Genomic DNA, 115,343 nt, shown 5'->3' with positions numbered 1-115,343 from the left:
TGGTCGACGGCGGCGCACTGGAGATCCAGGCCTATGACCCGGTGTTCTTTCCCGGACTCGCCGAGCAGTGGGCCGGACGCCGCCCTCTCACAGGGGCGTTGACGCTGCGGCTGGACACCGGGACCGACGAGGCGACGTCGGCGTGGATCGACGCGGGTTCCGCTCCGATCTACTTCGGTTTCGGCAGCATGCCGGTGGAATCGCCCGCGGCCGCGGTCGGGCTGATCTCCGATGCATGTGCCGAGCTCGGTGAGCGGGCGCTGATCTGTTCCGGGGTGTGGGACATCACCGGCGTCGCCCCGCCCGACCACGTGCGCGTGGTCCAGTCCGTCAATCATGCGGCGGTGTTTCCCCGATGCCGCGCCGTCGTCCACCACGGTGGTGCGGGAACGACCGCCGCCGGGTTGCGTGCCGGCGCACCCACATTCGTGCTGTGGATCGGTGCCGAGCAGCCGATCTGGGCCGCCCAGGTGAAGCGACTGGGGGTCGGGACGGCACAGCGGTTCAGCTCGGTCACCGCCGAGTCGCTCCGCGCCGGGCTGCGTGCAGTGCTGGCACCCGCCTGCGTGCGACGCGCCGGGGCGGCCGCGGCGAGGATGATCACGGCCGACCAGAGTGTTTCGACCGCGGCCGATCTGCTCGAAGCGTCGGCGCGGCAGGGGCGAATCGCGGTCAGAGTATCTCCCCGGTGAGACCGAACTCGGCCAGCGCCGCCGCCGCCATGCTCCGCAACCGCGGCTTCGTGTTCATCGCGCCGGCCTCGTAGGCCGCGACGCCGATGGTCATCGTGGCGCCGATGCGGCCTGCCACGAGCACGAGTTGCCCACCCCCGCGCTCGATCTCCGACCGGCGCACGTTCTGATCCACCGCGCGCAGATAGCCGCGGTCAGCGACCGTACCGTCGACCTGCAACCCGACGACGGGCAGTTCGCCCACGCTGGAACAGGACACGGGGCGATCACCGAACACCGTGACGCCCATACCTCTGACCGCACGCTTCGGGATGAACGGGGTCAACGGCTGCACTGCGAACGTCTCGTCCGGCTGTTCCCGAAGCGTCGCCACCGCACCTCGGATGACGCTGCGTGCCTCCGTCAGGCTTGTGGCCATCGTGCCCGGATCCACAGTGACGCCCGCGAATCGCAGGGCGTTGGCGCGGGAATCGTCCATCGACCGGTCGGAGAGAGCGAGAACGAGGTCGACAGTGCCGTCCGCGCGGCATCGCCCCATCCGGTGCGCCAGTGCCGCCGCGAAACCGGAGAACAGCGAATGGCTGTTCCCGCCGAGGTTTTCGGCTGCGCGATCCCACGCCCGGAGCTCGACGAGCACCGACACCGCGGGTACGACGACGGTCTCGGACGAACCGCCGGACCGCCCGCGGCTCGGGGTACGCCCGACCCTCCCCGGTGGTGGCTTCTCCCTGCGCCGCTGCCGCGCCAGTCTCAATGCTGCGATCAGAGCAGCACCGGCAGCGCCGGCGCCTCGGCACGCCTCCCGGAGATCTTCGGTGAGCGCCTGGGTGCGCGACCGGGCGTTCGGCGCGGGGTAGTGGAGGTCGCGCACCGCACCGGTGATCGCTTCGACCAGCGTGTGCGCCAACCCGATTCCGTCGACCAGACAGTGCGACACGACCAGGCTGACCGCCCACGAGCCGTCTTCCATCGGCAGCACGCCGAGGTGCCAGCCCGGTCCCGTCTCGGGGTCGACCGGCACCTGTGACCGTTCGTCGATCCAGTCGCTGAGGTCGGCCCGCGGCCGGGTGACGTCGGCGACGTCGATGTCGGCGGCCGGCCCGGTGGAGGCGACCCACCGGTGCCTACCGAACGGCAGCGGTGAGCATTCGATGCGCCGTCCGGCCAGGCCGTATCCGAAGTTCTCGTGAAACCGCTTCAGTCCCGCGAAATCCAGCGGGCGCTCATACACCCACACCAGCTGCATCACCTGGGCGTGGCCGGTGGCACGCAGCGACAGGAAGGTGGCCTGGTCGATGTAGCCGAGCAGGTCATCCCCAGTATCCGGGTGCACGTCAGACCACCTCACCGTGAAGCTCGAAGTCCGACAACGTGCGTCCGACGAGGGCGCGGAGTCCGGCCCTCGTGTTCGAGACACCCGCCCGGTAGCCCACCACCGCAAGTGAGATGCGGTTGCCGACGCGGGCGCTGACCACCGTGAGCAGACCGTGGCGCTGTTCGAGGACTCGACGCGTGACGTGCTGATCGACCCCGCGCATCAGGACATAGTCGGCGGCGCTGCCGTCGAGACGGGCGACCTCAGCGGGCACGTCGCCCATGTTGGAGCAGGACACCGGGTTGTCGGCGAAACCGAACGCCATCTCGGCCCCGTGCCTGACGGCCTTCTTCGGCATGAACGGGATCAACGGGAGAAGCAGCTCGGCGTCCTCGGGAACCTCTCCCAGCGACGCCAGGGTGCGCCTGATCTCGGCCCGCGCCCCCGAAAGGTCCTGACAGACCGCCGCCGGGTCGATCCGCACGCCGGCCAGGTGCACCGCGTTCGCGCGGGTGTCGCCGGCGTCGGCGCGGTCGCTGATCGGAATGATCAACGGAACCTTGCCGTCCGCGGCGCGGCGGTCCATGCCGTCCGCCAGCCTGGCACAGAAGCCGGCGAGCAGCGAATACGTGTTACCGCCGAGGGCGGCGGCGCGCATGTCCCACTCGTCCAGGTCGACGAATACCGAGATCGAAGGCACTGCAACATGTTCGACGTTGTCGAAGCCGCCGCCGGTGACACGCGGCTTCGGCGCGCGAGCGCGACCGCGCGGGCGCTCCCGCAGGCGGCGTCGCGCGATCCGTCCCGCGGTCACCACCGTCCGCGCCACCTCGGGCAGGTCATGGCTGACCTGCTGGAGATCCTCGACGACCGCCCGTACCCGCGTACGGGAACGCGGCGGCGGGTAACCGAAGTCGCGGACGTGCCCGGTGATCGCGTCGATGATCGTCGCCACCGCTCCGCCACCGTCACTGATGCAGTGCGACATGGTCAGGCACACCGCGGTTGCACCGTCGGTCAGCGGGAGCACCCCCAGATGCCAACTCGGGCCCCATTCGGGGTCGACCGGCAGCACCGCTCGTTCGTCCAACCAGCCACCGAGTTCGGTACGCGGACGGGGCTGCGCGGCGATGTCGATGTCCGCAGGCGGCCTGACGGACCTCACCCACCGATGGCGACCGAACGGCACCCTCGAGCGCTCGATGGAGCGGCCCCACAGCCCGTTCCCGAAGGTCCGGTGGAATCGACGGACGCCCTCCATGTCGACGGGGTGCTCGTAGATCCAGATGCACTGCATGGCCGCGGCCTGACCCGTGGCGCGGAGCCCGAGGTACATCGCCTGATCGACGTAGTGCAGGCGCTCGTGCGCGACGGGAACCGACGACGTCGCCACTTCCACCACCATCGCTCAGCCCCCGACCACCGGGGAGAGCCGGCTGCCGCCGTGATGCACGGCCACGCCGTGCCTGCTGACCTGCGATGTCTCGGCGTCCTCGACGACGCGCGCATAGATCTTTTTCATGACGTTGAGGTAGCGCTGCACCGATTCCCGCGCGATCGGGTTGTCGGGGAAGGCGACCGTCACCACCGTCTCCCGCTCGGTCCTGTTCACCCAGAGTCCGACCTGGTCGGCAGACCTGCTGTCGCAGTAAACTTTTCCGTTCATCCGCTCCCACTCGGCGATGATCGCCGGGGACAGCGGTGGCAGCCCGGCATCGAGGTAGGACACCATCTGGACGCCGGGGCCGGCCCCCCGTAGGCCGAACCGTCCCGCGGCGAGTTCGAGCACCCGGTCGAACGGCACGTGCGCGAGGTCGACACCGGCATCGAAGGACGCCTGGGCGTTGCGCGCGGTGGCGCCGAAGGAGGTCGCGTCGACCGGCACGGTGATCGGTACCAGTCCCGTGAACCAGCCCGTGGTCATGAACTCGGCAGGCGTGCATCGCGTTGTCGTCGGTGTGATCCCGTAATAGACCGGCGCCCGGGTGAACTCGTGGTCGGCCAGGGCGGCGCAGGCCAGCACTCCCCCGCTGAACCGCACTCCCGCAGCGGTGCACGCAGCATCGAAGGCCTTGCTCTGTCGTGCGTCGAGAAGCTGGACGACCATCATGTCGCCGCCGCACGGCGCCGCCTGATCTCCCAGCGGCAGTGGGAACTGCGGCATGGCACCGTCGTTGCGCTCGGCGAACTGAATCCATGTCCTGACCTCCGGAGACTCCAGAGTCAGCGACGAGGTGTAGCGGCGCTGCCTGATGCAGTAGTCGTCGTAGCTACCCGCTTCCTGCAACGCGATCGGGGCACCACCGCTGACCAGGGTCTGGTACATCAGATGGATCTCCACGAGCACCAGGCACATGAACAGCGCGTCGGTGTGGACGTGGTCGACGCTGATGTAGAACGTGAAGTGGTCCTTGCGCTGGATGATGCCGAAGTGGAAACAGTCCCACCGCAACGGATCCGGGGTGGCCAGAATGTGTGAGCGCCACTGCGCGGCCGTCATCTCCCCGTGTTCCACGGGAACGAACTTCAGGTACCGGGGGTCAGCCACCGTGCGCCGCACGACGGCGTCGTCCGCATCGATCTCGAACCTGCTGTGGTAGGTGTCATGGCGCCGGACGTAGGCATTGACGACATGCGACATGGCCCGCAGATCGCACTGGCCGGGTATGTCCCAGGCGGGGATGTTCAGCCGGGCCATGTCGGCTCCGGCGGCGCGGCGCCTGCGGAACGTCCGGATGTGTTGCTCCTGCTGGTAACTCACGGGAACCGGGCTCACAGGTGCGTCACGCATCTTCGCCATCGAGGCCGGCGACGGCTGCCAGGACACCACTCGTCCGGGTTCTCCCACCCAGTCGTGGACAGATCTCAACGCGACCATCAGCCAGCGCTCCCCTCATCCGGCAGGTCGGCGGCGAGCACCGATGCCAGCTGCTCGGCGAGGGCGCGCACCGTGGTGATATCGGTGGTGCCGACCCGGATTCCCGTCTCGGCTTCGATCCGGGTTCGCACTTCGAGCACGCCGAGGGAGTCCAGCCCGTACTCGGCGATGGGACGGTCGGGATCGACCGTCCTGCGCAGGATCGTGCCGATCTGCTCGGCGACGAGGCGGCGCAGCCGTCCCGCCCGTTCCTCGGCGGGCAGCGCACGCAGCTCGGGCAGTATGGAGCCGGCGGTAGCGGCACCGCCGCCCAGGGACCGGAACGCTTCGGCGAACCTGCTGTGCTGGGCGAACGCAGTCAGCCACGGCGTGCCCGCGATCGGCGTGTACCCGACGTGGGCGCGGTTGTGCCGCAGCAGTGTGTCGAGGGCATACGCACCGTCGGGCGGCGCGATCGCCAGCGCAGCGTCCTGAGCCAACGCCTGCCCGCGGCCGATGTCGGCCCACGCGCCCCAGGCGATGGAGGTGGCGGGCAGACCGCGGGTCCGTCGCCACTGCGTGAACGCGTCGAGCCAGCTGTTGGCCGCCGCGTAGGCACCCTGCCCTCGCGAACCGACCATCGCGGCGGCCGAGGAGAACGAGCAGAACCAGTCCAGCGGCTGGCCCGCCGTGGCCTCGTGCAGATTCCACGCGCCGGCCGCTTTGGGCGCCCAGCAGCGCGCCACCAGGTCGGTCGTGATGTTGCCCAGGACGGCGTCCTCGACGACGGCAGCCGCGTGCAGCACGCCACGCACGGGAAGGCCCGTCGACGTCGCCACGGCCACGGCACGTTCCGCGGCGTCCGGCTCGCTGATGTCGCCGAGGCAGATCTCGATCTCGGTCCCGCCGCGGCGCATCCGCTCGATCGCGCCGAGCGTGTCATTGCCCGGCGCCGAACGGCCGGTGAGGACGATGCGCCCGCTTCCGCGCTCGGCCATCTGTTCGGCGAGAAAGAGCCCGAGTCCGCCCATGCCGCCGCTGATGATGTACGCGCCGTCGTCACGGAACGGCACGGGCTGCTCCGGAGGCACCGCCACCAGGCTGTGGCCCTCCCGCGGCACGTCCAGGACCAGCTTGCCGGTGTGTTCGGCCGCGCCCATCGCCCTGATCGCCGTCGCCGCGTCGGACAACGGGTAGTGGGTGGTCTCGGGCAGCGGCAGCGTGCCGGCCGCAATCTGCGCGAACACCGTTGCCAGCGCAGTGTGTACGGCATCGGGCTTGACCAGGGTCAGCAGCGCGAGGTCGACAGCGAAGAAGGACACGTTGCGCCGGAACGCGAACAGTCCGATCTTGGTGTCGCCGTAGATGTCCCGCTTGCCGAGCTCGATGAAGCGGCCACCGAATGCGAGCAACTCCAGCCCCGCAGCCTGGGCAGCGCCGGGCAGCGAGTTCAGCACGATGTCGACGCCGTAGCCGGCGGTGTCGCGGCGGATCTGCTCGGCGAACTCGATCGATCGCGAGTCGTAGACATGTTCGATTCCCATGCTGCGCAGCAGGTCCCGTCGCGCAGGGCTGCCCGCGGTGGCGTAGATCTGCGCACCGGCGGCCCGCGCGATCGCAATGGCGGCCTGCCCTACGCCACCGGTCGCCGAGTGGACGAGCACCTTGTCGCCCGCCGACACCCTGGCCAGCTCATGCAGGCCGTACCAGGCCGTGCCGTGGGCGCTCGGCACGGCGGCGGCGCGATCCTCGGCCAGACCGGCGGGCAGGGTCACCGCCAGATTGGCCTCGCAGGTGACGAATGTGGCCCATGCGCCGTCGGCGGTGATACCGGCAACCCGGTCACCCACCTGGTGCGTGGTCACGCCGGGGCCCACGCGGGTCACCACGCCGGCGAAGTCACCGCCCAGTTCCGGCAGCCTGCCTTCGAAGCTCGGGTACTTGCCATATGCGACGAGCACATCGGCGAAGTTGAGATTCGACGCCGTGACGGAGACTTCGATCTGCCCCGGGCCGGGCGCCACCCGGTCGGCGGCGACGAGCTCCAGCGACTGCAGATCCCCGGGCGTGCGGATACGCAATCGCATGCCGTCGGAATCGTGCTTGACCGTCTTGGTGTGGCGGTCCTCGGGGCGCATCGGGCGTGGCGTGAGCCGGGCCACGTACCACGCGCCGTCGCGCCACGCCGTTTCGTCCTCATCGGCACCGCTCATGAGTTGTGCTGCGACGCAGTCGATGCCGGTGGTGTCGTCGACATCGACCGCGGTGGCACGCAGGGCGGGGTGCTCCACCACGATCACGCGCATCAGCCCGCGCACCCCCGCATGGTCGAGGTTCACTGTGTCGTCGGGCAGCACCGACTGCGCACCGCGGGTCAGCGCGTAGAGCCGGGGCGGAACACCGGGAACCTCGGCGGCGGCGCGAGCGATGTCGACGAGTCGGAGTACGGCTTCCGGGCCGTGGCCCGACATCACGGCGACGATCCCGGTGATCGCCTGGTCTGCGATCCGGTCGACCGGCCAGGCGGCGGCGGTGACGTCGGCGCCGTTGTCGGTCAGGGACGCAGCCAGTTCCGCGGCGCTCGCATCCGTCTGGCGCGACGTGCTGAGGACGAGCCACCTCCCGTCGCCGGAGCGTTCGACTTCAGGGAGGGTCTGGGGATGCCAGTCGACTGCCAGGAGCCGGTCGTTGAAGACGCGCTCGCGCTGAGCCGCGCTCGATACTCCGGTACCGAGGCGCAGTCCGGCCACGGTCAACAGAACGGACCCGTCCTCATCCAGCACCGCGAGGTCGGCGTCGACTGCCGACGGTGCCACGCTGGTCACGACGACGCGACAGTAGCGGGCGTGGCGCAACGATCCATATCGCCTGAGGTGGTTCGCGCCCATCGGGACCATCAGCGCCCCGGTCGGATCTGCCTGGAGGTCGGGATGGGCGGCCACCGCCTGGAAGCAGGCGTCCAGAAGGGCCGGGTGGATTTCATAGTCGCCCTGCCGGGAGCGGACCGTGCCGGGCAGCGCGACCTCGGCAAGGATCCAGGCGCCGTCCGCACCGGTGTGGACGGCGCTCAACCCGGCGAATGCGGGACCGTAGTGGATGCCCCGTTCGTCGAACCACGCGCGCAGCGCCTGGCCGTCGAGCGTGGCCGGGCGGGTGGCGAGCATGCCCTCCACGTCGACAGGGGACGGCTCGGCGAGATCTCCGGTCTGGCCCAGCACGGCGGCGGCGCGCTGCTCGCGCTCGCCGTCGGTGTGGGTCTCCACCGTGAACGTGGCTGAGCCAGCGGTGCTCCGCGATGCGCACACCGAGACCGGGGTGGTCGCGCCGAGCAGCAGCATGTCGTCGAAGGTGATGCCGCGTACCTCCGCGCCCTCACCGAACACCGTCCGTGCCGCCGCGAGCGCCATCTCGCAGTACGCGGCTGCCGGGAACGCTGCCACGTGGTGCATCTGATGGTCGCCGAGCCACGGGTGGGTGTCGGTGCCCGTGTCCGCTTGCCACACATGCCGTTCGGGTTCTTCGGCCAGCCGTACGTGGGCGCCCAGCAGCGGATGCGCCACGCCGGTACCGGAAACGTGCCTGCGCGCATCGCGAGTCAACATCAGCTGGGGGTGGGTCCAGGCGGGCAGCGGTGCGTCGACCAGCGTTCCGTGCGGATAGAGCACCGTGAAATCGACCGCGGCACCGGCACTGTAGAGATCCAGCAGCACCTCACGCAGTCCGTGCGGAACGTCCTGCGCGCGGCGCATGGTTGCCAGGGCGACCGCACGGATGTCGAGGCTGTCGGCGTTCTGATCGACGGCGTGGGTCAACAGGGGATGTGGCGACAGTTCGGCGAAGACCCGGTATCCGTCTTCCAGCGCAGCCTGCACCGCCGCCGCGAACCGCACCGCGTGGCGCAGATTGTCGGCCCAGTAGTAACCGTCGAAGTCGGCCGGTTCCCTGGGGTCGTACAGGGTGGCCGAGTAATACGGGATAACGGGCTCTGCCGGGGTCACCTCGGCAAGCGCGTCGATGAGATCGTCGAGGATCGGATCGACCTGGGGCGAGTGCGACGCGACGTCCACCGCCACCTCGCGGGCCATCACGCCCCGCGCCTCCCAGTCCTGGACGAGGGTGCGGATGGTCGACGCTGCGCCGCCGATCACGGCCGACCGTGGCGAGGCGATCACCGACAGCACCACGTCGCCCGCGCCGCGCGCGGCGAGTTCCGAAAGTACCTGCTGGGCGGGGAGTTCGACGGACGCCATGGCGCCGGCAGCGGCGCTGTCACCGGCGACGGACTGCATGAGCCTGGACCGTCGGCAGATCACCGCGACACCGTCGCGGAGGCTGAGGGCTCCGGCCACCACGGCGGCAGCCACCTCCCCCATCGAGTGGCCGATGACGGCACCCGGCGCAGCCCCGTAGGACTGCAGCGTGCGGGCGAGCGCGGTCTGGAGGGCGAACACGGCGGGTTGGACCCGGTCGATACCGGTGACCGTCTCCGGTGCCGACATCGCGCCGGTCACCGAGAAGCCGGACTCCGCAGCGATCAGCGGCTCCAGTTCGGCGATCGTCGACGCGAACACCGGCTCGGCGGCCAACAGGGCCGCACCCATCGCCGCCCACTGCGAACCGTGGCCGGAGAACACCCAGACTGCGCCCCTGCCTGCACCGGGCACCGTCGTATGCGGTGGCGCGTCACCTGCGGCGATGGCGCGCAGCGCGGCGACGAGTTCGTCGGCGTCAGCAGCCAGCACAGCGGTACGTGCGGTGCGGTGGGCTCTCCTGCGGGCCAGGGTGTACGCCAGGTCCCGCAGCTCCACGCCGTCGACATCGCCGCGGGCGACCACCCAGTCAGCGAGCCGGGTTGCGCTGCGGCGCAACGCTTCCGGCGAGGTTGCCGACAACGGGAAAATCCACGGTGCGCCCAGGGTCTGCGCCACCGGCGACGTGGTCGCCGCGCTGTCGACGGGAGCGGGCGCCTGCTCCAGAATGACGTGCACGTTCGTCCCGGACAAGCCGTAGGAGGACACCGCGGCCCGCCTCGGATGCTCCCCCGCCTGGGGCCAGGGGGTGACCTCTGCCGGCACGAACAGCCCCGTGTCCAGTTGCGCCATCGCCTCGGGCAGCCGGTGGAAATGCAGGTTCGGCGGCACCTGCGCGTGCTGCAGCGCCATGATCGCCTTGAGCAGACCCACCGCTCCCGACGCCGACTGCGAGTGCCCGAAGTTGGTCTTGGCAGATCCCACCGCACAGGGTCCATCAGTGCCGTAAACCTCGGCGAGCCCGGCATATTCGATGGGATCTCCGACGGGAGTGCCGGTGCCGTGCGCTTCGACGAAGCCGATGGTGGCCGGATCGACGTGTGCGGCCTCGAGTGCGGACCGGTAGACCGCGGTCTGCGCCGTGCGGGACGGGGTGGCGATGGTGACGGTGTGGCCGTCCTGGTTGGTCGCGGTGCCGCGGACGACCGCCAGCACCCTGTCCCCATCACGGAGCGCGTCGGGAAGTCGCTTGAACAGCAGAATCACCGCTGCCTCACCCGAGACGAATCCGTCGGCGTCGATGTCGAAGGCCCGGCACCGTCCGCTGGGCGACAACATCCCCTGGGCCGATCCGGACGACAACTTGCGCGGCTCGAGCAGGATGTTCACACCACCGGCGAGGGCGAGCGCACTTTCGCCGTCATGCAGGCTGCGGCACGCCATGTGCACCGCCGACAACGCCGACGAGCACGCCGAGTCGACGGTGTACGCGGGGCCGTGCACACCGAGGTGGTACGCGATCCGGCCCGAGGCCAGCCCGTAGTTGCTCCCGGTGAAGCCGTAGGGGCCGGCGATCGCGTCGGCGTCAGCGGTCAGGAGTTGGTAGTCGTTGTGCGTCATACCGACGAAGACGCCGGTCTGGCTGCCCGCGAGTGACTCCGGGTCGATGCCGGCGTGCTCGACGGCTTCCCAGGACGTCTCCAGCAGGAGACGGTGCTGGGGGTCGACGGCGATGGCTTCCCGCTCGGCGATCCCGAAGAAATCGGCGTCGAAGCCGGCGACGTCGTCGAGAAATCCGCCCCACTTGGAGATCGAGCGCCCGGGCACGCCGGGCTCGGCGTCGTAGTACTCATCGGAGTCCCACCGCTCGATCGGGACCTCGGTGACCAGGTCGGCGCCGTCGAGCAATGCCTCCCACAACCGCTCCGGCGACTCGATGCCCCCGGGCAGTCGGCACCCCACACCGATCACGGCGACGGGGGTCACAGACCTCTCGACCACGACGTTCCCTACCTCTTCCCGCGCAGGCTGTCGCGCACGCATGACGGCCCGCTACACCTTCGGCAAAGTCAATTTCGGGAAAGTTAGCACAGCCTAAGCGAACACGCGAGCGGCTGAGTGCGCTTGTTCGCAGAATGAACCGGTCGCGAATAGATAATGGCAGCAACGCATTACGCAGCATGAGCCGTCCCTGTGCCCACGGCCGCGTGGACGAAGCAGAAACACCGGCCGCGGCGCACCAGACGGCCAGCAGCAAATGTTGGCGCTGACCGGTACGAGCTCTCCGGGCGTGTGACGAGCCGCTGCCCGCGTCGCGAGACACTAACCGGTTCCCACGCAGATGTGGGCGCTACGTCGGCGCGAACCGGCGGCGACACACCGTCGAGCATGGTTAGGCTAACCTACACCAGGATTCAGTACGACCGGGAGTCCCGGTCACCTCACGCACGAGCGATAGGACGATGCCGCATGAGCCGGTTCAGGGTCGCCGGGTCTCTTGCCGCCACCGCCGGCCTCGCGGTGCTCGCCGCGCGTCACGGGCGTCGACCCGTCCCCGCTGCCCGGCGCGCCGCCGGTCCAGGTGCACCACCGGCTTCGGGGGACGGGCAGCCGCCGGCCGTTCCGCCGGAACGCCCCCTCGAATACGCCTCGGTCGCAGCGCACTTCGACGCGACCGCGCGCGCCAACGCCGACCGGGTGGCGCTGCGCACCGCGGCGCAGTCGACGTCCTACCGTCAGTTGCTCGCCGCAGCGCACGCCGCGCGGACAGCACAGTCACCACTAGCCCGGCTTCCGCGGGCCGCACTCGTCCCGGCGTCGCTCACCCCGGCAGCGGTCTCCACCATCCTCGGACTGTTCGCCCACGGCACCACCGTGGTCGCACTCGATCCCGAGATGCCCGCCAACCGGACGCGCAAGATCGCGGCCATCCTCAACGCCAACGGGTTCGAGGTGACAGCGGCGAGTGCCGCGACCGGCGCCTTCGACGCCGCGGACGAACCGACAGACGATGTGCGGTTGTGCGCGGGCGCGGGGATCGACGAGGTCACCAGCATCCAGTTCACCTCGGGATCCACCGGTACGCCCAAGGCCGTACTGCACACCAACGGGCTGTGGCTGGCCGACGCCCAACTGCTCAACGACCGCTTCGGCCTGGCCGACGGCCGCAGGGTTGCCCTGTGCATGCCGATCAGCTTCGCCGGCGGACTCAACGTCCTGATCGGCTCACTGCTCGGCGGGGCCGAGATCGTCGCCGTCGACCCCCGCGAGTACAGCGCGCCGGAGGCGCTCGATCGCATCCGTGCGGCAGACGCCCAGGTGATCACCTGTACGCCCTCGTTCGTGGACGCTCTGCACCGCGCCGCGGGCGGCACCACCTTGACACGTGTGGAACGCATCGTCACCACCGGGGAGCCCATCCAGGCGCGCCACGTCAGGCTCGGACGGGAACTGGCGCCACACGCCGTCATCACCAACTGGGCCGGCTCGACCGAGACGCTGGCCATCGCCAGCCATGACATCCCGCCGGGCGCACCCGCGCCACGTGGGGTGGTACCGGTCGGAATCCCGGCTCCGCACAAGAGGATCGACATCAGCGACGACGGAACCGTCTCCATCACCTCCCGCTACCTCGGCCGCGGGTATCTCGATCCGTCGGCGTCTGCTGCCACGTTCGTCGACAACGGGAACGCCACCACGACGTACGCGGGCGGCGACGCCGGACGCTGGGACGAGAACGGACACCTCGTGCTGTCCGGGCGCGCCGACTCATGCGTGAAGATCCGCGGCTACCTGGTGGAACCGGCCGAGATCGAGGCCGCGCTGGCGTCCTACGACGACATCCGTGAGGTCGTCGTGGTCGCCACCGCCGCGACGACGCACACGCCGACGCTGACCGCCTACGTCGCGCCGAGCGCGACCGAGAGGACTCCGTCGGCCGCCGATCTGCGCACCCGTTTGCATCGCGATCTGCCGCCGTGGATGGTGCCCGCCCACATCGAGATCCTCGCCGCGCTCCCCCGGGGCGACCGCGGCAAGGTGGACCGGTCGGCGCTGCCCGAACCGCGTCGCGTTCCCTTCCAATCCCCCTGCGGGTCCATCGAATCCGCGGTCGCGCGGGTGTGGTCCCGGGTATTGTGCGTCGATTCGGTGGGTCGCGACGACAGTTTCTACGCGCTCGGCGGTGATTCGCTGGCGGTGGCGCAGATGGTGGTGGACCTGCGGGAAAGCCACGGCATCGCGGTGCATCCGTCAGACCTCGCCGCCGCCCCCACGCTCGCGGACTTCGCGCGGAAGCTGGCCACGGACACCCGGGCCGACCCGTCCGCCAAGCCGACGACGGTCGCTCTGCGCCCGCTGTCGGACGACACCCTGGGCCCTCCGCTGTTCTGCTTCACCGGGGCGGGCGCGTCGGCGCTGTGCTTCGTTCCGTTCGCCGAGCGGATGGGCGAGCAGACCGCCGTCTACACGTTCGAGCCAAGCGGGTTGACCCGGGGCACCTTCCCGGATTGGTCGATAGCGCGTGCGGTACAACGACATTGGGAGGACCTACGGCGTATCCAGCCGCACGGCCCCTACACGCTGATCGGCCACTCGCTGGGGGCGCACATCGCACTGGAAACGGCCCGGCGGCTCGAGGCGGTGGGCGAGACCGTCGACATGGTGGTCCTGCTCGACCCGTGGCTCTCACCCCGGGTGGCCCACGACGCACGCCGGGAGCTTCCCGGGGCGACCGTCACCCTGCAGACGGACGAGGCGAACAGCCGCCGAACCTGGTGGGAGAGGCAGAAAACGGTCCCGCTGGCCGGGTTGTTCTCCGGCGATCATCACCGCAAGACCCGCGCCGTCGAGGAAGCCGGGATGATCGCCGGGTACCGGCACCGGCCACTGCCGTGGGGCGGGCGCGCCCTGCTGATTCTGAGCCACCTCAACAGAGACGATCCGCGGCTGTGGACGCGGGTGCTGACCGGCGATGTGCAGACCCGGGTGCTCGAATGCGATCACCACTCGGTGGTGCGCACCCCGCACATCGATGCCGTCGTGGACTGCATCATGGACTCTCGCGCTTGTCGTCGGTGAACAGCGGCGCCCGCCCGTCCTTGCGCGCCGCGACAGCCTCTTCGAAATTGCTGGTCAGCAGCCGAATATAGAGCTGTCCGAGTCCCTCGGCCTGCATGTGTGACTCCAGCGAGCCGGCGTCGAGGCCACTCCAGAGTGTGCGCTTGGTCAGCTCGGTTCCCGGCCGGGAGAACGCTGCGATGCGTTCCGCGATCGCATAACAGGTGTCCAGCAACTCCTCGGGCGGCACGTGCCGGGACACCAACCCGATGCGAGCGGCCTCCTCGGCATCGACATCGCGTCCGGTCAGCATGATCTCGAACGCCCGGGAGCTGCCGATGGCCCGTGGCAGCAGGTAACTCAGCCCCAGCTCGCTGGCGGTCAGACCGTTGTTGATGCCGGCGGCGCGGAAGTACGCGTCCGTGGCGGCGACGCGGATGTCGGCCGCGAGGGCCAGGCAGAGTCCTCCCCCGATGGCGGCACCGTTGACCGCGGCGATGACGGGCTGGTGCAGCTTCCTCAGCGCGAGGATGACGTCGTCGAGAATCTCCATGGAGCGAAGACCGAAGGTCGGTCTCGTGAGACCGTCGACATGGGGCACCGACCCTGCCGACTTGTGATCGGCACCGGAGGAGAATCCGCGTCCCGCGCCGGTGAGCACCACCGCGCGGACGTCGTTGTCATGGCTGATCTCGTCGAGGGCCGCCTTGAGCGGGACCATGACGTCGAACGCCATCGAGTTCATCCGCTCCGGCCGGTTCAGCGTCACCAGCGCCACAGCGGGTCGCGGATGCTCGACGAGGACGAACTGTTCGGTACCGGTCACGGGAGCACGTTAGCGCGTGACCGGGACGCGTTCTCAGGCCTGCTCGGGCCCGGCCTGCTCCGACGCGACAGCCGCGTCGATGTCGAACTCCTTGACCTTCTGGATCAGATCTTCCAGCGCGGCCGGCGGAAGGGCGCCAGCCTGGTTGAACACCAGCTTGCCCTTCTTGAACGCCATCAGCGTCGGGATCGACCGGATGTCCGCGGCGGCGGCGAGCTGTTGCTCGGCCTCGGTGTCGACCTTGGCGTACACCACGTCGGGGTGTTTCTCCGACGACGCGGCGAATGTCGGCGCGAACGCCTTACACGGTCCGCACCAGGATGCCCAGAAATCCACCAGCACGATCTCGTTGTCGTTGATGGTGTTGTTGAACTGTTCTGCGGTGATGTCTTGAGTAGCCACGTAACCCTCAACGCTTCGTCCGTCGGTGATGTTCCTCCGAGAGCGTAAGCGAGATCTCGGCTAGGCGGTCGAGCCGGCGGCAGACAGGACGAGGCCGACCGCGGCGTCGATGACGTCGTCACTGGGCAGGGTGCCGAACATCAGGGTCGGGCAGGCGACCACGCCGGTGAGCATCGACACCGCGGCGTCAAGTTCCGCCCCGTCGAGAATCTCGCTCAGCATGACCCGCAACGGCCGCTGGCCGTCGCCGTTGATCCGGTCGCGGACCTGCGCCATCTCCTCCGCCGACGCCCACTGAGCCATCACCGACAGAATGTGGTCGAGCCGCAGATCGATCACCGCCTGCCGGAAGACCCGGAGCTCCCCGATGATGTCGACGCGGAGGTTCCCGGAGCGTTCCTGATGAGGCATCTCGCCGAGAGCGTCGAGCGCCAACATGATCAGGTCGAGCCTGGCGGGCCAATGCGAGTACAGGGTGGTCTTCGAGTATCCCGCCATCTCGGCGAGGTGGGCGTGGGTCAGCGCCTCACATCCTTCGTCGACGAGCACCTTGAGCGCTGCCCGGCTGACGTCGGCGCGGGTTCGACCGACGCGGGCGTCCTGGCTCGCTGGCGGTGCTGCGCGATCGGCCGGTGCCACGGTCACCTCCTGCCGATTCTTCGCTTACCACGTCGACTTACCAAGCCGACAAAAAGTTATCTAATGGACATTTAGTCCAATAGTGGTAGACAAATCCAGAGATGAACGTTTTGATCAGTACTGTACTGACAATCCACTAATTCCGCGGGAGAAGCGCGGGTTTCACCGACTGGCCGACGCATCCCTGAACCGGCCGTCACGGAAGGATTCACATGTCCGCACTCCTCTTCGGCTCCATCAGCACCCTTGCCGACACGTCCGAACTGCAGCGTCGCGCCTTCAACGAGGCGTTCGAGGCGCACGGGCTGGAATGGAACTGGTCGCGCGAGGACTACGCCGCGATGCTCGGCAGCAACGGAGGCCAGGACCGCATCGCCGAGTTCGCGAAGGGCCGCAACGAAGACGTGGACGCGGCGGCGGTCCACGCCACGAAGTCGTCGATCTTCCAGGAGCTCCTGGGCACGTCGGGAGTGTCGGCCCGGCCCGGGGTCATCGAGACGGTGCAGCGCGCCAAGCGCGACGGACTCCGCCTCGGGTTCGTCACCACGACGTCGGCGGACAACATCGCCGCGCTGCTCGGCGCGCTCGCCCCCGACGTCACCGCCGAGACGTTCGACATCGTCGTCGACGGCTCGGCGGTGACCTCGGGGAAGCCCGATCCCGAGGTATATCGCTACGCGCTTGCGCAGCTCGGCGAGGACGCAGGCGACACCGTCGCCATCGAGGACAATCCCGGCGGCGTCCGCGCGGCCACCGGCGCGGGCATCTCCTGCGTGGCCTTTCCGAACGAGAACACCGCCGAGGGTGACTTCGGCGGCGCGGCGGCGACGGTGGATGCACTCGACGCCGACCACGTGGTCTCGCTGTTGAAGTCCTGATTCCGCCCCCACCGTCCACGGCGTACAACGCCCACACCAGGAGAACCGAATGAGCACGACGAAAGCCCGAGTCACCGTGTCGGACAGTGTCTTTCACGTCGAGGGTTACGAGAAGATCGAGTACGACCTGCAGTACGTCAACGGCGTCTTCGATCCCGAGAACACCTCGCTGGCCGACTGTTACCGGACCTACGGCCGCACACTGATGGTCATCGACGAATCGGTGTACACGCTGTACCGCACGCAGATCGACGCCTACTTCCAGCGGCACGGAATCGACTTGACGGTCGTTGCGATTCAGATCCGGGAGACCGCCAAGTCGCTGGCCACGTTCGAGCGCATCGTGGAAGCGTTCGACGCCTACGGCCTTGTCCGCACGGAGCCGGTGCTCGTCGTCGGCGGTGGTCTCACCACCGACGTCGCCGGCTTCGCATGCGCCAGTTACCGGCGGAACACCCCCTACATCCGCATCCCGACCACGCTCATCGGGCTGATCGACGCCAGCGTGTCGATCAAGGTGGCGGTCAACTTCGGCAAGCACAAGAACCGGCTCGGCGCCTACCACGCGTCGCAGAAGGTGTTCCTCGACTTCTCGTTCCTGCGAACGCTTCCCGAGGATCAGGTGCGCAACGGCATGGCGGAGCTGATCAAGATCGCCGTCGTCGGAAACACGGAGATCTTCGACCTGCTCGAAACACACGGGCCGGACCTGCTGCGGACCCGGTTCGGCCACCTCGACGGCACCCCCGAACTGCGCAGCGCCGGTGACCGTCTGACCTTCCAGGCCATCGCGACGATGCTGGAATTGGAGGCCCCGAATCTGCACGAGATCGACCTGGACCGGGTGATCGCCTTCGGCCACACCTGGAGTCCCACGCTGGAGCTGACGCCGGAGCGGCCGTTCTTCCACGGCCACGCCATCAACATCGACATGGCGCTGTCGACGACGCTGGCCGAGCAGCGCGGCCATCTGGCCACCGCCGACCGTGACCGGGTGCTCGGGGTCATGAGCGCACTCGGCCTGGCACTCGACAGCGAGTACCTGACACCCGAGCTGCTGGCGTCGGCGACGGACTCGATCCTCAAGACGCGAGACGGCTTGCTGCGTGCCGCCATTCCCGATCCGATCGGCCGGTGCCGGTTCCTCAACGACGTCACCGTGGAGGAGCTGGCCGACACGTTGACCCTGCACAAGAAGTTGTGCCTGGAGTTCGAGCGGGCGGGTGAGGGCGTGGACGTCTTCGCCCCGGTCGACTCGGATGCGCATCGGTGAGCGGACCCGCGGTGGCGCCGCAGGTCCCCGCTGCCGCCCGCCCGGTGACACCCACCACCATCCTCGCCGCCGAACTCGACGCGGTGTGCGACGAGCTGGACGGTGTCGCCGGCGTTCCCGCGCCGGTGACAGCACGGTTGCGGCGAATCCGCGACCTGGCGGTGGGTCTGGACTCCTACGTCGGGGAGTGCACGACGCCGGAGTCGGCTGACCTTGCACGGCTGGCCAGACGCACCGCCGCCACCGACTGGGCGCATCGGGACGCGCCCCCGCAGTCCGTGTTCCTGGAACAGGAGATGCTGTCCGGCCACGTCGAGGGTCAGGCACTGAAGTTCCTGGTCCGGCTCAGCGGCGCCACGCGGGTGCTGGAGATCGGGATGTTCACCGGCTACTCGGCCCTGGCGATGGCCGAGGCCCTGCCGGCCGGCGGGTCGGTGCTGGCGTGCGAGGTCGACGCGGAGGTGGCCCGATTCGCGCGGGAGTGTTTCGACGAGTCCCCGGTCGGTGACCGCATCTCCATTGCGGTGGGTCCCGCGATGGACACGCTGCGCGCGCAGGCCGAATCGTTCGACGGTGTGCCGTTCGACTTCGTGTTCATCGACGCCGACAAGGCCGGATATCGAGGCTACCTCGACTTCCTGCTGGACAGCCCGCTGTTGGGGCCCGACGCGGTGATCGCCGTCGACAACACCCTGATGCAGGGTCAGCCCTACACCGGAGGCGAACGCTCACCCAACGGTGAGGCCATCGCGGACTTCAACCGCGCCGTCGCCGACGACCCGCGGGTGGAGCAGGTGCTCATCCCCCTGAGAGACGGAGTGACGTTGATCCGGCGGGTCTCGGGGTGACGGTGCTGCGCCGCAGCCCACCCGTCACCGCCGCGACGAGGTCCGGCGGGTCCGCCGGGACCCCTCGTACGCTGCTGGCATTGGCCGCCCTGACCCTGACACTGCCTGTCGACGCCGCGCTCGTGTGCCTGGCGTTACTGCGGCGGAGCCGGAAACCCTTGTCCGCCGGCGGTGCCGGGCCACCGGTCACCGTGTTGATCACCGGTGGCAAGATGACCAAGGCGCTCCAGTTGGCCCGCTCGTTCCACGCCTGCGGGCACCGGGTCATCCTGGTGGAGTCGGCGAAGTACCGATTCACCGGTCACCGTTTCTCCCGCGCGGTCGACGCCTTCCACGTGGTTCCCGAGCCCACCCACGCGAACTACGCACGGGCCCTTGCCGATATCGTCCGGCGCGAAGCGGTGGACGTCTTCGTGCCGGTCTCCAGCCCGGCAGCCAGCGTGCACGACGCCGACGCCGGTGACGTGCTGAGCGGACTCTGCGAAGTGCTGCATGTCGACCCGCAGACCGTACGCACCCTGGACGACAAATCCGAATTCTCCCGGCTGGCAGCCTCTCTGGGGCTGCGGGTGCCCGATTCACGCCGGATCACCGACGCCAGCGAGATCGAGGAGTTCGACTTTCCGGGCGACCGCACCTATATCCTCAAGCGCATCGCCTACAACCCCGTGGGCCGGATGGATCTGACCCCACTGTCAGCGGCGACGCCCCAGCGCAACGTCGAGTTCGCGCGTTCTCTCGGCATCACCGCACAGGACCCCTGGATCCTGCAGGAATTCGTGACCGGGCAGGAGTACTGCACACACAGCACCGTCCGCGACGGCGCCGTCCTGGTGTACGGATGTTGTGAATCGTCGGCGTTCCAGGTCAATTACGCCCACGTCGACAAGCCCGAGATCACGGACTGGGTACGACGATTCGCCGGCGCGTCGGGTCTCACCGGCCAGGTGTCGTTCGATTTCATCGAGGCCGCCGACGGCCACGCCTACGCGATCGAGTGCAACCCGCGCACGCACTCGGCCATCACGATGTTCTACGACGACCCGCGGGTGGCTCCGGCCTACCTGGGCGACGGGCACACCATGATCGTTCCGTCGCCCCGGGCGCGGCCGACCTACTGGATCTACCACGAGTTGTGGCGCCTTCTGCGCGAACCCGATCGGCGACGGCGGTTGCGCACCATCCGGGCCGGCAAGGACGCGATCTTCGACTGGAACGATCCGCTGCCCTACCTCATGGTCCATCATCTCCAGATTCCGTCGCTGCTCGTACACAACCTCCGGGCCAGGCGTGGATGGAGCCGCATCGATTTCAACATCGGCAAGCTCGTCGAACCGGGCGGTGACTGAGGTGTCGTTGCAGACCGTGCTGCACCTCGTCGGGTCGCCCGTCGACGAGTTCCACGCCGAGCTGTCGCGGCTGTACGCGGGTGCGAGCATCGCCGCGCTGGACGATCCGCGCCGCTACCGAACCCGTATCGCGTACGTCGCTCCCGGGGGCCGCTGGTGTTTTCCCGACGACCTCTCGCCCGAGGGGCTGTCGGCGGCGGTCGATATGTCACTGCCGCAGGCTCTCTCACACATCGACCAGTTGTCGGTCGACGTGATGGTGCCGCAGATGTTCTGCCTGCCCGGGATGACGGCGTACCGGTCGCTGTTCGACGTCCTCGGTGTGCCGTACCTGGGCAGCAGCGGTGACGTGATGGCCATCGGCGCCGACAAGGCAAGGACGCGCGCCATCGTCGGCGCTGCAGGCGTCAGCGTCCCGGAAGGACGCATTGTGCGGGACCGCACCCGCACCGACCTGACGTACCCGGTGGTGGTCAAACCGGTGTCGGCGGACAACTCCGTGGGGGTCTCCTACGTGCGGTGCGACGAAGACTACGGGCCCGCGGTCGACGACGCACTGGCCTACGGCGACGGTGCACTGGTCGAGTCCTACGTCGAATTGGGCCGGGAAGTGCGGTGCGGCATCGTCGTTCGCGACGGCAACCCCGTCTGCCTTCCACTCGAGGAGTACACCGTCGACGCCACGACGAAGCCGATCCGCACGCGTGAGGACAAGCTGGCCCGCACCGACACGGGGGCGCTGTATCTGGTGGCCAAGGACGACGATCACGCGTGGACGGTGCCGGTCGAGGATCCTGTGACCGAGCGGGTGTGGGACGCCGCCCTCGCGTGCCATGACGCGCTCGGATGCCGGCAGTACAGCCTGTTCGATTTCCGCATCGACCCGCACGGCCGGCCGTGGTTCCTGGAAGCCGGGCTGTACTGCTCGTACGCGCCGGGCAGTGTGGTCGTCACCATGGCACGCGCGGCCGGAATCGGTCTGGACCAGTTGTTCGCCGACGCACTGGCTGAACTCGACCGAGGCAGGACAGCGTGCGCGTCACCGTCCTGAACCCGTTGGGCGCCAACGTGACCGGGGTCCGTGTCGATTCTCTGGACCGTCGGCACGTGAGCCGGCTGCGTGAGCTGCTGGCCGACCACGGCGTCCTGATCCTGCGCAACCAGGCGGCCGACGATGACGCGCTTGTGCGGTTCCTTCGTAGTTTCGGCGACATCGTCTTCACCACAGGCGAGACGCCGGTGCCCACCCATCCCGAGTTGAACGTGGTCAGCAATGTGGGCCGCAGCCGTCCCCCGCGGTCGAGTTTCCACGTCGACACCAGCTATGTGCGCGTGCCGCCCGCCTACACCGCGCTGCGCGCGGTGGCGATACCCGCCCGGGGTGGCCAGACGCTGTTCAGCAACCAGTACCGGGCCGGTGACACGCTGCCCGAAGATGTCCGGGCCGACCTGGCGGGGCGCGTCGTGACCCATGTGGCGACCGGTGTCTCTCTGAGCGAGGACGACGAGTCACGCGCCGAGCACCAGCTGCTGCGACGACATCCGGTCAACGGCCGGACCTCGCTGTATCTGTCGACGCCGAAACGGTGTATCTCGATCAGCGGCATGTCACCGGAGCAGTCGGCGCGGACGATCGCGAACCTGTTCGAGATGTCCACCCGCCCCGACAACGTTCTTCGGCACGAGTGGTCCGCCGGCGATGTCGTGATATGGGACAACCGCTGTGTGATGCACCGGGCGGACCATTCCGGCGTCGTCGGCGACAGGGTGATGCACCGCGGCATGGTGACCGACGCGGGCGCCCCTCCGAGACCTAGACCGTGAAGCCCAGCGCCCTCAGTTGTTCGCGGCCGTCATCGGTGATCTTGTCGGGGCCCCACGGCGGGTTCCACACCCAGTTGATCTTGATGTCGTTGACCAGGCTGGCGCCGACAAGCGCCGTGCGGGTCTGGTCCTCGATCACGTCGGTCAACGGGCAGGCTGCCGAGGTGAGGGTCATGTCGATCAGCGCGACCTGACCGGCGTCGCCGTCCTCGACCCCTACGCCGTAGACGAGGCCGAGGTCCACGACATTGATCCCGAGCTCGGGATCGACGACGTCGCGCATGGCCTCCTCGATGTCGGCGAGCAGCTCGTCATTGGGTGCAGTCATCAGTTCTCCTCAGGACTATCAGTCGTGTGAGCATCGGCCAGCGCCGCTTTGAACGCTGTCCAGCCCAGCAACGCACACTTGACCCGTGCCGGGTACTTGGAAACCCCGGCGAAGGCGATGCCGTCGCCCAGTACATCTTCGTCGCCGTCGATCTTTCCGCGGGACGACACCATCTCCGAGAACGCCGCCACCGTCTTGAGCGCATCCCCGACACTCTGTCCGATCACCTGGTCGGTGAGCACCGACGTGGACGCCTGGCTGATCGAACATCCCTGGCCGTCGTAGGAGATGTCGGTGACGGTGTCGCCGTCGTCAGAGAGCGACACCCGCAGCGTGACTTCATCGCCACACGTGGGATTGACGTGGTGCACCTCGGCGGCGAACGGTTCCCGCAGTCCCCGCCGGTGCGGGTGCTTGTAGTGGTCCAGGATCACTTCCTGGTAGATCTGCTCGAGCCGCATCGTGGATACCTACCCGAAGAACTCGACGGCCCGGCGCACGCCCGACACCAACCGGTCCACTTCGTCGGTCGTGTTGTACACCGCGAACGACGCGCGCGCGGTGGCGGCGATGCCGAACCTGCGGTGCAGCGGCCACGCGCAGTGATGCCCCACCCGGACCGCCACTCCGTCGTCGTCGAGCACCTGGCCCACGTCATGGGCGTGCACACCGTCGACCACGAAAGACACCGGCGAGCCACGGTCTTCCATCGAGGCAGGCCCGATGATCCGGACACCCTCGATACCCGCAAGCCCGTCCAACGCGGCAGCCACCAGGTCGCGCTCGTGTTGCTCGACCGCGGTCATCCCGATGTCGCGCAGATACCGCGCGGCGGCACCGAGGCCGACGACCTGCGACGTCATCGGCGTGCCCGCCTCGAACCGCTGGGGTGCAGGCGCGTAGGTGGTGGTCTCCATCGTGACGGTTTCGATCATCGATCCGCCGGTCAGGAACGGGGGCAGGGCGTTCAATAGGTCACGCCGGCCGTACAGCACGCCGATACCCGTGGGCCCCAGCATCTTGTGCCCGGAGAACGCCGCGAAGTCGACGCCGAGGCCGTGGAAGTCGACCGGCTGATGCGGAACCGACTGGCACGCGTCCAGCACCACCAGCGCCCCGACCGCCTTGGCCCGGGCGACAAGCTCGGCCACCGGCGCAATGGCACCGGTCACGTTCGAATGATGGCTGAAGGCAACGACTTTGACGCGTTCGTCGAGCTGCAGCGAATCGAGATCGATGCGGCCGGAATCGGTGACGCCGTACCACTTCAGTGTCGCGCCCGTGCGCCGCGCCAGCTCCTGCCAGGGCACCAGGTTGGCGTGATGTTCGAGTTCGGTGGTGACGATGACGTCGCCCGGCCCGACGGCATTCTCGAACCGGCTGTCGCCCAACGCATACGAGACCAGATTGATGGCCTCGGTGGCGTTCTTGGTGAACACCAGCTCGTCGGCGTCGGCGCCGACGAACGCCGCGATGTCCGCACGCCCCTGCTCGTAGGCGTCGGTCGACTCCTCCATGAGCTGGTGCGCTCCCCGGTGCACGGCGCCGTTGGAGTTGAGCAGGAAGTCCCGCTCGGCGTCGAGCACAGCCAGCGGCTTCTGCGACGTCGCTCCGGAGTCGAGGTAGGCCAGTTGCGAACCGCCGCGCATCACCCGACTCAGGATCGGGAAATCCGCCCTGATAGCAACCAGATCCACTGTCTGCGCGGCCGTCACGTCAGGCTCCTGCGGATGCAGCCTGTGTGAAGCGCTCGTATCCGTTCTGCTCGAGCTCGTCGGCGAGTTCGGGCCCGCCGGATTCGATGATCCGGCCGTCGAAGAACACGTGCACGAACTGCGGCTGGATGTAGCGCAGGATGCGGGTGTAGTGGGTGATCAGCAGGACGCCCGCGTGCTCGGCCTCGGCGTAACGGTTGACGCCCTCGCTGACGACGCGCAGTGCGTCGACGTCGAGCCCCGAGTCGGTCTCGTCGAGGATCGCGATCTTCGGCTTGAGCAGGCCCAGCTGCAGGATCTCGTGGCGCTTCTTCTCGCCGCCGGAGAAACCTTCGTTGACACTGCGCTCGGAGAACGCCGGGTCGATGCCCAGATCGCTCATGGCGGTCTTGACCTCTTTGACCCAGTGCCGCAGCTTGGGCGCCTCGCCCCGCACGGCGGTGGCGGCGGTGCGCAGGAAGTTCGACATCGACACCCCCGGCACTTCGATCGGGTACTGCATGGCCAGGAACAGGCCGGCGCGGGCGCGTTCGTCGATGCTCATCTCGAGGACGTCTTCGCCGTCGAGGGTGATCGAACCGGACGTCACGGTGTACTTCGGATGTCCGGCGATGGCGTAGGACAGCGTGGACTTGCCGGAACCGTTGGGCCCCATCACCGCGTGGGTCTCCCCCGACTTCACGGTGAGGTTGACGCCCTTGAGGATCGGGATGTCGGTCCCGTCCTCGGCAGAGACGACGCTGACGTGGAGATCCTTGACTTCAAGAGTGGTCATTACTGGGCTGCTTTCGATTCCGTGATAGCTAGTTCGCGTTCGATGGCGTCGGTGAGGCGCTCACGCACGGCGGGGACGGCGATCTTGGCGATGATCTCGCCGAAGAAACCGCGTACCACCAGGCGGCGGGCCTGGGCTTCGGGAATGCCCCGGCACATGAGGTAGAACAACTGCTCGTCGTCGAAACGTCCCGTGGCGCTGGCATGTCCGGCACCGACGATTTCGCCGGTCTCGATCTCCAGGTTCGGCACGGAATCGGCGCGGGCACCGTCGGTGAGTACCAGGTTCCGGTTCACCTCGAAGGTGTCGGTCCCGGTGGCAGCGGCGCGGATCAACACGTCGCCGATCCACACGGTGTGCGCATCGGGCTTGTCCGAATCCGGATCACCTTGCAGCGCACCCTTGTACAACACATCGGACTTGCAGTTCGGCTGCGCGTGGTCGACCAGGAGGCGCGACTCGAAGTGCTGGCCGTCGTCGGCGAAGTACGTGCCGAGCATCTTGGCGTCGCCGCCGGGCCCGGTGAAACGCACTGCGGCCGTGGTCCGCACGACGTCCCCGCCGAGCGTCACGTTGACGTGTCCCAACACCGCGTCCTTGCCGAGTTTCGCGTGGTGGGCACTGACATGCACCGTGTCGTCGGCCCAGTCGGCGATCCAGATCACGCCGAGGCCCGCCGAGTCACCGACGATGATCTCGACGTTGTCGGCGTAGGTTCCGCTGCCCCGCAGATCGACGACGACGATGGCGCGGGCCAGTTCTTCGACGCGGATCTGCAGGTGCCCGTACGCGACCTGGCCCTCACCGGGTCCGGTGATGCCGATCTCGATCGGTTCGGCCACCTCGGTGTTGCGCGCCACGGTGACGACCGTCGCGGAGTCGAACGCCGAAAACGCCTGGGCGGCAACGCGGTCGGAGGGCACCCCGCCCTGGCCGAGCCGTTGGTCGCCGCGCTGGACGGTGTCCACGGTGACGCCGGGACCCCCGTTGACCTCGATGGTCGCGGTACCCGTGGCGACCGCGGAGCCGTCGTGCAGACCACGCAGTCGCTTCAGCGGAGTGAACCGCCACAACTCGTCGCGGCCGCCGGGCACCTCGAAGGCATTGACATCGAAGGACGAGAACAGCTCGCCCTTGTTGCGGATGATCCCTTCGGCTGCTTCAGTCAGATTCTGAGTCACTGTTAACCGACCGCGCCTTCCATCTGCAGCTCGATCAGCCGGTTGAGCTCCAGCGCGTACTCCATCGGAAGTTCCTTGGCGATCGGCTCGACGAAGCCGCGCACCACCATGGCCATGGCCTCGTCCTCGGTCATGCCGCGGCTCATCAGGTAGAACAGCTGGTCCTCGCTGACCTTCGACACCGTGGCCTCGTGGCCCATCGTCACGTCGTCCTCACGGATGTCGACGTAGGGATAGGTGTCGGAGCGGCTGATCGTATCGACCAGCAGCGCATCACATTTGACACTCGACTTGGAGCCGTAGGCACCCTTGTTGATCTGAACCAGACCACGGTAGGACGCCCGGCCGCCGCCGCGGGCCACCGACTTGGACACGATGTTGGACGACGTGTGCGGTGCCAGGTGCAGCATCTTCGCGCCGGTGTCCTGGTGCTGCCCTTCGCCGGCGAATGCCACCGAGAGCACCTCGCCCTTGGCGTGCTCACCGGTCATCCAGACCGCGGGGTACTTCATCGTGACCTTGGAGCCGATGTTGCCGTCGACCCACTCCATGGTGGCGCCGGCCTCGGCCCGGGCACGCTTGGTGACCAGGTTGTAGACGTTGTTCGACCAGTTCTGAATGGTGGTGTACCGGCAGCGGCCGCCCGGCTTGACGATGATCTCGACGACGGCGCTGTGCAGCGAGTCGCTCTTGTAGATCGGCGCCGTGCAGCCCTCCACGTAGTGCACGTAGGCGTCCTCGTCGACGATGATCAGCGTCCGCTCGAACTGGCCCATGTTCTCGGTGTTGATCCGGAAGTAGGCCTGCAGCGGAATGTCGACGTGCACGCCCTTGGGCACGTAGATGAACGAGCCGCCCGACCACACCGCGGTGTTCAGTGCCGAGAACTTGTTGTCGCCGGCCGGGATCACCGTGCCGAAGTACTCCTTGAACAGCTCCGGGTGCTCCTTGAGCGCGGTGTCGGTGTCGAGGAAGATGACACCGAGCGCCTCCAGATCCTCGCGGATCGAGTGGTAGACCACCTCGGACTCGTACTGCGCGGCGACGCCGGAGACCAGGCGCTGCTTCTCCGCCTCGGGGATGCCGAGCTTGTCGTAGGTGTTCTTGATGTCGGCGGGCAGGTCGTCCCACGTGGCGGCCTGCTTCTCGCTGGAGCGCACGAAGTACTTGATGTTGTCGAAGTGGATGCCGTCGAGATCTGAGCCCCAGTTCGGCATCGGCTTCTTGCCGAAGGTGCGCAGCGCCTTGAGCCGGATGTCGAGCATCCACTCGGGCTCGCTCTTCTTGGCCGAGATGTCGCGGACCACGGCTTCGGACAGCCCCCGTTGCGCGCTGGCTCCCGCGACGTCGGAATCAGCCCAGCCATAGCCGTACTTGCCCAGGGAGGCGATGGTCTCCTCCTGGGTCAGCGCTTCTGGCTTGACCTCCGGTGTGAGTGTCATTGCGACACACTCCTTCTGCTGTTGTCGTGCCCCCGGCGTGGGCTGTGTGCCGGAGGGTTGTGCGTCTGGTCGTCTACCGTCCGGCCGGGCTCAGTGGGACGTGGGTGGTGCAGGCACAATCGCCGTTGACGATCGTTGCCAGTCGTTGGACGTGAGTACCCAGCACCTCGGCCATCGCCTGCTGTTCGGCCTCGCACAGCTCGGGGAACTCCTCGGCGACGTGCGAGACCGGGCAATGGTGCTGACAGATCTGGACACCGTTGGCGGGACCGGTGACACGCGTGGTGGTGGTGGCATAACCGGCGACACTGAGCGCGTCGGCGATCCGGTCGGCCGCTGCCTCCACGTCGTCGTCTGCGGGACCACCGGCGGGTTCGACCGTGGCGAGGATGGTGTCGATCCGCCTGCGGGCGAAGGTCCGGACGGCGTCGTCGCCACCGATCTCACGGAGCTGACGCATCGCCGCGGAGGCGAGGTCGTCGTAGGTGTGCTGGAGTTTCGCGCGGCCGGCGGCCGTCAGCTGATAGCGCTTGGCCGGCCTGCCCCGCCCCTCCTGCTGCCACGCGGCAGCAGCGTTGGCCTGCGCGTCCCCCGCGTCGATGAGGGCGTCGAGGTGCCTGCGCACGCCCGCGGCGGACAAACCGAGACGTTCGCCGATGTGGCCTGCGGTGGTGGGGCCGGATTCCAGCAGGAGCTTGATGATCGCGCCCCTGGTGTCACCGTCGGCAGCAACGGACGGCGCCGGCGTGGGCGCAGTCGAGTTGCCGGGACGGATTTTCACAACACCAGTGTGACGCAATTACCCAACCGGGTCCAGCAAGGGGACCCTTAGCGGCGGCGTCGCAATAGTCACACCGATTCTCCACGAATCCCGGGAATAGGCGACCGCTACGCTGCCTTCGTGGCAGCCCGCCAGCACTCCCTCAGCAGGTCGATCGCCGGCCTGCACGGCGATGAGCGCACCGTCGGTATCCCACTGCGCCGTGCCGAACTGGTCGCGATGCGCCGGACGCGCATCTTCGGAGCGACCGGCACGGTGCTGATGGCGATCGGTGCACTGGGCGCCGGGGCGCGACCGGTGGTCCAGGACCCGACCTTCGGCGTCCGGCTGCTCAATCTGCCGTCGCGCATCGCGACGGTTTCGCTGACGATGACGACAACCGGCGCGGTCATGATGGCCCTGGCCTGGCTGATGCTGGGCCGATTCACCCTCGGCGAACGCAAGATGACCCGCGGCCAGATCGACCACACCCTGCTGCTGTGGGCCATTCCGTTGCTGATCGCGCCGCCCATGTACAGCAAGGACGTCTACTCCTATCTGGCGCAGAGCGAGATCTCGCTGCAGGGCAACGATCCCTACAAGGTCGGACCCGCCCCGGGGCTGGGCCTCGACCATGTCTTCACGCTGTCGGTACCGAGCATGTGGCGGGACACCCCGGCCCCCTACGGACCGTTGTTCCTCTGGATCGGGCGCGGGATCTCGCAGTTGACCGGGGAGAACATCGTCGAGGCCGTGCTCTTTCACCGGCTGGTGGTGCTTCTCGGTGTCGGGATGATCGTCTGGGCCACTCCGCGCCTGGCCCGCCGCTGCGGGGTGGCCGAGGTCAGCGCGCTCTGGCTGGGGCCGGCCAACCCGTTGCTCTTCATGCACCTGGTCGCCGGTATCCACAACGAGGCCCTGATGCTGGGGCTGATGCTGGCGGGTACCGAGTTCGCGCTGCGCGGGATAGACGCGGCGGCGCCGCTGATCCCGCGCCCGCTGACCTGGCCGCGCGTCCGGGTCCAGTGGGCGCGGTGGTACCCGATGGCGGCATTGCTCACCGGGACCGTGCTCATCACGCTGTCCTCACAGGTCAAATTGCCGTCACTGCTGGCGCTGGGATTCGTCGCGATGGCGCTGGCGCACCGGTGGGGTGGCACCGTCAAGGCCCTGCTCATCGCCAGCGGTGCGCTGGGCGCGGTCGCGCTGGCAGTGATGGCCCTGATCGGCTGGGCCAGCGGGCTCGGCTTCGGCTGGTTGTTCACGCTCGGCACCGCCAACGTCGTGCGCAGCTGGATGTCTCCCCCCACCCTGCTCGCGCTGGGCACTGGGCAGATCGGGATTCTGCTCGGCCTGGGCGACCACACCACCGCGATCCTGGCGCTGACCCGCGCCATGGGTGTGAGCCTCATCGCGGTGATCGTCCTCTGGCTGCTGTTCGCGGTGCTGCGCGGCCGCCTCCATCCGGTCGGCGGCCTGGGCGTCGCGCTGGGCGCGACCCTGCTGCTCTTCCCCGTGGTGCAGCCGTGGTACGTGCTGTGGGCAATCATCCCGCTCGCGGCGTGGGCGACCCGGCCCCGCTTCCGGATCACCGCAATCGTCTTCACCCTGGTCGTCGGCATCTTCGGTCCGACGGCCAACGGTGATCGGTTCGCGCTGTTCCAGATCGCGCTGGCGACGTTGGCCAGCACCGTGATTCTGCTTCTGCTTGTCGGGCTGACCTATCGCAGGCTGCCGTGGCGGCCGCTGCCCGACGAGCCGCCCGAGGAACCCTCGCAGCCACCGGCGCCACCGACTGCGAAGCCCGACGCCTACGCTGAGTCTCCGTGACCTCCGTGCCCGCCCCGCCCGTGTTGCTGCGTGGGGTCAGCAAGCGGTACGGATCCACCACCGCCGTGGCGGACCTCGATCTCGACGTCCAGGCCGCGGAGGTGTTCGCGCTGCTCGGGCCCAACGGCGCGGGCAAGACGACGACCGTCGAGATGTGCGAGGGGTTCATGAAGCCGGACTCCGGTTCGATCCGGATCCTGGGCTTGGACCCGGTCGCCGACAACGCCGAGGTGCGGGCCCGGACCGGCGTGATGCTGCAGGGTGGCGGCGCCTATCCCGCTGCCCGCGCGGGCGAGATGCTCGACCTCGTCGCCTCGTACGCCGCGAACCCGCTCGATCCTCAATGGCTGCTGGACACACTGGGTCTGACCGACTCCGCCCGCACCACCTACCGGCGACTGTCGGGTGGACAGCAGCAACGACTCGCGCTTGCATGCGCCGTGGTGGGCCGTCCCGAGCTGGTGTTCCTCGACGAACCGACCGCGGGGATGGACGCGCACGCACGAATCGTGGTGTGGGAGTTGATCGACGCGCTGCGCCGCGACGGCGTGACGGTCGTGCTGACCACGCATCAGCTCGCGGAGGCCGAGGAACTCGCCGACCGGATCCTGATCATCGACAACGGAGCTGCGGTCGCGACCGGCACCCCCGCGGAACTGATGCGCAGCGGCGCCGAGAACCAGCTGCGGTTCCGTGCACCGCGGATGCTCGATCTTTCACTGCTCATCTCGGCGCTGCCGGAGGCCTACCGAGCGGTCGAGACCGCGCCGGGTGAGTATCTCGTGGAAGGGCACATCGACCCTCAGGTGCTTGCCACGGTCACCGCGTGGTGCGCCCGTCTGGACGTGCTCGCCACGGACATGCGGGTGGAGCAGCGCAGCCTTGAGGACGTGTTCCTCGAACTGACCGGACGGGAGCTACGGAAATGACTCCGCCGAATTCACGAGCGGCGGGAAACCGTTTCGCACCGGGGACGTTCACGCCCGACCCACGGCCTGCCGCGGTGCCGAAGATGCTGGCCGCCCAGTTCGGCCTCGAGATTCGCCTGCTTCTGCGCAACGGTGAGCAGCTGCTGCTGACGATGTTCATTCCGATCACGCTGCTGGTCGGCCTCACCCTGCTGCCGCTCGGATCGTTCGGGCCCGACCGGGCGGGCACCTTCGTCCCCGCGATCATGGCGCTGGCCGTGATCTCCACGGCGTTCACCGGCCAGGCGATCGCGGTCGCCTTCGACCGCCGCTACGGCGCGCTCAAACGCCTCGGCGCCACCGCCCTCCCGGTCTGGGGGATCATCGCGGGCAAGTCGCTTGCAGTGGTCTCGGTGGTGTTCCTCCAGTCGATCCTGTTCGGCGCCATCGGGTTTGCACTCGGCTGGCGTCCGCCGCTTGCGGGTCTGGCGCTGGGCGCCGTCATCATCGCGCTGGGCACCGCCGTGTTCGCCGCGCTCGGCCTCCTGCTCGGCGGGACGCTGCGCGCCGAGATCGTGCTGGCGATCGCCAACCTGTTGTGGTTCGTGTTCGCCGGCCTGGGCGCGCTGACGCTGGAGGGCGGCGCCGGTGGCGTGGTCCCGACCGCTGTGCAGTGGGTGGCACGGCTGACGCCGTCGGGTGCGCTCACCGAAGCCCTCTCCCGCGCGATGACGCTGTCAGTGGACTGGTTCGGCCTGGCCGTGCTGGCGGTGTGGGGCGCCGTCGCGGCGCTGTGCGCGCTGCGCTGGTTCAGATTCACCTGATCCGTCCTGCTCGGCCAGCCCCGGCAACAGGTGTTCCAGCCGGCCGACCTCTTCGATGTTGTGCGTGACCCACGCGCGCGCCTTCTCCGCCGGGAATCGCCGGTGCAGCATCCGGTTGACCGGCCACAGCAGCGGCGAGCGGACACCGAGATCCATCACCGTCACGTAATGGGCGCCGTCGGCGCCGGCGGACCAGGTGTGCTCGAGTTGGAAGACGGGCACGCCCGCGATCCGCAGCACCAGCCGGATCCCGGTCTCGTCGAGCTTCTCGACGCGCGCGACCTCGTCCACGGTGAACTCGGGCCGCGCACCGAGCGCCTCCACCATGTGGAACCGCGCCCCCTCCGCCGCCCCGCCGGCGGGCGCAGGACGGGCCAGCTCCCACCGGATGTGATCGATCGGATGCCAGGCAAGGTAGCGGTCGACAGTGGCGCCGCCGTACTTCATGGTCCCGCCGAGATGGGTGAACCAGTCGAGCAGCATCGCCGGGGTCACGCCGGCGAGGGGACGGTGATCGATGGTGATCCGGCGGCGACCACGGCCGCAGTCGGTGAACCGCACGTTCGCAGAGTCCACCGCGCGCATCGGATACAGGACGGGCAGGGCTGGCGACATCGGCATTGACATCAGAACCTCCAAGATACGTTTTCGTTTCTTATTCGCAGCCTAGGCTGCCGTGTTAAGATACGCAAGCGTTTCTTCAGGTGATCCGGCGCGACGAGCGCACGATTGATGACGAGAAACGGCCGAAATCCGTCAGACACCGTGCACTCGCGGCGGACCGGCGCATGAGAAGGGAGCCCGGCATGGGCAGGCGGCGCGGCGAGGCGCTCGATGCGGCGATCCAGGCGGCGGCACTGCGGCTGCTCGCCGAGCACGGTCCCGAGGCGGTGACCATGGAGTCCGTTGCCGTGGCCGCCCACACCAGCAAGCCCGTCCTCTATCGACGCTGGCCCGACCGGCGCGCACTGCTGCGTGACACCCTGCTCGGCATTGCCACCACCTCGATACCCAGTCCCGACACGGGCAGCTTCCGCGGCGACATGCTCGCCGTGCTGCGTGGGTGGGCAGCGCTGTTCACCGGGGACAGTGCCCAGCCGATGCGGTCGGTGGCGCTGGCGGTGGCCGTCGACCCCGAGCTGGCGGCGGCGTTCCGCACCGATGTGCTCGGCATGCGTAAAGACCAGATGAACGCGATTCTCGCGCGCGCGATCGAGCGCGGCGAGGTGCGCGCCGACGTGCCGGTGGACCTGGTACGCGAACTGGGCCAGAGCGTGCTGTGGCACCGGCTGCTGATCAGCGGTGACGCCATCGACGACGACGTGGTGACCCGGCTCGTCGACGAGGTGCTGATCCCGGTGACACGCCCCTACTACGAGACGTAGTTAGCGAGGTCTACCATCGGAGCGTGCCCGCCGGACGACTTCTGCCCAGGCTCTTCATCGGGCTCGTCGATCTACTCCCCGAGCCGAGCCGTCGAGTGCAGCGCCTCATCGCCGCGGCGGTGATCCTGACCCAGGGCGGGATCGCCGTCACCGGAGCCATCGTGCGCGTCACCGCGTCCGGCCTCGGGTGCCCTACCTGGCCGCAGTGCTTCCCCGGCAGCTTCACCCCCGTCCCCCATGCCGAAGTGCCCGGCATCCATCAGGCCGTCGAATTCGGCAACCGCCTGCTGACCTTCCTCGTGGTCCTCACCGCGGCGGCCGCCGTCGTGGCCGTCACCCGGGCCCGCCGGCGCCGCGAGGTGCTGGTGTACGCGTGGCTGATGCCTGCGTCGACGGTCGCCCAGGCGGTCATCGGCGGCATCACCGTGCTGACCGGCCTGCTCTGGTGGACGGTCGCAATCCATCTGCTGGTGTCCATGGCGATGGTGTGGCTGGCGGTGCTGCTGTACGTCAAGGTCGGCGAACCGGACCCGAAGGACCGGGTCGGCGTGCCCGAACCTGCCGCACCGAAGCCGTTGCGGCAGTTGACGATCCTCTCCGCGATGGCTCTTGCCGCGGTCCTGGTGACCGGGACCATGGTCACCGGCGCCGGTCCCCATGCCGGCGACAAGAGTCTGGACCGACCGGTCCCCCGGCTGCAGATCGAGATCACCACGCTGGTGCACATGCACTCCACGCTGCTGTTCGCGTACCTTTCGCTGCTGGTGGGCCTGGGCTTCGGGCTGCTGGCCGTGCGGGCGTCCCGGCACGTGATGACCCGGCTGGGCGTCGTGGTGGTGTTGGTCGCGGCCCAGGGCACGCTCGGCGCGGTGCAGTTCTTCACCGGGGTTCCCGAGGTGTTGGTGGCGTTGCACGTCGCCGGCGCCGCGGCGTGTACCGCGGCCACCGCAGCGCTATGGGCCGCGCTGGGCGAACGGACCGAGCCCCAACCGCTCCAGCGCTGACTCGACCCCGCGAGCGAAGGTGCGTTGCTGCCGTAGACGCTCCTGGTCGCCGAGTTGACGCCAGCCCAGTGACGGTTCGACGAGCTCCAGTTCCAGCACCCGCGGATCCTGCGCATCGCCGATGATGTCCACCCGCGCATACAACAGCTCGGCCACCCCGATACCGAGCGGCCCGGCAGCCGCCGCGAGCGCGGCATGCCCCACATCCCACAGCTCGAAGTCCGGATCGGCGGGACGGAGCCGCTCCTCGGCGTAGGTCCCCGACTCGTCGAAGACGGGCGCGCCGCCCGGCGGCGGCAGCATCGGGCCCTTCGTGAACGCATGGGACTGCTCACCGCCGAGGAACACCAGCGCGGTCTCACCGTCGCCGACACGCCGATCGTAGGGTTGCACCAGCGCCGTCCGGCCCGCCGCCTGCAGCCCCTCGGCATGCGCGCGCGCCAGCTCGCGGTCGGAGAAGCGAAGTGCGCCAACAGAACCCGCGCCCACCGACGGCTTCACCACCACCTCGCCGGACGGTATGCGAACGTGCTCCCCCGGCGCGAAGAACATGCTGGGCACGGTGGGCACACCGGCCTCGGCCAGGTCGGCCAGGTACCGCTTGTCGACGTTCCAGGCCACCACCTCGGGAGCGTTGAGCAGGTGGGGCACCCGACGGGTCCAGGCCAGGAAGTCCTCAAGGCGGTCGATGTAGTCCCAGGCGGCGCGCAGGATCACCAGGTCGGCCCGTTCGGTGGCCGGATCGTCCCACGGCAGCCAGCGGGCGTGCAGGCCGCGCCCCCGCAGTGCCGCGATCAGACCGTCATCGTCGCCGTCGCCCGACGGCAACGCCGGGCAACCGGCCAGCACGATGCGCGGGTGGAAGATGTCGGGGCGGGCCAGCGTCATGAGGGGATCGACTTTACCGATGGAGCGCATCTCACCGATGAGGGCATGATGTGTCCTATGTACGCGATCGAAGTCGCCGAGACCGGCGGACCGGAAGTCCTGACCTATGTCGAGAAGTCCCAGCCCGAACCGGGCCCGGGTCAGGTGTTGATCAAGGCCGAGGCGATCGGCGTGAACTTCATCGACACCTACTTCCGATCAGGCCTGTATCCGCGGGAGACACCGTTCGTCGTCGGCACCGAGGTGTGCGGCATCATCGAGGCCGTCGGTGACGACGTCGCGGCGCTGAACGTCGGCGACCGGGTGGTCACCGCGCAGTCGCTGGGCGCGTATGCCGAATATTGTGTCGCGCCTGCCGATTTCGTGGCCTACGTACCCGACGGCGTCGCCCCGGACGTGGCAGCGTCAGCGCTGCTGAAGGGCACGACGGCGCACTACCTGATCAAGTCGACCTATCCGGTCCAGCAGGGCGACGTCGTCCTGGTCCATGCGGGCGCCGGCGGTGTCGGGCTGATCCTGACGCAGTGGGTCACCAGCCTGGCCGCCTCGGTGATCACCACCGTGTCGACGCCGGACAAGGCCGACCTGTCTCGCCGGGCGGGCGCGGTCGAGGTGCTCGACTACCCCGAGGACCCCAAGGCATTCGGCGACCGGATCCGGGAACTGACCGATGGGGACGGAGTCGCGGCGGTGTACGACGGCGTGGGTGCGTCCACCTTCGAGGCCAGCCTGGCCAGCCTCGCGGTCCGTGGCACACTGGCGCTGTTCGGTGCGGCCAGCGGCCCCGTCCCGCCGTTCGACCCGCAGCGACTCAACGCGGCCGGGTCGGTGTTCCTCACCCGGCCCAATCTCGCGCACCACACCCGCACGCCGGATGAATTCTCCTGGCGGGCAGGCGAACTGCTCACTGCGATTGCCGACGGCACCCTCACCGTCACGGTGAGCAACCGGTACGACCTGCGCAACGCCGAGCAAGCGCACCGTGACCTGCAGGGCCGCAAGACCGTGGGATCGGTCGTACTGGTCCCCTAGTCCGCCTGATCGGCGCGCGCCATCGCGTCCTGGTACTCGTCGAGGTTGATCTCTTCGGCCGTCACGGTCTTGGTGCCGTTGTAGACCTCGCGGTCGATCTCGTCGTCGGCATTGGCCACCAGCATGGCGACGAACGTGTCGCCGTTGACGTTGAGGAAGGTGCGGAAGATTCCGGCGAACCAGTCGACGGCGATCAGCAGGCCGACGGCCTCGAACGGCAGATCCAGCGACGTCGCGAGAAACATCGCGACCACCGGGAAGCCGCCGGGAACGGTGATGGTGCCCATGTTGAGCAGGATCGCCAACCCCATGCCGAGTGCGATCTGGCCCAAGCTCAGCTCGATGCCGCCGGCCTGGGCCAGGAACATGACCACGATCATGTAGTTCAGCACCGCACCGTAGGACCCCATCGTCAGGCCGATCGACAGCGTGAAGTTGGCGACCTTCTGGCTCACGCCCACCTTTTCGACGGTGTTCTTGAGCACGGTCGGAAAGGTCACCGCCGAGCTCGTCGTCGTGACGGCGATGGCGGTCTGCTCCGCCAGCTTGCCTGGCAGCAGCCACGGGTTGAGGCGGGTCCTGATCGTGACCACCACGACGAACAGGGCGAACAGGATGAGCACGCCGAGCAGCGTCGTGCCCAGATACTTGAGAGCGGTCGTGACCACCGCGAAGCCGACGTCGCCGGCGAGCGCGGCCAGCAGACAGAACACGCCGACCGGGGCGATGTACATGACCAGCCGGATCATCGTCAGGACGATCTGCTGAATCTGATCGATGAAGCCGAGAACACGCGTGTCGCCGGTCTTGGTGATCTGGGTGCGCAGCGCGATCCCGAAGAGCAGGGAGAAGACGATGATCGGCACCATCGTCGCCGTCGACATCGCGTCGAAGATGTTGGTGGACACGAAGTTCAGCAGGGTGTCCTGCCATCCCAGCGCCTCCTGCGCCGACTCCTGCAGACCGGCATCGGCCTCTTGGTCGAAGGTGATCCCCGCGCCGGGCCGGATCACCGAGCTCAGCGCCCAGGCGAGGACGGCCGCGACGAACGAGAACCCCAGCATCCAGGAGAAGGTGCGTGCGGCGATCTTGCCGGTGCCGGTGCCCGTCATCGAACCTGTCGCCACGATCACCGACGCCATCACCAGCGGGACGATCGACATCTGGATCAGCCGGATGAACAGGTCGCCGACGAATTTGAGGTTGGCCGCCCACTCACCGACGAGCAGGCCGAACACGATGCCGCCGACGGCGGCGACACCGATCTGTACCGCGGGATGCGAGAGGGTCTTCTTCATAGGTGCAGCACCGTAGGTCGGTCCTACTACCGGCAGGTGCCCTCAGGATTGCAACGCTGTTACACCGGCTCGGCCGCAGGAAAGGTCCAGGTTCCGTCGAGGATCTCGGCGCGTGGCCGGTACAGCCGCACCAGGTAGTTCCAGCCGGGCGTCACCGGTAGGCAATTTTCCGTCGAGCCGTCGCATCCGCCGAACTGGACCGTCACCGACCCGTCGGGGTCCCGGCGGGCGGTCACGCCGTTGACCGAGTAGGCGTTGGCGGAGTTCTCCGTGAAGTAGCCGTCGGCGTTGTAGACGGTGATCGACCAGAAGCCGTCCACCGGAACGTCGCCGACCGTCAGCCGGTGCACCGTCTGCCCGTCGTCGAGTTCCGGTGCCACGGTGAGATACAGCGCGTCACGCTCCGGGTTGCCGCCCCAGGCCGCGGCAGACCCGATCAGCCTGCGCACCGGATCGACCTCGGCCGCCGGGCCGAACATGCCTTTGGAATCCGGCAGCGTCGCGAACAGGGTGATCAACGCGTCGCGCACCTGCTTCTGGCTGACGGGGTCCCAGTCGGGGACCTCGAAGCTGCCCGGGCCGGCCTGCTCCACGACCACGCCGTCCTGCAGTGCGTGCACGGCCTCCAGGTCGGCCGCGTCGTTCGGATCGACGAGGGTACGCAACGCCAGCATCACGTACCGGGTACCGATGCCCGCCCGGTCGAACGTGTAGCTGCCCGCGCGGTAACCGACCTGGGGCACGTAGTGGTCCTCGGTGATGACCTGGAGTGAACGGAAGCGGGTGCCGGCCTCGGGCAACGTGACGGTGACCGGGGCGGCGTCGAGGTCGAAGACGGCCGCGGAGTAGAGCGTGTCGCGGTTCTGCCGCACGACGAGCTGCTCGTCGAGGGAGCCGAAATCGCGGAAGTGGATGAACCGTCCCAGACCGCCGCCGCGCACGATGTTCCCGAAGTACTGGTCGCTCTCGGCCCGGATGAAATTGTCGGGCGAGACGCGCACGGTCATGGTCGTCAGACGTGCAGCAGCGTCGGCAGCGCCAGCGCCGAGTCGACGGCCAGTGCCAAGAAGACTACGGCCAGGTAGTTGTTGGACTGCAGGAACAGCTTGAGCGGCTTCACCGGTTCACCGCGGCGCACACCCGCGTAGAGCTGGTGGGCCATGACCAGGAACCAGGTGCCCGCCAGGATCGCCACCGCGGTGTACAGCCAGCCCGTGGTCAGCGCCAGCGCAAGCGTCGCGACGACGGTCAGCCAGGTGTAGATCAGGATCTGCTTGGTGACCTGCTGCTCGGTGGCCACCACGGGCAGCATCGGCACGCCGGCCGCCTCGTAGTCGTCCTTGTAGCGCATCGCCAGCGCCCAGGTGTGCGGCGGCGTCCAGAAGAAGATGATCAGGAACATCACCAGAGCCGGCCACTGGATCGTCCCGGTGACCGCGGACCAGCCGATCATCACGGGCATGCAGCCGGCGGCCCCACCCCACACCACGTTCTGCGAGGTTCGGCGCTTGAGCAGCAGGGTGTACACCAGCACGTAGAACGCGATGGTGGCGCCGGCCAGGTGCGCCGAGAGCATGTTGGTGGTCCACCACAGCCAGAAGAACGAGGCGACCGAGAGCGTCAGACCGAAGACGAGTGCGTGGCTGCGCGGCACGGTCGCGCGGGCCAGCGCGCGGCGCTCGGTGCGCTTCATCTTCTTGTCGATGTCGGCATCGGCGACACAGTTCAACGTGTTGGCACCCGCGGCCGCGAGCAGCCCGCCGATCAAGGTGTTGAGAATCAGCAGCGGGTCCACGGTGCCCCGGTTGGCCAGGAGCATGGCCGGGATGGTGGTCACCAGCAGCAGTTCGATCACACGCGGCTTGGTCAGCCCCACATAGCCCAGCAGACGGGTGCGGAATCCGATCGGCCCCTCAGCGGCATCGCTGACGAGGTGGCCTTCGCGAATTCTCACGCAACCAACTCCTCAACGCCGGCGTGGGCCCCGCAGGGGGCATCTACTACAGAGGATGGTAGACCGCCGTCGTCGTCGCTCGAAATTGCAGGGTCGAATCATGGGTATCCGCAGGGATGACCTCTGCGTCGAATGCGCGTTCCACACTAGGGTGGTGGAAGCGGATCACCACCGCCCGTCTAGCCAAGGAGTGCATTTCGTGACCACGGTCGAAGAGATCAATTCCCTCACCCGACCCAACCACCCTGACGACTGGACAGATCTGGATTCACGGGCGGTCGACACCGTCCGGGTGCTGGCCGCCGACGCCGTGCAGAAGGTCGGCAACGGCCACCCCGGTACCGCGATGAGCCTCGCCCCACTGGCATACACGCTGTTCCAGCGACAGATGCGCCACGACCCGAACGACGTGCACTGGATCGGGCGTGACCGTTTCATCCTGTCCTGTGGGCACTCCAGCCTGACGCTCTACATCCAGCTGTATCTCGGCGGCTTCGGCCTCGAGCTGTCCGACATCGAAGCGCTGCGGACATACAAGTCCAAGACGCCGGGCCACCCCGAGTTCCGCCACACCCCCGGTGTGGAGATCACCACGGGTCCCCTGGGGCAGGGTCTGGCCTCCGCGGTGGGCATGGCGATGGCCGCCCGCTACGAGCGCGGCCTGTTCGACCCGGACGCCGCCCCCGGCACCAGCCCGTTCGACCACTTCATCTACGTGATCGCCTCCGACGGTGACATGGAAGAAGGCGTGACCAGTGAGGCGTCATCGCTGGCGGGGACCCAGCAGCTGGGCAACCTCATCGTCTTCTACGACAAGAACCACATCTCGATCGAGCACGACACCGACATCGCGCTGTCGGAGGATGTCGCCGGGCGCTACCGCGCGTACGGCTGGCACGTGCAGGAGGTCGAGGGCGGGGAGAACGTCGTCGGCATCGAACAGGCCATCGCCGAGGCGAAGAAGGTGACCGACAAGCCGTCGTTCATCTCGGTCCGGACCATCATCGGCTATCCCGCCCCGACGAAGATGAACACCGGCGGCGTCCACGGGTCGGCACTCGGTGACGACGAGGTGGCCGCGACGAAGAAGATCCTCGGGTTCGACCCCGACAAGACCTTCGAGGTCACCGACGAGGTCATCGAGCACACGCGGGGCCTGCAGAAGCGCGGCAAGGACGCACACGACAAATGGCAGCCCGAGTTCGACGCGTGGGCAGAGCGTGAGCCGGAGCGTAAGAAGCTGCTCGACCGTCTGACGGCCCAGGAGCTGCCCGAGGGCTGGGACTCCGACATCACCTACTGGGAGCCCGGCTCCAAGGCCGTGGCCACCCGCGCAGCGTTCGGCCAGGTGCTCAACGACGTCGCCCCGAAGCTGCCCGAGCTGTGGGGTGGCTCGGCCGATCTGGCAGGCAGCAACAACACCACCATCAAGGGCGTTAAGTCGTTCGGCCCACCCTCGATCTCGACCGAGGATTTCACCGCCGACTGGTACGGCCGGGTGCTGCACTTCGGCATCCGTGAGCACGCAATGGGTTCGATCCTGTCGGGCATCGTGCTGCACGGTCCCACGCGGGCCTTCGGTGGCACGTTCCTGCAGTTCTCCGACTACATGCGCCCGGCGGTGCGCCTCGCGTCGCTGATGGACATCGACACCATCTACATCTGGACCCACGACTCCGTCGGCCTCGGTGAGGACGGGCCCACCCACCAGCCCATCGAGCACCTCGCGGCACTGCGCGCGATCCCCAACCTCTCGGTGGTCCGCCCCGGCGATCCCAACGAAACCGCGTACGCCTGGCGCAGCATCGTGGCCCGCGGAAACGGCAGCGGTCCCGTCGGTTTCATTCTCACCCGGCAGGGCATCCCGGTTCTGGAAGGCACCGACGCCGACGGCGTCGCCAAGGGCGGATACGTGCTCGGCGGCGGTGACGCCACCGGCGCCGACGTCATCCTCATCGGCACTGGATCGGAACTCCAGCTGGCAGTCGAGGCGAAGAAGCAGCTGGCCGAGAAGGGCATCACCGCGGCAGTTGTGTCGATGCCATGCGTCGAGTGGTTCGAATCGCAGCCCAAGGACTACCGCGACTCGGTACTGCCGCCCACCGTGTCGGCACGGGTCGCCGTCGAGGCCGCCGTCGCACAAAGCTGGTACAAGCTCGTCGGCGACACCGGCGAGATCATCTCGATCGAGCACTACGGCGAATCCGCCGACGACAAGACGTTGTTCCGCGAATTCGGCTTCACGCCAGAGGCAGTGGTCGCCGCAGCGGAACGCACCATTGCCAACTGAAGCCAACTGACTAACGAAAAGAGACCTCACATGACGCAGAACCCGAATCTCGCGGCTCTGGCCGCCGCAGGTGTATCGGTATGGCTCGACGACCTGTCCCGCACCCGGCTGCAGACCGGCAACCTGCAGGAGCTCATCGACACCAAATCGGTGGTGGGCGTCACGACCAACCCGTCGATCTTCCAGGCCGCCCTGTCCAAGGGCGACGCCTATGACGCCCAGGTCAAGGAACTGGCCGAGCGCGGAGCCGACGTCGACGCCACCATCCGCACCGTGACCACCGACGACGTGCGCAACGCCTGCGACGTGCTCGCCAAGCAGTACGAGCTCTCCGACGGCGTGGACGGCCGGGTGTCCATCGAAGTCGATCCGCGTCTCGCCCACGACACCGACAAGACCATCCTGCAGGCCATCGAACTGTGGAAGATCGTGGACCGGCCCAACCTGCTGATCAAGATCCCTGCGACGGAGGCCGGCCTGCCCGCGATCACCGCGGTGATCGCCGAAGGCATCTCGGTGAACGTGACGCTGATCTTCTCGGTGGAACGGCACCGCCTGGTCATGGACGCCTACCTGGCAGGGCTGGAGAAGGCCAAGGAAGCCGGCCACGACCTGTCCCGTATCCATTCCGTCGCATCGTTCTTCGTCTCCCGCGTGGACACCGAGATCGACAAGCGGCTGGAGGATATCGGCACCGACGAGGCGCTTGCTCTGCGTGGGAAGGCCGGTGTGGCCAATGCCCGCCTCGCCTACGCCGCCTACGAAGAGGTCTTCCTCGGCGGCGACCGCTTCGCCGCCCTGAGCTCCTCCGGCGCCCGCGTCCAACGTCCGCTGTGGGCCTCGACCGGCGTAAAGAATCCCGACTACTCCGACACGCTGTACGTGACGGAGCTCGTCGCTCCCAACACGGTCAACACGATGCCGGAGAAGACGATGGACGCCGTCGCCGACCACGGCGTGATCAGCGGCGACACCATCACCGGCCGCGCCGCCGAGTCGCAGGAGATCTTCGACCAGCTCTCCGCGATCGGAATCGACCTGACCGACGTGTTCCTGGCACTGGAGAACGAGGGCGTGGAGAAGTTCGAGAAGTCGTGGCAGGAGTTGTTGGAAGCCACCCAGGGCCAGCTCGACGAAAAGAAGTGACGTCCGCACCGATGAGCGCTTGCGCGAAGAGCGATACGACGACGAGCGCTTGCGCGAGGAGCGATAGACGATGAGCGATAGACGATGAGCGACTGCAGCAGCACTCCGCCGGACTGGGTGAACCCGCTACGAGACAAGCGGGACAAACGGATGCCGCGGATCGCAGGCCCCTGCGGCGTGGTGATCTTCGGTGTGACAGGCGATCTCGCCCGCAAGAAGCTGATGCCGGCGATCTATGACCTGGCCAACCGCGGGCTGCTGTCGCCCACCTTCTCGCTCATCGGCTTCGCCCGTCGCGACTGGGCCGACGAGGACTTCGCGAAGGTCGTCTACGACGCGGTCAAGCAGCACGCCCGCACGCCTTTCCGGCAAGAGGTCTGGGACCGGCTGGCCGAGGGATTCCGGTTCGTCCAAGGCACTTTCGACGACGACAAGGCCTTCGAGCAACTCAGCGAGACGCTGCAGAAACTCGACGCCGAGCGCGGCACCGGCGGCAATCACGCGTTCTACCTGTCGATCCCGCCGAAGGCGTTCCCGCAGGTACTCGAGCAGCTGTCCAAGTCCGGGTTGGCCGAGAAGCCGGACGGGTGCTGGAGCCGGGTCATCATCGAGAAGCCGTTCGGCCACGACCTGTCCAGCGCCGAAGACCTGAACAATCTGGTGAACAGCGTCTTCCCCGAGTCCTCGGTGTTCCGCATCGACCACTACCTCGGCAAGGAGACCGTCCAGAACCTGCTGGCGCTGCGCTTCGCCAACCAGATGTTCGAACCCATCTGGAACGCCCACTACGTAGACCATGTCCAGATCACCATGGCCGAGGACATCGGGCTCGGCGGTCGAGGCGGCTACTACGACGGAGTCGGCGCCGCGCGCGACGTCATCCAGAATCATCTGCTGCAGCTGCTCGCGCTCACCGCCATGGAGGAACCGGTCAGCTTCCAGCCCTCGGAGCTGCAGGCCGAGAAGATCAAGGTGCTCTCGGCGACCCAACTCGCGGAACCGTTGGACCTCAACACCTCCCGCGGTCAATACGCCGCGGGCTGGCAGGGCGGCGAGAAAGTGGTCGGCCTTCTCGACGAGGAGGGGTTCTCCAAGGACTCGACCACCGAGACCTTCGCGGCGATCACCGTGGATGTGGACACTCGGCGGTGGGCGGGCGTCCCGTTCTACCTGCGCACCGGTAAGCGGCTGGGTCGCCGGGTGACGGAGATCGCCCTGATCTTCAAGCGGGCACCTCATCTTCCGTTCGACGCCACCATGACCGAAGAACTGGGTCAGAACGCACTGGTGATCCGGGTGCAGCCGGACGAGGGCATCACGCTGAGGTTCGGCTCCAAGGTTCCCGGAAACCAGATGGAGGTCCGCGACGTCAGCATGGACTTCTCGTACGGGTCCGCCTTCGCCGAAGACTCCCCCGAGGCGTACGAGCGCCTGATCCTGGACGTTCTGCTCGGTGAGCCCTCGCTGTTCCCGGTCAACGCCGAAGTCGAGTTGGCCTGGAAGATCCTGGACCCGGCGCTTGAGTACTGGGCCTCACATGGCAAGCCGGACACCTACGAGGCCGGCACCTGGGGTCCCGAGTCGGCGTTCGAGATGCTGCGCCGCACCGGGCGCGAATGGAGAAGGCCGTAATGATCGTCGACCTGCCCGACAGCACCACCGACGTCATCAACAAGAAGATCGTGGCACTGCGCGAAGAGGGGGGTGCGATCACCCTCGGCCGCGTGCTGACGCTGGTCATCGCGCCGGATACCGAAGCGCTGCTGGAGGATTCGATCGAGGCGGCCAACGCGGCGAGCCGGGAACATCCGTGCCGGGTCATCGTGGTGACCCCCGGTGACCGGCTGGCCGGCGAAGCCCGGCTGGACGCGCAGCTGCGGGTCGGCAGGGACGCCGGGGCCAACGAGGTGGTGGTCCTGCGCCTGTCCGGACCGCTCGCCAAGCACGCCAGCAGCGTGGTGACCCCGTTCCTGCTGCCCGACACCCCCGTGGTGACGTGGTGGCCCGACGTCGCGCCCGCCGTCCCGGCCGAAGATCCCCTGGGCAGGCTGGCGATTCGCCGGATCACGGATGCGACGAACGGTCCCGATCCCCTCGAGTCGATCAAGAGCCGTCTCAAGGGATACACCTCCGGTGACACCGACCTGGCCTGGAGCCGTATCACCTACTGGCGGGCGTTGCTGACATCGGCGGTGGACCAGGCACCGCACGAACCGGTGACCTCGGCACTGGTGTCGGGGCTGAAGACCGAACCCGCGCTGGACATCCTGGCCGGCTGGCTGGCCAGTCGCATCGACGGCGAGGTGCGGCGAGAGGTCGGCGAACTCAAGGTCGAGTTGGTGCGCCCCAGCGAAACCATCGTCCTGAGCCGCCCGCAGGACGGCATCACCGCGACGATCACCCGCACGGCCAAGCCGGACGCTCTGGTTCCGTTGGCGCGCAGGGAGACCCGGGAATGCCTGGCCGAGGACATGCGGCGGCTCGACCCCGACGAGATCTACCACGAAGCGCTCGCAGGCCTGGACAAGGTGGTGTACGGATGACCCCGACGATCGAGAAGTACCCGGATACCGAGGCGCTGGTCACCGCCGCAGGGGATCGGCTGGTGGGCGCCATCCTCGACGCCGTCGCCGCGCGCGGTGAGGCGGCCATCGTTCTCACCGGCGGCGGTACCGGCATCGGCCTGCTGAAACGGGTCGGCGAGCGCAGTGGCGAGATCGACTGGGCCAAGGTGCACATCTACTGGGGCGACGAACGCTTCGTGCCCGCCGATGACGATGAGCGCAACGACAAGCAGGCGCGCGAAGCGCTGCTCGACCATGTCGGCATTCCGGACACGAACGTGCACGCGATCGCCGCGACGGACGGCGAGTTCGGTGACGACCTCGAGGCCGCCGCGCAGGGGTACTCCGAGGTGGTCATCGGGAACATGCAGACCACCGGACCCCGATTCGATGTGCACCTGTTGGGTATGGGCCCGGAGGGCCACGTCAACTCGTTGTTCCCCGACACCGACGCCGTGAAGGAGACCGAGCGGTGGGTCGTGGGCGTCACCGACTCCCCCAAGCCGCCACCGCGGCGGGTCACGCTGACACTGCCCGCGATCGCCCGTTCACGCGAGGTGTGGCTGGTCGTGTCCGGCGAGGGCAAAGCCGACGCGGTCGCCGCGGCCGTGGGCGGCGCCGACCCGGTCGACATCCCCGCGGCGGGAGCAGTCGGGTCCGAGGCCACCGTGTGGCTGCTCGACGAGGCCGCGGCCTCGAAACTCTAACTGCTGCTGCGTCGTTCGGGGCTCGACGAGACCAGCACCGACAGAACCACCGCCACCAGCAGCAGCGCCGGCACGTCTCCCCACAGGTGTCCGGTGTGCCGGCCCCCGTCGCCGAACGATTGCACCGCCATGATCGCGGCATGGACGACGCTCGACCACACCGTGAACCAGATCAGGCTCGTATTCGCTTCGGGGCGACGCGCCGCGAGGCACAGGAAGATGCCCAGCACCGCGTACACGCCGACGATCATCATGAAGTAGTCGGACTCGTGGGGTGCCCCGTGGTGCCATGCCCAGCCCGAGGGCCAGACCACCGCCAGCGGGTAGAGCACCAGCATGACCGCGCCGAACACGACGAGCGCGATCTGAAGTAATCGGTATCGGGTTCCGGACGCCATTACGCCCTCCCATCGCATCCGTCGCGAGCTATCAAATCGACTACAGCGACAATAAGGCGGCGGGAGGCCGCATTCACCACAATCGACGTCGACGGACGCCGGCCACGCGACCGTGGCGATGCCGGTTCACGGGGCCGACTCCCTCCTACGCTGCGAGTTCGGCCCGATTGGCCGCCCTCCCGCGCCAAGTCCGGGAATTCCGCTTTTTCGGCGCCGGTACTGCGAATGCGTGCGACGATCGAGGGGCTGTGCCCGATACAGCAAACACCACGACGCGTGGCATCGACAGTACGGCCAGAGGAGCAGGTGATGAACTGGACAGCGGCTCCGGGCATCCGGATCGCGATCACTCGTGCGGCCCTGGCCTGCGCGGTGACCGCAATGGCGGCGATGGGTGCGGCCGGGCCGGCATCGGCGACGTCGGGGTGGTCCGGACTGACCGTGGCACCGATTCCCGTGCAGGTGCCCGATCCGGGCACGCCCACCAGCCCGGATGACCCCCGGTGCGCGGCGACGCCGGAGCTGCCGGTGTGCCAGGGCGGTCCGTACGACACCGTGCCCACCAGCCCGTCGGATACCGCCTGCATCTCCCAGCCGCTGAGCCCGATATGTCAGGGCGGGCCGTACGCGCCGCCACCTCCCCCGCCGATACCGGCCCCGCCATCCGCGGTAGCACCGCCGCCACTACCGCCCGCAGCCCCGCCGGTCATCGCGCCCCCGCCGATCACGCCGCCGCCGGTGATCGCGCCCCCACCCATCACGCCGCCACCGGTGATCGCGCCCCCACCTGTCATGGCGCCGCCCCCGATGCCTGCCATGCCAGCGATACCGGCCATGCCGTCGGGGATGCCTGGCTCGATGTGACCCAGACGGCTATCCGGAGGTCCCGCCCCCTCTCTCGGCGGCGCGGGCGTCGGCGTACCCCGCCACATACTGGGTGACACGTTCTACCAGCCGGGACTCACTCGGCCTCGGGTCCCGGTCGCACTGTCGAGTCGACATGTAGATCAGACGTGCGCGGAGCGCGAACGGTTCCATCGGCCCACGACGAGGATGGACGCGCAACCGCAAGTGCCCCGTCGGCAGGCAATGCAAGCCACGAATACCCTGGACGCGCAGCACCTTTGGCCGGTCATCGCGGTGGCCGGCCATCCTGCCCGGCGACCAACACGCCATGCGGACACTCACTCGGGCATCTGCACCACCTCATCGAGCCCGTGGGTCATACTGGCCGAATGGCAGACAAGAGCGGCAGACCGGCACCGCGCACAGGTGGGGAGCGGATCAGGAAGCTCGCGCAGGCCGCGCTGAACGCTGACGTCACCGTCGAGCAGGTGGACACCATCCTCGAGGGTCTGAGCGACACCCTGGACGACCTCAACCGCTCCACGGGCAATCTCGACGCCACCCTGGAACGGTTCAACGACACCATCAACCAGATCAACGAGCTGGCCCCGCGCCTGCACGGTGTGGTCGACCGGATGGAGGGCATCGTCGACCGCGTCGAACGGATCGTCGGCATCGGCGAATCGGTGATCACGCCGATCGCAGTCACCGAGCAGGTGCTGCGCGGAGCGATCGACAAGGTGCGCCGCTCCGCAGGCCTGTGACCGACAGCGTCCCCACCCCCGCACCGCCGTACGCGCAGGACACCGGCCTGCCGTGGGATGTGACCGTGGACGACGCGGTGGCCGCGATCGGCGACGCACGCCGCCGCCACGGCGACACCTTCGCCGTCCACAGCGGCACCGACCGCTACCTGTTCACGTTCTCCCCCGCCGGCGTCGAAGCGTTCTACGCGCTGCCCGAACAGATGGCCAGCAAGGGCGTCGCGGACTATCTGATGCTGCGCCGCAAGCTACCCGACGAGATCTTCGACGGCAGAAGAACATTGCCCACATCTCTGTTTCGCCGGGACGACGTCGCCGGGTATCTCGACAACCTGACGACGGCGCTCGACTCGACCGCCGCGGAACTCGGCAGCGAGGGCAGCGTGGAGCTCTTCGCCCTGACCAGACGGCTCGGCCACCGGATGGGGCTGGCTTCGTGGGCGGGCCCGGGTTCAGCGGAGGGCGACGCGTTCGAACGGCTGGTGCGGGACTTCGACGTCCTGGACGGGGCGGACGCGTTCGTTCACCCCGAGACGATGGCCGACGTCGCCGCGAGCGGCAAGCGGGCCGAGAACGCGGCGCTGGAGGACATCGTCGACGTGATCGGATCTGCGATCACCCGGCACGGCGAGACCGCCGGTGACGACATATCGCTGTTCGCCCGGATCGTCGACACGTGGTCCGACGAGAGCTCCGCGCGCCGGCTACGCGGCATCGCGCTCGACGTGGCCCTCATCCACATCGCCTCGATGTCGAACCTGATGGCCGCCCTGGGTTGGGCCCTCGTCGATCTCCTCACACACCCGGCCGATGGCGCCCGCGTCGCCGACGGCGACCTGGAGTGGACGCAGAAGTGTGCGCTGGAAAGCATCCGGCTGGCGCAACGCTCGATCATGGCGCGAACCGTGCTGGAGCCCGTGGACCTCGACACCGGCGCGGTGACCTACCGGGTTCCGCCGGGATGGACGGTCGCCACGCTGCTGCCGCTGCTCAACACCTCGGCCACCACGGAGTTGGGTCAATGGCGTCCCGACCGATGGCAGGGCCACCGGCTCCGAGAGCGTGCCGGGCTGCTGTCGCCCACCCTGGTCACCACGTTCGGTCACGGCAGGCATTCCTGCCCCGCGCAACCCTTCTCGCTGACCGCCATGTCCACCGCCATGACGTATCTGCTGGGCCGCTACGACATGACGCCGGGCTGGACCAGCTATCCGCGGCCGGTCGCCGCCCAGATCGGCGGAGTGGCACGGGCCGCAGATCCCTGCGCTATCCGCTATTGCGCAGTGCGGTAGCCAGCCCGCTCATCGTCAGCAGAATGCCGCGCTGGACGAGTTCGTCGTCGTCACCCGACCGGTAACGCCGTAGCAGCTCCACCTGTAAATGGTTGAGCGGCTCCAGGTATGGGAAGCGGTTGAACACCGACCGGGCCAGCGACGGGTTGTCGGCCAACAGGTCGTCCTGGCCGGTGATCAGTTTGTGCATCCGGATCGTGCGCTCGTGTTCGTCGGCGATCTTGTCGAACACCCGCCGGCGCAGCGCTTCGTCCTCGACGAGCTCGGCGTAGCGGGCAGCCAGACCCAGATCCGATTTCGCCAGCACCTGAGCCATGTTCGACAGCACCGTGGCGAAGAAAGGCCAGCGCCGGTAAAGGTCCTGCAGCACCTCCAGCCGGGCTTCCCTGTCCGGACCTTCCCCGATGTACTCCTCGAACGCGGTCCCGGTGCCGTACCAGCCCGGCAGCATCACCCGCGACTGGCTCCACGCCAGCACCCACGGAATGGCCCGCAGATCCGAGATCGACGTCGTCGGCTTGCGCGAGGTGGGCCTGCTGCCGATGTTCAGCGCCCCGATCTCGCTGACCGGCGTCGACGCCTTGAAGTACTCCACAAAACCCGGGGTCTCGTGCACGAGGTCGGAGTAGGCGCGCTGCGCCCGCGCCGCAAGATCGTCGAGCACCTCATAGGCCGGTTCGGCCGCGTCACCGAGGCCCTCGACATCGAGCAGCGTCGACTCGAGCGTGGCCGCGACCAGCGTCTCCAGATTGCGGTGCGCGATCCGCGGTTCGGCGTACTTCGCGGCGATGATCTCGCCCTGCTCGGTGATGCGCAGCGAGCCCCGCACCGCGCCGGGCGGCTGGGCGAGAATGGCGTCGTAGCTCGGGCCGCCACCACGGCCGACGGTGCCGCCACGGCCGTGGAACAACCGCAGCCGGATCCCGGTCTTGCGGGCCGACTCCACCAGGTCGAGCTCCGCGCGGTACAGCGCCCAGTTCGCGGCCAGGTAGCCGCCGTCCTTGTTCGAGTCCGAGTAGCCGAGCATCACCTCCTGGCTGTCACCGCGGGCCGCGACCACGGCCCGGTACAGCGGAAGGTCCAGCACCGCTTCGAGAATCGCGGAACCACGCTGAAGATCGTCGATGGTCTCGAACAACGGCACGATCCCGACAGGTGCATACGGTTCCTCGGCCGACGCGTCCAGCAGGCCCGCCTCCTTGAGCAGGATCGCGGCCTCGAGCATGTCCGACACGGACTGGCACATCGAGATGATGTAGTTCGGCACCGCCTGCGGCCCGAACACGTGCACCGCCCGCGCAGCGGCGGCCACGATATCGAGCTCCTTGCGGGCGAGCTCGGACAGTTGCGCCGCCGGACCGGTCAGCGGACGCCGCGTCGCCAGCTCGGCCGCCAGGATCTCGACACGCTCGTCCTCGCTCAGCGACGCATAGTCCGGATGCACCCCCGCCCACGCCAACAGCTCGGCGATGACCTCTTCGTGCACGTCGGAGTTCTGGCGCAGATCCAGCCCGGACAGGTGAAACCCGAAGACGCGCACGGCTTCCCGCAGTCGCGCCAACCTGTCGTCGGCCAGTACGGCGCTGCCGTTGGCCCGCAGTGACTCGTCGATGGCGTCGAGGTCGTCGAGCAGTTCACCCGGTTCGACGTAGGGGTCCATGCCGAGATCGAGTTCGTGCTCGGGTTGCCGGTCCAGGATCTGCCGTGCGGTCGCGGTCAGGCGTGCATGCGCGACGCGCAGCGCACGGCGGTACGGTTCGTCGGCGCGGGCAGGCTCGTGGCAGGCGTCGGCCAGTGCGGCCAGCGCGTCGCTGGTGTGCACCAGCCGCACCGACATCGAGAGCTCCTGCTCCAGCGCAGTGAGCTCGACGAAGTAGTGCGAGATCGCGGTGTATGCGGCGCTGCCGGTGGCGAGCCGGACCACCTCGGCCGTGACGTTGGGGTTGCCGTCGCGATCACCGCCGATCCACGAACCGGGCCTCAGGATCGGATCTGCCAGCACATTGGCCTCCGGCCAGCGTGCCTGCAGCGCCGCCCGCACCTCGGCGTTGACCTGGGGGATCACCTCGAAGAACGCCGCCTGGTAGTAGCGCAGGCCGGTCTCGATCTCGTCCTGGATCTTCAAGCGGGACAACCGGATCAGCGCGGTCTGCCACAGCGTGAGGATATGGCGACGAAGTTCGTGTTCGACATCACGGCCGTCGCCCGTCGTGCTGTGGCCGTGCAGCCGAAGACGCATCAGCTCGGTGATGCGGTGCTGGGTGTCGAACACGGTGCGGCGTCGCGTCTCGGTCGGGTGCGCGGTGATCACCGGGGAGACCAGCGCCCCGACCAGCGCGTCGGCCACGGTGTCCGGGTCCAGATCGGCGGTGTCGAGCTTCAGATACGTGGCGGCGAGACTGCTGTTCTGCGGCGGTGCGTCCTTCTTCTGGTGGATCGCGCGGCGCCGCTCCCGGTGGATGTCCTCGGCCACGTTGGCCAGCAGCGCGAAATGCGTGAATGCGCGGATGACCGGGATCGCCCGATGGACGTCGACGTCGCGGAACAGCTCGGCCAGGTCCGCGCGGTCGATCTCGGAGCGACGCACCCGGAAGGCTTCGACCCGGGCGCGTTCGACGAGGTCGAATACCTCGTCGCCGTTCTGCTCGCGGACGGTGTCTCCGAGGATGGTGCCCAGTAACCGAATGTCCTCGCGCATCGGTTCGGTGGCTTCCCGACCGACCTGGGTGCGCTGGACGGCTCCGAACGGTTCAAGGGTGGTGTCGGGTGCCTGAGCCATGCCCCAAGTATCCGGGTTGCCTGTCGGCCCCGCAGAACGTGGCCCGAGTGGCTAGACGCCGTACTTGATGGACAGAGCCATGCCGACGATGGAGACGACCCAGATGCCCGTGACGAACATCGTCACCCGGTCGAGGTTCTTCTCCACCACGGTGGAACCGGACAGGCTGGACTGCACACCGCCGCCGAACAGGCTGGACAGACCGCCACCCTTGGCGCGATGCAGCAGGACCAGGAGCACGATCAGCACACTGGTGATGACCAGGGTGATCTGCAGAGCCAATTGCATGGCCGCCAGACTACAGGTCGGGGCCGCCTGTCACGGAAGCGGACCGCCGGCCGCGATGGCCGACAGCGTGGCGAACTGCTCGCCGTCCAGCGACGCACCGCCGACCAGTGCGCCGTCCACATCGGCCTGTCCGACGATCTCGCCGACGTTCTTGGCGTTCACCGAGCCGCCGTAGAGCACCCGTACGCCCGCGGCGATCTCGGGCGAGGCGAGGTTCCCCAGTTCGTCCCTGATCGCCTTACACACTTCCTGCGCGTCGGCGGCACTGGCGACCCGGCCGGTGCCGATCGCCCAGACCGGCTCGTAGGCGATGACGGCCTGGCCGATCTGCTCGGCCGACAGCCCCGCCACCGAGCCCCGCAGCGAGTTCACATTGAAGTCGACGTGATTTCCGGCCTCACGCACCTCCAGCTGCTCGCCGATGCACACGATCGGGGTCAGCCCGTGCTTGAACGCGGCGAGCGCCTTCGCGGCGACGAGGCCGTCGTCCTCGTTGTGGTACGTCCGCCGCTCCGAGTGCCCGACCACGGCGAACGTGCATCCGAGCTTGGCCAGGAACGCCCCGCTGATCTCACCGGTGTACGCGCCGGAGTCGTGCTGGGACACGTCCTGGGCACCGTAGGTGAGCCGCAGCTTGTCGCCGTCGACCAGCGTCTGCACGCTCCGCAGATCGGTGAACGGCGGTAGGACGGTGACGTCGACCTTGTCGAAGTACTTGTCCGGCAACGAGAACGCGATCTTCTGCACCAACGCGATCGCCTCGAAGTGGTTCAGGTTCATCTTCCAGTTGCCGGCGATCAGCGGCTTACGGGACAAGAGGGACTCCTAGGTTGTGGAGGTCGGGACTACTCGAGTACTCGGATACCGGGCAGCTCTTTGCCCTCAAGGTATTCCAGCGACGCCCCGCCACCGGTGGAAATGTGCGAGAAACCGTCGTCGGGCAGACCGAGCTGACGCACCGCGGCGGCCGAGTCGCCGCCGCCGACGACGCTGAACGCGCCCTTGGCGGTGGCTCCGATGATCGCCTCGGCGACGCCCTTGGTGCCCGCCGCGAACGCCGGGAACTCGAACACGCCCATCGGGCCGTTCCAGAACACCGTCTTGGCGTTCGACAGCAGCGCGGCGAACCGCTTCACCGATTCCGGGCCGATGTCGAGGCCCATCTTGCCGTCGGGGATCTTGTCCGCGGCCACCGTCTCGGCCGGTGAGTCGGCGGCGAACTTCTCGGCCACCACGATGTCGACCGGCAGATGCAACACGTCGGCGTAGGTGTCGAGCAGCTTGCGACACGTGTCGATCATGCTCTCTTCGAGCAGCGAGCCGCCCACCGAAAAGCCCTGTGCAGCAAGGAAGGTGAAGCACATCCCGCCGCCGATGATCAGACTGTCGGCCTTGGTCGCCAGGCTCTCGATCACCGCGAGCTTGTCCGACACCTTGGAGCCGCCCAGCACCACCGCGTAGGGACGCTCGTCTGCCTCGGTCAGCTGTGCCAGCACCTTGATCTCGGCGTCGACCAGGATGCCCGCGTAGTGCGGCAGCAGGGTGGCGACGTCATACACCGATGCCTGCTTGCGGTGCACCACACCGAACCCGTCGGACACGAACGCCGGCGTCGGCCCACCGGGTGAGTCGACGAGCTCGACGAGCGCTTTCGCCAGCTTGGCCCGTTCCGCGTCGTCCTTGCTGGTCTCGCGGGCGTCGAAGCGGATGTTCTCCAGCAGCAGGATGTCGCCGTCGGTCAGCCCTTCGGATCGGGCCAGTGCGTCGCTGCCGACGACGTCGCCGGCCAGCTGGACGTGCCGTCCCAGCTGCTCGCTCAGCGCTTTGGCGACCGGGGCGAGCGAGAACTTGGGATCCGGCTCGCCTTTGGGCCTGCCGAGGTGCGCGGTGACGACGACCTTGGCGCCGGCGTCGCTCAACGCTTTCAGCGTCGGCACGGAAGCGATGATGCGGCCCGGGTCGGAAATGTGGCCGTCGTCATCGAGGGGGACGTTCAGGTCGGAGCGCACCAGCACGCCCCGCCCCGCTACGCCCTCGGAGAGAAGGTCGGACAGTGACTTGATCCCCATCGGACTTAGAGCGACTTACCGACGAGGCCGACCAGGTCCACGAGACGGTTGGAGTAGCCCCACTCGTTGTCGTACCAGGAGACGACCTTGGCCTGATTGTCGATGACCTTGGTCAGGCCCGCGTCGAAGATCGAGCTGTGCGGATCGGTGACGATGTCGCTGGAGACGATGGGTGCGTCGTAGTACTTGAGAATGCCCTTGAGGGGTCCGTCGGCCGCCGCCTTCATGGCCGCGTTGATCTCGGCGGCGGTGCCCGGCTTCGCCAGCTCGGCCGTCAGGTCGGTGCACGAGCCGGTGGGGATCGGTACCCGCAACGCGTAGCCGTCCAGCTTGCCCTTGAGCTCGGGCAGTACCAGGCCGATCGCCTTGGCGGCACCGGTGGACGTGGGCACGATGTTGAGCGCGGCGGCGCGGGCGCGGCGCAGATCCTTATGCGGACCGTCCTGCAGGTTCTGGTCCTGCGTGTAGGCGTGCACGGTGGTCATCAGGCCCTTGACGATGCCGAACTCGTCGTTGAGCACCTTGGCCAGCGGGCCGAGACAGTTCGTGGTGCACGAGGCGTTGGAGATGATGTTCTGGCTGCCGTCGTACTTGTCGTCGTTGACGCCGAGCACGATGGTGATGTCCTCGTCGCTGGCAGGCGCCGAGATGATGACCTTCTTGGCGCCGGCGTCGAGGTGGCCCTGCGCCTTGGCGCGGGCGGTGAAGATGCCGGTGGACTCGACGACGACGTCGACACCGAGGTCGCCCCAGGGCAGGGCCGAGGGCCCTTCCTTGACCTCGAGTGCCTTGATCTTGACGTTGCCGACGACGATGGTGTCGTCGCCCTCGAGGCTGACGTCGTAGGGCAGCCGGCCGAGGATCGAGTCGAATTTGAGCAGGTGCGCCAACGAGGCGTTATCGGTGAGGTCGTTGACCGCCACGATCTCGATGTCGGTGTTCTTGCCTTCGGCCTTCTGCGCGTCCAGCGCGCGGAAGAAGTTGCGTCCGATGCGGCCGAAGCCGTTCACGCCTACCCGGATCGTCACGTCTGTCTCCTCTATCTGTTGAACTGCGCCTTAGATCGCCGACCTGCTCGGCAGCCAGCCTAGTAGTAGTGCGTCCGCCCGCGCGCGGTCGCCCCGCAGCGCTGCTAGAGCATTCCCACGCTTTGGTCGACGTAGGGGTTGCCGAGCCATTTGCGGCGAATGCGCTGCAGTGTGCCGTTGTCTTCCAGCTCGGCCTGCGCGACCTGCAGACGCGCCAGAAGCGCCTGATCGCCGGGATTAACGGCGACCGCGATCTCTTCCACCGACAGGCCGCGCTGGACCACCGCGACTCCTGGGCTGACACGGTGAGCGGCCCTGACGAGTTCGGCCAGCACCGGCGCGAGCGCAAGCATCGCGTCGCAGCCGCCGGCAACCAGGTCGGCGATCGCGGTGCTCACCGCGCCGTACTCGTAGACCCGTACACGCGCCGCCTTGCCGTCGGCGACGAGGCCGTCGGCGACCGCTTCGCTGGTGTTGCCCCGCTGCACCCCGACGGTCAGGCCGGCAAGGTCGTCGACGGAGTGCACGTGCGGCAGCCGGGAGGTGTCCACGGCCAGGGCCTGTCCGGAGATCAGGTACGCCGGCAGGAACCTGGCCCGCCGCTGCCGCTCGGGGGTGACGGTCGTACCGGCGATGACGCAGTCGTAGTCGCCCGCGTCGAGGCGGTCGAAGATGCCGTCAAAATCGGCGCCCTCGAATGTGATGAACTCGGCCCGTTCGCCGATCGCGGCGGCCAGCGCGGTCATCACCTCGATGTCCAGGCCGGTCTGACCGGGGATCGCGTTGAACGGCGGGTTCGGATACGCCACCCCGACCCGCAAATCGCTCATGGGGCCACGGTAAAGGCTTACTGTGCCGTCCGTGAAGGACGTACCGAACGCCGAGGGGCAACCCCGGGCGGCGGATGCCGCGCCGATGACGTTTCTGGCACGCCTGGGCGCGGCGATGATCGCTGCGGGCTACCCCATCGGCATGGTTCGGCGGACGCTGGCGGTGTCGGCGGACGGTTACGGGGTGTCGCGCGAGATGTTGGTGCTGCCCAACTACATCCAGCTCGGGGGCGGCGATAATACCGGCGGCACCACCCTTCGGGTCGCCAGCGCCGAGCGAGACCTCCGCTTCGACCAGACGTTTCCGCTCGCCACGCTCGTCAAGGCGGCAGAGGGCCACCAGGTGACCGCCGACGAGGGTCTGGCCGAACTGGATCGCATCGATGCGTTGCCGCCCCGGTTCCCGGCGTGGGCGTTCGTCGCCGGCTACACCCTCCAGAGCGCGGCGTTCGCGCTGATCCTGCAGCCGAACCCGGTGGCGCTGATGGCGGCCACCGTTCTCGGCTTCGGGGTGGGACTGCTGGGGTTGGTGGCGCGGCGCAGCGAGCCGCTCACCCAGCTGCTGCCCGTCGTGGCCGCTTTCCTGGTGGCCCTGTGCGCGTTCCTCGGAGGGCGGTGGCTGCACCTGGGCGAAGGCAGCCTGCGGGCGTTGGCGCCCGCGCTGGTCATGTTCCTGCCCGGCGCGGCCATCACGCTGGCGGTGATCGAGCTCAGCAGCCGCGACGTGATCGCCGGGTCGGCGCGGCTGGTCGCCGGCGGGATGCGGCTGGCCCAGCTCGCCTTCGGAATCCTGATCGCCGCCCAGGTCGCGGGCCTCACCGCGGACGAACTGAGCGTCGCGACCGTGGACCGGTTCGGTCCGTGGGCGCCGTGGCTGGGCTGCGCCGTGTACGCGATCGGATTGTTCCTGTTCCACGGTCCGCCCACTCGCTTCATGGTGTGGATGCTGCTGATCCTCTACGTCTCCTACGCCGGCCAGCTCGTCGCCGATGCCGTACTCGGCAGCTACGCCAGCGGTTTCGGCGGCGGCCTGACGCTGACACTGTGCGCACTGCTGCTCGCGCAGCGACCGGGCACACCGTCCGCGGCGACGCTGCTGCTCCCCGGCTTCTGGCTGCTGGTGCCGGGGTCGCTGGGCTTCATCGGTGTCACCGAACTGATCGGCACCAACAGCGCGGGCGCCGTGGCCGTCACGGTGATATCGATGATCTCGATCGCCCTCGGCATCCAGGCCGGCCTGCTGTTGATGGGCGTGTACCGCCAGTTGCGGACCACGGTCGCGCGCCGGCAGTGATACTCGGTGCATGACCGACTGGGTGATTCCTGCGATCACCGCTTCCGCCAGCTTGCTGGGCACCGCCGTGGGCGGCCTGACGACGTACTGGACCGCGAAGAGGACTCACGAACGGCAGAGCGTCGAGCTGGAGGAGCGGCTGAAGTTCGACCTGCTGCGGGACGCGACGATCCGGTTCGTCGCCGCGATGACCGAGATCTCGGTGGCCAACGCCGGCCTGAAGGAGATCTCGCAGGAGTGGGCGGAGATCACGCACCGACTGGCGCACGCCGAGACCCACGGCGAGCTGCTCGACATGGCGCGGCAGATCGACCCGTCCATCCCGGACAACCTGACCCGCCTTGCGGTGATGTTCCGGGTGGTGCGGGTCACCGGCCTGCTCGAAGACGACATCAAACGCGCCATCACGCTACTCACCGAACTTCGTCTGGTGGCGCCCAGCGACATCGCCGACAGTGCCCAGCGGGTGATCTACACCGCGTTCGCGCAAGAGATCACGTCCGCCCTGTCGCTGGAGAAGCGCAACGCCGCCACCGACGCATTCAACCACGCGATCAACGACTTCGTGAACCGGGTCCGCCACTACATGCACGTCGAGGACCATGACTTCGACGTGCTGGACCGGACGGCGCTGGACTCGCTGCTGGATCCCTAGGCGTCTTCGAGCAGATCCGGTGTCACAGCCGACTCGGTGTCGGGGATGCCGTCCTGTTTGGCTTTACGGTCGGCCATCGACAGGAGTCGCCGAATACGGCCTGCCACAGCATCTTTGGTCATCGGGGGTTCGGCCAGCCGGCCGAGTTCCTCCAGCGAGGCCTGGCGATGGGCCACCCGGAGGCTGCCCGCCGCCGCGAGATGGTCGGGCACGGTGTCGCCGAGGATCTGCAGCGCCCGCTCCACCCGGGCCGCGGCGGCCACCGCGGCGCGCGCCGACCTGCGCAGATTGGCGTCGTCGAAGTTGGCGAGGCGATTGGCGGTCGCGCGCACCTCGCGGCGCATGCGACGCTCCTCCCACGTCAGCCGGGTGTCCTGGGCGCCCATCCGGGTGAGCAGTGCGCCGATCGCCTCCCCGTCGCGGACCACCACGCGGTCGCTGCCGCGCACCTCGCGGGCCTTGGCGCTGACCCCGAGCCTCCTGGCCGCACCGACGAGCGCCAGCGCCGCCTCGGGGCCGGGGCAGCTGACCTCCAGCGCCGACGAGCGACCTGGTTCGGTGAGTGAGCCGTGCGCCAAAAATGCGCCACGCCAAGCAGCTTCGGCGTCACCGACGCTGCCGCCGACCACCTGGGCGGGCAGTCCGCGCACCGGGCGGCCGCGCAGGTCCAGAAGTCCGGTCTGCCGGGCCAACGCCTCGCCGTCCTTGGCGACCCGCACCACGTAGCGCGTGCTCTTGCGGATCCCGCTGGCCGACAGCACGTGGACCACCGCGGTGTACCCGTACAGGTCGTAGATGTCCTTGCGCAGCCGACGGGCAATGATGCCCAGATCAACCTCGGCCTCGACGACGACGCGTCCCGACACGATGTGCAGTCCACCGGCGAAGCGCAGTAGGGAGGCCACCTCGGCGCGCCGAGCACTCACCGAGTTGACCACCAACCGGCTGAGTTCGTCCTTGACCTCGGCTGTCATCGCCACGGGTCGTCACCTCTCGGTCCGTTCACTGTCGGGGTGGGCGTCACTGTCGGGGTCGGCACTGTCGGCTGATGTAACGGCGGAGCCGTGCCGGTGGGCGCCGCGCCGCGCCGCCGAACCCCCTCCAACGCCGCGGCCAACCTCGCCGGGTCATGTAAAGGTGTACCAGGTCTGGATACGTCGGCGAACTCGACGTGGGCATCGAGGATCGACGCCGTGCGGCGCAGCTGGTCGCGCTCGCGCTCGCTGGGCACCCGCGCCGAGTCGACGATGATGTCGTGCACCGTGAAACCGGGCGCGTGCTGCGCGAGGACGTGGATGTGGCGTTCCACCGAGAAGCCGGCCGTCTCGCCGGGCTCGGCGGCCAGGTTGAGCACCAGGGCCCGCCGCGCCGGCGTCGCCTGCAGCGCCGTCACCAGCTGCGGCACCAGCACGTGCGGGATGACGCTGGTGAACCACGAGCCGGGACCGAGGACGACGAGGTCGGCGTGCATGATCGCGTCGATGGCCTGATGGGTCGCGGGCGGGTCGGGCGGCAGCAGCCGGACCCTGCGCACCTTGCCCACCGTCGTCGCGATCGCGACCTGGCCACGGATGGAGCGACTGAGCCGGGGATCGGAATCCAGTCCCACCACGTCGGCCTCGATCTCGAGGCCGACGGGACTCATCGGCAGCACGCGCCCCTTCAGGCCGAGGATGCGTCCCAACTCGTCGAGCGCAGCGACCGGGTCGGCCAGCACTTCGTTGAGGCCTGCGAGCATCAGGTTACCGATCGGATGACCGGCCAGCGCTCCACTGCCGCCGAACCGGTGCTGGATGATGGTCGCCCACAGGCGACCGTGCGGAGTGTCGGAAGCCAACGCCGCCAACGCCATTCGTAGGTCCCCCGGCGGCACGACGTCGAGCTCTTTACGCAGCCGGCCCGACGAACCGCCGTCGTCGGCGACCGTGACGACCGCCGTCACGTGCGGCGTGAGACGTCGTGCCGCCGAGAGAGTCGCGTACAGACCGTGCCCGCCGCCGAGCGCAACGATGCGGGGGCTCACTCGCGCCCCAGATCCCGGTGCAGCACCCGGACCGTCAGCGCCGCGTCCTGCAGGCGCTCGGCCAGCGCCTCGGCCATCGCCACGCTGCGGTGCTTGCCACCGGTGCACCCGATGGCGACGGTCATATAGCGCTTGCCCTCCCTGCGATATCCGTCGATCACGACGTCGAGCAACTGATGGTAGGAGTCGAGGAATTCGACGGCGCCGGGTTGCCCGAGGACATAGTCGCGGACGTCGGGGTGCTGTCCGGAGTGCGGACGCAGGTTGTCCACCCAGTGCGGATTGGGCAGGAAGCGGACATCCATCACGGTGTCGGCATCCATCGGCAGGCCGTACTTGTAGCCGAAGGACTCGACGGTGACGTTGGTGTGCGCGACGGTCTCCTCGGCGAAGGCCCGTTCGATACTCTCGCGCAGGCCGTGCACCGACAGTGTCGACGTGTCGATCACCAGGTCGGCAGACGCGCGCACCGGTGCCAGCATGGTGCGTTCCGCGGCAATGCCTTCGGCCAGAGTCTGGTTGCCCTGTAACGGATGACTGCGCCGGTTCTGCTCGTACCTGCGTACCAGGATGTCGTCGGAGGCTTCCAGGAACACCACGCGCGGAATGATGTCGCGGGTCGCCAGCTCGCTGCGCACCCAGTCCAGGTCACCGGTGAAACCGCGCGAGCGCACGTCCATCACGACCGCGAGCTGGGTGATGCGCGAACCCGCGGCCAGCCCCAGGTCCACCATTCGCGCGATGAGCTGCGGCGGCAGATTGTCGGCGACGTACCAGCCCAGGTCCTCCAGCACCTTGGCGGCGGTTCCCCGACCCGCTCCGGACAGCCCCGTGACCAGGACCACGTCGATGCCACTGTCGATGCCCGAACTGTCGAGGTCGCCCCCGTCGCCGGCGCTGCCGGCTCCCCCACGCAGTTCCTCGCGCATGCCCTGCTCTGCTGTCATCCCGATACCGTGCTCTGATCATTGCCGATAACCGCTGCGGGCGCTTCGGAATCGCCGCCCAGCGCTTCCAGGACTGCTTTCGCGGTGGCGGCGCCGATGCCGGGCACCGCGGTGATCTCCTCCACGCTGGCCTGCTTCAGGCGGGCCAGCGACCCGAAATGCGTCACCAGGGCCTTGCGGCGGTGCTCGCCCAGGCCCCGGACCGAATCGAGGGCGGATGCCGTCATCCGCTTGGACCGCTTGCTGCGGTGGTAGGAGATCGCGAAGCGGTGGGCTTCGTCGCGGACCCGCTGCAGCAGGTACAGCCCGTCACTGTTGCGCGAGAAGATGACAGGATCCGGTGCTGTGCCGTCCAGGTTGGGCACCCACACCTCTTCCAGCCGCTTCGCCAGCCCGATGACCGCGACGTCGGTGATACCGAGCTCCTCCAGAACAGCGGCCGCGGCGTTGACCTGAGGTGCGCCACCGTCGACGACGAAGAGGTTGGGCGGATAGGCGAATCGTCCCGGACGAGCGCTTGCGCGAGGACCCTGTTCCGGTTTGTCCGGGCCCGGCGCATCGGATTCCTGCGCATCGCGCAGATGGCGGTAGAACCGGCGTCGCGTTACTTCGGCGATCGACGCGACGTCGTCGGACCGGCCGTCGCCTGCGGCCTCGCGGATCGCGTAGTGCCGGTAGTCGGACTTGCGGGGCAACCCGTCCTCGAACACCACCAGCGAGGCCACCACATCGGTGCCCTGTACGTGGCTGATGTCGACGCACTCGATCCGCAGCGGGGCGTCCTCGAGTCCCAGTACGTCCTGAATACTCTGCAGGGCAGCACTTCTGGCGTTGAAGTCACCGGCGCGCTTGAGCTTGTGCTGGCTGAGGGCGCCCTCGGCGTTGCGCCGCACCGTCTCGGCGAGTGCCCGCTTGTCGCCGCGCTGCGGCACCCGCAGCGACACCCGAGAACCGCGCAGCTGGGTCAGCCAGACCTCCAGCTCAGCGGCCGTGTCGGGTAGTACCGGCACCAGCACCTCTCTCGGTACCGGGTTGGTGGCCTCATCTCCCCCGGCGTCACCGGCACCGCCGAGTTCGGCCTGGTCACCGTAGAACTGGGTGAGGAATTGTTCGACGAGATACTCCAAGGTGGATTCGCCCGGCTCACCGGACTTTTCGATGACCCAGCCACGCTGGCCGCGGACCCGGCCACCGCGGACGTGGAACACCTGCACCGCCGCTTCCAGGTCGTCGTCGGCGAACGCGACGACGTCGGCGTCGGTGCCGTCACCGAACACCACCGCCTGCTTCTCCATCGCCCTGCGCATTGCGCCGATGTTGTCGCGCAGCCGCGCGGCCCGCTCGAAGTCCAATTCCTGGGCGGCGGCGTTCATCTGCTGTTCCATCTCGCGGATCAGCCGATCTGTCTTCCCGGCGAGGAAGTCGCAGAAGTCGAGCACGATCTGCCGGTGCTCCTCCGCGGTGACCCGCCCGACGCAGGGCGCCGAGCACTTGTCGATGTAACCCAGCAGGCAGGGTCGATCAATCTGGCTGTGCCGCTTGAACACTCCCGCCGAGCAGGTACGGGCCGGGAACACCCGGGTGAGCAGGTCCAGCGTCTCGCGGATCGCCCACGCATGCGAATACGGTCCGAAGTACCGCACCCCTTTGCGGCGCGGCCCCCGATAGACCTTCAGCCGGGGGTACTCCTCGTTCAGTGTGACGGCCAGCACCGGATAGGACTTGTCGTCGCGGTAGCGGATGTTGAACCGCGGGTCGAACTCCTTGATCCAGTTGTACTCGAGCTGCAGCGCCTCGACTTCGGTGGTGACGACCGTCCACTCCACGCTGGATGCCGTCATCACCATCTGCCGGGTGCGCGGGGCCAGTCCCGACAGATCGGCGAAGTACGAGTTCAGCCGGCTCCGCAGACTCTTGGCCTTGCCGACGTAGATGACCCGGCCGTGCGGGTCGCGGAATCGGTAGACACCAGGTTCGACGGGGATCGACCCGGGAGCGGGTCGGTACGTCGCTGGATCGGGCACCGCACCAGGTTACTGCCGCGTCCCGACGGGGTAGAGCCACTACCGTGGCAGTGATGCGGGCCACCCGCCGACTCATGGCGCCTCTCCTGGGCCTGACACTGATCCTTGCCGGTTGCTCCGCCGAACCGGAGACTCCCGCGGCGCCGCCGGGTCCGTGCGAGATCGTCACCAACGGCACCCCCGAAGCAGCGGCGGCAGGTGCCCAGGACGAGTCGGACCCCGAGACCGCGACCGGCTACCGCACCGACATGACCGCTGTGCACACCCAGCGGTACGCCGTCGCCACGGCGAACCCGCTGGCCACCCAGGCCGCCTGCGAGGTGTTGCGGGACGGCGGCAGCGCCGCCGATGCGCTGGTGACCGCCCAAGCCGTCCTCGGTCTGGTCGAACCGCAGTCATCCGGCCTGGGCGGCGGCGGATTTCTGCTGTACTACGACGCGGCGGCCGACTCCGTGCAGGCGTTCGACGGCCGCGAGGTCGCGCCCGGCGCGGCGACCGAGAACTACCTGCGGTGGGTCTCGGACACCGACAGGACCGAACCGAAACCCGACGCCCGATCCTCGGGACGCTCCATCGGCGTGCCCGGCATCGTCCGGATGTTGTCCGACGTTCACACCGAGCACGGCACGACACCGTGGCGGGACCTGTTCGGTCCCGCGGTGACGCTCGCCGACGACGGCTTCGACGTCAGCCCCCGGCTGTCGGCGGCGATCGCCGAGGCCGCACCGAAGCTTCGACTCGACGAGGACGCCGCCGCCTACTTCCTCGAAGCCGACGGCAGCCCGAAGACGACCGAGAGCACACTGACCAACCCCGCGTATGCGAAGACGCTGGGCACCATCGCCTCCGACCCCGATGCCTTCTACACCGGCGACATCGCCCGCGACATCGTGGCCGCCGCCGCGGACACCTCGGGCGGGCGCACCCCGAGCCTGATGACCGTCGAGGACCTGGCGGCCTACACCGTCAAGAACCGCGAGCCGTTGTGCGCGCCCTATCGCGGCAAGGAGATCTGCGGCATGCCGCCGCCATCGTCCGGCGGGATCGCGGTGGCCGCGACGCTGGGCATCCTCGAGCGCTTCCCCATGAATCAGCACAAGCCCACCGAGGTCGACCTCAACGGGGGCCGGCCGGCGGTGATGGGCGTGCACCTGATCTCCGAGGCCGAACGCCTGGCGTACGCCGACCGGGACCGCTACGTCGCCGACACCGATTTCGTACCGCTGCCCGGCGGCTCGCCCGAGACCCTGCTCGCCAGTGACTATCTGGCCGGACGCGCCGCGCTGATCTCGCCGGACCGCACGATGGGCACCGCGAAGCCGGGTGAGTTCGGCCCTCCCGCCGCCCCGGTCGCGCCGACCCCGGAGCACGGCACCAGCCACATCAGCGTGATCGACCAGCAGGGCAACGCCGCGTCGCTGACCACCACCATCGAGTCGGCGTTCGGATCGTTCCACATGGTCGACGGATTCCTGTTGAACAACCAGCTGACAGACTTCTCCGCCGAGCCGGCCGGTCCTGACGGGGTGCCCGTGGCGAACCGGGTGGAGCCGGGTAAGCGGCCGCGCAGCACGATGGCACCCACCCTCGTCTTCGACCACGCCGGGCCGGGGACACCCCGCGAGCTGTACGCCGTCGCAGGCTCTCCCGGTGGGTCGACCATCATCCAGTTCGTCGTGAAGACCCTCGTGGGGATGCTCGACTGGGGCCTGGACCCGCAGCAGGCGGTGTCGATGGTCGACTTCGGCGCCGACAATTCGCCGGAAACCAATGTGGGCGGCGAGCATCCGGTGATCGACACAGCGGACAACGGCGACAACGATCCGCTGGTTCAGGGACTACGCAGGCTCGGGCACAAGGTCGATCTCGCCGATCAGTCCAGCGGCCTGTCCGCGATCGTGCGGTCCACCCCGGGGTGGACCGGCGGCGCGGATCCGCGCCGCGAAGGCCTGGTCATGGGCGATGTGAGGTGACGTCGGGCTGATACCGGTCGAAGGCGGCGCGGACCTGGTCCATCGCGTCGACGGCGCGCAGTTTGTCGACGGACTGGATGGCCATCACGGGCACGTATTCGTCGTCGGGGAGATCCAGCCGGGCCCACCGCGCACCCTTGTGGAAAGACACGTCGACGACGTCGCTCCACGGAAAGAGCCGATATCCGAACAGGTTTCGCACGGCCACGCCGTCGGGGCCGACCCGCAGCCGTGGCCGCGCGAACAGGCACACGAACCCGGCGATCACCACGCCCACCATCGCGATCGCCACCTGGTCATAGGTCCGGAAGAACACGCCGGTGGAGCCGATCTTGAGCAGGAATCCGACCACGACGTGAGCTGCCAGGATCAGCGCGGCGGCACCGTAGGCGAAGATCGGGGTCAGGTGCGGCCTGACCTCGACGTCCCAGACGGGCGCCCGCTGCTCGCTCATGAAGTCGACTTCAGCCGGCGCAGCGTCATGGCGGTCGACAGCGCTGCGGCCGCAGCCTGGGCACCCTTGTCCTCGCCGGAGCTCGGGAGTCCGGCGCGGTCGAGCGCCTGGTGCTCGGTGTTCACGGTGAGCACACCGTTGGCGACAGGAGTCGACGCATCGAGGGAGACCCGGGTCAGACCCTGGGTCACCGCGTCGCAGACATAATCGAAATGCGGTGTCTCACCCCGGATCACGACGCCGAGGGCCACCACCGCGTCGTGTGTCGCCGCGAGCGCCTGGGCGACCACCGGGATTTCTATCGCGCCGAGCACCCGGACGATCGTCGGTTCCGTGATCCCAGCCTCGGCGGCGGTTTTTCTCGCGCCGTCCAGCAGCGCATCGCAGATCGTCTCGTGCCAGGTGCTGGCCACGATGGCGAGGCTGATGTCGGAGGCGTCGAGCGCGGGCAGCTCCGGGACGCCGTGGGCAGGACTCATTTCTGCGCTCCGCTCCGGGTTCTCATACCGCGCCGCCGAACTCGCCGGGCAGGGCCTCGTCGTAGTCCTCCAGCCCCACCAGGTCGTGTCCCATCCGATCGCGCTTGGTCATCAGGTAGCGGATGTTCTCCGCGTTGGCACGAACCGGCAGCGGCACGCGCTCGATGATGTGCAGTCCGTACCCGTCCAGCCCGACGCGCTTGGCGGGGTTGTTGGTCAGCAGACGCATCGACCGCACCCCCAGGTCGACGAGGATCTGCGCGCCGATGCCGTAATCGCGGGCGTCGGCCGGCAGCCCGAGCTTGAGATTGGCATCGACGGTGTCGTCGCCGGCGTCCTGCAGTTGGTAGGCCTGCAACTTGTGCATCAGGCCGATCCCGCGCCCCTCGTGGCCGCGCATGTAGAGCACGATGCCGCGACCCTCCCGCGCCACCATCGCCAGCGCGGCGTCCAGTTGCGGCCCGCAGTCGCACCGGCGCGAGCCGAACACGTCACCGGTGAGGCACTCGGAGTGCACCCGCACCAGCACGTCGTGTCCGTCGGCGTCCCCGCCCGCGATGTCGCCCTTGACCAGGGCGACATGCTCGACGTCTTCGTAGATGCTCGAATAGCCGACCGCCCGGAACTCGCCGTGACGGGTCGGGATGCGGGCCTCGGCGACCCGCTCGATGTGCTTTTCGTGCTTGCGACGCCACTCGATGAGGTCGGCGATGGAGATCAGTGCCAGGTCGTGCTCGTCGGCGAAGATCCGCAGCTCGTCGGTCTGCGCCATCTCGCCCTCGTCCTTCTGGCTCACGATCTCGCAGATCGTGCCTGCTGGCTGCAGTCCGGCGAGCCGGGCCAGGTCGACGGCGGCTTCGGTGTGGCCGGGCCTGCGCAGCACGCCGCCGTCCTTCGCGCGGAGCGGCACGACGTGTCCCGGTTTGGTGAAGTCCTCGGCGACGGCGTCCGGATCGGCGAGCAACCGCATGGTCGTTGCCCGGTCGGACGCCGAGATGCCGGTTCCCACACCCTTTTTGGCGTCAACCGTGACGGTGTAGGCGGTGCCGTGCTTGTCCTGGTTGACCGCGTACATCGGCAGCAACCCCAGCCGGTCGCAGACCTCGCCCGACAGCGGGACGCACAGGTAGCCGGAGGTGTAGCGAACCATGAACGCCACCAGCTCGGGGGTCGCCTTCTCGGCGGCGAAGATCAGGTCGCCCTCGTTCTCGCGATCCTCGTCGTCGATGACGACCACGGCCTTGCCTGCGGCGATGTCGGCCACCGCGCGCTCGACCGAATCCAGCCTCGTCATCCTCACCACCCTTGCCGGTCCCAGATCCGGGACCACGTGTCAATACCCTTCAGTATGAACCACGGGTTGACCCAGGTTATTGCCCGCCGGTCAGGCGGGCCGGGACGCACTGCGACCAGCTAGTCGCCGTCGGGCGCGTCCTTGTTCTCCAGCAGCCGCTCGACATACTTGGCGATGACGTCGACCTCCAGGTTGACGGGCGTGCCCACCTCGGCGCGGCCCAGCGTGGTCAGATCGAGCGTCGTCGGGATCAACGACACCTCGAACCAGTCGGGTCCCAGCGCGGACACCGTCAGCGACACCCCGTCCACGGTGATGGAACCCTTGTGCACGACGTAGCGCGACAGCGCGGCGGGCAACGCGATCCGCACCACGGTCCAGTGCTCCGACGGCGTCCGGGAGACGACCTCTCCGGTGCCGTCGACGTGCCCCTGGACGATGTGACCGCCCAGCCTGCTACTGATGGCCGCGGCGCGCTCCAGATTCACCCGCGCGCCCACGTCGACGCCGCGCAGACTCGACCGGTTCAGCGTCTCGTCCATGACGTCGGCGGAGAACGATCCGTCGGCGAGCACGTCGACGACGGTCAGGCAGACTCCGTTGACCGAGATCGAATCCCCATGCCCCGCATCGGAAGTGACGATCGGGCCGCGGATGACGAGACGAGCGGCGTCGCCGAGATTCTCCTTGCCGACAACCTCGCCCAGCTCTTCGACGATTCCGGTGAACACCGTGCCAGCCTAGAGCCAGCCTAGACTTTCCTGTGAGCGGGTATGCCCTGGCCATGACCGTCATCGGATTCCACTGCTCGCACGAGCAGATCTCCCCCGGACAGCTGCTGCGCGATGTCCAACACGCCGAGCAGGCGGGCTTCACCGCGGGTATGTCGTCGGACCATTTCAGCCCGTGGAGTGAGCGCCAGAACGAATCCGGATTCGCCTGGGCGTTCCTCGGCGCGGCGCTGGCCAGCACCAATCTCCCGTTCGGTGTCGTGAACGCTCCCGGTCAGCGCTACCACCCGGCGATCATCGCCCAGGCCATCGCGACGCTGGCGCAGATGTTTCCGGGCAGGTTCTGGGCTGCGCTGGGCTCCGGCGAGGCGTCCAACGAGCGCATCACCGGCGATGCGTGGCCGCGCAAAGAGGTCCGGGACCAACGGCTGGTGGAGTGCGTGGACGTCATCCGGCGGCTGCTGCAGGGCGAGGAGGTCAGCGTCGACGGTCTGATCCAGGTCAACCGGGCGAAGCTGTGGACGCTGCCCGACCGCGTTCCCGACCTGGTCGGTCCGGCCGTCACCCCGGCCACCGCGGCCCGGCATGCCGCCTGGGCCGACGCGCTGATCACGGTGAACCAGCCCGCGGCCACCCTGCAGAAGGTGCTCGACGCGTACCGCAACGCCGGTGGGCGCGGCCCGGCCCGCCTGCAGATCCACCTGAGCTGGGCCCCGACCGACGGTGAAGCGCTGGCCATCGCGCACGACCAGTGGCGCACCAACGTGTTCAGCCCTCCGGTGTGCTGGGACATGGAGACCGTCGAAGGGTTCGACGTGGTGGGCGAGTCCGTGGCGCCCGAGCAGGTGAAGAAGTCGGTGCGGGTGTCTGCCGACCTGAGCCGGCACGCCGCCTGGCTTCAGGAGTACCTGGAACAGGGCTGGGACGAGCTGTATCTGCACTTCGTCGGGCAGCACCAGGCACCGTTCATCGACGCGTTCGGCGAACACGTGCTCCCGCAGTTGTCGCCGACGGCACCGGCGGTGCACGCATGAGGATGATCGAGACCGGCGACCTGTGGTGGAAGAACGCCGTGGTCTACTGCGCCGACATCGAGACGTTCTACGACTGGAACGGCGACGGCTGCGGCGACATCCGAGGCATGACCGAGCGGATCGAGTACCTCGCCGACCTGGGCATCACGTGTCTGTGGCTGATGCCGTTCTACCCGACGGTCCGCAAGGACGACGGGTATGACATCACCGATTTCTTCGGTGTCGATCCCCGCCTCGGCAATCTCGGCGACTTCGTCGAGCTCGTCCGCACCGCCCGCGCGCACGGAATCCGGGTGATCGTCGACTTCGTCATGAACCACACCTCCGACGCCCATCCGTGGTTCAAGTCGGCGCGCCGGAGCAGGGACGATCCCTACCGCAACTACTACGTGTGGAGTGACACCGAGCCGAAGGGCACCGGCAAAGACGTCGTCTTCCCCGACCAGGAGGACAGCCTCTGGGAGCTGGACCCTAAGACCGGCCAGTACTACCTGCACCACTTCTACAAGCACCAGCCCGATCTGAATATCGCCAATCCCAAAGTGCAGGAGGAGATTTCACGTACCCTCGGCTTCTGGCTGCAGCTCGGCGTGTCCGGATTCCGGGTGGACGCGGTGCCGTTCCTGTTCGCCGACGACGGCGCCCCCGGCGATCCCGGCATCTTCGACCCCTACGAGTACCTCGGCGACGTCCGCAACTTCGTCAATCGCCGACTCGGCGACGCGGTGCTGCTCGGCGAGGTCAACGTGCCCTACCGGGACCAGAAGAAGTTCTTCGGCGGCAACGACGGGGACGGGTTGAACATGCAGTTCGACTTCATCGGCATGCAGAGCGTCTACCTGTCGCTGGCACGTGGCAACGCCCGTCCGCTCGCCAAGGCGCTGCGGCAGCGGCCGAAACTCGATATCACCAGCCAGTGGGCCAACTTCGTGCGCAACCACGACGAACTCACACTCGACAAGCTCAGCGAGACCGAGCGCCAGGAGGTGTTCGACGCGTTCGGCCCCGAGGAGGACATGCAGCTCTACGGCCGAGGGCTGCGCCGGCGCCTTCCCTCGATGCTCGGCGGTGACGAACGCCGCATGCGGATGGTCTACTCGCTGGCGTTCTCGTTACCCGGCACACCGGTGCTGTTCTACGGCGAAGAGATCGGCATGGCCGAAAACCTGGACGTACCCGGGCGTTTCGCGGTGCGAACCCCGATGCAGTGGACCGATGGGGACAACGGCGGCTTCTCCACCGCAGCCAAGAGGCGACTGCCCAGGCCACTTCCCGACGGACTGTACGGTCCCGAGCGCGTCAATGCCGCGGCCCAGCGCCACGACCACGAGTCGTTCTGGTGGTTCATCCGTGACCTCATCTACACCTACCGCCAGCAACCCGAGATCGGCTGGTCGACGGCGGAGGTGCTCGACCAGCCGCACCCGGCGGTGCTGGCCCACGCCTGCCGGGAGAAATCCGGCTGGGTGATGGTCGGCCTGCACAACTTCGGCGCGGAAGGCTGCCTCGTGCCGCTGACGCTGGACGGCGTCCCCGACGGCTCTGCGCTCGTCGACCTTCTCGATGGCCGCGCCGCGTACCCACTCGACGCGCAGGGGCGGATCGAGCTACAACTCGACCCCTACGGCTACCGGTGGCTGCGTCTGCTCCGACCGGGCGATGCACCGATCGTGTGACACGTGTCGGGACACACTTCAAGCGCAGCTCAGAGCGCATTTGCCGGCCGTTCACCCCCACCCGTGAGGTACGTCTGTCCACCGGGACCATCTACGATGCAGGCATGCAGACCCGCCTGTTGGCGATCCTCGCCGCCCTTTTCGCCGTCGTCACCCTTGTCGCGGGGTGCTCCGGATCATCCTCGGACAATTCGGGCAAGGATCTTCCCGACGCCGCGACCTTGCTGAAGGAGTCGGCCGACACGACCAGGGCCCAGACCAGCGCCCATCTGAAGCTCACGGTGCAGGGCCAGATCGCCGAGCTGCCGGTGGAGTCACTCGAGGGCGATCTCACCCAGGCGCCGGCCGTCGCGGCGAAGGGCACCGCGAACATCATCTTTCTGGGGCAGCGCCTCAACGACGTCGAGTTCGTGGTCTCCGACGGTGATCTGTACGCCACGATCACCGCAGGCGGCGCGCTGTCGAACTTCGGCCCTGCCTCCGATGTCTACGACGTCGCGGCCATTCTGAACCCCGACGTGGGCCTGGCGAACATGCTGGCCAACTTCTCCAACCCCACCTCCGATGGCCGCGAGACCGTCGAGGGGGCGCAGACCGTCCGCATCACCGGTGAGGTCAGCGCTGACGCGGTCAACAAGATCGCCCCGCAGATCGGCGCGACCCGACCGGTGCCCGGTACGGCGTGGGTCACCGAGGAGGGCAACCACGAGCTCATGCAGGCGCGCCTGGAGCCCACCCCCGGCAACAGCGTCACGATGACGCTGTCGAAGTGGGGCGAGCCGGTGACCGTCGACAAACCCGCTGCGTGATGCACCGGACACCCGCCGACGACACCGCTGCGGCGGAGGCGCCGCGCGCCGCCACCAACCGCTGGATGGCGATCAGCGCCGGCAGCCTCGCGGTGATGCTCGGCGCACTCGACACCTACGTGGTCATCTCGGTGATCCGCGACATCATGTTCGACGTCGGGATCGCGATCAACGAGATCCAGCGGGTGACGCCGATCATCACGAGCTATCTGCTGGGCTACATCGCGGCGATGCCGCTACTGGGCCGTGCCTCGGACAAGTTCGGCCGCAAGATCCTGATCCAGGTCAGCCTGGCCACCTTCGCCGTCGGGTCGGTCATCACCGCGATGTCCACCGACCTCGTCCTGATGGTGATCGGCCGCGCCGTCCAGGGCGCCGCCAGCGGCGCGCTGCTGCCGGTGACGCTGGCGCTGGCGGCGGACCTGTGGGTCAGCCGCAACCGCGCTGCCGTCCTCGGCGGCGTCGGCGCCGCCCAGGAACTCGGCAGCGTGCTCGGCCCGCTCTACGGCGTCGCGCTCGTCGCGCTGTTCAGCCACTGGCAGGCGGTGTTCTGGGTCAACGTGCCGTTGGCCGCGATCGCGATGCTGATGATCCACTTCAGCCTCCCCAGCCGGTCCAAGGACGCACCGACGGAGAAGGTCGACGTGGTGGGCGGCCTGCTGCTGGCCCTGGCGCTGGGGCTCGCCGTCGTCGGGCTCTACAACCAGACGCCCGACGGCAAGCAGGTGTTGCCGAGCTACGGCCTCCCGGTCCTGATCGCCGCCGGGGCCGCCGCGGTCGCCTTCTTCGTGTGGGAGAAGTTCGCCTCGACCCGGCTCATCGAGCCTGCCGGGGTGCGGTTCCGGCCGTTCCTGGCCGGGCTGGGCGCATCGCTGTGCGCCGGCGCCGCGCTGATGGTGACGCTCGTCAACATCGAGCTGTTCGCCCAGGGCGTGCTCGGCAAGGAACAGAGCGAAGCGGTCTTCATGCTTCTGTGGTTCCTCGGCGCGCTGCCGATCGGCGCGTTGGTGGGCGGCTGGCTGGCCACCAGGATCGGTGATCGCATCGTCGTCTTCGCCGGTCTGATCATCGCTGCGGGCGGCTACTGGCTGATCTCACACTGGACCATGGACGTGCTGAGCGATCACCACGACCTGGGGTTCGTGGCGCTGCCCACCTTCGACACGGACCTCGCGATCGCAGGCCTGGGCCTCGGCCTGGTCATCGGGCCGCTGACATCGGCGACGCTGCGCGTGGTGCCTGCCGCCCAGCACGGCATCGCCTCGGCGTCGGTGGTGGTGGCGCGCATGATCGGCATGCTGATCGGCATCGCGGCGCTGTCGGCCTGGGGCCTGTACCGGTTCAATCAGCATCTCGCGGAACTTCCCGCCAACACCGGCGGCGGCTCGCTGGCGGAGCGCCTGGCGGCCGAAGCCGGCCGGGTGCGGGAGGCCTATGTCCTGCAGTACGGCGAGATCTTCACCATCACGGCAGTCGTCTGCCTGGTGGGAGCGGTGCTCGGCCTGCTGATCGCCGCGCGCAACGAGCACGCCGGAGAGACCGAACCGACCGTTATTTCAGCCGAGGATCAGCAGCGTTCGAGGCCGCGGCCCATCAGCTGAGGCTGATCGTCCGGGGCGGAATCGTCGGAGGTCAATCCGCGCAGGGCGTCGACGATGACGGCTTTGATGCTGTTGGGGTTGACGGGGCTGATGTTGATCCAGTCCTGCAGTGCAGTCATGGTCGTATGTCCTTTGTTCGTGCTCACTCTGCGCAACTCATCAGTGAAAGCGCGATATTCCCGCCCGGTCTTGACGGCCGTTAGGTTCAGCTTACTGACGGAAGGGCCGACAGTGGGGCCCCGGCACGCCGCGGACGGTGTGAAACAGAGCACTCAAACAGCAGATGAACGTATGAAAACGATTGGATAACAGGCGAAGACGGGCTAGGGCCGGGTCAGGCTCAGCAGCACGTCGGGTCCCACCTGCTGCATACCGTCGAAACGCCACCGTTGCGCCTGCGCGATGGTGAGCACGCCGACGTCGTCGACAGCGCCGATAGGTCCGCCGAGCAGGATCGGCGCCACGTAGGCCAGGATCCGGTCGATCACGCCCGCCCGCAGGAACGCCCCGGCCAGGGTGGGGCCGCCCTCCACCAGCACGTCGGTGCGGTCCGACAGCGCCTTGATGACCTCGTGCGGATCCCTGGTGCGGATCACCATGGTCCGCGAGTCGTCGTTGAGAACTGTTGCATCAGGCGAGATCTCGCGCATGCCCACCACCACGCGCAACGGCTGGTGATCGGCGAGAGTGCCGTCCGGCAGTCGCGCGGTCAATGCCGGATCGTCGGCGAACACCGTGCCCGTGCCGACGATGATCGCTTCGGCCGAGGCACGCCTGCGGTGCACATCGGCGCGTGCGGCGTCGCCGGTGATCCACTTGCTGGAGCCGTCGGCCGCGGCACTGCGGCCGTCCACGCTGGTGGCGAATTTCCATGTCACGTGCGGCATCCCGGTGCGCTGCTTGTGCAGCCACTCGCGCAGCGGGCCGCCGGCGACAGCGTCGGCGAGCACCCCGGCGCTGACTCGGACACCCGCCTCGGCGAGACGCGCCGCGCCGCCGGCGGCCACCGGGTTCGGGTCGGAGACCGCGAAAGCGACTTCGGCAACCCCCGCGTCCAGCAGTGCGTCGACACACGGTGGCGTGCGACCGTGGTGGTTGCAGGGTTCCAGCGTGACGACAGCGGTGCCTCCGGCCGCCTTCTCCCCCGCGCGCCGCAACGCCACCACCTCGGCGTGCGGGCCGCCGGGAGGTGTAGTCGCCCCCACCCCGGCGATCTCGCCGTCCCGGTCCAGGATGACCGCTCCCACAGGAGGATTCGGGTAGGTTCGGCCCTTCACCCGGCCGGACTGCTCGATGGCCGCGGCCATCGCAGCGTCGAGGTTCACAGGGTCAGATGTCGCGACGCCGACGCGGCCTGTCGGCGCAGCGACTGCACTGCGGCCGCCGGATCCTCCGCGCTGTACACCGCCGAGCCCGCTACGAAGCAGTCCACGCCCGCCTCGGCCGCTGCCTCGATGGTGTCGGGACTGATGCCGCCGTCGATCTCGATCACGATGGTCAGCTCCCCTGCGTCGACCAGCCGACGTGCCGTCCCGACCTTCGGCAGCACCTCGGCGATGAACTTCTGCCCGCCGAAGCCGGGCTCGACCGACATCACCAGCAGCGTGTCGAACTCGCGCAGGATCTCCAGGTAGGGCTCCAGCGGCGTGCCGGGTTTCACGGAGAGGCCGGCCTTGGCGCCCGCGGCGCGGATGTCGCGGGCCACCTTCACCGGATTGTCGGTGGCCTCGGCGTGGATCGTGACGTTGTAGGCGCCCGCCTCGGCGTACGGGGGAGCCCACCGCTCGGGGTTCTCGATCATCAGATGGCAGTCCATCGGGATGTCGGTCACCTTGAGCAGGGATTCCACCACGGGCAGACCGAGCGTCAGGTTCGGCACGAAGTGGTTGTCCATGACATCGACGTGCAGCCAGTCGGCGCCGTGGACGGCGGCGACCTCGTCGGCCAGCCGGGCGAAGTCGGCGGCCAGGATGGACGGCGCGATCAGCGGCGAGTTCGTGGCGTCACGCGGGGGCGCTCCAGACATGGGGCCCAGCCTATCGGGATGCTCCTACCCGCATCGCCGCGGCGAACATCGCGTCGGTGCCGTGCCGATGGGGCCACAGCTGTACCGACAGGCCGTCTCCGGTATCGGTGGCAGGCGCGAACAGCTCGCGGGTGTCCAGCGCCGTGACCGGATGCCTGCGCAGCGCGTCGGCCACCACCCCGGTGGTCTCGGCGAGGTGCGGGGAGCAGGTGGCGTACAGCACGACGCCGCCGGGCCTGGTCAGACGGATCGCCGCGGCGAGCAACTCACGCTGCAGGGCGACCAGCTGCGCGACATCGCCGGGACGGCGCCGCCAGCGCGCCTCCGGTCTGCGGCGCAGCGCACCGAGCCCGGTGCACGGGGCATCCACGAGCACCCGATCGAACCCCGGTGTCAGACCGGACTCCCGCCCGTCGACGCGGACCACCTCCACGGGCAGGCCCGCGGTGTTCTGCTCGACCAGGTCAGCGCGACGCGGGGCCGGTTCCACCGCGGTGACGGTGCCACCGCCGGGCTGGGCGAGCGCCGCCAGCAGAGCGGTTTTGCCGCCCGGTCCGGCGCAGAGGTCCAGCCACCGGCCGCCGTCGTCCCCGATCAGCGGCGCCAGCGTCAGCGCGCGCGCCACCAACTGGCTGCCCTCGTCCTGGACCAGCGCCTTGCCGTCCTGAACGGCGGCCAGCCCACCCGGGTCACCGTCGCCCAGGTACACCGCGTAGGGCGAATACCTGCCCACCGTCCCGCCGACCTGCTCGGCCAGCTCACCGGCCGTGATGGCCCCTGGCCGGGCCATCAGGTGGACCTCCGGGCGGGCGTCGTCGCTGGCGAGCAGTGCGGCAAGCTCCCCGGCGCGGGCGCCCAGCGCGTCGGCGAACGCCTGGGCGATCCAGCGGGGATGGGCGTTCACGAGCGCCAGATGACCGATGGGATCCGTGGCGGCGGGCGGGGCCAGCTGCTCGAGCCAGGACGCCAGATCGCGCCTCGCGATGGTCCGCAGCACCCCGTTGACGAAACCTGCACGCGCGGTGTCGAATTCGATGCCGGCCTGCTCCACCGCGGTGGACACCGCAGCGTGATCGTCGACGCGGGTCCGCAGCAACTGATAGGCACCGAGGCGCAGCAGATCCAGCAGCACGGGGTCGATCCGATCCACCGGACGACCCGCGACGGCCTCGATCACGACGTCGAGCAGCCCCCGCGCGCGACACGTGCCGTAGGTCAGCTCGGTGGCGAATGCCGCGTCCCGCCCGGAGATTCCGCGGTCCCGCAGGATCGCGGGCAACGCCAGGTTGGCGTAGGCGTCACGTTCGGATACCGCCCTCAGCACGTCGAACGCGGCCTGCCTGGCGGGATCGAGCGGCTTGCGCTTGGCCGGCCGCCTCTTGTCCGGCCGCGTCATCGCGCCCGACCGCCGTCCCCGAGGCGGGCACCGCGCGCCCAGTCGGCAGCGTTCATCGGCTTCTTTCCCGGCGGCTGCACCGTGCCGAGCGCCACCGCACCCGAACCGGTCCCGATGTAGAGATTCTTCTTGTCCACTCGGATCTCCCCCGGCTCAAGCTCTTTCGGTGCGTCGGCGGGCACTGTGACAGGCCCGATCTTGATGCGCTGGTCACCGATCATCGTCCAGGCACCCGGGTTGGGGGTGACGGAGCGGATGCGCCGGTCCACCACGTGCGCAGGCAGTTCCCAACGGATGCGGGCGTCGTCGACGGTGACCTTGGGAGCGAAGCTGACGCCGTCGGCCTGCTGCGGTACCGGGGTCAGCGCCCCCTCGGCGATCCCGTCGATCGTCGCCTCCAGCAGGTCGGCGCCCGACACCGAGAGTCGCCCGAGAAGGTCGCCGGCGGTGTCGTCGTCGCGGATGGTCTCGGTGACCACCCCGAAGACGGGTCCCGAATCCAGGCTGCGCTCGATCTGAAACGTCGTGGCTCCGGTCACGGAATCACCCGCGGCCAGAGCGGCCTGCACAGGGGCCGCGCCCCGCCAGGCGGGCAACACCGAGAAGTGCAGGTTGATCCAGCCGTGGGCGGGGACGGCGAGTAGCTCGTCCCGCAGCAGCGCACCGTAGGCCACCACGGCGCAGCAGTCCGGGCGCAGCGCGGCGAGCTCGGCGACGAACTCCTCGGAGTTGGGCCGGGCCGGTGTGAGCACCGGGATGCCGTGTTCGGCCGCGCGCTGCGCCACCGGCGAGGGCACGGGCGTTCCCCGCCTCCCTACGGCGGCGTCCGGGCGGGTCAGGACCGCGATCACCTCATGACGGGGTGAGTCGATCAGCCGTTGCAGGGACGGCAGGGCGGGCTCGGGTGTGCCGGCGAAGACTAGACGCACCGCGCCAGTCTAGGGACGACCGGCGCATCGCTAGCGCGGCGTCTGGTAGTACTCCTTCTGGTCGACCCCGGTCAGCGGTGCGACGAACATCCACGGGATCGTGGTGAGTTGCCGGTTGAGAGTGGCCACCGCGTCGTTGTAGTACTGCCGCGCGAAGGCCAGCTTGTCCTCGGTGTCAGCGAGATTGCGCTGCAGATCCAAGAAGTTGTCGGACGAGTTCAGCTGCGGATAGCTCTGGCCCAGCGCCAGCAGAGGCGCCAGTGCGGTGTCGAGCTGCGCCTCGGCGGCGCTGCGGTCGGCGACGGACGCGCTTGCGGTCGCCGATGTCAACGCCGCTCTGGCGTCGGTGACGTGATCCAGGATGCCTTTCTCGTGAGCGGCGAACGTCTGCACCGTGTGCACGAGGCTGGGAATCAGCGAGGCCCGCCGGGTGAGCTCCACGTCGATACCCGAGAGCGCTTCGGCGACCCGTACGTCGGCCGAGCGGATCTTGTTGTAGCCCATCACGAAACCGATCAGCACCAGCACCGCCACCACGAGAATGACGACCAGCAGAAAACTCACCATGACCCACCTCCTCCTCCGCCGCCGCCCCCGCCACCGCCGCCCGAGCTGAAGCCGCCGCCGCTCGACGACGACGAGGACGATGCCGCCTGCGAGGAGGTGTAGGCGCCGATCGACGACGACAGTGCCGATTCGAAACTGTCGAAGTCAGGACCGGACCCGCCGCCGAACCCGGACGTGGTGCTCGACGAGGTCGACGACCCGTACCAGTCCGGCTGCGGTGCAACCGTACCCGTGTAGGCCTCGTATTTCTTGGCCCACAGCGCCGCGACGCCCGCGGCGACGGCGAAGGGAACGTAGGCGATGTAGAGGTCCTTGCGGGCCGAGAAGTCGAAGCGGGTCTCGGCCGAGTCGGTGGCCAGCATCCGGTGGAAACCGCCGACACGCGACCACAGTTCGCGCCCGGCGGGTGTGCGGCGAGTGCCCACACCATCTCGCCACGAGCCCGCCGAGAACAGGAAGAACGCCGCGAACGGCAGCGCCCACATGGTGGTCGGGAAGCCCCAGCGGAAGAAGCCGCAGACCATGAGGATGAAGGCGACCGCGTTGACTGCGCGCAGCCACAGCTCCTTCTTGCGCGCGACGATCAGGCCCGAGTCGACGGCCCATGTCGCGACCGCCTTGGTCATGTCCGTTTTCGCCTTGTTGAGCTTCTCCCCCGACTTGACGGTCTTCTTCGCTTCGAACTCCGACCCCGGGTTGAGCACCTTGAGCCGCGACGCGACGGCCTTACTGACCGGGTCGATGTCGGACCACTGGCCGGCCCCGGCGACGCCGCGGATGTTCCACTGCTTGTCGCTGACCTGGTGCAGCGTGATGACCCCGCGTTCAGCGAGGTACAACAACGTGGCGGTGAGACCGTTGTCCGGGACGGATTCGGTGCGGATGTACTCGGCCTGCACCGGGCCGAGTCCCGGAGGCGGCGCGTACTGCAGCGGAAATCCCGGAGACTCTTCCAGGACAGAGCGGAACCACACCAGGGCGGCGAGGCCGAACAACACGGTGAGCCCGGCGACCCACGCCGCACCGGCGACAGACTGGCCGAGCACCCGGTCCCAGGTGTAGGGCCACGGCAGCGTCACCTGAGCCGGCGTCGGGACGTCAACGCCGGCGCGCACGGTGACCGGGGTGCGGGGCGGCAGGTTCTCCGCGCTCAATCTGACCCGATTGCCATCCACCGACAGGCCGTCACACCCCCGGCCCACCCCGACGCCGACCGAGCACTGGGCGGTGCCGACGTCGCCCGGCAACGTGACGGTGATGTCGGCGCGTTCGATGCGGTTGTTCCAGGCCGGCGCGATGACGTTCCAGAAGAAGACCGACGATGGCGGAGGGCCGGCGGTGCCCACCGATTCCGCGAACTGCCGGTCGGCGCCGACGTCGCCGGGGTCGAGTACGCCGGGAATCGTGTAGCGGATCTCGAAGACGTGGGTGCCGTCGCTGAGGTAGGTGTCGGGGTCGCCGATCTTGGCGACCCGGAACCTCCTGCCGTCCTCCCAGAGCATCTCGTAGGGCACCGGTTCACCGTCGAGCAGTATCGAGTCGATCTCGGGCTTCTGCCGCAACTGCGGGTTGTTCTGGTTCGCCACATCCCAGTACCGGAAGATGCCGTGCCGATCGGTGCTGTAGAAGGCGGTGGTGAGCGTCTCCACCGCGGTCATCCGGCCCGCGTCGTCCACCGCGATGTTCACGTCGTACTCCCGGATCACCACCGGGTCCTCGACATCGGACGGTCCGCCGGAACCGCCGGCGAAGATCACCGGCCAGAGCACGCCGAGCGCGATCACCAGCAGCGGAATCAGCGCCTTGAGCAGCCGCCCCACTGACATGCGGATCACCCTATGTGCAACGGGTCGATCTGGACACGAACTGGCTCATGATCGTGGCGAGCGCTCTGCGCCGCCGTAGCCCGCCGCAGCGCGGCCGCCAGATCCAGACCGGCGTTGCGCGGCACCCGGACCAGCATCCTGCTCACCGCATGATCAGCGGTCACCCCCGCGGGCCTGCGGGCCCCCATCGGCAGGTCGACCGGTCCGAGCAGGTCGGCGCCGTCCGGGAGCTCGGCGACGCCCAGCAGCGCGCTCACCGCATCCGGTGCCCCGTCGACCGCGGCGATGTGCACGGCCGGCGGCAACCCGACTTCGCTGCGCGAGTCCAGCTCGGCCTCCGCGTGGCCGACGGGATCCCATCGGATCAACGCCTGCACGGTCGGGATCGCCGACTCCGCCACCACGGTGACCACCCCGCCGTCGGCGCGGCTGCGGACCAGTGCGGCCGCGGCCATCCAGCGGCGCAACGTGTCCTCGGCCGCACGCAGGTCCTGGCGTCCCAGCAACGCCCAACTGTCCAGCAGCAGCGCTGCGCCGTAGCCGCCCTCGGCGGCCGGTTCGACGCCGGGTGTCGCGACGACCACCGCCGACCGCGGTGGCACGGAGGCCACCACCTCGTCACCGCCCGACGTGATCACCGGCGTCCCGGGGAACGCCCGACCCAGCTCCTCCGCGGTGCGGCGGGCGCCGACCACCACAGCCCGCACCGCGTCGGACCCGCACCGGACACAGCGCAGGCCCAGTTCCTCGCGGCCACACCACCGGCACACCGCACCGGGGGCGTCGCGTCCCGGCAGTGAGAGCGGGCCCGTGCAGTGCCTGCACCGCGCCACAGTGCGGCAGCGAGCACACGAGAGCGCGGGCACATAGCCGCGGCGGGGCACCTGGACGAGGACGGGCGCATTGTTCTTCAGTGCCGCGCGTGCCGCATCCAGCGCCACCGTCGGCAGCCGCGCGGTGCGCGCAGCCGGATCACGTTCCTGGGCGTAGGCGCTGTCCTCCAGCGCGACCACCCGCGGTGCGCGGGCCCGTACCGTCGCCCGGGTGGCAGTCAGGTCGTGCGCCCACCCGCTGCGCACCAGGGCCTGCGCCTCGGCCGTCCGCGCGTACCCGCCGATCATCGCCGCGCACCGCAGCTGGTGGGCCCGCAGCATCGCCACCTCACGCGCATGCGGGTAGGGGGCCCGCGGCTCAGACAGTGAATCGTCGCCGTCGTCCCACATCACGACGAGTCCCAGGTCGGCCACCGGCGCGAAAACCGCGCTGCGCGTACCGATCACCACGCGCGCATCGCCGCGCAGCACCGCCAGCCACCGCCGGTACCGCTCGGCCGGACCCAGCCCGGCCGACAGCGCCACCACCCTGGCCTCGGCCACCTCGGCGATCGCGGCCGCGTACAGCGCGTCGACGTCACGCTGGTCCGGCAGCACGGCCAGGACGCCGCGTCCCGAATAGGCCGTGACAGCGGCCGCTTCGGCGAGCCGCCGGGGCCAGGAGTCGCCGGGCAATGCCTGCCACACCGCCCTCGCGGCCCGCCCCTCCTGCAATGCGGAAATGAACTGCGCGCCACCGTTGTAGGACGACCACGCGGTGGCGTCGACGGTGCCCGGGGTGAGCGGTTCGACAGGTTTGGGTGTCTGCTTCTCCACGGTGGCGTGCCGGGGCGGCACGGCGAGACGAAGCACGTCGGCGCGGGTCCCCGCGTAGCGGGCCGTCACCGCGTCGACCAGACGCCGCACATCGTGGGTCAGCACGGATTCGGCAGACACCACCTTGTCCAGCCATCCGAGCTTGCCGACATGGTCGGTGTCCGAACGCCTTTCGAGGATGAACGCATCGACGAGCCTGCCGTGGAAGCGCACCTTGGCACGCACGCCCGGCTGGGCGTCGTCGGACAGGTCGGCGGGCACCAGGTAATCGAAGTCGCGGTCGAGGTGCGGCACCGTCAACATCGGCAGCACCCGCGCGACCGGCTCGTGCTCGGCTGCCTGCCGGGTGGTCGTCACACCGCAGGTCTAGCAGAGGGTCCCGACGCGCGGCCGAACAGCAGGCCCGCGGTGATCAGCAGCAGCGACGCCGCGTACGCCCACCAGATCGGCACGGCCAGCACCTCCGACCCGAGAACGAACCTGCTGATGCCGATCATCGCGTCGGAGACCGCGAAGCACACCGCGCCGAGTGCCGTCCACGGCGTCGGCAACCCGGCGAGCAGCGCCGTACACACCATCGCGCCCAGCACCGCGATGTACACGGTCACCGGGACGGCCATCGCCTGTTCGAGGAGCCGCGGCCAGAACCACACCAGCAGCGCCACACAGGCCACCGCCGTCACCGCGACTGCGGTGAGGCGCGCGCGCGACGGCCGCGACGACCGCGCCAGGGGGAACAGCGCGGCCAGGAAGCACAGGTGCGCGATCAGGAACGCCGCCAGGCCCAGCACGAATGACGGTTCCCACCAGGGCATCGCCAGCAGGTAATCCCCCGCGGCGGAGAACACCAGGGCAGCGACGAGCCAGCGGCGCTCCCGGGCGATGGGGTGGGCGAGCGCCGCGACTGCGAGCAGCACCGCAGCCGACGCCTTCACCGCGGGCTGCAGGCCGAACTGGCCGGTCAGCTCCGCGCCGGGCGGCACGCGCATCGCCACGACGATCAGGAAGACGCCGTAGCCGGCGGCCACCACCATGGCGGCACTCCACAGCGTGTGGGCGCGCAGCACCGCAGGTAGGGCCCGTCGCTGCGTCGTTGCCACGCGGAGAAACCTACTAAACCGGTCAGGCGGTCAGTTGAGACCGGTCTCTGTCCGCGGCCGACACCACGTCGCGCGCGGCCCGCAGCGCGGCGCGGGCCCGGACCGCGGCGGGAGCAGTCCACTGGACCGGCGCCTCGACACTGACAGGCACCGACGGCAGCGCTCGGAGCATCGGCACCAGGTCGATGCTTCCCTGACCGGGGAACAGCCGGGCGTTACGGCCCTGGAAGCGTAGCTCGTCCACCGAGGTCGGTCGCGGCAGCAGCGCATCACAGATCTGCACGTACCGCGTCCACTCCGGAGGCAGCGCCCGCAGGTCCTCGGCGGTGGCCAGCGCGCGGTCGTAGTGGATGGCGTCGACGAGGACCCCGACGCCGCTGCCGTGACATCGCCGCACGATCAGCGCTGCCTCGCGCAGGTCACGGACGTCGGTCCAGGGCATCGGCTCCAGGTTCGGGGTCAACCCGAAACCGTGGGCGAATTCGCCGAGTTCGGCCAGATTGTCGGCCAGCCGGGCGTGGTCGGGATCGTTACCGGTCACCAGGATCTGTTGCGCACCAAGGTATGCCCCGGTCTCCAGGAAGGCACCGAAGTCGTCGCGGACATTCGTGTCGGGTCGGAGCCGGAGCACCTCGATGTCCAGCAGGAACACGCCGGTGTCGTCGAGGCGTCGGCGCGTCTCGCGGATCATCGGGGTCTGCCCGAGTGTCGGCAGCACCGGCTCGTCGTCGGTGGCCCGGATGAGCCGCAGCCCCACACCGTCATATCCGGCGTCGGCTGCGCACGCCACGAGCTCTGGCGGGGTGAGCTCGAGGACCGTCAGCGGCGCCAGGGAGATCGGCCGCGCCTGACCGGCAACAGATCCTGGACGGCCCGCCATCGTGCCCATGCCCGCATCCTCACTTGTCGAAGTGGGCTCATTGTCGGGGAAACGGCACGGTAATTGGCGGCTACGTCCCCCGGTACGGTGTGTGCCATGGCTGAGTTGGATCCCGTGCTGCAGGCGGTGCTCGACGCCGTTCCGTTCCAGCTGACCATCGATGGTGGACCCGAATCGGCGCGTCAACGGTTCAACGAGTTGCCCCGCAGCCCGATCCTCCCGGAGGTCACCACCGAGGACCGCGTGATCGAGGGCCCGGGCGGCCCGCTTCCACTGCGGATCTACCGTCCGCCGTCGGAGGCTCCGGTACTGCCCGCCGTGGTGTTCATCCACGGCGGCGGCTGGACCGTCGGCGACCTGGACACCTATGACGGCCAGGCACGCATCCATGCGGCGGGCGCCCAAGCCGTCGTCGTGGCGATCGATTACCGCCTTGCGCCCGAGCATCCTTTCCCGGCCGCCGTCGACGACGCCTGGGCGGCCACACGGTGGGTCGTCGACAATGCCGCCGAGATCGGGATCGACGCGGGACGTCTGGCCGTGGCCGGTGACTCCGCCGGCGGCAATCTCGCCGCCGTGGTCGCCCAGTCCGCCCGCGACGCCGGGATCCCGCTGCGGTTCCAGCTGCTCTGGTACCCGTCGACGACGTTCGACACCTCACTGCCGTCGTTCACCGAGAACGCACACGCACCGATCCTCGACCTCGCTTCGTGCAAGGGCTTCAGCCGCTGGTACGTCGGCGACACCGACCTGTCGGACCCACCCGTCACGTTGGTCCCCGCACGCGGTGAGCTGGCGGGGTTGCCGCCGGCCTACATCGCTGTCGCCGGCCACGATCCGCTGCGTGACGACGGCGTCCGGTATGGCGAGCTTCTCGCCGCGGCCGGGGTACCGGTCGAGGTGCACAACGCCGAGTCGTTGGTTCACGGATACCTCGGCTATGCGGGCATCGTGCCCGCCGCCACCGAAGCCACCGACCGCGGGGTGAACGCGCTGCGCGCGGCGTTGGCGGACCGAACCGACTAATCACGCGGGAGACCGGCCCGGCTGGCGATATCGTCGGTCTCGGAGGCCCCCATGACCGCACCTGAGCACGCCGCGCCCGATTACCACACGGTGATCGTCGGTGCCGGGTTCTCCGGTATCGGGACGGCCATCGCACTGGACCGGTCCGGCATGACCGACTACCTCGTCATCGAAGCCGGCGACGAACCCGGCGGCACGTGGTACTGGAACACCTACCCCGGCATCGCGGTGGACATCCCGTCGTTCTCCTACCAGTTCTCGTTCGAGCAGAGCTCGGCCTGGTCACGCACGTACGCGCCCGGCCGCGAGCTGCGCAACTATGCCGCCCACTGTGTCGACAAGTACGGGTTGCGGCCCAGGATCCGTTTCGGGACTACCGTATCCGGCGCGGAATTCGATGAGACACAGAGCTTCTGGCGCGTGACGCTGGATTCATCGGGCCGGCACAGCACCGTGACCGCCCGGTTTCTGGTCAACGCCAGCGGTGTGTTGGCAGTCCCCAAGCCGCCCGACATCCCGGGGCTTGATTCGTTTGCCGGTGTGACGATGCACACCGCGCGCTGGGACCACGGGCAGGACCTGTCGGGCACGCGTGTCGCGATCATCGGCACCGGCGCGTCGGCGGTCCAGGTGGTCCCCGAGATCGCACCGATCGTCGAGCGGCTCACCGTCTTTCAGCGCACGCCCATCTGGTGCTTCCCGAAGTTCGACGTCCCGCTGTCGAGGATGGCGAAGGCGGCCATGCGGATACCGTTCGGCAAGACGGTGCAGCGTCTGGTCAGCCAGGCCTATGTCGAGCTGACATTCCCGTTGGCGGCGCAGTACTTCACACTCAATCCGATGGCCAAGCGGATGGGCGCCGTCGGAAAGGCCTACCTGCGCAAGCAGGTTGACGATCCCGTGGTCAGGGACAAGCTGACGCCGCGGTACGCGGTCGGCTGCAAGCGCCCGGGCTTCCACAACACGTATCTGTCGACGTTCAACCGCGACAACGTCGACCTGGTCACCGAGCCGATCGACGAGATCACCGAATCGGGCGCGGTTACGCGTGACGGCACCGTGCACGACGTCGATGTGCTGATCCTGGCGACCGGTTTCAGAGTGCTCGACACCGAGAACGTGCCGACGTTCCCGGTGACCGGGCCAGGTGGCGGCCGTCTTGCCGACTTCTGGAACGAGCACCGGCTGCAGGCCTACGAAGGGATCAGCATCCCGGGCTTCCCGAATTTCTTCACCGTGTTCGGCCCGTACGGGTACGTCGGCTCGTCGTACTTCGCCCTGATCGAGGCCCAGACGCGCCACATCGTGCGCTGCATCGACGCTGCCCGCAGCCGGCACGCGTATCGGGTCGAGGTGCGCCGCGACGCCAACGACCGCTACTTCGCCGAGATGATGCGCAAACGGCACCGGCAGATCTTCTGGCAGGATTCCTGCCGGCTGGCCAACAGCTACTACTTCGACCAGCACGGCGATGTGCCGCTGCGTCCGGCCAGCACCGTCGAGGCATACTGGCGCAGCCGCCGATTCCCGATCGACGACTACGCCTTCTCCGCTCAGGCGTCCGATGACGCCTCGATCAGACGGCAGCCTTGAGGTCGTCGACCTTGTTGAGCTGCTCCCAGGGAAGCTCGATGTCGGTGCGGCCGAAGTGGCCGTACGCCGCCGTGGGTGCGTAGATGGGGCGCAGCAGATCCAGGTCACGGATGATCGCGCCGGGGCGCAGGTCGAACACCTCGCCGATGGCCTTTTCGATCTTCAGCGGATCAACGGTCTCCGAGCCGAAGGTCTCGACGAACAGGCCGACCGGCGCCGCCTTGCCGATGGCGTAGGCCACCTGCACCTCGACGCGCTGCGCCAAGCCTGCGGCCACGACGTTCTTGGCCACCCAGCGCATCGCGTAGGCCGCCGAGCGGTCCACCTTGGACGGATCCTTGCCGGAGAACGCACCGCCGCCGTGGCGGGCCCACCCGCCGTAGGTGTCGACGATGATCTTGCGGCCGGTCAATCCGGCGTCGCCCATGGGGCCGCCGAGGACGAACTTGCCGGTCGGGTTGACCAGGATGCGGGGGTTGGAGATGTCCAACGTCTCGTGACCCAGCTCGGCGAGCACCGTGTCGATGACCTGCGCCTTGATGTCCGGGGTCAGCTGCGCGTCGAGGTCGATGCCGTCGGCGTGCTGTGTGGACAGCACCACGGTGTCGAGCCGCACCGGGGTGGTGCCGTCGTACTGCACGGTGACCTGGGTCTTGCCGTCCGGACGCAGGTAGTCCAGTGTGCCGTTCTTGCGGACGTCGGTCAGCTTGCGGGACAACCGGTGTGCGAGGGCGATCGGCAGCGGCATCAGCTCGGGGGTGTCGGCGATGGCGTAGCCGAACATCAGGCCCTGGTCGCCGGCGCCCTGGGCGTCGAGCGGGTCGCCCGCGCCTTCGACGCGAGTCTCGTGCGCGGTGTCGACACCCTGGGCGATATCGGGTGACTGAGCGCCGATGCCGATGTTCACACCGCAGGTGAGGCCGTCGAAACCCTTGTCGGAGTGGTCGTAGCCGATCTCCAGGATCCGCTCGCGGACGGTGTTGGTGATGTCGGCGAACGCGCTCTTGGCGGAGGTGGTGACCTCGCCGACGACGTGCACCTGACCGGTCGTCACCAGTGTCTCCACTGCAACGCGGGACTTCGGGTCGTCGGCGAGCAACGCGTCGAGCACCGAGTCGCTGATGGCGTCACAGATCTTGTCGGGATGCCCCTCGGTCACCGACTCACTGGTAAACAGCCGAGCTTCACTCACGTCCGATTCCTTCCACTCGGGAACACCCCGAAATAGGTAGACAGTCAATTTATATTTATCACCGATGTCGCGGCCCACGCGGGTCCTGTTGCACCCAAGCGTGCGCCCCCCATGTGCGCAACCCTTATGCGCAGTATGAAATCCCCCGTTACCCGCTACCGGAATGCAGGAAAGCCACGATCGCGTCCACAATACGGCTCGCGATCACGGTCTTCGACTCGTGCTCCAGCGCGGACTCGGATCCGTCGGCCGACAGCAGCCAGCCGTCGTTGTGGTCGACCTCGAAGGCGCGGTTCTCGCCGACGGCGTTGACCACCAGCAGGTCGCAGCCTTTGCGCTTCAGCTTGGCTCGCGCGTGGAAGAGGACGTCGCCGTTGGCGTCCCCTGTCTCGGCGGCGAAACCGACGATGGCCTGCATATTGGGCAGCTGACCGTCGTGGCGCGCGCGCACCGCGGTCGCGAGCACGTCGTCGTTGCGGATCAGCTCGATGGTCGGCTCGCCCTCGCCGGCGGGCCCCTTCTTGATCTTGCTGGTCGCCAGGTGGGCCGGACGGAAGTCCGCGACAGCGGCTGCCATCACCAGCACGTTGACCTCCGGAGCGTGCTTGGACACGGCGTCGCGGAGCTGCGCCGCCGACCCCACGTGGGTGACGTGCACACCGGCAGGGTCGATCAGACCTGCCGTGTTGCCCGCGATCAGTGTCACGTCGGCACCCCGCTGGGCCATCACCCGGGCCATCGCATAGCCCTGCTTGCCGGAGCTGCGGTTGCCGATGAAGCGCACGGGATCGATCGGCTCACGGGTACCGCCCGCGGTCACCAGCACTTTCACCCCACTCAGATCGTGGGGCAACGCGTCGGCCCGCGCCAGCAGCAGCTGAGCCAGCGTGGTGATCTCCTCGGCCTCGGGCAGGCGGCCCGGACCGGTGTCTGCCCCGGTCAGCCGGCCGGACGCCGGCTCCATCACGACCGCGCCGCGACGCCGCAGCGTCGCCACATTGTCGGTGGTCGCGGGGTGAAGCCACATCTCGGTGTGCATGGCCGGCGCGTAGAGCACCGGGCACCGGGCGGTCAGCAGAGTTGCAGTCAGTAGGTCATCGGCGCGGCCGATCGCCGCGCGTGCCAGCAGGTCCGCGGTGGCCGGGGCGACGACCACGAGGTCGGCTCCCTGCCCGATCCGGACGTGCGGAACCTCGTGGACGTCCTCGAAGACCCCGGTGTGTACCGGATTACCCGAGAGCGCCTCGAAGGTCGCGGCCCCGACGAACCGCAGGGCGGACTCGGTCGGAATGACGCGGACGGAATGTCCGGCCTCGGTGAGCTGACGAACCACCGTCGCCGCCTTGTAGGCGGCGATGCCGCCGGCGACACCGACGATGATCCGCTTGCGACCCGACATGGCGGAGCCGCTGCTACTCGCCCTCGGTGTGCTCGAGGAGGTCTCCGTGGATCTCGCGCATCGCGATCGAGAGCGGCTTCTCCTGCAGACCGGGCTCGACCAGCGGACCGACGTATTCGAGGATGCCGTCACCGAGCTGGTTGTAGTAGTCGTTGATCTGCCGGGCGCGCTTGGCGGCGTAGATCACCAGCGCATACTTGCTCGACGCGCGGTCCAGCAACTCGTCAATGGGCGGGTTGGTGATGCCCAACGGCGTGTCGTAGGCGCTGGCAGCGGTCGGATCGATGTCCACGGCGGCCAGCCGCGTGTCGGCGTGCGGGGTGCTCACAGAGAGGTTCTCCTGGCGGTTTTGACGAGCTTTACGGATCGTGCGGGGCGACGATCAAGGGTGATCGCGGGGCACCGGCGTGCGGGCCACCAGCAAGGATACCAATTCTGCGCAGGCAGACTCCAATTGACTGTTGACCACGACTTCGTCGAAGTCGCCTTGAGCGGCCAGCTCCGCCCTGGCGGTCTGCAGGCGCCGCGCCATCACCTCCGGCGTTTCGGTGCCGCGCGAGAGCAGCCGCTGTTCGAGCGCGTCCCAGCTCGGAGGGGCCAGAAAGACCGAGATCGCCTCGGGCATGGCCTTCTTGACTGCGCGCGCGCCCGCGAGGTCGACCTCGATCAGGACCGGCCGACCGGCTGCCGCGGCCGCCCGCACGGGTGCGGCGGGGGTTCCGGAACGATGCAGTCCGCCGTGGATGTCCGCCCATTCCAGCAGGGCGCCGTCGTCGATGAGCTGCTGAAACTCTTCTGCCGTCACGAACGTGTAGTCCACGCCGTCTACCTCGCCCGGGCGGGGGGCCCGCGTGGTCACCGACACACTGAAGTGCAGGTCGGGAATGCGTTCCCGCAGGCACCGGACGACGGTGGACTTACCAACGGCAGACGGGCCGGACAGCACCAGGACCGTAGCCCTGGGTGTGCCGTCCGACCCGCTACCTTCGCTCACAACCTCTCTTAGGAGGTGAAGTCGAACTTTTCCAACAATGCCTTGCGCTGACGATCTCCCAGACCACGCAGACGGCGCGTCGGAGCGATCTCCAGCTCGGTCATGATCTCCTGCGCCTTGACCTTGCCGACCTTGGGCAGAGCCTCCAGCAGTGCGGAGACCTTCATCTTGCCCAAGACCTCGTCGGTCTCGGCATCCTTCAGGACCTGCTTGAGGTTGGTGCCGCCGCGCTTGAGCCGGTCTTTGAGCTCGGCACGTGCTCGCCGTGCGGCAGCAGCCTTCTCCAACGCTGCCGCGCGCTGTTCGTCGGTCAACTGGGGAAGGGCCACGGGTTCCTCCGTCTTCGTCACCATTACTGATTTGTCTCGGCTGGTAGTGGCGGAACCAGAACCAGCCAGCGTGGACGACCGTACCCACGCACGCTGACGAAAGCTAACCCCACCCCCCGGTTACGGCGTCAAAAGCCCAGCGTGTAGCGCGCTGCCGGATTGTCGCGGACGTGGGAGCCGGCGGGTCGCTCGCTTCTCCAGCGACCCCGGCCGTCGCTAAAACGCCTGCATATCCGGGGTGTTCGCGCGATCTCGGCGGCCGCAGCGCATTTTCCGCCCCGCCGGAAGCCCGGACGGAGAACCCCCGGGTGCGCGGATCTGAGAATTTTCGCTGGTCATCGCAATGTCGGGCGTGTCGCGGAACGGCTTCGAGCCGGTAACGGCGTCCGTGTGACCTCGACGGTCAGTCAATCGGCGTCACACGGAGCGGGCGAGGTACGCGACGGCGTCGCGCATCCGTTCCGCGGCGCCGCGCAGCGCGGCCACGTCCGGTCCGGCCCGCAGCACCTCGCGCGACACGGCGGGCAACAGGTGCCCCGGCCGGGCACCTCCGAGGCCGGCCAGCGTCTCGGGACGGCCACCCTGAGCCCCGACGCCGGGTACCAGCACGGGCCCGTTGAACTCGCGGAGATCCGGCGGATCGGTCAGCGTCGCCCCGACCACCACCCCGACCGAGCCGTTCCGCTCCGCCGCATTCAGCGCCGCGGCGTCGTCCACGATCGACTGGGCCACGGTCCGGCCGTCGGTGGCGGCGCGCTGCACCGACGCGCCTTCGGGGTTGGATGTCGCGGCGAGGACGAAGACTCCCCGGTCATGTCGGCGCGCGGTGTCCAGCAGCGGTTGCAGCGACCCGAACCCCAGGTAGGGCGAGGCTGTCACGGCATCGGCGGCCAACGGCGAATCGCCCGCCCAGGCATCGGCGTATGCGGCCATCGTCGAGCCGATGTCGCCGCGCTTGGCATCGGCGAGCACCAGCACACCCGCCTCGCGCAGTGCGGCGATCGTGCGCTCCAGCACCGCGAAACCGGCCGAACCGTAGGCCTCGAAGAACGCCACCTGGGGTTTGACCACCGCGAAACCCTCGAACGCGGTCACACAGAGATCGCTGAACCGCGCAAGGCCGTCCGGGTCGGCGCCCAGACCCCACGCGTGCAGCAACTCGGTGTGCGGGTCGATGCCGAGGCACAGCGGCCCCCGCTGCGCCATCGCGGCGGACAGGCGGTCACCGAAGCCGCCCACCCTCAGGACCCCAGCGTGCTGTGGAGTTCCTGCAGCGACATCACGCCGATGTCTCCGCGGATCCCCGCCTCGATGCCCTGCACCGCCGCTGAGGCGCCCTGCACGGTGGTCACGCACGGGATGTTCATCGACACCGCGGCGGACCGGATCTCGTAGCCGTCGATGCGTGGGCCGGAGTTGCCGTACGGGGTGTTGATCACCATGTCGATCTCGCCGGCCTTGATCGCGTCGACCGCGGACAGCGCAGGCCGGTCAGGGCTGGGTTCTTCGAAATGCTTGCGCACCTCGTCGCACGGAATCCCGTTGCGGCGCAACATCTCCGCAGTGCCCTCGGTGGCGAGGATCTTGAAGCCGAGGTCGGCGAGGCGCTTGACCGGGAACACCAGTGAGCGCTTGTCCCGGTTCGCGACCGACACGAACACCGTGCCGCTGGCGGGCAGCGACCCGTACGCGGCGGTCTGGCTCTTGGCGAACGCGCTACCGAAGTCGCGGTCGATACCCATGACTTCGCCGGTGGACTTCATCTCCGGGCCGAGCAACGAATCGATCTGGCTTCCGTCGGCCTTGCGGAACCGGTGGAAGGGCAGCACCGCTTCCTTGACGGCGACCGGGGCGTTGCGGGCAGTGGTCCCCCCGTCGCCGGAGGCAGCCAGAACACCTTCCTCGCGCAGCTGCGCGATGGTGGCGCCCAGCATGATCCGGGCACACGCCTTGGCCAGCGGAACAGCGGTGGCCTTGGACACGAACGGCACGGTCCGGCTGGCCCGCGGATTCGCTTCCAACACGTAGAGCACATCGTCCTTGAGGGCGTACTGCACGTTGAGCAGTCCGACGACGCCGACGCCGAACGCGATGGCCTCGGTGGCGCGGCGCACCGCCTCGATGTCACTGCGGCCCAGCGTCACCGGGGGCAGCGCGCAGGCCGAGTCGCCGGAGTGGATGCCGGCTTCCTCGATGTGTTCCATGACGCCGCCGATGTACACCTCGGTGCCGTCGCACAGTGCGTCGACGTCGATCTCGATCGCATCTTCGAGGAATCGGTCCACCAGGACGGGGTGCTCGGGTGAGAGCTGGGTGGCCCGGGTGATGTAGCCCTCGAGAGTCTGCTCGTCGTAGACGATCTCCATCCCGCGCCCGCCCAGCACGTAGGACGGCCGGACCAGCACCGGGTAGCCGATGTCGGCTGCGATCCGGCGGGCCTGGTCGAAGCTGGTCGCCATGCCGAACCGCGGTGCGGGTAGGCCGGCGCGGCGCAGCACCTCACCGAACTCGCCGCGGTCTTCGGCCAGATCGATGGCTTCGGGCTTGGTGCCGACGATGGGCACCCCGGCCTTCTCCAGCCGCTCGGCCAGCCCGAGGGGTGTCTGCCCGCCGAGCTGGACGATGACGCCGACGACGCCGGGCCCGCCCTGGCCCGACGCCTGCTCGGCGTAATAGACCTCGAGGACGTCCTCGAACGTCAGCGGCTCGAAGTACAGCCGGTCAGCGGTGTCGTAGTCGGTGGACACCGTCTCCGGGTTGCAGTTGATCATCACCGTCTCGAACCCCGCCTGGCTCAGCGTGGTCGCGGCGTGCACACAGCTGTAGTCGAACTCGATGCCCTGCCCGATGCGGTTGGGGCCCGACCCGAGGATCAGTACCTTCGGTCGGTCGACCTGGGGTGCCACCTCGGTTTCGGCTCCGGGGTCCAGCTCGTAACTGCTGTAGTGATAGGGCGTCTTGGCCTCGAACTCGGCGGCGCAGGTGTCGACGGTCTTGTACACCGGGTGGATGCCGAGCCGCTGGCGCAGCGCCCGCACCCCCATCTCACCCGCCAGCTCCGGCCGCAGCGCCGCGATCTGACCGTCGGAGAGCCCGCTGTGCTTGCTGCGGCGCAGCAGTTCACCGTCGAGCACCGGGGCGTCGACCAGCTCGGCGCGCAGATCGACCAGCCCTTTGATCTGCTCGACGAACCACGGATCGACACCGGATGCCTCGGCGACCTGTTCGACACCGGCGCCGAGGCGCAACGCGTACTCGATGTCGTAGAGCCGGCCGTCGGTGGGGGTGCGCAGCCGGTCGAGGACATCGGCTACGTCCCCCAAAGGTTCCGTACCGGTCCAGAAGCCTGCCCTGCCGGTCTCCAGCGAGCGCATCACCTTGCCGAGGGCTTCGACGAAGTTGCGGCCCAACGACATCGCCTCGCCCACCGACTTCATGGTGGTGGTCAGCGTCGCGTCGGCACCGGGGAACTTCTCGAACGCGAACCGTGGCGCCTTGACCACCACGTAGTCCAGCGTGGGTTCGAAGCAGGCAGGCGTTTCCTTGGTGATGTCGTTGACGATCTCGTCGAGGGTGTAGCCGATGGCCAGCTTGGCGGCGATCTTGGCGATCGGGAACCCGGTGGCCTTCGATGCCAGCGCACTGGAGCGGGACACCCGCGGGTTCATCTCGATGACGATGAGCCTGCCGTCTTTGGGGTTGACGGCGAACTGGATGTTGCAGCCGCCGGTGTCCACGCCGACCTCGCGCAGGATGTCGATACCCAGGGTGCGCATCACCTGGTACTCGCGGTCGGTCAGCGTCATCGCCGGTGCGACGGTCACCGAGTCGCCGGTGTGGACGCCCATCGGGTCGAAGTTCTCGATCGAGCACACCACCACGACGTTGTCGCGGCCGTCGCGCATCAGCTCGAGCTCGTACTCCTTCCACCCGTAGATGGACTCTTCGATCAGCACGTTCGCCGACGGGGAGGCCGCCAGACCCTCGCCGGCCATCCGGTCCACGTCCTCGGCCGAATACGCCATGCCGGAGCCGAGTCCGCCCATCGTGAAGCTCGGCCGCACCACGACGGGCAGTCCGAGCTCGGCGACGGTGTCCCGCACCTCGTCCATCGTGAAACAGACGCGGGATTTGGCCGACTCACCGCCCACCTTGGCGACGATGTCCTTGAACTTCTGCCGGTCCTCGCCGCGCTGGATGGCGTCGAAGTCCGCGCCGATCAGCTCGACGCCGTACCTGTCGAGGGCACCGTTCTCGTACAGCTTGACCGCGGTGTTGAGCGCCGTCTGCCCGCCGAGGGTGGCCAGCAGCGCGTCGATCTTGTTGCCGCGCTCGGCCTGCTGGGCGAAGATCTTCTCGACGAACTCGGCGGTGATGGGCTCGACATAGGTGTGGTCGGCGTACTCCGGGTCGGTCATGATCGTCGCCGGGTTGGAGTTGACGAGGCTGACCTGCAGGCCCTCGGCCCGCAGCACACGGCAGGCCTGGGTGCCGGAATAGTCGAACTCGCAGGCCTGACCGATGATGATCGGCCCGGAGCCGATGACCAGGACGTGGTTGAGATCTGGGCGACGCGGCATCTACTTGTTTCCTGCCATCAGGTCGACGAACTGGTCGAACAGGTACTCGGCGTCCCGCGGGCCCGCGGCAGCCTCCGGGTGGTACTGCACCGAGAAGGCCCGGCCGTTGGACAGCCGAACCCCTTCCACCACACCGTCGTTGGCGCAGGTGTGGCTGACCTCGGCCCGACCGAAGTCGGTATCGAACGTCTGGCCGGCTTCACCTTCCAAGGCGAACCCGTGGTTCTGGGCGGTGATCGCGACCCGGCCGGTGGCATGGTCCATCACCGGGATGTTGATGCCGCGATGGCCGAACACCATCTTGTAGGTGCCCAGGCCCAGCGCCCGGCCCAGAATCTGGTTGCCGAAGCAGATGCCGAACAGCGGGATTCCGGCGTTCAGGACGTCACGGGTGACGCCGACGATGTGGTCGGCGGTGGCCGGGTCGCCCGGCCCGTTCGACAGGAAGACGCCGTCGGGTTTGAGATCGGCGATGTGGTCGAAGGTCGCCGCGGACGGAAGCACCACGCTGCGGATCCCGCGCGCGGCGAAGTTGCGCGGTGTGTTCGTCTTGATGCCGAGGTCCAGCGCGGCAACGGTGAACCGGTGCGTCCCTTCGGGTTCCACCACGTAGTCGGTGTCCGTGCTGACCTCGCCCGCCAGGTCGGCGCCCAGCATGGCCCCCTGCCCGCGCACGCGCGCCACCAACTCGTCGACGGGGGCGCCCGCAGCGGCACCGCTGAACACGCCGGCCTTCATCGAGCCTCGGCTGCGCAGGTGCCGCACCGCCGCGCGGGTGTCGATGCCTGCGATGCCGACGATGCCCTGCCGCCGCAGCTCGTCATCCAACGTGCCGCTGGCCCGCCAGTTCGACGCGCGCGGCGAGGGATCCCGCACGGCGTAGCCGGCGACCCAGATCTTGTCACCGCGGCTCTCGCTGTCCTCGGTGTTCCAGCCGGTGTTGCCGATCTGCGGTGCGGTGGCGATCACGATCTGCCGGTGATAGCTCGGGTCGGTCAGGGTCTCCTGATAGCCCGACATCCCGGTCGAGAAGACGGCCTCACCGAGGGTTTCGCCGGTCGCGCCGAACGGAGTGCCGGTGAAGACCCGGCCGTCCTCCAGCACCAACACCGCATTCTGTGCCTGCACGCTTGTCATGCCACTTCCTCCGGGAGCCATTTCGAGTAATCACGACGGTCGTCGGCGCGGAACCCGGTTTCGATCTCGACGCCCGACGGCAGCCGCCAGCGGATCGCCAGGATGCCTTCATGGGTGAGCGCTTTGCCGGCAAGCCGCTTCTCGGTACGGATGTCGGCGACGGCATCCTCAGGTATCCAGATCGGACCGGACCCAGTGCGCTGCACCATGATTCCTTCGGGGTAGCGGGTGAGCACAGCCTTGGCCCGGAACCCGAGATCACCCGCGGCGACCCGGTCGTTCCAGTGCGGCACCAGGGTGCTGCCGACATAGAGGCCTTTGATCGGCGGGATGAGCACAGGTCCGACGGTGTCGGGCAGCGACGGCAGGGTGCCGACGATCTGGACCTGCCGCTCGATGCGGTGGCGCCACCCGCGCATCATCGCCTGGATCAGCACCGCGATCAGCACGACGAGTATGCCCGCCATGACCAGGGAGATGACCAGCGTCGGGGTGTTCACGTGCCCGCCTTCCCGTCGCGGGCGGTGACCGTGCCACGGAGCATCGTCACTGTGACGACACCGGGCAGCTCCATATCCTCGTACGGGGTGTTGTCCGAACGGCTGGCCAGCGCCGGCCCCGTCACCGTCCAGCGTGCGGCGGGATCGATCACCGTCAGGTTCGCCGGCTCCCCCACCTCAAGCGGCCTGCCCTGATCGGGCAGCCCGACGATGCGGGCAGGGGCCTCACTCATCACGCGGGCGACATCGCGCCAGGTCAGCAGGCCGGGGTTCACCATCGTCTCCACGACCACCGACAGCGCGGTCTGCAGCCCGAGCATGCCGGGCCGGGCGTTGGCGAACTCGCACATCTTCTCGTGGGCGGCGTGCGGGGCGTGATCGGTGGCCACACAGTCGATCACGCCGTCGGCGAGGGCCTGACGCAGGGCGATCGCGTCGCTGGCTTCTCGCAGCGGCGGATTCACGCGATTGCGCCCGTCGTAGGTCTGCAGCCGGGCGTCGTCGAGCAGTAGGTGGTGGGGCGTGACCTCGGCGGTGATCGAGATCCCCTGCTCCTTGGCCCAGCGGACCAGCTCCACGCTGCCCGCCGTCGAGGCGTGGCAGATGTGCACCCGGGCTCCGGCGTCCCGTGCCAGCAGAGCGTCCCGCGCGACGATCGACTCCTCCGCGGCGCGCGGCCACCCCGCCAGCCCGAGGCGCGCGGCATTGGGGCCTTCGTGCGCGACAGCACCGACCGTCAGTCGTGGCTCCTCGGCGTGCTGGGCGATCAGCACACCGAGACCGGACGCGTACTCCAGGGCACGGCGCATGACCAGCGGATCATCCACGCACACACCGTCGTCGGAGAACATCCTGACCTGGCCCACGCCCGCGGCCATCAGGCCCATCTCGGTGAGCTGCTTGCCCTTGAGGCCGACGGTCACCGCCCCGACGGGATGCACGTCGACGAGTCCGACCTGCTGCCCGCGGTGCCACACGTGGTCGGTCACCACCGCGGAGTCGGCGACCGGATCGGTGTTGGCCATGGCGAAAACAGCCGTGTACCCACCGAGAGCCGCCGCAGCCGAACCGGTTTCGATGTCCTCGGCGTACTCGCGGCCGGGCTCGCGCAGATGGGTGTGCAGGTCGACGAAGCCGGGCAGCATGATCTGACCGGTGCAGTCGATGGTCTCTGTGCCCGCCGGCGCGTCGAGCCGCTCCCCGATCTCGGCGATCTGCCCGTCGGCGATCCGCACGTCGACCGGGTCGCCCTCGCCGTAGAGGAGCACCCCTCTCACTACCGTCATGCGCTGATCGCTTCCTCTTCTGCGCCGACGAGCAGGTGGAAGAGCACCGCCATGCGCACGTGGACACCATTGGAAACCTGTTGCAGCACAGCCGATTGCGATGAGTCCGCCACGGAGTAGGCGATCTCCATGCCGCGCATCATCGGACCGGGGTGCAGTACGACGGTATGTTCGGCCAGCTGTGACTGCCGCTTCTCGGACAATCCGTAGCGCACCGAATACTCGCGTGCCGACGGGAAGAAGCCGCCGTTCATCCGTTCGGCCTGTACCCGAAGCATCAGCACCGCGTCGGCCAGCGGCAGTTCGGCATCCAGGTCGTGGGAGACCGTGACCGGCCACCCCGCGACACCGACAGGCAGCAGCGTGGGCGGAGCGACGAGCACCACCTCGGCGCCGAGGGTGTTCAGCAGCGCCACGTTGGAACGCGCCACCCGGCTGTGCAGCACGTCACCGACGATCACGACGCGCTTGCCCTCGATCGACCCGAGCCGCTGCCGGATGGTCAACGCGTCGAGCAGAGCCTGGGTGGGATGTTCGTGGGTGCCGTCGCCGGCGTTGATGACCGACGGTCCACCGTGTTCGTCGACCGTCCACTCGGCGAGCTGCTGTGCCGCCCCCGAGGCGGGATGACGGATGATCAGGGCGTCGGCGCCGGCCGCGCGCAGCGTCAGCGCGGTGTCGCGCAGCGACTCCCCTTTGGAGACAGACGATCCCGAGGCGCTGACGTTGATGACGTCAGCGCTCATCCACTTGCCCGCCACCTCGAACGACACCCGGGTCCTGGTGGAGTTCTCGTAGAACATCGTGATGATGGTGCGGCCCCGCAGCGTGGGCAGCTTCTTCACCTCGCGGCCCACCAGTGCCTCGCGGAACCGGTCGGCGTTGTCGAGGATCGCGGTGGCGTCGTCGCGGCTGAGATCGGCCGCGGTCAGCAGGTGCTTCACCTTGGAGGGCCTCCGTACGGTGCGATGTGGACGCCGTCGTGACCGTCGTCCTCGGTGAGCCGCACCTTGACGTTCTCGGCGCGCGATGTCGGCACGTTCTTGCCGACGTAGTCGGCGCGGATCGGCAGCTCGCGGTGTCCGCGGTCCACCAGCACCGCCAGTTGCACGGCCTTGGGACGGCCGAGGTCGCGGAGCGCGTCGAGCGCAGAGCGCACCGACCTGCCGGTGTAGAGCACGTCGTCGACCAGGATCACCAGCGCACCGTCGATGCCGCCGTCGGGGATCGAGGTGGAGGCGAGCGCGCGCGGAGGCTTGCTCATGAGGTCGTCGCGGTAAAGCGTGGTGTCCAGGGCGCCGTGGGCGACGTCGACTCCGCTGAATTCGGCGATGTTGCGGGCGATCCGGGAGGCGAGGGTGACGCCGCGGGTCGGAATGCCCAGAAGGATGACGCGAGGAGCATCGGAACCGTCGAGTGCGGTCTTCTCGATGATCTGATGGGCCATGCGAGCGATGGTGCGGCTGACGTCCGCTGCGGACATCAGCTCCCGGTCGGAGCCGGTCTGATCTGGCGAGCCCACGAGTGAGCCGGACCTCCTTCTCCGCCTCACGGGACGGATCGTTAAAGGATGTCGGAAACTGCGGGGAGCTTAGCAGGTGTCGGCGCGTGGCGGCATTGCGCACTGACCTAATCTGGCGCGATGAACCTCGACCGGAACAAGGCCTCCATCGTCGACGCGATCGACGCGGGGCTGTTGGCGGGAGCCGTGACGCTGGTGTGGCACGCGGGCGAGGTGCAGCAGGTCAACGAGCTCGGTTACCGCGATGTCGAGGCGCGGCTGCCGATGGAGCGCGACACCATTTTTCGTATTGCGTCGATGACGAAGCCGGTGACCGTGGCAGCGGCGATGTCCCTCATCGAAGAGGGCAAGCTCACACTCACCGACCGCGTCGCCACGTGGCTGCCGGAACTCGCGGACATGCGCGTGCTGGCCGAACCGCGGGGTCCGCTGGACCGCACCGTGCCCGCCCAGCGGCACATCACGGTCGAGGACCTGATGACCCATCGCAGCGGGCTGGCCTACATGTTCTCGGTCCTCGGCCCTCTGTCGGACGCCTACCGCAAGCTCCCCACCCGGCAGGACCAGGACCGGTGGCTCGCCGAACTCGCGACGCTGCCACTGGTCCATCAGCCGGGCGAACGTCTGACCTACAGCCATGCCACCGATGTGCTCGGCATAGCGCTGTCCAGGATCGAGGGCAAGCCGTTGAGCCAGGTGCTCGAGGAACGTGTGCTGGGGCCGTTGGGCATGTCCGACACCGGGTTCCACGTCGGAGCCACCGGCCGCCGCCGTGCCGCCACCATGTACCAGCTCGACTCGGACAACACGTTGCGCCACGACGTGATGGGGCCGGCCCCCATCGTCGATCCCCCGTTCTGCACCGGCGGCGCGGGCCTGTGGTCGACGGCCGATGACTATCTGCGCTTCGCCAGGATGCTGCTGGCCGGCGGCACACTCGACGGGGTCCGCGTGCTGTCCGAGGAGTCCGTGATGCTGATGCGCACCGACCGGCTGACCGATCAGCAGAAGCGCCATGATTTTCTGGGCGCCCCGTTCTGGATCGGCCGCGGCTTCGGCCTCAATCTGTCCGTGGTGACCGACCCAGCGAAGTCCCGTCAGCTCTTCGGACCGGGCGGACCCGGCACGTTCTCGTGGCCGGGCGCGTACGGGACGTGGTGGCAGGCCGACCCGTCGGCCGACGTGATCCTCATCTACCTGATCCAGAATCTGCCGAACCTGACCGCGGACGCAGCCGCCGCGGTCGCCGGCAACACGTCGCTGGCCAAGCTGCAGAGCGCGCAACCGAAATTCGTGCGCAGCACGTACCAGGCGCTGCAAGGGTAGCGGCGTTGTCGGATCGGACGTTGGAGAGGCTGGCCTCGGAGGTCACTCCGCGGGCCGTGCGGGTGTCCGACGAACGAAGCGCCTCGTGCGGCGCCCTCGTCGGCGGGTGACACGACTCTTCCATCGGCACCCGCGGGCAGCGCGGCTCGCGCTTTATCGATAGTCCCTGTGGCAGCGTTCCGTCGAGCGCATTCTCGAAGGCGCGGAGCGATTCGTCGGCGTCCTCTGCCACGAAGCGGGCGAGGACGCGCGCGCCGCCTCGTTTCCGATCGGTGAGTTCCGACATTCGAGAAGAGTTGACAGCATTTGTCGGACCGGCGGGGTAACGTCGGTGTCGTGTTCGAAAGTATGTTCGACATCGATGAGGGTGCGTCGCAGGCGGAGTTGCGGGCCCTGGTCGAGCGCTGCGAACGACTCAAATCCGCCGCAGCCGCGGCGCAGGCCCGGGCCACCGCACTCTGGGCGGCCAAGCGCCGCGAGGCCGAGCAGGCGGCGGGAGTGCCCGCCCGCCGCCGCGGGAAAGGGCTCGCCTCGGAGATCGCACTGGCCCGCCGCGACGCCCCGGTGAAAGGCAACCAGCACCTCGGGTTCGCGCAGGCGTTGGTCCAGGAGATGCCCCACACCCTGGCCGCCCTGGAGTGCGGGGCGCTCTCAGAATGGCGGGCCACCCTCATCGTGCGGGAATCGGCGTGCCTGAGCGTGGAACATCGCCGGCAGCTCGACGCCGAACTATGCGCCGACACCGCGAAATTCGAGCACTGGGGCAACAACCGGGTCGAAGCCGAAGCCAAGAAGATCGCCGCCCGCCTCGACGTCGCCGCGGTGGTGGAACGCATCACCAAAGCCGAACAGGACCGCTGCGTCACCATCCGCCCAGCCGCAAACGGCATGGTCTACCTCAGCCTGCTGCTCCCCCTATCCCAAGGGGTCGGCGCCTACGCCGCGCTCAAGCGCCACGCCGACACCATCGGTGACGGCCGCTCCCGCAACCAGATCATGGCCGACACCGCCTGCGAACGGATCACCGGACGCGCGGTCACCGCACCGGTGTCGGTGGCCCTGAACCTGGTCATGGCCGACACCACACTCGCCGGTGACGACACCGAGCCGGCCTGGCTCGACGGATACGGCCCGGTCCCGGCCGGGTTCGCCTGCAAGCTCACCGGCGACGCGGTCGCCGACAAGGACGCCAAAGCCACCCTGCGACGGCTCTACCGCCACCCAAAGTCGGGGCAGTTGGTAGCGATGGAATCCCGGGCCCGGATCTTCCCCAAAGGCCTCGCGATGTTCATCGGGCTGCGCGACCAAACCTGCCGCACCCCGTTCTGCAACGCCCCCATCCGCCACCACGACCACGCCACCCCCGACCGCCACGGCGGACCCACCACCGCCCTCAACGGACTCGGCATGTGCCAAGCCTGCAACTACACCAAAGAAGCCCCCGACTGGACCGTCACCACCACCGACCGCAACGGCGACCACACCGCAGAGTTTCGCACCCCCACCCACGCGGTGTACCACTCCATCGCCCCACCACTGCCCGGAACACGCATCCGCCGACAACTCAGCCTCATCGAAGGCCAACTCGGCATCGACATCATCACCTTCGAACCACGCACCGCCGCCTGACACGCAAAGGCGTTACGGCATACCCAGTTTCGCGGCGAGATCGAGCAGCGCCTCAGCGCGCGCACGGGTGGGCCCGGCGCTGCCGTCGTAAGGCCCGGTCGGCGCATCGAGGCGTGCCAGCGTGCTTCGGGCCTCGTCGATCTCCAAGGCCGACGGGCTAAGGAGAGTGTTGATCGTCTCGGCGTGGCCGACGTCGAGACAGAGCCGACCCGTCATGCCGGCGGCCTTGGCGACCTCGGTCTCACGAGTGAGGTGACGCGCCTGGTCTCGCAGCGTCGGCCCGTCGATCGGTCCGGGCAACCCGGCAGCGCGACTGGCCGTCACCAGCCGAGCCCGCGGGTAGGCAAGGACCATCGGATCAGCAGACATCCCAGTATCACGACGAAAGTCACCGATCCCGAACGCGATTCGCGAACACCGTGGTGCGCGCGCGATCTCCAGGGCTGATTCGACGCCCAGCGCGGACTCCACCAGCGCGACCAGAGGAGTGGCCTCAGGCAGCCGTGCGGCGGTTGCGGCGACGTCGTCGGCCGCTTCTGTCTTGGCAAGTATCACCCCGGCCAAGCCTGGCGCCGACGACAACTCGCCGAGATCGGCGTCCCAGGCCGGCGTGCCGGCGCTGCTGATCCTCACCCACGCCTCGCCACCGCCGTGCAGCCAGTCGGCCACGGCTCGACGGCCGGCCGGCTTCTGCGCATCCGGCAGTCCGTCTTCGATATCGAGGACGACCACATCGGCATCGGCAGAGACCGCTGCGGCGAAACCCGGAAGCCCCGGCTGCAGCAACCACGTCCTGGCCAATGACCAATGCGGCCGACGGGTGCACTTCGGGTGAGGTGAAACCGTCATGCCACCACCATCCGTGCGGCACGCAGCCGCGTCCAGATTGCGCACATTTTGTTCACGCCGCCGGACACGCCGCCACTACATCGAGCGAGACAACACCCTGCCGAACTGGAGTAGCCGCTGCATCTGTGCCAGCCCGCCATTGTCGACCGACTTCACGAACCTGAATGACTCGCAATAGATGTCGGTCTCGGTCGCCGATTTCTGCCGTGACCGGGTGAGCAGTTGCGTGTACATCCGCAGCTTCACCTCCGCGAGCCGGCGAGTGCCGTCGTCGAGCACCTCGTACTCGGTGGACAGCACCTGATCGGTGATGGTGGACAACAGAATCGACCGCGCCGACGCCATCAGGATCCGGTGCGAATCGCCGCCGGGAGCCGTGCTGGAGACGTCGTCGTCGGCGCGCCAGATGACCAGCCGGTGACCGTCGGTGACGAGCACCTCCTGCCAGAGCGCCTCACCCCACGACTCCTCGGTGAAGCCACGCGACATGACGAAGGACTTGATCGCCGACGGCTCGACCACGGAACGGATCTGGTCGAGAGCCAGATCGGGGTCACGCAGATAGACCCGAGCCGCGTCCTGCACGCTGGAGTATGGGGCCCAGTCCTGCGGCGCACCCATCTACGTCGCGCTATCGCCGTCGTGCCCACCCTGCACCGCAGCGGCCGCGGCGCGGATCTGCGGCGTCACCAGCATCACCTGGCCCAGCACACCGTTGACGAAGCCCGGGGAATCGTCTGTGGACAGCTGCTTGGCCAATTCGACCGCCTCGTCGACGGCGACCGGCTCCGGCACGTCCTCGGCGTGCAGCAGCTCCCAGACCGCGACCCGCAGCAGCGCGCGGTCGACTGCCGGCAGCCGGTCCAGGGTCCACCCCTGCAGGTGGGCCGAGATCAGGTCGTCGATGTGGGCGGCATGTTCGGTCACGCCGCGCGCCACCGTCACCGTGTACGGGTTCAGCGGCGCCATGTCGGCTTGATGATGTGCCAACGCGTTTCGGGCTTCCGCCACCTCGGCGGGGGTGATTCCTCGCGCCTCCGCCTCGAACAGGAGGTCCACGGCGCGCTTGCGGGCCTGGTGCCGCCCGCGGTCACCCATCCGGTCAGACACCCCGTCGCTCCGCTGCGCTTCGCTCGACGAGGCCACTCCCCGTCGCTTCGCTCGCCCGGGCGTCAGGCATTGACCCTTCCCAGATAGCTGCCGTCGCGCGAATCCACCTTGAGCTTGTCACCGGTGTTGATGAACAGCGGCACCTGGATCTCGGCGCCCGTTTCCAGCGTCGCGGGCTTGGTGCCTGCGCTGGAGCGATCACCCTGCAGACCGGGCTCGGTCGAGGCGACCAGCAGCTCCACGGTCACCGGGAGTTCCAGGTACAGCGGCGCGCCGTCGTGGAACGCGATCTGCACGGCCATGCCCTCGAGCAGGAAACCGGCGGCCCGGCCGACCAGCGCCTCCGGCAGCGGGTTCTGCTCGTAGTCCTCGGAATCCATGAACACGAAATCGGAGCCGTCGCGATAGAGGTAGGTGGCGTCGCGGCGGTCCACCGTCGCGGTCTCCACCTTCACACCGGCGTTGTAGGTCTTGTCGACGACCTTGCCGGACAGCACGTTCTTGAGCTTGGTCCGCACGAACGCAGGCCCCTTGCCGGGCTTGACGTGCTGGAACTCGATGATCTGCCACAGCTGGCCGTCGATCTGAAGGACGAGCCCGTTCTTGAAGTCGGCGGTCGATGCCACGGTCGGTTGTACTCCTAGCTTGCTAGATGATCACCAGGTCCTTGGGGAACCGGGTAAGTAGTTCAGGGTGTGTGTCCACCACGAGCGTGTCCTCGATGCGGACACCGCCGCGGTCAGGCAGGTAGACACCGGGCTCAACGGTCACCGCGGAGCCAGCAAGCAGTGTACCGGCGGCGGAGCCGTTGATTCCCGGCGCTTCGTGGATCTGCAGGCCGACCCCGTGACCGAGGCCGTGTCCGAAGTTGTCCGCGTAGCCGGCATCGGCGATGACCTGCCGCGATGCTGCGTCGACGTCCTTGAGCCCGACGCCGGGGGCCAGCGCCTCGCGGCCGGCGCGCTGTGAGTCCGCGACCAGCGTGTAGATGTCGCGCTGCCAGTCCGCGACCGGTGCCAGGACGAACGTGCGGGTCATGTCGGAGTGGTAGCCGGCGACAAGCGCCCCGAAGTCGATCTTGACGAAGTCACCGGCAGCCAGGACTGCGTCGGTGGGCCGGTGGTGCGGGATCGCCGAGTTGGCGCCGGCAGCCACGATGGTCTCGAACGACGCACCGTCGGCGCCGTGCGCCAGCATCAGTGCCTCCAGCTCGTTACGCACGTCCTTCTCGGTCCGGCCCGACCGCAGGCCGCCACGGTCGACCAGGTCCTTCAACGCCGCGTCGGCCGCTTCGCACGCCAGCCTCAGCAGCGCGATCTCGCCCGCGTCCTTGACCTCCCGCAGACGCTCCACGGTCCCGGCGGCCCGAACCAGTTCGCACCGCTCACCGGCCGCCTTACCCAGCGCCGTGAACGCGTCGACGGTGACGACGTGGCTCTCGAAGCCGAGTTTGCGCACCCCCGCGGCGGCGGCAAGGCCCGCCAGATGCGGCCCGCACGCCCGCTCGATGACGACCTCGGCGTCCGGCGCCTGATGCGCGGCCTGGGTGCGATAACGCCCGTCGGTGGCAAGCACCGGCGTTTCGCTGTCCGCCAACACGAGTAAGGCAGCGTTAGAGCCGGTGAAGCCGGACAGATAACGGACGTTGACCAGGTCGGATACCAGCATGGCATCCAGTTCGGCGGCTGCCAGGGCGCGACGCAGCCGGTCGCGGCGCTGGGAAATAGTCACAGCGGGTGACGGTACTCGCTAAGGTGAGGCCCCATGAGCAAGTGGCTGCTGCGCGGACTGGTGTTCGCCGCCCTGATGGTGATCGTTCGGTTACTCCAGGGGGCGATGATCAACGCGTGGGAGACGAAGGCGGGATTGATCAGCGCGATCCTCGTCGCGCTGTTCGCGGTCGCGGTCCTGGTGTGGGGATATGTGGACGGCCGCGCCGATGCCCGGAACAACCCGGACCCGGAACGGCGTGACGACCTGGCGATGGCGTGGCTGCTGGCCGGGCTCTTCGCCGGCGTGGTCAGCGGCGCGGTGGCCTGGCTGATCGGTGTGTTCTACAAGAACCTCTACGTCGAAGGCCTGATCAACGAGGTCACGACGTTCGCGGCGTTCACCGCGCTCCTGGTGTTCGTATCCGCCATCATCGGCGTCGCGCTCGGGCACTGGCTGGTCGACCGCAAGGCGCCCAAGCAGTCGCGCCGCCGCGAGTCCGACGATGACCGGGCCGATACCGACGTCTTCGCCGCGGTGCGTGACGATCGCGACTACGAGCCACAGGCCGGCGGCGTCGAGACCGAACAGCAGACCTCATCCGTGGCGCTTGCCGACGACGACCAGACCCGCCCGGTCGACCGCAACTAGGCTCGGGCGACCTCGGCGTAGGCCGCCGCGAGCAGCGACGGATCGGGGCCTTCCAACCGGCCCGGCTTGCCCAGGCCGTCGAGCACCACGAAGCGCAGCACCCCGGCGCGGGTCTTCTTGTCACCCAGCATGGCGTCCATGAGCTGCGGCAGCGCGTCGGCGTCATAGGTCACCGGCAGACCCAGCGAGGTCAGGATGGCCTTGTGCCGCTCCGCGGTGTCGTCGTCGAGTCGCCCGGCGAGGCGCCCCAGCTCCGCCGCGAAGACCAGGCCGACCGATACGGCCGCCCCGTGACGCCATTGGTAGCGCTCTCGACGCTCGATGGCGTGCGCCAGCGTGTGCCCGTAGTTGAGGATCTCCCGCAGCGCCGACTCTTTCTCGTCAGCGGCGACGACCTCGGCCTTGACCGCGACCGCGCGCCTGATCAGCTCCGGCAACACCGAACCGGTCGGATCGAGGGCGGCCTGGGGATCGGCTTCGATCATGTCGAGGATGACGGGGTCGGCGATGAAGCCGGCTTTCACGATCTCCGCCATGCCCGCGATGATCTCGTTACGCGGCAGCGATTCCAGGGTGGCCAGATCGATCAGCACCGCGGCGGGCTGATGGAACGCGCCCACCAGGTTTTTGCCTGCGTCGGTGTTGATGCCGGTCTTTCCGCCCACCGCGGCGTCGACCATGCCCAACAGCGTGGTCGGGACGTGCACGATGTCCACGCCGCGCAGCCAGGTGGCCGCGGCGAATCCGGCGACGTCGGTGGCCGCTCCCCCGCCCAGGCTCACGACCGCGTCCTTGCGTCCTATCCCGATGCGGCCGAGCACCTCCCAGATGAAGCCGACGACGGGGAGTTCCTTACCGCTCTCGGCATCCGGAAGCTCGATGCGATGAGCGTCGATGCCCTTCTCCGACAGATGGTTTCGTATGACCTCCGCGGTCTGGCTCAACGTCGGCTGATGCAGGATCGCGACCCTGTGCCTGCCGTCGAGGACGCGTCCAAGGTCGCCGAGCAAGCCTGTTCCGATGATCACCGGGTAGGGCGGATCAGTACGCACCTCGACCGTCACCGGCTCTGTCACTTCGCGTCCTTTCGTAGGCAGGGGGAACCGCTGCTCTTTCTGGCCGCGACCGTGGCGGGGCTGGGCGGGGCTTCGGTGGAGGGCGAGGCAGTCAGCGACAGGGGCGCACGCCGCCACACCGGGCGCCTGCGGCGTCGCTCGGCCTTGGCGGCGGAGTTCTCCAGCCGTGCGACGATGTGGCGCACCACCGCACCCGGGTTGCGATGTGTCGTGTTCACCCGCATGGTGGCCACCTGGCGGTACAGCGGAACGCGTTCTGCCATCAGCGCTTTGAACTTCTCACCACGGTCAGGGCCGGCCAGCAGCGGACGAACGGTGGCCCCGCCGGTGCGGCGCACACCCTCGGCGGCGCTGATCTCCAGGTAGATCACGGTGTGACCGGCCAGCGCCTCGCGCACGCCCTCGGTGGTCACCGCGCCGCCGCCGAGAGACAGCACGCCGTCATGGGTGGCCAGCGCATCGCGGATCACGCTCTCCTCGATGCGGCGGAACTCGGATTCACCGTCCTTGGCGAAGATGTCGGCGATCGTACGACCGGTGCACTTCTCGATCGCCACGTCGGTGTCGAGCAGCGTCAGGTCCATGCTCTTGGCCAGCCGCCGGCCGATCGTGGACTTACCCGAGCCGGGCAGCCCGATCAGCACGGCTCTGGGGGCCATCAGCCAGACGCCCTTGCACCCTCGGCGGAGGAGGGTTCCCTGGCCGCGACGGCCTGGAGGTAGCTGTCGATGTTCGCGCGGGTCTCGTCCAGCGAATCGCCACCGAACTTCTCCAGGACAGCGCGCGCCAGCACCAACGCGACCATGGTCTCGACCACGACCCCGGCCGCGGGCACCGCGCACACGTCGGAACGCTGATGGATGGCGACGGCTTCCTCGCCGGTCGCCATGTCGACGGTGGCCAGTGCGCGGGGAACGGTGGAGATGGGTTTCATCGCGGCGCGCACCCGGACGGGCTGGCCGTTGGTCATGCCGCCCTCCAGGCCGCCGGCCCGGTTCGTGGAGCGCATGATGCCGTCGGCACCAGGGTAGATCTCGTCATGCGCGACGCTGCCGCGTCGGCGCGCGGTTTCGAAACCGTCGCCGACCTCGACACCCTTGATCGCCTGGATGCCCATCACCGCCCCGGCAAGCTGGCTGTCGAGCCTGTTGTCGCCGCTGGTGAACGAACCCAGCCCGACCGGCAGTCCGTGCGCCACCACCTCGACCACACCGCCGAGGGTGTCGCCGTCGCGTTTGGCGGCTTCGATCTCGGCGATCATCGAGGCCTCGCTGGCCGAATCGAAGGCTCGCACCGGGCTGGCGTCGACCGCGGCCAGATCGGCTGCCTGCGGCGGGGGGCCCGAATAGGGCGTCGACGCACCGATGGAGATGACGTGGGAGACGATCTCCACCCCGAGCGCCTGCCGTAGGAACGAACGGGCGACCGTACCTGCCGCAACGCGGGCCGCGGTCTCACGGGCACTCGCGCGCTCCAGCACGGGACGGGCGTCGTCGAACCCGTACTTGAGCATGCCGGCGTAGTCGGCGTGGCCGGGCCGTGGCCTGGTCAGCGGCGCGCTGCGGGCTGCGCTGTCGGCGAGCTCGGCGGCGTCGACCGGGTCCGGCGCCATCACGGTCTCCCATTTCGGCCATTCCGTGTTGCCGATCTCGATCGCGATCGGGCCGCCGAGGGTGACGCCGTGGCGCATCCCGGTGAGCATCGTGACCTGGTCCTGCTCGAACTTCATCCGTGCCCCGCGGCCGTAGCCGAGGCGGCGACGGGCCAGCTGGTCCGCAATGTCCTGTGAGGTTAGGTGGACCCCAGCGACCATGCCCTCGACCATGGCCACCAACGCCCGGCCGTGGGATTCACCTGCAGTAGTCCATCGCAACACGCGTCCCATTTTCGCATGCCAGGTGCGCTGTCCTGAAACGGCGACGGTGCGACCCCTCTGCCGGTCAGTCGAGAGTCAGCGTCGCACGCATCCAGTCCAGCACCGGAACGGCCACCTGCGGCACGGCCGACTCGGCGATGATCCAGTGCGGCAGTCCCGGATGTACTTGATGCCGGGCGCGGTAGCGCGTGGCGATCCGTCGCGACATCCACGGCGCGACATTGCGGTCCGACCCCGCGCTGACGCACAGCACAGGACACGTCACCTTCGCCGCAGGCACCCGGGTCACGGGGGCACCGACGAGCAGTTCCCGGAACGCCCGGCCGGAGTCGCGGACCAGGTGCCGGATCAACCGGTCCTGCTCCTCGCCGGGCAGTGTGTTCAACGGCACCTTCCGCATGGTGTCCGGCGACGGCAGGAACGGCCGTCCGGCCAGCACCGTCGGCAACAGCCCGACGATGTGCGGCAGCACCGACGCCTGCGGCCACAGCACGCCAGGCGGGATCGGCGCCAAGAGCACCGCCGCCAGCGGATCGCGGGCGGCCGCCACCATCTGCGCCAGCAGGCCGCCCATGCTGTGCCCGACGACGATCGCGGGCCCGCCGATCGCGTCGTAGCGCTCCAGAGCGACATCCACCATCTCGGCGACACCGGTGCGCGTCAGCACCGCATCGTCGGTGGGGTCTCGCCCCGGCAGAGCCGGTACGTGACAGGCGAATCCGGCGTCGGTGAAGAAACGTGTCCACGGCTCCATCAGTGCCGGGCGGCCGAATATGCCGTGCAGCAGGAGGATAGGCGGATTCCTCATGAATCCCAGTGTTGCGGAACACTCTCCGAACAACCATTACCCGACAGGTAATCACACCGCCGCAGCGACCGCCGCCACCGTTGCGGCCACGCACATCGACGGACCGTGCGGCAGCCCCGCCCGCGAACCGCGCATCAGCGCCGACAGTCCGAGCAACGCGGTCAGCATCGACGCTCCGAACGCGCAGAGCAGCCATGCCTGAAGGCCGAAAACGCCGGTGAGCGCTCCGACTCCGATCGCAAGCTTGACGTCTCCCGCTCCCATGGCCGCCGGCGCAGCGAGATGAACCGCCGCGTACACACCGAACAGCGCGGCCGCACCGAGAAGCGCTGCCGGCCCGTGCCCCGTCGCCGCCGCGACGGCGAGGATCGCGACCGCGCCGGGCAGAGTCAGCACATTCGGCAGGCGGTGATAACGAATGTCGAACACGCTCAACGCAATAAACCAGCCGGTCACCGCAACCGCACCGACCAATTCCCCCAGAAATCCCCCCGCGAACTGCCCCACACCTTCAGGCTAAGCCCGCTGCAACGCAGCCCGCATCGCCTCTTCGGGAGCAGCCATCCCGGTGAATTGTTCGACCTGCGCCAAGGCTTGCTGCAGCAGCATCTCCAGGCCACTGATCACGCGCCCACCCGCCGACTGCACGGCCGTGGCCAGCGGAGTGGGCCAGGGGTCGTAGATGACGTCGAGCAGCACTGGCGCCGCTGCCAGCCCGGGCGCATAGGGCGCGACAGCGTCGGCCGGCACGGTGTTGACCACCACGTCCACGCCGGCGACGAGGTCGCCGAGACGTGCGTCGGTGATGTCGCGGTACCGGGCGTCGGCACCGCTGCGCACCGCGAGATCGATCAGGTCGGCAGCCTTGGCCTGGTTACGGGCGACCACCGTGATGTCCCGCGCGCCGAGCGCGACCAGTCCGACGATCACGGCGGGTGCGGTACCCCCCGAACCCACCACGATCGCCCGCTCGCACACCGGCAGGTCGGCCAGCGCACCCTGCACGCCGTCGACGTCGGTGTTGTCGGCCCGCCACCCGGTCGCGGTGCGCACCAGCGTGTTCGCCGACCCGACGAGCTTCGCCCGGTCGGTGGCCTCGTCCGCGAACCGCAGCGCAGCGAACTTGCCCGGCATCGTGACCGACACCCCGACCCACTCCGGACCGAATCCGGCCACCACACCGGCCAGGTCCTCGGCACCGCACTCGATGCGCTCATAGGTCCACTCCGAGAGCCCGAGGGCTCGGTATGCCGCCAGATGCAGTTGCGGCGAACGGGAATGCGCGATCGGGGAACCCAGGACGGCCGCCCGGCGCAGCGCGCTCATCACCTCGCAGAGTCGAGGACGCCGTTTTGTCTCGCCAGTTCGATGTTGGCGAGATGCTGCTCGTACTCCCGGGTGAACAGCGTCGTGCCCTGCATGTCGATGGTCACGAAGTACAGCCAGTCGCCGACTGCCGGCTGCTCGGCTGCGACGAGCGCGGGCTGGCCCGGGGAGCAGATCGGCGTCGCCGGAAGGCCGGGCCTCACGTAGGTGTTCCACGGCGTCATCTGGCCCCGGTCCCCGTCGGTGGTCGCCACCTCGACGCGGTCCAGCGGATAGTTCACGGTGGAGTCGAACTCCAGCGTGCGCCGCTCCGCCAGCCGGTTGTAGATGACACGCGCCACTTTCGAGAAGTCCTGCGGTTTGGCCTCGCGCTGAACCAGCGATGCGACCGTCAGAATCTCGTACGGCGACATGTTCAGTGCGGCGGCGGTACTGAGCAGCCCACCGTCTTCGTATTGCGCCGCGCTGGTGGAGATCAGCGTGGACAGGATTTCCTGCGGCTGGGCCGACGGATCGATGTTCCACGTGCCGGGGGCGATCAAGCCCTCGAGCCTGCGATGGTCAGAACCCATCGCGTCGACGGCTTCGGTCGCCCACTGCGGCACCGCGAGTTCGGACGGGCTTGCCGCACCGGCGGTTTGGCGCAGATCATCGGTGTCGACGCAACGGCGAGCACCGTCGAGGTCCACGCAGGTGGCCTTCGAGATCATGCTCAGGATGCCGTCGGTGACGGCGCGCGTGCGCACGTCCTGGACGTCGTCGAGCTGACGGCCCTCCGGGATGACGAGCAGGCCGACCCGGTTCGCCGGATCGGCGAGGCGCTCGACGGCGTTGACGGCCGGAATCTCCGTGCGCACCTTGTAGAACCCGGGCTGAATGGCCGAGATCGCCGAGTTGCCGTCGGCGGCGGCGACGAAAGTCTTCACGTTGGCCACCACGTTGCTGTCACGCAACGTCTGGCCGATCGCGGTGGTGGAGTCGCCGTCGTGGACCTGGATGACGACGTCGTTCACCCCCTGGCCGGCGTAGTCGTCGCCGGAGCCACCGAACAGCGAATGCCACATCTTGGAGCCCAGGAACACCGCTCCGATGACCACCACGACCAGCGCCGACAGCGCCACCACCAGTGTGGTCCGGCGCCGGCGCCGGTTGCGTTCCTGCCGGGCTCGCTCCCGCCGGGTCATGCGCTGCCGCGGCGGTCCCACCGCAAGCGGCTCGGCGCGGTCGTTCTGCCAGTCGTCAGTCATCCAAGACCTCTCCGTGTGCGGGCAGCGCTGCCCGCCGCTGGTCCAGCCAGTTCTGCAGAATTCCCACCGCCGCGGCCTGATCGATCAACGATCGCTGCCCGCGTGCCCGAACCCCCGCCTCCCGCAACGCCCGCTGCGCGGTGACGGTCGTGAACCGCTCATCGGTCAGCCGTACCGGGACGGGCGCGATGCGTCCGGCCAGCTGGTCGGCGACCTCGGCGGCGTCCTGAGCCGACGAGCCCGCACGATCGGCCAGCGTGCGCGGCAGGCCGACCACCACCTCGACAGCCTGGTATTCGTCGACCAGCGCGGCGAGCCTGCGCAGGTGCCTGCCGGCGCGCTTGTCGCGGGTGACGGTTTCCACCGGGGTGGCCAGGATGGCGTCGGGGTCGCTGACGGCGACGCCGATCCGGACGGTCCCGACGTCGACACCGAGGCGACGACCGCGGCCCGGGTCGGGCGCCGCGTTAGGATCGCCCGGCCGGTCGGGCGCACGGCTGGTCCAGTCGGTGTCTGGCACGCGGTTAGCTCCGGCCTATCTCCGCGCGGATCGCCGCCAATGCAGCGTCGATACCCGCCGCCCCCTTACCGGACCCCTGAGCCTGATCGGCCTTACCCCCGCCGCGGCCGTTGACCGCGGCTCCCATAACCTTGACCAACTCGTCGGCGCGCCACCCGTGGTCCTGGGCGCCCGCATTCACGGCGACCACGAACGGCACCGAGTCGTTCTCACCCTCGGCGATCAGCGCGATCACCGCCGGTTCGCTCCCGAGCTTTCCGCGGATGTCGCCCACGAGGGAGCGCAAATCGCCCGCCGAGATTCCGCCGGCCATTCGCTGGGCCACCAGCCGGACCTTTCCGATCACCTCGGCCCCGGCGGCCGCGTTGACCGCGGCAGAGCGTGCACTGGCCAGACGGAGCCGGTCGAGTTCCTTCTCGGCGGCCCGCAGGCGGTCCACCAGCGTGGCCACCCGGGCGGGTACCTCCTCCGACGGCACCTTCAGTGTGGAGGCGAGTCCGGCCATCAGCGCGCGCTCCTTGGCCAGATGCCGGAACGAGTCCAGCCCGACGTAGGCCTCGACGCGCCGCACCCCGGATCCCACCGATGACTCGCCGAGAATGGTCACCGGCCCGATCTGCGCCGAGTTGCGCACGTGGGTGCCGCCGCACAGCTCGAGCGAGAACGGCCCGCCGATCTCGACCACCCGGACTTCGTCGGGGTAGGCCTCCCCGAAGAGCGCCATCGCGCCCATCGACTTGGCTTTCTCCAGGTCGGTGACGAAGCTGTGCACCTCGAAGTCCGCCTCGACGGCCTCGTTGGTGACTTCCTCGATCTGGGTGCGCTGGTCTTCGGTCAGCGCGCCCTGCCAGTTGAAGTCGAACCTCAGGTATCCCGGCCGGTTCAGCGAACCGGCCTGAACCGCGTTGGGGCCCAGCACCTGCCGAAGCGCCGCATGCACCATGTGTGTGCCGGAGTGGCCCTGGGTGGCGCCGTGGCGCCAGCGCGGGTCGACTGCCGCCACGACGGTGTCGCCCTCCACGAACTCCCCCGATTCCACGTTGACGCGATGCGCCCAGAGGGTTTTGGCGATCTTCTGCACGTCGGTGACGGCCGCCTTGGCGGTCTCGGACGCACCGGTGCCGGTGACGGAGCCCTCGTCGGCGATCTGGCCGCCGGACTCCGCGTAGAACGGGCTGCGGTCGAGGATCAGCTCCACCCGCGGGGCGTCGACGCCGTCGTGGGACACCACGGGCACCCGCTTACCGTCCACAAAGATGCCGAGAATCCTTGCCTCGGTAGACAGTTCGTCGAAGCCGGTGAACACGGTGGGGCCCGCATCCACCAGGTCGCGGTACGCCGAGAGGTCGGCGTGGGCGTGCTTGCGCGCCGCGGCGTCGGCCTTGGCCCGCTGGCGCTGCTCCGCCATCAGGCCGCGGAAGCCCTCCTCATCGACGCTGAGGTCCGCCTCCGCCGCCATCTCGAGGGTGAGTTCGATCGGGAAGCCGTAGGTGTCGTGGAGCGTGAACGCGTCTCGGCCGGACAGCTTCTCGGCGCCCGATGCCTTGGTCGCACGCGCGGCATCGTCGAACAGCTTCGATCCGGAAGCCAGCGTCCGGTTGAACGCGGTCTCCTCGGCGACCGCGATGCGCTGAATGCGGTCGAAATCTGTTGCCAGCTCCGGGTAGGACGGGCTCATGGCATCGCGGACGGTGGCCATCAGGTCGGCCATGATCGGCTGATCGACGCCGAGCAGCTTGGCGGCGCGGATGATC

104 protein-coding genes (2 of these 104 running past the window's edge) are annotated in these 115,343 nt (G+C 68.6%); 34 read left to right on the top strand and 70 right to left on the bottom strand.

Annotated features, from left to right (window positions below; genetic code table 11):
* On the top strand, positions 1-692 hold the 3' portion of the coding sequence (locus EL337_RS12845) for a glycosyltransferase (protein ID WP_048631389.1). 574 nt of this gene lie to the left of the window's left edge; only the last 692 of its 1,266 coding nucleotides appear in the window; its start codon lies beyond the left edge, outside the window; its stop codon occupies positions 690-692.
* Here the strand turns inward: EL337_RS12845 and EL337_RS12840 are convergent.
* The 4 genes from EL337_RS12840 to pks2 are packed head-to-tail and all read right to left on the bottom strand — an operon-like array spanning position 673 to position 11,157.
* Positions 673-2,025 (bottom strand): condensation domain-containing protein, encoded by a 1,353-nt coding sequence (locus EL337_RS12840; protein ID WP_053086822.1) that lies wholly within the window; start codon positions 2,023-2,025, stop codon positions 673-675. The genes EL337_RS12845 and EL337_RS12840 overlap by 20 nt on opposite strands.
* 1 nt (position 2,026) lies before the next feature.
* Positions 2,027-3,400, bottom strand: coding sequence for a hypothetical protein (locus EL337_RS12835; protein ID WP_232786748.1), 1,374 nt, complete (start codon positions 3,398-3,400; stop codon positions 2,027-2,029).
* A 15-nt stretch (positions 3,401-3,415) separates the two neighbouring features.
* Entirely contained in the window at positions 3,416-4,885 is a 1,470-nt protein-coding gene (locus EL337_RS12830; protein WP_048631386.1) for a condensation domain-containing protein, read from the bottom strand.
* Entirely contained in the window at positions 4,885-11,157 is a 6,273-nt protein-coding gene (gene pks2, locus EL337_RS12825) for a sulfolipid-1 biosynthesis phthioceranic/hydroxyphthioceranic acid synthase (RefSeq protein WP_109519808.1), read from the bottom strand. Before pks2 ends, EL337_RS12830 begins: the two co-directional genes overlap by 1 nt.
* 426 nt (positions 11,158-11,583) lie before the next feature.
* Between pks2 and EL337_RS12820 the strand changes: the two genes are divergently transcribed.
* A complete protein-coding gene (locus EL337_RS12820) occupies positions 11,584-14,193 on the top strand; it encodes an alpha/beta fold hydrolase (RefSeq protein WP_053086821.1) in 2,610 nt (869 codons plus the stop codon).
* On the opposite strand, the gene EL337_RS12815 is transcribed toward EL337_RS12820, so the two are convergent.
* From EL337_RS12815 to EL337_RS12805, 3 genes are read right to left on the bottom strand one after another with little or no spacing between them, the layout of a single operon-like run.
* On the bottom strand, positions 14,165-14,998 hold the full coding sequence (locus EL337_RS12815; RefSeq protein WP_048631385.1) for an enoyl-CoA hydratase: 834 nt from the start codon (positions 14,996-14,998) through the stop codon (positions 14,165-14,167). The genes EL337_RS12820 and EL337_RS12815 overlap by 29 nt on opposite strands.
* Positions 14,999-15,031: 33 nt before the next feature.
* Positions 15,032-15,400 (bottom strand): thioredoxin, encoded by a 369-nt coding sequence (trxA, locus tag EL337_RS12810; protein ID WP_048631384.1) that lies wholly within the window; start codon positions 15,398-15,400, stop codon positions 15,032-15,034.
* A 60-nt stretch (positions 15,401-15,460) separates the two neighbouring features.
* Positions 15,461-16,039, bottom strand: a complete 579-nt coding sequence (locus EL337_RS12805; RefSeq protein ID WP_157866301.1) for a TetR/AcrR family transcriptional regulator — start codon at positions 16,037-16,039, stop codon at positions 15,461-15,463.
* A 212-nt stretch (positions 16,040-16,251) separates the two neighbouring features.
* Between EL337_RS12805 and EL337_RS12800 the strand changes: the two genes are divergently transcribed.
* From EL337_RS12800 to EL337_RS12775, 6 genes are read left to right on the top strand one after another with little or no spacing between them, the layout of a single operon-like run.
* Positions 16,252-16,917, top strand: coding sequence for an HAD family hydrolase (locus EL337_RS12800; protein WP_048631382.1), 666 nt, complete (start codon positions 16,252-16,254; stop codon positions 16,915-16,917).
* A 49-nt stretch (positions 16,918-16,966) separates the two neighbouring features.
* The gene (locus EL337_RS12795) at positions 16,967-18,190 is read left to right on the top strand and encodes a sedoheptulose 7-phosphate cyclase (RefSeq protein ID WP_048631381.1); all 1,224 of its coding nucleotides are present in this window, start codon (positions 16,967-16,969) and stop codon (positions 18,188-18,190) included.
* Complete coding sequence (locus tag EL337_RS12790; RefSeq protein WP_232786747.1) at positions 18,187-19,038, top strand: O-methyltransferase; 852 nt, start codon at positions 18,187-18,189, stop codon at positions 19,036-19,038. Before EL337_RS12795 ends, EL337_RS12790 begins: the two co-directional genes overlap by 4 nt.
* Positions 19,035-20,387 (top strand): ATP-grasp domain-containing protein, encoded by a 1,353-nt coding sequence (locus tag EL337_RS12785; protein ID WP_232786746.1) that lies wholly within the window; start codon positions 19,035-19,037, stop codon positions 20,385-20,387. Before EL337_RS12790 ends, EL337_RS12785 begins: the two co-directional genes overlap by 4 nt.
* A 1-nt stretch (position 20,388) precedes the next feature.
* Positions 20,389-21,438: a D-alanine--D-alanine ligase family protein gene (locus tag EL337_RS12780; protein WP_048631557.1), complete on the top strand. Its 1,050-nt coding sequence runs from the start codon at positions 20,389-20,391 to the stop codon at positions 21,436-21,438.
* Entirely contained in the window at positions 21,420-22,211 is a 792-nt protein-coding gene (locus tag EL337_RS12775) for a TauD/TfdA dioxygenase family protein (RefSeq protein ID WP_048631380.1), read from the top strand. Before EL337_RS12780 ends, EL337_RS12775 begins: the two co-directional genes overlap by 19 nt.
* On the opposite strand, the gene EL337_RS12770 is transcribed toward EL337_RS12775, so the two are convergent.
* From EL337_RS12770 to EL337_RS12740, 7 genes are all read right to left on the bottom strand, one after another.
* Complete coding sequence (locus EL337_RS12770; RefSeq protein ID WP_048631379.1) at positions 22,201-22,539, bottom strand: metal-sulfur cluster assembly factor; 339 nt, start codon at positions 22,537-22,539, stop codon at positions 22,201-22,203. The genes EL337_RS12775 and EL337_RS12770 overlap by 11 nt on opposite strands.
* Positions 22,539-23,000, bottom strand: a complete 462-nt coding sequence (sufU, locus tag EL337_RS12765) for a Fe-S cluster assembly sulfur transfer protein SufU (protein ID WP_048631378.1) — start codon at positions 22,998-23,000, stop codon at positions 22,539-22,541. The genes EL337_RS12770 and sufU overlap by 1 nt, the downstream gene beginning before the upstream one ends.
* Positions 23,001-23,009: 9 nt before the next feature.
* Positions 23,010-24,254, bottom strand: a complete 1,245-nt coding sequence (locus tag EL337_RS12760) for a cysteine desulfurase (RefSeq protein ID WP_048631377.1) — start codon at positions 24,252-24,254, stop codon at positions 23,010-23,012.
* Position 24,255: 1 nt separating this feature from the next.
* Positions 24,256-25,029: a Fe-S cluster assembly ATPase SufC gene (gene sufC / locus EL337_RS12755; RefSeq protein WP_048631376.1), complete on the bottom strand. Its 774-nt coding sequence runs from the start codon at positions 25,027-25,029 to the stop codon at positions 24,256-24,258.
* Positions 25,029-26,210 carry a Fe-S cluster assembly protein SufD gene (gene sufD / locus EL337_RS12750; RefSeq protein ID WP_048631375.1) on the bottom strand — a complete coding sequence of 394 codons (1,182 nt, stop codon included), beginning with the start codon at positions 26,208-26,210 and terminating at the stop codon, positions 25,029-25,031. Before sufD ends, sufC begins: the two co-directional genes overlap by 1 nt.
* A 2-nt stretch (positions 26,211-26,212) precedes the next feature.
* Positions 26,213-27,652 carry a Fe-S cluster assembly protein SufB gene (gene sufB / locus EL337_RS12745; protein ID WP_048631374.1) on the bottom strand — a complete coding sequence of 480 codons (1,440 nt, stop codon included), beginning with the start codon at positions 27,650-27,652 and terminating at the stop codon, positions 26,213-26,215.
* A gap of 73 nt (positions 27,653-27,725) precedes the next feature.
* Positions 27,726-28,451 (bottom strand): helix-turn-helix transcriptional regulator, encoded by a 726-nt coding sequence (locus tag EL337_RS12740; protein WP_048631373.1) that lies wholly within the window; start codon positions 28,449-28,451, stop codon positions 27,726-27,728.
* A gap of 102 nt (positions 28,452-28,553) precedes the next feature.
* Between EL337_RS12740 and mptB the strand changes: the two genes are divergently transcribed.
* Genes mptB through EL337_RS12725 form a run of 3 tightly spaced genes read left to right on the top strand, consistent with a single transcriptional unit; the run spans position 28,554 to position 31,974 of the window.
* The gene (mptB, locus tag EL337_RS12735) at positions 28,554-30,242 is read left to right on the top strand and encodes a polyprenol phosphomannose-dependent alpha 1,6 mannosyltransferase MptB (protein ID WP_048631372.1); all 1,689 of its coding nucleotides are present in this window, start codon (positions 28,554-28,556) and stop codon (positions 30,240-30,242) included.
* A gap of 20 nt (positions 30,243-30,262) precedes the next feature.
* Entirely contained in the window at positions 30,263-31,171 is a 909-nt protein-coding gene (locus EL337_RS12730) for an ABC transporter ATP-binding protein (protein WP_170216958.1), read from the top strand.
* Positions 31,168-31,974 carry an ABC transporter permease gene (locus EL337_RS12725; RefSeq protein ID WP_048631370.1) on the top strand — a complete coding sequence of 269 codons (807 nt, stop codon included), beginning with the start codon at positions 31,168-31,170 and terminating at the stop codon, positions 31,972-31,974. The genes EL337_RS12730 and EL337_RS12725 overlap by 4 nt, the downstream gene beginning before the upstream one ends.
* Here EL337_RS12725 and EL337_RS12720 read toward each other — a convergent pair.
* Positions 31,888-32,559, bottom strand: a complete 672-nt coding sequence (locus EL337_RS12720; protein ID WP_235666619.1) for a hypothetical protein — start codon at positions 32,557-32,559, stop codon at positions 31,888-31,890. The two genes, EL337_RS12725 and EL337_RS12720, sit on opposite strands and share 87 nt — an antisense overlap.
* 221 nt (positions 32,560-32,780) lie before the next feature.
* Here EL337_RS12720 and EL337_RS12715 point away from each other — a divergent pair, with 221 nt between their 5' ends.
* Positions 32,781-33,359, top strand: a complete 579-nt coding sequence (locus tag EL337_RS12715) for a TetR/AcrR family transcriptional regulator (RefSeq protein WP_048631556.1) — start codon at positions 32,781-32,783, stop codon at positions 33,357-33,359.
* A gap of 23 nt (positions 33,360-33,382) precedes the next feature.
* Positions 33,383-34,363 (top strand): COX15/CtaA family protein, encoded by a 981-nt coding sequence (locus EL337_RS12710; protein ID WP_370737129.1) that lies wholly within the window; start codon positions 33,383-33,385, stop codon positions 34,361-34,363.
* On the opposite strand, the gene EL337_RS12705 is transcribed toward EL337_RS12710, so the two are convergent.
* Complete coding sequence (locus tag EL337_RS12705; RefSeq protein ID WP_048631554.1) at positions 34,313-35,251, bottom strand: ATP-grasp domain-containing protein; 939 nt, start codon at positions 35,249-35,251, stop codon at positions 34,313-34,315. The genes EL337_RS12710 and EL337_RS12705 overlap by 51 nt on opposite strands.
* Positions 35,252-35,308: 57 nt before the next feature.
* Here EL337_RS12705 and EL337_RS12700 point away from each other — a divergent pair, with 57 nt between their 5' ends.
* A complete protein-coding gene (locus EL337_RS12700; RefSeq protein ID WP_197724230.1) occupies positions 35,309-36,283 on the top strand; it encodes a quinone oxidoreductase family protein in 975 nt (324 codons plus the stop codon).
* On the opposite strand, the gene EL337_RS12695 is transcribed toward EL337_RS12700, so the two are convergent.
* From EL337_RS12695 to EL337_RS12685, 3 genes are read right to left on the bottom strand one after another with little or no spacing between them, the layout of a single operon-like run.
* A complete protein-coding gene (locus tag EL337_RS12695; RefSeq protein ID WP_048631368.1) occupies positions 36,280-37,581 on the bottom strand; it encodes a dicarboxylate/amino acid:cation symporter in 1,302 nt (433 codons plus the stop codon). The two genes, EL337_RS12700 and EL337_RS12695, sit on opposite strands and share 4 nt — an antisense overlap.
* 59 nt (positions 37,582-37,640) lie before the next feature.
* Positions 37,641-38,588, bottom strand: a complete 948-nt coding sequence (locus EL337_RS12690) for a DUF1254 domain-containing protein (RefSeq protein WP_048631367.1) — start codon at positions 38,586-38,588, stop codon at positions 37,641-37,643.
* Positions 38,589-38,593: 5 nt separating this feature from the next.
* Complete coding sequence (locus EL337_RS12685) at positions 38,594-39,535, bottom strand: heme o synthase (protein ID WP_048631366.1); 942 nt, start codon at positions 39,533-39,535, stop codon at positions 38,594-38,596.
* Positions 39,536-39,734: 199 nt separating this feature from the next.
* Here EL337_RS12685 and tkt point away from each other — a divergent pair, with 199 nt between their 5' ends.
* The 5 genes from tkt to pgl all read left to right on the top strand — a co-directional run bounded on the left by tkt (position 39,735) and on the right by pgl (position 46,242).
* Positions 39,735-41,825 (top strand): transketolase, encoded by a 2,091-nt coding sequence (gene tkt, locus EL337_RS12680; protein WP_048631552.1) that lies wholly within the window; start codon positions 39,735-39,737, stop codon positions 41,823-41,825.
* 30 nt (positions 41,826-41,855) lie between these two features.
* The gene (gene tal / locus EL337_RS12675; RefSeq protein WP_048631365.1) at positions 41,856-42,971 is read left to right on the top strand and encodes a transaldolase; all 1,116 of its coding nucleotides are present in this window, start codon (positions 41,856-41,858) and stop codon (positions 42,969-42,971) included.
* A gap of 84 nt (positions 42,972-43,055) precedes the next feature.
* The gene (gene zwf / locus EL337_RS12670) at positions 43,056-44,603 is read left to right on the top strand and encodes a glucose-6-phosphate dehydrogenase (protein WP_048631364.1); all 1,548 of its coding nucleotides are present in this window, start codon (positions 43,056-43,058) and stop codon (positions 44,601-44,603) included.
* On the top strand, positions 44,603-45,514 hold the full coding sequence (opcA, locus tag EL337_RS12665; protein ID WP_048631363.1) for a glucose-6-phosphate dehydrogenase assembly protein OpcA: 912 nt from the start codon (positions 44,603-44,605) through the stop codon (positions 45,512-45,514). The genes zwf and opcA overlap by 1 nt, the downstream gene beginning before the upstream one ends.
* Entirely contained in the window at positions 45,511-46,242 is a 732-nt protein-coding gene (pgl, locus tag EL337_RS12660; RefSeq protein WP_048631362.1) for a 6-phosphogluconolactonase, read from the top strand. The genes opcA and pgl overlap by 4 nt, the downstream gene beginning before the upstream one ends.
* On the opposite strand, the gene EL337_RS12655 is transcribed toward pgl, so the two are convergent.
* Positions 46,239-46,640: a DUF6632 domain-containing protein gene (locus EL337_RS12655; RefSeq protein WP_048631361.1), complete on the bottom strand. Its 402-nt coding sequence runs from the start codon at positions 46,638-46,640 to the stop codon at positions 46,239-46,241. The two genes, pgl and EL337_RS12655, sit on opposite strands and share 4 nt — an antisense overlap.
* 309 nt (positions 46,641-46,949) lie before the next feature.
* Between EL337_RS12655 and EL337_RS28740 the strand changes: the two genes are divergently transcribed.
* The 3 genes from EL337_RS28740 to EL337_RS12640 all read left to right on the top strand — a co-directional run bounded on the left by EL337_RS28740 (position 46,950) and on the right by EL337_RS12640 (position 49,542).
* Positions 46,950-47,504 (top strand): hypothetical protein, encoded by a 555-nt coding sequence (locus EL337_RS28740; RefSeq protein WP_157866299.1) that lies wholly within the window; start codon positions 46,950-46,952, stop codon positions 47,502-47,504.
* A gap of 371 nt (positions 47,505-47,875) precedes the next feature.
* Complete coding sequence (locus EL337_RS12645; RefSeq protein WP_048631360.1) at positions 47,876-48,250, top strand: hypothetical protein; 375 nt, start codon at positions 47,876-47,878, stop codon at positions 48,248-48,250.
* On the top strand, positions 48,247-49,542 hold the full coding sequence (locus EL337_RS12640; RefSeq protein ID WP_048631359.1) for a cytochrome P450 family protein: 1,296 nt from the start codon (positions 48,247-48,249) through the stop codon (positions 49,540-49,542). The genes EL337_RS12645 and EL337_RS12640 overlap by 4 nt, the downstream gene beginning before the upstream one ends.
* On the opposite strand, the gene ppc is transcribed toward EL337_RS12640, so the two are convergent.
* The 6 genes from ppc to EL337_RS12610 form a co-directional block, all read right to left on the bottom strand.
* Complete coding sequence (ppc, locus tag EL337_RS12635) at positions 49,517-52,321, bottom strand: phosphoenolpyruvate carboxylase (RefSeq protein ID WP_048631358.1); 2,805 nt, start codon at positions 52,319-52,321, stop codon at positions 49,517-49,519. The two genes, EL337_RS12640 and ppc, sit on opposite strands and share 26 nt — an antisense overlap.
* Before the next feature lie 51 nt (positions 52,322-52,372).
* A complete protein-coding gene (gene secG / locus EL337_RS12630; RefSeq protein ID WP_048631357.1) occupies positions 52,373-52,609 on the bottom strand; it encodes a preprotein translocase subunit SecG in 237 nt (78 codons plus the stop codon).
* Between the two features lie 30 nt (positions 52,610-52,639).
* Positions 52,640-53,425, bottom strand: a complete 786-nt coding sequence (gene tpiA, locus EL337_RS12625; RefSeq protein WP_048631356.1) for a triose-phosphate isomerase — start codon at positions 53,423-53,425, stop codon at positions 52,640-52,642.
* Positions 53,426-53,454: 29 nt separating this feature from the next.
* Positions 53,455-54,678, bottom strand: coding sequence for a phosphoglycerate kinase (locus EL337_RS12620; protein ID WP_048631355.1), 1,224 nt, complete (start codon positions 54,676-54,678; stop codon positions 53,455-53,457).
* Positions 54,679-54,683: 5 nt separating this feature from the next.
* Positions 54,684-55,706, bottom strand: coding sequence for a type I glyceraldehyde-3-phosphate dehydrogenase (gap, locus tag EL337_RS12615; protein WP_048631354.1), 1,023 nt, complete (start codon positions 55,704-55,706; stop codon positions 54,684-54,686).
* A 104-nt stretch (positions 55,707-55,810) separates the two neighbouring features.
* Positions 55,811-56,536 carry an ABC transporter substrate-binding protein gene (locus tag EL337_RS12610; RefSeq protein WP_048631353.1) on the bottom strand — a complete coding sequence of 242 codons (726 nt, stop codon included), beginning with the start codon at positions 56,534-56,536 and terminating at the stop codon, positions 55,811-55,813.
* A gap of 31 nt (positions 56,537-56,567) precedes the next feature.
* Between EL337_RS12610 and EL337_RS12605 the strand changes: the two genes are divergently transcribed.
* Entirely contained in the window at positions 56,568-57,830 is a 1,263-nt protein-coding gene (locus tag EL337_RS12605) for a threonine/serine exporter family protein (protein ID WP_232786745.1), read from the top strand.
* A 10-nt stretch (positions 57,831-57,840) separates the two neighbouring features.
* Entirely contained in the window at positions 57,841-58,485 is a 645-nt protein-coding gene (locus EL337_RS12600) for a hypothetical protein (protein ID WP_048631352.1), read from the top strand.
* Here the strand turns inward: EL337_RS12600 and whiA are convergent.
* Genes whiA through uvrC form a run of 4 tightly spaced genes read right to left on the bottom strand, consistent with a single transcriptional unit; the run spans position 58,482 to position 63,479 of the window.
* Positions 58,482-59,459: a DNA-binding protein WhiA gene (whiA, locus tag EL337_RS12595; protein WP_109519817.1), complete on the bottom strand. Its 978-nt coding sequence runs from the start codon at positions 59,457-59,459 to the stop codon at positions 58,482-58,484. The two genes, EL337_RS12600 and whiA, sit on opposite strands and share 4 nt — an antisense overlap.
* On the bottom strand, positions 59,456-60,508 hold the full coding sequence (locus EL337_RS12590) for a gluconeogenesis factor YvcK family protein (protein ID WP_048631350.1): 1,053 nt from the start codon (positions 60,506-60,508) through the stop codon (positions 59,456-59,458). The genes whiA and EL337_RS12590 overlap by 4 nt, the downstream gene beginning before the upstream one ends.
* Positions 60,505-61,455: an RNase adapter RapZ gene (rapZ, locus tag EL337_RS12585; protein ID WP_048631349.1), complete on the bottom strand. Its 951-nt coding sequence runs from the start codon at positions 61,453-61,455 to the stop codon at positions 60,505-60,507. The genes EL337_RS12590 and rapZ overlap by 4 nt, the downstream gene beginning before the upstream one ends.
* Complete coding sequence (uvrC, locus tag EL337_RS12580; protein ID WP_048631348.1) at positions 61,452-63,479, bottom strand: excinuclease ABC subunit UvrC; 2,028 nt, start codon at positions 63,477-63,479, stop codon at positions 61,452-61,454. The genes rapZ and uvrC overlap by 4 nt, the downstream gene beginning before the upstream one ends.
* Before the next feature lie 53 nt (positions 63,480-63,532).
* Here uvrC and EL337_RS12575 point away from each other — a divergent pair, with 53 nt between their 5' ends.
* Positions 63,533-65,452 (top strand): gamma-glutamyltransferase family protein, encoded by a 1,920-nt coding sequence (locus EL337_RS12575; RefSeq protein WP_197724229.1) that lies wholly within the window; start codon positions 63,533-63,535, stop codon positions 65,450-65,452.
* Here EL337_RS12575 and EL337_RS12570 read toward each other — a convergent pair.
* The 4 genes from EL337_RS12570 to EL337_RS12555 form a co-directional block, all read right to left on the bottom strand.
* On the bottom strand, positions 65,433-65,906 hold the full coding sequence (locus EL337_RS12570) for a PH domain-containing protein (protein ID WP_048631346.1): 474 nt from the start codon (positions 65,904-65,906) through the stop codon (positions 65,433-65,435). The two genes, EL337_RS12575 and EL337_RS12570, sit on opposite strands and share 20 nt — an antisense overlap.
* A complete protein-coding gene (gene ribH, locus EL337_RS12565) occupies positions 65,903-66,385 on the bottom strand; it encodes a 6,7-dimethyl-8-ribityllumazine synthase (protein WP_048631345.1) in 483 nt (160 codons plus the stop codon). Before ribH ends, EL337_RS12570 begins: the two co-directional genes overlap by 4 nt.
* Positions 66,386-66,407: 22 nt before the next feature.
* Positions 66,408-67,679: a bifunctional 3,4-dihydroxy-2-butanone-4-phosphate synthase/GTP cyclohydrolase II gene (locus tag EL337_RS12560; protein WP_048631550.1), complete on the bottom strand. Its 1,272-nt coding sequence runs from the start codon at positions 67,677-67,679 to the stop codon at positions 66,408-66,410.
* Positions 67,680-67,798: 119 nt separating this feature from the next.
* On the bottom strand, positions 67,799-68,410 hold the full coding sequence (locus EL337_RS12555; RefSeq protein WP_048631344.1) for a riboflavin synthase: 612 nt from the start codon (positions 68,408-68,410) through the stop codon (positions 67,799-67,801).
* A gap of 53 nt (positions 68,411-68,463) precedes the next feature.
* Between EL337_RS12555 and EL337_RS12550 the strand changes: the two genes are divergently transcribed.
* The 4 genes from EL337_RS12550 to EL337_RS12535 all read left to right on the top strand — a co-directional run bounded on the left by EL337_RS12550 (position 68,464) and on the right by EL337_RS12535 (position 73,530).
* Positions 68,464-69,444: a TIGR03885 family FMN-dependent LLM class oxidoreductase gene (locus tag EL337_RS12550; protein WP_048631343.1), complete on the top strand. Its 981-nt coding sequence runs from the start codon at positions 68,464-68,466 to the stop codon at positions 69,442-69,444.
* Complete coding sequence (locus EL337_RS12545; protein WP_048631342.1) at positions 69,441-71,120, top strand: alpha-amylase family protein; 1,680 nt, start codon at positions 69,441-69,443, stop codon at positions 71,118-71,120. Before EL337_RS12550 ends, EL337_RS12545 begins: the two co-directional genes overlap by 4 nt.
* A gap of 104 nt (positions 71,121-71,224) precedes the next feature.
* Positions 71,225-71,929 carry an LppX_LprAFG lipoprotein gene (locus EL337_RS12540; protein WP_048631549.1) on the top strand — a complete coding sequence of 235 codons (705 nt, stop codon included), beginning with the start codon at positions 71,225-71,227 and terminating at the stop codon, positions 71,927-71,929.
* A complete protein-coding gene (locus tag EL337_RS12535; RefSeq protein WP_048631341.1) occupies positions 71,929-73,530 on the top strand; it encodes an MFS transporter in 1,602 nt (533 codons plus the stop codon). Before EL337_RS12540 ends, EL337_RS12535 begins: the two co-directional genes overlap by 1 nt.
* Here the strand turns inward: EL337_RS12535 and EL337_RS28735 are convergent.
* The 10 genes from EL337_RS28735 to EL337_RS12490 form a co-directional block, all read right to left on the bottom strand.
* On the bottom strand, positions 73,497-73,649 hold the full coding sequence (locus EL337_RS28735; protein WP_170216919.1) for a hypothetical protein: 153 nt from the start codon (positions 73,647-73,649) through the stop codon (positions 73,497-73,499). The genes EL337_RS12535 and EL337_RS28735 overlap by 34 nt on opposite strands.
* 204 nt (positions 73,650-73,853) lie before the next feature.
* The gene (ribD, locus tag EL337_RS12530) at positions 73,854-74,855 is read right to left on the bottom strand and encodes a bifunctional diaminohydroxyphosphoribosylaminopyrimidine deaminase/5-amino-6-(5-phosphoribosylamino)uracil reductase RibD (protein ID WP_083443000.1); all 1,002 of its coding nucleotides are present in this window, start codon (positions 74,853-74,855) and stop codon (positions 73,854-73,856) included.
* Entirely contained in the window at positions 74,852-75,556 is a 705-nt protein-coding gene (gene rpe, locus EL337_RS12525) for a ribulose-phosphate 3-epimerase (protein ID WP_048631340.1), read from the bottom strand. Before rpe ends, ribD begins: the two co-directional genes overlap by 4 nt.
* A gap of 10 nt (positions 75,557-75,566) precedes the next feature.
* Positions 75,567-76,952 carry an RsmB/NOP family class I SAM-dependent RNA methyltransferase gene (locus EL337_RS12520; RefSeq protein ID WP_048631339.1) on the bottom strand — a complete coding sequence of 462 codons (1,386 nt, stop codon included), beginning with the start codon at positions 76,950-76,952 and terminating at the stop codon, positions 75,567-75,569.
* A complete protein-coding gene (fmt, locus tag EL337_RS12515; protein WP_048631338.1) occupies positions 76,949-77,881 on the bottom strand; it encodes a methionyl-tRNA formyltransferase in 933 nt (310 codons plus the stop codon). Before fmt ends, EL337_RS12520 begins: the two co-directional genes overlap by 4 nt.
* Before the next feature lie 30 nt (positions 77,882-77,911).
* Positions 77,912-78,448 carry a LemA family protein gene (locus EL337_RS12510; RefSeq protein ID WP_048631337.1) on the bottom strand — a complete coding sequence of 179 codons (537 nt, stop codon included), beginning with the start codon at positions 78,446-78,448 and terminating at the stop codon, positions 77,912-77,914.
* Positions 78,442-80,274 carry a DUF2207 domain-containing protein gene (locus EL337_RS12505; RefSeq protein ID WP_048631547.1) on the bottom strand — a complete coding sequence of 611 codons (1,833 nt, stop codon included), beginning with the start codon at positions 80,272-80,274 and terminating at the stop codon, positions 78,442-78,444. The genes EL337_RS12510 and EL337_RS12505 overlap by 7 nt, the downstream gene beginning before the upstream one ends.
* Positions 80,275-80,279: 5 nt before the next feature.
* Positions 80,280-82,280 carry a primosomal protein N' gene (locus EL337_RS12500; RefSeq protein WP_048631336.1) on the bottom strand — a complete coding sequence of 667 codons (2,001 nt, stop codon included), beginning with the start codon at positions 82,278-82,280 and terminating at the stop codon, positions 80,280-80,282.
* Complete coding sequence (locus EL337_RS12495) at positions 82,277-82,957, bottom strand: lysoplasmalogenase (RefSeq protein WP_048631546.1); 681 nt, start codon at positions 82,955-82,957, stop codon at positions 82,277-82,279. Before EL337_RS12495 ends, EL337_RS12500 begins: the two co-directional genes overlap by 4 nt.
* An 88-nt stretch (positions 82,958-83,045) precedes the next feature.
* Positions 83,046-83,912, bottom strand: coding sequence for a sugar phosphate isomerase/epimerase family protein (locus tag EL337_RS12490; RefSeq protein WP_232786744.1), 867 nt, complete (start codon positions 83,910-83,912; stop codon positions 83,046-83,048).
* 87 nt (positions 83,913-83,999) lie between these two features.
* Between EL337_RS12490 and EL337_RS12485 the strand changes: the two genes are divergently transcribed.
* Together EL337_RS12485 and EL337_RS12480 are read left to right on the top strand one after the other, a co-directional pair.
* Positions 84,000-84,929 (top strand): alpha/beta hydrolase, encoded by a 930-nt coding sequence (locus EL337_RS12485; RefSeq protein WP_048631335.1) that lies wholly within the window; start codon positions 84,000-84,002, stop codon positions 84,927-84,929.
* A 51-nt stretch (positions 84,930-84,980) separates the two neighbouring features.
* The gene (locus EL337_RS12480) at positions 84,981-86,522 is read left to right on the top strand and encodes a flavin-containing monooxygenase (protein ID WP_048631334.1); all 1,542 of its coding nucleotides are present in this window, start codon (positions 84,981-84,983) and stop codon (positions 86,520-86,522) included.
* Here the strand turns inward: EL337_RS12480 and metK are convergent.
* The 12 genes from metK to pyrR all read right to left on the bottom strand — a co-directional run bounded on the left by metK (position 86,506) and on the right by pyrR (position 99,461).
* A complete protein-coding gene (metK, locus tag EL337_RS12475; protein WP_048631333.1) occupies positions 86,506-87,714 on the bottom strand; it encodes a methionine adenosyltransferase in 1,209 nt (402 codons plus the stop codon). The genes EL337_RS12480 and metK overlap by 17 nt on opposite strands.
* Positions 87,715-87,862: 148 nt before the next feature.
* Positions 87,863-89,113, bottom strand: coding sequence for a bifunctional phosphopantothenoylcysteine decarboxylase/phosphopantothenate--cysteine ligase CoaBC (gene coaBC / locus EL337_RS12470; protein ID WP_048631332.1), 1,251 nt, complete (start codon positions 89,111-89,113; stop codon positions 87,863-87,865).
* A gap of 13 nt (positions 89,114-89,126) precedes the next feature.
* Positions 89,127-89,441 (bottom strand): DNA-directed RNA polymerase subunit omega, encoded by a 315-nt coding sequence (gene rpoZ, locus EL337_RS12465; RefSeq protein WP_048631331.1) that lies wholly within the window; start codon positions 89,439-89,441, stop codon positions 89,127-89,129.
* A gap of 54 nt (positions 89,442-89,495) precedes the next feature.
* Positions 89,496-90,107, bottom strand: a complete 612-nt coding sequence (gene gmk, locus EL337_RS12460; RefSeq protein ID WP_048631330.1) for a guanylate kinase — start codon at positions 90,105-90,107, stop codon at positions 89,496-89,498.
* Positions 90,108-90,115: 8 nt separating this feature from the next.
* Complete coding sequence (gene mihF / locus EL337_RS12455) at positions 90,116-90,436, bottom strand: integration host factor, actinobacterial type (RefSeq protein ID WP_048631544.1); 321 nt, start codon at positions 90,434-90,436, stop codon at positions 90,116-90,118.
* A 417-nt stretch (positions 90,437-90,853) separates the two neighbouring features.
* Entirely contained in the window at positions 90,854-91,675 is an 822-nt protein-coding gene (gene pyrF, locus EL337_RS12450; protein WP_083442999.1) for an orotidine-5'-phosphate decarboxylase, read from the bottom strand.
* A 2-nt stretch (positions 91,676-91,677) separates the two neighbouring features.
* On the bottom strand, positions 91,678-95,016 hold the full coding sequence (carB, locus tag EL337_RS12445) for a carbamoyl-phosphate synthase large subunit (RefSeq protein WP_048631329.1): 3,339 nt from the start codon (positions 95,014-95,016) through the stop codon (positions 91,678-91,680).
* On the bottom strand, positions 95,017-96,153 hold the full coding sequence (gene carA, locus EL337_RS12440; protein WP_048631328.1) for a glutamine-hydrolyzing carbamoyl-phosphate synthase small subunit: 1,137 nt from the start codon (positions 96,151-96,153) through the stop codon (positions 95,017-95,019). It abuts the gene before it with no gap.
* Positions 96,150-96,653 (bottom strand): PH-like domain-containing protein, encoded by a 504-nt coding sequence (locus EL337_RS12435; RefSeq protein ID WP_048631327.1) that lies wholly within the window; start codon positions 96,651-96,653, stop codon positions 96,150-96,152. Before EL337_RS12435 ends, carA begins: the two co-directional genes overlap by 4 nt.
* Positions 96,650-97,939 (bottom strand): dihydroorotase, encoded by a 1,290-nt coding sequence (locus tag EL337_RS12430; RefSeq protein ID WP_048631326.1) that lies wholly within the window; start codon positions 97,937-97,939, stop codon positions 96,650-96,652. The genes EL337_RS12435 and EL337_RS12430 overlap by 4 nt, the downstream gene beginning before the upstream one ends.
* Positions 97,936-98,883, bottom strand: a complete 948-nt coding sequence (locus EL337_RS12425; RefSeq protein WP_048631325.1) for an aspartate carbamoyltransferase catalytic subunit — start codon at positions 98,881-98,883, stop codon at positions 97,936-97,938. Before EL337_RS12425 ends, EL337_RS12430 begins: the two co-directional genes overlap by 4 nt.
* A complete protein-coding gene (gene pyrR, locus EL337_RS12420) occupies positions 98,880-99,461 on the bottom strand; it encodes a bifunctional pyr operon transcriptional regulator/uracil phosphoribosyltransferase PyrR (protein WP_048631324.1) in 582 nt (193 codons plus the stop codon). The genes EL337_RS12425 and pyrR overlap by 4 nt, the downstream gene beginning before the upstream one ends.
* 120 nt (positions 99,462-99,581) lie before the next feature.
* On the opposite strand from pyrR, the gene EL337_RS12415 reads away from it, so the two are divergent.
* Positions 99,582-100,787, top strand: a complete 1,206-nt coding sequence (locus EL337_RS12415) for a serine hydrolase domain-containing protein (protein WP_048631323.1) — start codon at positions 99,582-99,584, stop codon at positions 100,785-100,787.
* A 336-nt stretch (positions 100,788-101,123) separates the two neighbouring features.
* Positions 101,124-102,416, top strand: coding sequence for a 13E12 repeat family protein (locus EL337_RS12410; protein ID WP_126316565.1), 1,293 nt, complete (start codon positions 101,124-101,126; stop codon positions 102,414-102,416).
* Between the two features lie 12 nt (positions 102,417-102,428).
* On the opposite strand, the gene EL337_RS12405 is transcribed toward EL337_RS12410, so the two are convergent.
* The 5 genes from EL337_RS12405 to EL337_RS12385 all read right to left on the bottom strand — a co-directional run bounded on the left by EL337_RS12405 (position 102,429) and on the right by EL337_RS12385 (position 106,106).
* Positions 102,429-103,265 carry an HpcH/HpaI aldolase/citrate lyase family protein gene (locus EL337_RS12405; protein WP_048631542.1) on the bottom strand — a complete coding sequence of 279 codons (837 nt, stop codon included), beginning with the start codon at positions 103,263-103,265 and terminating at the stop codon, positions 102,429-102,431.
* A 75-nt stretch (positions 103,266-103,340) separates the two neighbouring features.
* Positions 103,341-103,886 (bottom strand): hypothetical protein, encoded by a 546-nt coding sequence (locus EL337_RS12400; protein WP_048631322.1) that lies wholly within the window; start codon positions 103,884-103,886, stop codon positions 103,341-103,343.
* Positions 103,887-104,375: a transcription antitermination factor NusB gene (gene nusB / locus EL337_RS12395; protein ID WP_048631541.1), complete on the bottom strand. Its 489-nt coding sequence runs from the start codon at positions 104,373-104,375 to the stop codon at positions 103,887-103,889.
* A 62-nt stretch (positions 104,376-104,437) separates the two neighbouring features.
* Positions 104,438-105,001, bottom strand: coding sequence for an elongation factor P (gene efp / locus EL337_RS12390; RefSeq protein WP_048631321.1), 564 nt, complete (start codon positions 104,999-105,001; stop codon positions 104,438-104,440).
* A gap of 22 nt (positions 105,002-105,023) precedes the next feature.
* Entirely contained in the window at positions 105,024-106,106 is a 1,083-nt protein-coding gene (locus EL337_RS12385) for a M24 family metallopeptidase (protein WP_048631320.1), read from the bottom strand.
* 33 nt (positions 106,107-106,139) lie between these two features.
* Between EL337_RS12385 and EL337_RS12380 the strand changes: the two genes are divergently transcribed.
* Entirely contained in the window at positions 106,140-106,736 is a 597-nt protein-coding gene (locus EL337_RS12380; protein WP_048631319.1) for a B-4DMT family transporter, read from the top strand.
* On the opposite strand, the gene aroB is transcribed toward EL337_RS12380, so the two are convergent.
* From aroB to alaS, 9 genes are all read right to left on the bottom strand, one after another.
* Positions 106,733-107,812, bottom strand: a complete 1,080-nt coding sequence (aroB, locus tag EL337_RS12375) for a 3-dehydroquinate synthase (protein WP_048631318.1) — start codon at positions 107,810-107,812, stop codon at positions 106,733-106,735. The two genes, EL337_RS12380 and aroB, sit on opposite strands and share 4 nt — an antisense overlap.
* Positions 107,809-108,471: a shikimate kinase gene (locus EL337_RS12370; protein ID WP_048631317.1), complete on the bottom strand. Its 663-nt coding sequence runs from the start codon at positions 108,469-108,471 to the stop codon at positions 107,809-107,811. The genes aroB and EL337_RS12370 overlap by 4 nt, the downstream gene beginning before the upstream one ends.
* Positions 108,471-109,688: a chorismate synthase gene (gene aroC / locus EL337_RS12365; protein ID WP_048631540.1), complete on the bottom strand. Its 1,218-nt coding sequence runs from the start codon at positions 109,686-109,688 to the stop codon at positions 108,471-108,473. The genes EL337_RS12370 and aroC overlap by 1 nt, the downstream gene beginning before the upstream one ends.
* Positions 109,689-109,752: 64 nt before the next feature.
* Positions 109,753-110,496, bottom strand: coding sequence for an alpha/beta hydrolase (locus tag EL337_RS12360; RefSeq protein WP_048631316.1), 744 nt, complete (start codon positions 110,494-110,496; stop codon positions 109,753-109,755).
* 51 nt (positions 110,497-110,547) lie between these two features.
* A complete protein-coding gene (locus tag EL337_RS12355; RefSeq protein ID WP_232786743.1) occupies positions 110,548-111,003 on the bottom strand; it encodes a prepilin peptidase in 456 nt (151 codons plus the stop codon).
* Between the two features lie 9 nt (positions 111,004-111,012).
* Positions 111,013-111,822 (bottom strand): shikimate dehydrogenase, encoded by an 810-nt coding sequence (locus EL337_RS12350; protein WP_048631315.1) that lies wholly within the window; start codon positions 111,820-111,822, stop codon positions 111,013-111,015.
* On the bottom strand, positions 111,822-113,069 hold the full coding sequence (locus EL337_RS12345; RefSeq protein ID WP_048631314.1) for an endolytic transglycosylase MltG: 1,248 nt from the start codon (positions 113,067-113,069) through the stop codon (positions 111,822-111,824). The genes EL337_RS12350 and EL337_RS12345 overlap by 1 nt, the downstream gene beginning before the upstream one ends.
* On the bottom strand, positions 113,062-113,589 hold the full coding sequence (gene ruvX / locus EL337_RS12340; RefSeq protein WP_048631313.1) for a Holliday junction resolvase RuvX: 528 nt from the start codon (positions 113,587-113,589) through the stop codon (positions 113,062-113,064). The genes EL337_RS12345 and ruvX overlap by 8 nt, the downstream gene beginning before the upstream one ends.
* A 4-nt stretch (positions 113,590-113,593) precedes the next feature.
* Positions 113,594-115,343, bottom strand: the 3' portion of a protein-coding gene (alaS, locus tag EL337_RS12335; RefSeq protein WP_048631312.1) for an alanine--tRNA ligase. 941 nt of this gene lie beyond the right edge of the window; only the last 1,750 of its 2,691 coding nucleotides appear in the window; its start codon lies beyond the right edge, outside the window; the stop codon is at positions 113,594-113,596.

The sequence above is a fragment of the Mycolicibacterium aurum genome, from assembly GCF_900637195.1.
GTDB classification, from domain to species: domain Bacteria; phylum Actinomycetota; class Actinomycetes; order Mycobacteriales; family Mycobacteriaceae; genus Mycobacterium; species Mycobacterium aurum.
Note: the sequence above shows the minus strand (reverse complement) of the source record. Positions and strands in the feature narration are given on the sequence as shown.

Coding starts and splice junctions, on each gene's coding strand:
- EL337_RS12830 (WP_048631386.1), bottom strand. CDS start 4,885: ATGGTCGCGTTGAGATCTGTCCACGACTGGGTGGGAGAACCCGGACGA.
- pks2 (WP_109519808.1), bottom strand. CDS start 11,157: ATGCGTGCGCGACAGCCTGCGCGGGAAGAGGTAGGGAACGTCGTGGTC.
- EL337_RS12820 (WP_053086821.1), top strand. CDS start 11,584: ATGAGCCGGTTCAGGGTCGCCGGGTCTCTTGCCGCCACCGCCGGCCTC.
- EL337_RS12800 (WP_048631382.1), top strand. CDS start 16,252: ATGTCCGCACTCCTCTTCGGCTCCATCAGCACCCTTGCCGACACGTCC.
- EL337_RS12795 (WP_048631381.1), top strand. CDS start 16,967: ATGAGCACGACGAAAGCCCGAGTCACCGTGTCGGACAGTGTCTTTCAC.
- EL337_RS12770 (WP_048631379.1), bottom strand. CDS start 22,539: ATGACTGCACCCAATGACGAGCTGCTCGCCGACATCGAGGAGGCCATG.
- sufU (WP_048631378.1), bottom strand. CDS start 23,000: ATGCGGCTCGAGCAGATCTACCAGGAAGTGATCCTGGACCACTACAAG.
- sufC (WP_048631376.1), bottom strand. CDS start 25,029: ATGACCACTCTTGAAGTCAAGGATCTCCACGTCAGCGTCGTCTCTGCC.
- sufB (WP_048631374.1), bottom strand. CDS start 27,652: ATGACACTCACACCGGAGGTCAAGCCAGAAGCGCTGACCCAGGAGGAG.
- EL337_RS12725 (WP_048631370.1), top strand. CDS start 31,168: ATGACTCCGCCGAATTCACGAGCGGCGGGAAACCGTTTCGCACCGGGG.
- EL337_RS12720 (WP_235666619.1), bottom strand. CDS start 32,559: ATGCGCGCGGTGGACTCTGCGAACGTGCGGTTCACCGACTGCGGCCGT.
- EL337_RS12715 (WP_048631556.1), top strand. CDS start 32,781: ATGGGCAGGCGGCGCGGCGAGGCGCTCGATGCGGCGATCCAGGCGGCG.
- EL337_RS12705 (WP_048631554.1), bottom strand. CDS start 35,251: ATGACGCTGGCCCGCCCCGACATCTTCCACCCGCGCATCGTGCTGGCC.
- EL337_RS12700 (WP_197724230.1), top strand. CDS start 35,309: ATGTACGCGATCGAAGTCGCCGAGACCGGCGGACCGGAAGTCCTGACC.
- EL337_RS12695 (WP_048631368.1), bottom strand. CDS start 37,581: ATGAAGAAGACCCTCTCGCATCCCGCGGTACAGATCGGTGTCGCCGCC.
- EL337_RS12690 (WP_048631367.1), bottom strand. CDS start 38,588: ATGACCGTGCGCGTCTCGCCCGACAATTTCATCCGGGCCGAGAGCGAC.
- tal (WP_048631365.1), top strand. CDS start 41,856: ATGACGCAGAACCCGAATCTCGCGGCTCTGGCCGCCGCAGGTGTATCG.
- zwf (WP_048631364.1), top strand. CDS start 43,056: ATGAGCGACTGCAGCAGCACTCCGCCGGACTGGGTGAACCCGCTACGA.
- opcA (WP_048631363.1), top strand. CDS start 44,603: ATGATCGTCGACCTGCCCGACAGCACCACCGACGTCATCAACAAGAAG.
- pgl (WP_048631362.1), top strand. CDS start 45,511: ATGACCCCGACGATCGAGAAGTACCCGGATACCGAGGCGCTGGTCACC.
- EL337_RS12655 (WP_048631361.1), bottom strand. CDS start 46,640: ATGGCGTCCGGAACCCGATACCGATTACTTCAGATCGCGCTCGTCGTG.
- EL337_RS28740 (WP_157866299.1), top strand. CDS start 46,950: ATGAACTGGACAGCGGCTCCGGGCATCCGGATCGCGATCACTCGTGCG.
- EL337_RS12645 (WP_048631360.1), top strand. CDS start 47,876: ATGGCAGACAAGAGCGGCAGACCGGCACCGCGCACAGGTGGGGAGCGG.
- ppc (WP_048631358.1), bottom strand. CDS start 52,321: ATGGCTCAGGCACCCGACACCACCCTTGAACCGTTCGGAGCCGTCCAG.
- secG (WP_048631357.1), bottom strand. CDS start 52,609: ATGCAATTGGCTCTGCAGATCACCCTGGTCATCACCAGTGTGCTGATC.
- EL337_RS12620 (WP_048631355.1), bottom strand. CDS start 54,678: ATGGGGATCAAGTCACTGTCCGACCTTCTCTCCGAGGGCGTAGCGGGG.
- EL337_RS12610 (WP_048631353.1), bottom strand. CDS start 56,536: ATGAGCGATTTGCGGGTCGGGGTGGCGTATCCGAACCCGCCGTTCAAC.
- EL337_RS12600 (WP_048631352.1), top strand. CDS start 57,841: ATGACCGACTGGGTGATTCCTGCGATCACCGCTTCCGCCAGCTTGCTG.
- whiA (WP_109519817.1), bottom strand. CDS start 59,459: ATGACAGCCGAGGTCAAGGACGAACTCAGCCGGTTGGTGGTCAACTCG.
- rapZ (WP_048631349.1), bottom strand. CDS start 61,455: ATGACAGCAGAGCAGGGCATGCGCGAGGAACTGCGTGGGGGAGCCGGC.
- EL337_RS12575 (WP_197724229.1), top strand. CDS start 63,533: ATGCGGGCCACCCGCCGACTCATGGCGCCTCTCCTGGGCCTGACACTG.
- EL337_RS12570 (WP_048631346.1), bottom strand. CDS start 65,906: ATGAGCGAGCAGCGGGCGCCCGTCTGGGACGTCGAGGTCAGGCCGCAC.
- ribH (WP_048631345.1), bottom strand. CDS start 66,385: ATGAGTCCTGCCCACGGCGTCCCGGAGCTGCCCGCGCTCGACGCCTCC.
- EL337_RS12560 (WP_048631550.1), bottom strand. CDS start 67,679: ATGACGAGGCTGGATTCGGTCGAGCGCGCGGTGGCCGACATCGCCGCA.
- EL337_RS12550 (WP_048631343.1), top strand. CDS start 68,464: ATGACCGTCATCGGATTCCACTGCTCGCACGAGCAGATCTCCCCCGGA.
- EL337_RS12545 (WP_048631342.1), top strand. CDS start 69,441: ATGAGGATGATCGAGACCGGCGACCTGTGGTGGAAGAACGCCGTGGTC.
- EL337_RS12540 (WP_048631549.1), top strand. CDS start 71,225: ATGCAGACCCGCCTGTTGGCGATCCTCGCCGCCCTTTTCGCCGTCGTC.
- EL337_RS12535 (WP_048631341.1), top strand. CDS start 71,929: ATGCACCGGACACCCGCCGACGACACCGCTGCGGCGGAGGCGCCGCGC.
- EL337_RS28735 (WP_170216919.1), bottom strand. CDS start 73,649: ATGACTGCACTGCAGGACTGGATCAACATCAGCCCCGTCAACCCCAAC.
- rpe (WP_048631340.1), bottom strand. CDS start 75,556: ATGTCTGGAGCGCCCCCGCGTGACGCCACGAACTCGCCGCTGATCGCG.
- EL337_RS12520 (WP_048631339.1), bottom strand. CDS start 76,952: ATGACGCGGCCGGACAAGAGGCGGCCGGCCAAGCGCAAGCCGCTCGAT.
- EL337_RS12510 (WP_048631337.1), bottom strand. CDS start 78,448: ATGGTGAGTTTTCTGCTGGTCGTCATTCTCGTGGTGGCGGTGCTGGTG.
- EL337_RS12505 (WP_048631547.1), bottom strand. CDS start 80,274: ATGTCAGTGGGGCGGCTGCTCAAGGCGCTGATTCCGCTGCTGGTGATC.
- EL337_RS12495 (WP_048631546.1), bottom strand. CDS start 82,957: ATGGTGGTGGCCGCCGGCTACGGCGTCTTCCTGATCGTCGTGGCGATG.
- EL337_RS12490 (WP_232786744.1), bottom strand. CDS start 83,912: ATGGGCACGATGGCGGGCCGTCCAGGATCTGTTGCCGGTCAGGCGCGG.
- EL337_RS12485 (WP_048631335.1), top strand. CDS start 84,000: ATGGCTGAGTTGGATCCCGTGCTGCAGGCGGTGCTCGACGCCGTTCCG.
- EL337_RS12480 (WP_048631334.1), top strand. CDS start 84,981: ATGACCGCACCTGAGCACGCCGCGCCCGATTACCACACGGTGATCGTC.
- coaBC (WP_048631332.1), bottom strand. CDS start 89,113: ATGTCGGGTCGCAAGCGGATCATCGTCGGTGTCGCCGGCGGCATCGCC.
- carB (WP_048631329.1), bottom strand. CDS start 95,016: ATGCCGCGTCGCCCAGATCTCAACCACGTCCTGGTCATCGGCTCCGGG.
- carA (WP_048631328.1), bottom strand. CDS start 96,153: ATGACAAGCGTGCAGGCACAGAATGCGGTGTTGGTGCTGGAGGACGGC.
- EL337_RS12430 (WP_048631326.1), bottom strand. CDS start 97,939: ATGACGGTAGTGAGAGGGGTGCTCCTCTACGGCGAGGGCGACCCGGTC.
- EL337_RS12415 (WP_048631323.1), top strand. CDS start 99,582: ATGAACCTCGACCGGAACAAGGCCTCCATCGTCGACGCGATCGACGCG.
- EL337_RS12405 (WP_048631542.1), bottom strand. CDS start 103,265: ATGACGGTTTCACCTCACCCGAAGTGCACCCGTCGGCCGCATTGGTCA.
- EL337_RS12400 (WP_048631322.1), bottom strand. CDS start 103,886: ATGGGTGCGCCGCAGGACTGGGCCCCATACTCCAGCGTGCAGGACGCG.
- EL337_RS12380 (WP_048631319.1), top strand. CDS start 106,140: ATGAGCAAGTGGCTGCTGCGCGGACTGGTGTTCGCCGCCCTGATGGTG.
- EL337_RS12370 (WP_048631317.1), bottom strand. CDS start 108,471: ATGGCCCCCAGAGCCGTGCTGATCGGGCTGCCCGGCTCGGGTAAGTCC.
- EL337_RS12360 (WP_048631316.1), bottom strand. CDS start 110,496: ATGAGGAATCCGCCTATCCTCCTGCTGCACGGCATATTCGGCCGCCCG.
- EL337_RS12350 (WP_048631315.1), bottom strand. CDS start 111,822: ATGAGCGCGCTGCGCCGGGCGGCCGTCCTGGGTTCCCCGATCGCGCAT.
- EL337_RS12345 (WP_048631314.1), bottom strand. CDS start 113,069: ATGACTGACGACTGGCAGAACGACCGCGCCGAGCCGCTTGCGGTGGGA.